Raw genomic sequence first — 111,641 nt, 5'->3', positions numbered from 1 at the left:
CAGGCTGGCCATGAAGGGCGTCGTGCCGATGATCGCGCCGGTCTCCGGGTCACGCAGCGGTGCGCCGGGTGGCAGGGTCAGCGCGAGGACCAGGGCGACGAACCCCAGCAGCGCCCAGAACGAGAACTTCAGCCCGCGGGCCTCGGCATCGTGGTCGACGCCTTCGGCCTCATCCGCGATCGTCATGTCTCTGCGGTCGTAGGAGCCCAGACGTTTCTCGGTGACGAACACCGTCACCAGGAGCGCCACCGTGGCGAGCAGGAAGGTCGACACGATCCCGAAGTAGAAGTTCTGCGTCACCTCGATCGGCTGCATCCCGGCGCTGACGAGCACCTCATTGGTGATCTCGGTGAGCATGCTGTCGCTGGGCGTGATCAGGAGATTCGCCCCGAAGGCCGCGCCGACACCGGCGAATGCGCCGGCGAGGCCGGCCAGCGGATGCCGCCCGACGGTGAGGAAGGCTGCGGCGGCGAGCGGCACGAGGATCAGGTAGCCGGCATCCGTCGCCACCGACGACAGCACACCGACGAAGATCAGGATGAACGCGAGCCAACGGCGCGGGGCCACTTTCACGACGCGACGGATCATCGCGCCCATCAACCCCGCGTGCTCTGCCACACCGACGCCCGCCATCGCGATGAGCACGACGGCGACCACACCGAAGCCCGCGAAGTTGTCGACGAAGGAGGAGAAGAAGAAGCGGATGCCGTCGATCGAGAGCAGGTTGCGCACCTCGAAGGTGCGCTCCTCGATCGTGTAGTCGGGGATCTCGGCGGGCATCCCGGTGGTGGTGTCATAGATCTGCCAGTTGCCACCGAACTGCTCGTTGACCTGGGAGAACTCTTCCTTCGGAACGGGGATCACGACATCGTCGGTGACCGACACCCCGATCCACGCGAGGATCGCGGAGAGCACGGCGATGAGGCCGATCAGGTAGACGAACATGATCGTCGGATCCGGCACCTTGTTGCCGACCTTCTCGATCCAGTTCAGGAACCCTTTGTCCCCGGCATCGGGGGTGCTCGACGACTTCTCCGTAGCCATAGCCCCCATGATCCTGTCGAGCGAGAAGCTCCCACAAGACCACCCCCTAGAACTAGGGGGGTCGCCGCGATGCGAGCGTCGCCCTATCGTGGGGCCGTGGACCCGATCATCGCGACGTTCGTCATCCTGCTCTGCGCAGTGATCGCGTTCGTCTCGAATCGCATCCCGCTCGGCGTCGTGGCCGTCGGGGTCTCGGTCGCCCTCTACCTGACCGGGGTGCTCGATCTGACCTCCGCCCTCGCCGGGTTCGGCGATCCGACCGTGCTCTTCATCGCCTCCCTGTTCGTGGTGAGCGAGTCTCTGGAGTCGACGGGCATCATCGCCTGGGCCGGACAGGAGGTCGTGGCCCGCTCCGGAACCGCCCGCGCGCGCCTGCTCCTCACGATCGGGCTGCTGGCCGCCGCGATGACCGCGGTCATCAGCGTGAACGGATCGGTGGCCGCGCTCCTGCCCCTGGTCGTGGTCGTCGCGGCGCGCGCCGGGATCCGCCCGTCTCAGATGCTGATGCCGCTCGCGTTCTCCGCGCACGCCGGCTCGATGCTCGCTCTCACCGGCACACCGGTCAACATCATCGTGTCCGAGGTCGCCGCCGACAGCGGTGCCCGCCCGTTCGGGTTCTTTGAGTTCGCCCTCGCCGGGCTTCCGCTTCTGGTGGGGACACTGGCCATCATCCTGCTGCTCGGCAACCGGCTGCTGCCCGAACGGACCCCGGCGTCGGCACCGATCGACCTCGAACGCCTCGCCTCGACGTTGCGATCCGACTACGCGATCTCGCCCGACCGCGCCTTGGTCTCCGCGTCGCGAGGGGTCGCCGAGGTCGTGGTGCCGCCGCGTTCCGTGTTGATCGGCCTGCATGTCTTCCCCGGCATGTGCACGCCATCGGGCGATCTCGTCGTGCTCGGAGTGCGACGAGGGCAGGAGGCGCTCGACGAGTCGGGCACCGACCTGCAGGCGGGAGATGCGCTGCTCCTCGACGGGTCCTGGGACGACCTGCACCGGCACACCTCGAAGCGCGACGAAGTTCTGGTCGTCGATGCGCCGCTCACCCTGCGCCGCTCGGTCCCGCTCGGAGTCGGTGCCAAGCGTACGGCCGTGATCCTGCTCGCGATGATCGTCTTGCTCGCGACCGGCATCGTGCCCGCCGCGATCGCGGGGCTCCTCGCAGCCGGTGCCCTGATCCTGACGAGGGTGGTGTCGATCACCCGGGCGTACCGGGCGATCTCCTGGACGACGGTCATCCTGGTCGCCGGCATGATCCCGCTCTCGACCGCGTTCCAGGAGACCGGCGCCGCGCAGCTCATCGCCGACGGCCTGCGCTCGTTCCTGGGCACGGCCGGCCCGCATGCCGCCGTCGCGGTGATCGTGCTCATCACGCTGGTGCTCGGGCAGCTCATCAGCAACACCGCGACCGTGCTCATCGTGGCCCCGGTGGCGGTCGCTCTCGCCGCCGCGATGGAGGCGTCGGTGCTGCCGTTCCTGATGGCCCTCACGATCGCGGGTGCGGCCTCGTTCCTCACCCCGGTCGCGACGCCGGCGAACCTGATGGTGATGGAACCCGGCGGCTACCGCTTCGGGGACTACGCGCGCTTCGGCTGGCCCCTGATGATCCTGTTCTTCGGCGTCGCCGTCTTCTACGTCCCCCTGATCTGGCCGTTCACGGGCTGACCGCCTCCCGCCGGGATCAGCTGGGCTGCAGGACCAGTCCGTCCTCCACCGCGCGACGGAAGAGGTCGACCTTCGTCGGCGCCGCCCGGTCGACCGCGGCGTACTTCGCGCGGATGCGACGGATGTGATCGAGCACGGTCTCCCGCGACAGGAACAGGGCCTGTGCGACCTGCTCGGCCGTCTCGCCGGAGGCGTACAGCGACAGCACCTCGGACTCACGGGGGCTGAGATGCGCAGCGACGAACCGGCGGTCCGCATCGAGCGCTGCCGCCCATTCGGTCGTCGCCACGACCTGCCCCTGAGCAGCGCGTCGCACCGACGCGGTGATGACCTCGAGCGAGTCCGACTTGGCGATCATCCCCGAGGCACCCGCGCGCACCGCCTCGCGGAGCCGTTGCGACTCGTCCCCCGAGGTGTACGCGAGGATGCTCGCCGCGAGGCACTGGAGCGTCCGGATGTTCTCCGCCGGGGTCGAACCATCGGAGAGGGCGAGGTCGAGCAGGACCACATCGAGTCTCCGTGCACGTCGCGCGACCTCGTTCGCGGTCGCACCGCTGGCTGCGACCCGGATACCGCCGCTGCGGTTGAGGATGGTCACGATCCCGAACAGCATCGCGGGATGATCTTCAACGATTCCGACGAGGACGGGCATGTGGGACTCCTGCCGTGGGCGCGCTCCCTTGCGATGAGCATACAACTGCGCATCGGCGCACCGGAGGGCAAATACTCCGGACGCACGAGACCCGTCCGCGCGGATGCTGCCGCGGACGGGTCTCGGTGTCGTTACGAGAGTCGGGTCAGCTCAGACCGGAGTACGCGTGCAGGCCCTTGAAGAACACGTTCACGATCGTGAAGTTGAAGATCACGGCGGAGAAGCCCACGATCGCCAGCCACGCCGAAGGGTTGCCGCGCCAGCCGCGGGTCGCACGGGCGTGGATGTAGCCGGCATAGAGGACCCAGATCACGAACGTCCAGGTCTCCTTCACGTCGAAGCCCCAGAAACGGCTCCAGGCGTAGTACGCCCAGATCGACCCGGCGATGAGGGTGAAGGTCCAGAGGATGAAGCCGATGATCGTGAACATGTACGCCAGGCTCTCCAGGCGTACCGCGTTGGGGAAGGTCCGAAGGAAGCCGGGACCGGTCTTCGTGGCACCTTCGCCGACGAGTCTCTCACGACGCGACTGCATGAGCTGGATCACCGAGAGCGCGAACGCGAGGGCGAAGAAGGCCGTCGCGAGAGAGGCCACGAACACGTGGATGACGAGCCACACGCTCTTCAGCGGGTCCATCAACGGAGAGACATCGACGTAGAAGTTCGTCGCCCCCAGGCCGAGCAGCACGACGACGAGTCCTGTGATGAAAGTGCCGAGGAACCGCAGGTCGATGCGGGTGAGCACCACGAGGTACACCGCGATGATGAGCAACGTGCCCATCATCGCGAATTCGTACAGGTTCGCCCACGGCACGCGCCCCGCCGCGATGCCGCGGGTGACGGTGGCGGCGAGCTGGAAGAGGAATCCGAGCACCGTCAGCGAGGTGCCGATCCGCGCCATCACGAATCGCTGCGGGGCGGCGACCGCACCGGAGGCCTCGCCGGATGCCGGGACGCTCCCCCCAGAGGCTCCGACGAGCACCTGCTCGCGGACGGTGAGCGCGTCGACCGTCGCCTGCGAGCGCCGCGCGAGATCGAAGGCGTAGGCCACGAAGGCCGCCGCGTAGATCGCGATCGCCGTCCAAAGCAGGACCGGCGAGATCACGTTGAGCTCGAGCATGGTGTCAGTCTACTTTCCGGGTTTCGGGCGCCGGGGTCTCCGGCTCGGCGGACTCGTCCGCGGTGTCATCGATCGGGGAGCGCGCCGTGGTTCCTCCGGCCGCGTCGAGCAGTCGGGTGTGCCCTGCGACGAGGTCGTCCACGGCGGCAGCGAGAGTCGGGTCCTCGCCACGGGCGAGTGCGGCGTACTCCAGAGCGATCTCGCCGTCGCGTGCCGTGGCCTTGACCCACACGCGTCGACGAGGCACGAACAGGGCGATCATGAGACCGCCGAGGGCGAGCAGCGCGAAGCCGAGGACCCAGACGCCGGACTCATCACGGTGGATCTGCAGCGAGGCGAAGCGCTTCACCGACTGCGAGGCGTCCGTCGCACCTGCGGGAGAGTCGTCCTCGAAGGTGACCGAACCGAGGCCGTTCGGCAGCTGCGCGGTCTGTCCGGGGGTGAGTTCGATCGACTCGACGTCCGTGGTGCGGCCGGTGAGCTTGGTCATCCCCGTGGTGTCGAGCACGTAGACCGAGCGCGGCACGCCCTCGTTGATGCCCAAGTCGCCGGTGTACACGTCGAGCGTCAGCGTCGGGTTGGTGAGGTCGCCGTACGCGGAGAAGAACGCACCGGTGTCGAGCACGCCCGTCGTCGGATAGAAGAACCCGACCAGGCCGACCTGCTCGGCGAGTCCGTCCGGCACCTTGAGAACTCCGAGGGAGGTCATGCTGGTGTCCTGCGGGAGGAAGGGCGTGCTGCCCGTGAAGACGACCTTGCCCTCGGGATCACGCACGGTCACGGTCGGCGCGTAGCCGTTGCCGAGCAGGAACACGTCGTCGTCGGCGACCGCGAGCGGCTCGTTCACCTTGACCGCGCCGGTGCGCTCCTCACCGTTCTCCTGCACGGTCACGTTCGCCGAGAAGTCGCCCGCCTGCCCGGAACCCGGCTCGCCGAACGGCTGATACGTCACGTCGAACGAGTCGAGGCGCATCGAGTACGGAGCGAACGCATCGTCGCCCACGAACCGACCGCGGTTCATCGAGTCGTAGTCGAGGAGCGTGTTCGCGAAAGTCTCGCCCTCGACGAGCACGCGCTGACCTGTGTACGAGAACCCGCCGCCGATGCCGACCGTGACGAGCACGCCCACGAGCGCGAGGTGGAACAGGAGGTTGCCGGTCTCACGCCAGTATCCGCGCTCCGCGGAGACCGAGAACGTGCGGCCCCGGTCGTAGCGTTCGACCCGATAGCCGAGTGCCTTGAGCTGTTTCGTCGCGACCTCGATCGATGCGGCGGCCTCGGCATCGGCATCACCGGTCTTCGTCCCGGAGTCCGCAGAGGGGTCTCGCGTCACCGCACGGTAGTCCTCGAGCCGCTGCAGCCGTGCGGGAGTGCGCGGCGGACGTGCGCGCAGCGCCTTCGCGTGGTGCTTGATGCGCGGGATCACACAGCCGACGAGCGAAGCGAACAGCAGCAGGTAGATCGCCGAGAACCACGGCGACAGGTACACGTCGAACATCTTGAGTCCGTCGAGCACCGGGAACAGGTCGGGGTTGTCGCGCTCCCACTGCGTGACGCCGTTCGGGTCGGCCATCCGCTGCGGGAAGATCGAGCCGGGGATCGCCGCGATCGCGAGCACGAGCAGCAGGATGAGAGCCGTGCGCATCGAGGTCAGCTGCCGCCACCCCCACCGCAGCCAACCCACGAACCCGAGCCGCGGCTGGGTGATCGTGTCGTCGCCGTCGACGTGGTCGGACGGGCGGAGCGGGTCGCTGGAGTCGCTGTTCACGGCACCCTTGTTCTCGGTCATGGTGTTCTCTGTGCGGGGGTTCTTCTCGGGGCTGGTGGATTTCGCGGCGCGATCAGAGCGGGAGGATGACACTGCCGATCACCGCCATCAGCCGGGACATGATCTCGGTCCACAGGCCCGTGGCCATCAGGACGCCGAGGACGATCAGCATCACTCCGCCGATGACGTTCACCGTGCGGATGTGACGACGGAGGAAGCCGACCGCCTTCGTCGCCCACCCGAACCCGAGGGCGACGAGGAGGAACGGGATGCCGAGTCCGAGCGAGTAGGCGAGGCCCAGGAAGCCCGCACGCACCGGATCTCCGGCGTTGAAGGAGAGGGCGATGATGGCGGCGAGCGTCGGCCCCATGCACGGAGCCCAGCCGATTCCGAGGGCGATGCCGAGCAGCGGGGCTCCGACGATGCCGGCCCGCGAGTCGACGTGGAAGCGGAACTCCTTCTGCGCGAACCCGAACAGGCCGAGGAACACCAATCCCATCCCGATGATGACCACGCCCAGGATGCGGGTGATCAGGTCACCCCACTGCAGGAGGAAGACACCGACCGTTCCTCCGAGCACCGTGTAGGCGATGAAGACGATCGTGAAGCCGAGGATGAACAGCAGCACGCCCATCACGAGTCGACCGCGGGTCGCCGTCGCCTGGGTCGTCGTCTGCGCCTCCGCACCGGCGACCGTGGAAGACCGGGGCGCGACCGCACCGCCCAGGAACCCGAGGTAACCGGGGACCAGCGGGAGGACACACGGGGACAGGAACGAGACGAGTCCCGCGAGCATCGCGACCGGAATCGCGAGCCAGAGGGCTCCGGAGCCGATGATCGCGTCGGGGTTCACAACGCTCCCGAGGTACTCACGAGTCCTCCGCGAGCGCGTCCTTGACCAGCGTGGAGAGGATCGACGGGCCGTCGATCGGACCGATGATCTTGGCGGCGACACGACCCTGCCTGTCGAGGACGAGTGTGGTGGGTGTGGCCGCGATCGGCACGACCTTGGCGAACGCCAACTTGGCCTCAGCGGTGTCGACGTCGATCAGACTCGGGTAGGTGATGCCGTACTCCTCGGCGAACGCGACGGCGGTGTCGGCCTGATCGCGGGTGTTGATGCCCACGAAAGACACATCCTCGTCGGCGAACTTCTGCCACACGGCCTCCAGGTCGGCGGCTTCGAGGCGGCACGGCGCGCAGCCGGCGTACCAGAAGTTGACCACCGTGACCTGTCCGGCGACGTCTGCGCTGTCGAACTTCTCACCGGTCTCGGTGACACCGCCGAACGTCACGGGTTCGCCACGGTCGGCGGCGGGGATCTCCACGATCGCGCCGTCGGCCGCGACGTAGCCGGTGTTCTCGCCGTTCAGGAACGATTCACTCACCGGATCGGGAGCGCACGCGCTCAGACCGATGGCGAGCACCGCAGCGAGCGCGGCACCGACCGCACGACGCGAGCGCCGGGTGCGGGAGGAGCGGCCGCTGCGGATCAGACGGACCGTCGAATCGCTTGGCACGACTCCGAGTTTACGCAGAGCTTCCTATGCGCGAGATGGAAACGGAGGCGTCTGACGAAGCCTCAGAACCGCGCCAGGACGTCGTCCACACCGGCTCGGAAACGAGGGCACGTGGCGATGTCGTGTGCGCGACACCCCATCGCGTGCTCGGTCATCTCCCGCGATCGGCGCATCTCCTCCATGCGCCGATCGATGTCGTCCAGGTGCTGCTGCAGCACCTGGTGCCTTCCGGCGCTCCCGTCGTCGAGCAGCACCGCGATCTGCTCGAGGCTCATCCCCGCGGCCTTGCTGCGCTGGATCACGGCGATCCGCACGACCTCGTCCTCGCCATATCGTCGCCGCCCGGCGGAGTCGCGGGGAGGGGTGAGCAGCCCGACCGACTCCCAGTGCCGCAACACATTCGTCGGCAGATCGAACCGGGTGGCGACGTCGCCCACGGACCAGGGATGCTCGGCGCTTGACTTCATGTTGACATGAAGTCACAGACTGTGCGGGAAAGCAACCTCCACGGAAGGATTCCCATGTACGACGCCATCGTGATCGGCGCAGGCCCGGCAGGGCTGCAAGCCGCCCTGACCCTCGGCCGGATGCACCGCTCGGCACTGCTGCTGGACTCGGGCGAGTACCGCAACGGCACCGTGCTGCACATGCACAACATCATCGGTGCAGACGGCACTCCCCCTGCCGAGTTCCGAGCGAAGGCCCGAGACGAGCTCTCGGCCTACGCCGACGTGGAGATCCGCGAGGGTGCCGCCACCGGGATCTCCGGATCCGAGGATGCGTTCACCGTGACGCTCGCCGACGGATCGACCGTCGAGGGGCGACGGGTCATCCTGGCCACCGGCGTCGCCGACGATCTGCCCGTCGTCCCCGGGTTGCAGGACCTGTGGGGCACCCTCGCGTTCAGCTGCCCTTTCTGCGACGGTCACGAGCATGCGGGCAGGTCGATCGGCATCCTGGGTGCCGCCCCCCGCGCCGGCCATCTGATCGGGCTGCTCGGGCGCATCGTCGAGGACATCACGGTGTTCCCGATCGCCGAGGCGTTCACGGACGAGGAACGGACCTCCCTCGAGGCGGAGGGAGTGCGGATCAGCGCTGCTCCGGTGGCATCCGTCGAGAGGCACGACGACGGGGTACGGATCATCGCCGGTTCCGAGGAGTCCGTCGTGGCCGGCGTCTCCGTGGCGTCCGGCACGATGCGGCAGCGGGCACCCTTCGCCGCAGATCTCGGCGTGCGGATGCTCGAGTCCGGTGCGATCGAGATCGATGAATTCGGCCGCACCTCGCTCCCCGGGGTCTTCGCCGCGGGCGACCTCGCGCACCGCGCCTCGCTCCCCGGCCCGATGGCGTCGGTCCTGCTGGCGGCCGGCGCCGGTCAGCTCGCAGCCGTCGGCATCATCCAGTCACTTCTGGCTGCCGAGCACTGACCTCGGCTTTCGAATCGCGCAACTGGCCGCATCCGTCGCCGAAAGGGAGCCGGTTGCGCGATTCGAACGGGGGTCAGACGGCTCCGACATCCACGGCGCCGCCGGTCGCGGCCGGCTCGGCGTAGGCGACTTCGCGCCAGACATCACCGACGCGTTCGAACGAGGTGACGCTCGACAGGGCGCAGCGTCGGGTGCGCGGGTCATGACGCAGGGGCAGACCCGCGACGCGGAGGTGCGTGATCCAGATCGGCGCCTGATGGGACACCATCACGACGTCTCCGTCGGCCGCCTCATCCCAGGCTTCATCCATGACGCCGAGCATCCGCTCCGCGATGGAGGAATACGGTTCGCCCCAGCTCGGCAGCGCGGGCTGGCGCAGGTGCCACCAGTTCAGCGGGTTCATGAGGGAACGACGCATCTGCGTGCCCTCGAAGACGTTGGTCGGCTCGATGAGGCGGATGTCGATCTCCGGCACGAGATCGAAGCCCTCGGCGAACGGCTCGGCGGACTCCTGCGCACGCTCCAACGGTGAGGAGTACAGCGCGGAGACCGGCCGACCCGACTCCGCGACGTGCTCGGCAGCAGCCGCCGCCATCCCCCGGCCCGCCGTGCTCAGGTGGTAGTCGGGCAGCCGCCCGTAGAGCACGCGGGCCGGATTGTGCACCTCGCCGTGTCGGACGAGGTGCAACCGGGACGCCGTCATGTCACGCCTTGCTGTAGCGCGAATCCCCGAAGCCGAGGATCAGGTACCCGATGTACGGGAAGAGGACCAGCAGGAAGAACGAGAAGACTCCGCCCTTGTCGAAGCGTGCGCCGAGCTTGAACGCCACGATGATCGCGAGGACCAGGTTCACGATCGGGATCAGGTAGAGCAGCGCGAACCACCCGGACATGCCGGCGATCTTCACCAGGAAAATGAGGTTCACGATCGGGATGATCGCGAGGATCCCGGGGTATCCGGCCTTCGTGAACACCTTCCAGAGTCCGACGGCGACGAGGATGTAGAAGACGAGCGCGATCAGCCCCGTGGTGCCGGAGAAGATCGATGCGTAGAGATCGGAGATGCCGTTGTTGTCCACGGTGCTCCCTTTCTGTGTAAGAGCTGTGTCGTGGCGATCCTACTGATCCGACGGCTCCGGCGCCGCTGACGGGGCCGGAGACGGGCCGACCACCCCCGTAGAATGGGCGCGTTCCCCATTTCCCAGATCAGAAGGAATACTCCGTGCTTCGCACCCACTCGGCAGGCTCTCTGCGAGCCGAGCACATCGGTCAGACCGTCACCCTCACGGGTTGGGTCGATCGCCGTCGTGACCACGGAGGAGTCGCTTTCATCGATCTGCGGGATGCCTCGGGCATCGCCCAGGTCGTCATCCGCGACGAGGAGATCGCGCACCCGCTGCGCAACGAGTTCGTCCTGAAGGTCACCGGGGAGGTGTCGCTGCGCCCCGAGGGCAACGCGAACCCGAACCTGCCGACCGGGGAGATCGAGCTCATCGCGACCGATGTCGAGGTGCTCAACGAGTCCGCTGCGCTGCCCTTCCAGGTGTCGACGGCGCTCGCCGACACCGAGACGGTCGGAGAAGAGGCGCGCCTCAAGTACCGCTACCTCGACCTGCGTCGTCCCGGACAGGCCGCCAACCTGCGCCTGCGTTCCGACGTCTACAAGGCGATCCGCGATGTGCTGCACGCCGAGGACTTCACCGAGGTCGAGACGCCGACCCTCACGCGTTCGACGCCCGAAGGCGCCCGCGACTTCCTGGTGCCCGCGCGACTGAGCCCCGGCAGCTGGTACGCCCTGCCGCAGTCGCCGCAGCTGTTCAAGCAGCTGCTGATGGTCGGCGGTGTCGAGAAGTACTTCCAGATCGCGCGCTGCTACCGCGACGAGGACTTCCGCGCCGACCGCCAGCCCGAGTTCACGCAGCTCGACATCGAGATGAGCTTCGTCGACCAGGAAGACGTCATCGCCCTGATGGAGTCGCTCATCGTCGCGATGTGGGCGACGATCGGCGTCGAGGTCGCGACCCCGCTGCCGCGCATGACGTACGCCGATGCCATGGCGAAGTACGGTTCCGACAAGCCCGACCTGCGCTTCGGCCTCGAACTCGTCGACGCGACCGAGTACTTCGCGGACACCCCGTTCCGCGTCTTCCAGGCCGAGTACGTCGGCGCCGTGCGGATGCCCGGCGGCGCGAGCCAGCCGCGCAAGCAGCTCGACGCGTGGCAGGACTGGGCGAAGCAGCGTGGAGCCCGTGGTCTCGCGTACGTGCTGTTCAACGAGGACGGGACGCTCGGCGGCCCCGCGGCGAAGAACCTGTCCGAGTCGGAACAGGCCGGACTCGCAGAGCTCGTGGGTGCGGAGACCGGCGACTGCGTGTTCTTCGCCGCCGGTTCCACCAAGGAGAGCCGCGCCCTGCTCGGTGCCGCACGCGTCGAGATCGGTCGTCGCCTCGGCTACCTGAGCCCGGACGAGTTCGCCTTCACCTGGGTCGTCGACGCCCCGATGTTCGAGCCCGCCGCAGATGCCGTGGCCTCGGGCGACGTCGCTGTGGGCGCCGGAGCATGGACCGCCGTGCACCACGCGTTCACGGGCCCGAAGCCGGAGTTCGAGGACACCTTCGACACCGACCCCGGTTCTGCTCTCGCCTACGCCTACGACATCGTGTGCAACGGATCCGAGCTCGGCGGCGGGTCGATCCGCATCCACCGCGAAGACGTGCAGAAGCGCGTGTTCGAGGTCATGGGCATCAGCGACGAGCAGGCTGACGAGCAGTTCGGCTTCCTGCTCGACGCGTTCAAGTTCGGCGCCCCGCCGCACGGCGGAATCGCGCTCGGCATGGACCGCGTGCTGCAACACCTCACCAAGACCGAGTCGATCCGCGAAGTCATCGCGTTCCCGAAGTCCGGCAACGGCTTCGACCCGCTGACCGCCGCACCGGCACCGATCACCGCGGCGCAGCGCGCCGAGGCCGGCGTCGACTTCGAGCCGGAGGACGACGAGGACTGACCCCGCCGTCACCGCGACGCGCGCCCGGGCCGTACGAGATCTTCGGATTCGTGCAGCCCGGGCGCTTTCTCGTTGCTCAGCCGAGGAGCGCGAGCGCGGGCACGATGTTCTCGTTCCACACGTCGACACCGAGCTTCGCGATCAGGGCGACCACGACCGCCAGGAACACCACGCGGATGAAGGTCGTGCCGCGGGAGATGGCCATGCGCGAGCCCAGGTAGCTGCCCGCGACGTTCGCCACGGCGAGGATGCCGCCCAGCAACCACAGCACCGCGCCGTGCGGGATGAACAGCATCAGGGCACCCGCATTCGTGGCCAGGTTCACGATCTTCGCTTTGGCGCTCGCCTGCAGGAAGTCGTAGCCGAGCAGCGCGACGAGAGTGATCACGAGGAAGGTACCGGTGCCGGGACCGATCATCCCGTCGTAGAAGCCGATCCCGAGGCCGGCGGCACCCGCCATGATGTGATGCTTGTGCCCGTGGAAACGCAGTTGGGTCGCCGCGCCCATCTGGGGACGGAATGCGGTGAACAGCGCCACCACGAGCAGGGCGATCACGATGATGGGCTTGAACGCGGCGGGCGGAAGCACGGTCGCCACGGCCGCGCCACCGAACGAGCCGACGAAGGCGATCGCCGCCATGGGCAGGGCCGTGCGTATGTCGGGCTTCGCGCGGCGGTAGTAGGTGACGCTACTGGTCGCGGTGCCGAAGACCGAGGCGAGCTTGTTCGTCGCGAGGGCCTGCACCGGCGAGATGCCGGGGATCAGCAGGAGCGCGGGGAGCTGCAGCAGACCTCCCCCACCGACGACCGCGTCGATCCAGCCGGCGCAGAAAGCGGCGATGACGACGAGCAGCAGTATGCCCCACGTGAGTTGCTCCAGTCCGAGCACAGCGCCGATATCCACCTGGCCATGATTCCAGAGAGTCGGCGGTGCTCCGGCATCCGGCCGGGCGCTGGCAGACTGGTGGCATGCTCGATGCCCTCCCGCTGCCGCACTCGTTCGATTCGCGCAGGGGCACCGCGCTCCTGCGCCGGGCGACCGTGGACGACACGGATGCCGTGATCGCTCTCCTCGCCGACGATCCGATCAGCGCCGCGCGCGGTGACGTGGCTTCCGACGAGGACCGTCCCGCGTACACACGGGGGCTCGTCGAGATCCTGACCGAGCCGTCGAACGACCTCCTCGTGATCGAGCTCGACGGCGACGTCGTCGGCACGCTGCAGCTCACCTCGATCCCGGGGATGGCGCGTCGGGGCGCGCGGCGACTGCTCGTCGAGGCAGTGCGCGTGCGGAGCAGTCTGCGCTCGTCGGGCATCGGCTCCACCGTGATGCGCTGGGTGGGAGAGGTCGCTGCCCCCGCCGTGGGCGCAACGATGGTGCAGCTCACCTCCGATGCCGCCCGTACCGACGCGCACCGCTTCTACGAGCGACTGGGCTACGTCGGCTCGCACCGCGGCTTCAAGTACAGCGTCCCGCAGGTCTGAGGCCCGCGGCCCTGTTCGGCCACCCCCTCGCCACCGTCCGTTCACCCGCACCGCGACGGTCGGCAACCTGCGCCTCATAGTGTCCTCTCGCAACCCGAACCCGGCTCACAGCGCCGGACACCGAGAGGACACTCATGGCCCGCATCACCCGCCGCGCGCGCATCGGCGCCGGCATCGCCCTGGCCACCACGGCCGCACTCGCACTCACCGCCTGCTCCGGCGCAGCGGACGCGACCGGTGGAGGCAGCTCCGATGTCGACGCCGCCACCGCGACCTCGGTCACCGACTTCGGCACCTTCGCCGACCTCGAAGCCGCGGCCAAGGCCGAGGGCTCCCTCAACGTCATCGCCCTTCCGCGCGACTGGGCGAACTACGGCGAGATCCTCGATCTGTTCGCCGAGAAGTACCCGGAGATCACGATCAACGAGACCTCGCCCGACGTCTCCAGCGCCGAGGAGATCCAGGCCGCGGAGACCAACAAGGGTCTCGACACCGCCCCGGACGTGTTCGACCTCGGACTGACCGTCGCGCTCCAGAACACCGACGCGTTCGCGCCGTACAAGGTGCAGACCTGGGACGACATCCCCGAGGAGCTGAAGGAGCCCAGCGGCCTCTTCGTCGGCGACTACGGCGGGTACATGTCGATCGGCTACGACTCGTCGAAGTTCGATGCTCCCGCCGAGCTCTCCGACCTGCTCTCGTCCGACTACAAGGGTGCTGTGGCGATCAACGGCGACCCGACGCAGGCCGGTGCCGCCTTCGCCGCCGTGGGCCTGGCGACCGTGCAGTCCGACGGCACGCTCGACGACTTCCAGCCGGGCATCGACTTCTTCTCCGAGCTCCAGCAGGCGGGCAACCTGCTCAAGGTCGACGTCACCACTGCGACCATCGTGAGCGGCGAGACCCCGGTCGTGTTCGACTGGGACTACCTGAACGCCTCGCACTCGGCCGACAATGAGGACTGGAAGGTCGTCGTGCTCGACGGCACGGGCTACGCCGGGTACTACAACCAGGCCATCAACGTCGACGCCCCGCACCCCGCTGCAGCCCGTCTGTGGCAGGAGTTCCTCTACAGCGACGAGGTCCAGAACCTGTGGCTGAAGGGCGGCGCCCGTCCGGTGCGCATGGAGGCCATGACCGACGCGGGCACGATCGACGCCGACCTCGCTGCTGCGCTCCCCGAGGCCCCGGAGACGACCGTGGTCCCGACCGAGGAGCAGTCCACGAACGCCGGCACGCTTCTCGGCGAGAAGTGGGCCGCGGCGGTCCAGTGACGACCCTCACCGCAACGGGGGCGGATGCCACGGCATCCGCCCCCGCTCCCACCGTCGGGTTCTCGCCCCACGCGAGGGCCCGGCGGTCCGCTCCGTCCTTCGCCTGGCTCGGGCTCATCCCCTTCACCGCCTACGTCGTACTGTTCCTCGCCGTTCCCACCGTGCTCGCGGTCGGTTCCGGCTTCTTCACGAAGGACGGCGCGTTCACCTGGTCGAACATCGCGGCCCTCGCCGACCCCGTCGTGTTGAACACGTTCGCGAACTCCGCCGGACTCTCGCTCCTCACCGCCCTGGTCGGCGCCGTCGTCGGTGCGCTCGTCTGCTATGCGCTGCTCGGCATGGACCCCGAGAGCCGCAGCCGTTCCGCCGTGGATGCCGCGGCCGGAGTGCTCGCCCAGTTCGGTGGCGTCATGCTGGCCTTCGCCTTCATCGCGACCATCGGCATCCAGGGCGTCGTCACCGTCTTCCTGAGGGACTCGCTCGGCATCGACATCTTCGCGAACGGCACCTGGCTCTACGAGCTGCCGGGTCTGATCCTCCCCTACTTCTTCTTCCAGATCCCCCTGATGGTCATCACCTTCATGCCCGCCCTCGCTGCCCTCAAGCCACAGTGGGCGGAGGCGAACCTCACCCTCGGCGGCACCCGTGCGAGCTTCTGGATGCGCATCGGCCTCCCCGTACTCGCCCCCTCGTTCCTCGCCAGCCTGCTGCTGCTGTTCGCGAACGCGTTCTCGTCCTATGCCACGGCCGCCGCCCTCGCGAGCCAGGGGGCGCAGATCGTGCCGCTCCAGATCCGTACCGCTCTCACGAGCGAGACCGTGCTCGGGCGGGAGAACCTCGCCGGTGCCCTCGCGCTCGGCATGATCGTGGTGGTCGGCATCGTGATGGGCCTGTACTCCTTCGTGCAGCGACGCGCGGCGAGGTGGCAGTCGTGAACCGGCTCGGTCCGTCCCGCACCACCCGCTGGGCCATCGGCATCGTCGTCGGTGTGTTCTTCGCCGTCCCGCTGGTGTCGACGTTCCTCTTCACGCTGCGCGATCCCGAGGGCGGTCTGTCGTTCGCTCGCTGGATCGCGCTGTTCGATCCCGCGGCCGCCGCCACCCTCAAGCCGATCTGGACGGGACTCGGCAACTCAATGATCCTCGCCGTCGTCACCGTGGCCATCGTGCTGCTCCTGCTGGCACCGACCATGATCCTGGTGAACCTGCGCTTCCCGAGACTCCGGCCGGCGTTCGAGTTCGCGGTGCTCCTCCCGATCTCGATTCCCGCGATCGTGCTGGTCGTCGGTCTCGCGCCGATCTACCTGCATATCGGACGCACGCTCGGCACCGGCACGTGGACGCTGGCCTTCGCCTACGGCATCACCGTGCTGCCGTTCGCCTTCCGCTCGATCCAGGCTTCGATCGATGCCGCCGACCTGCGCACACTCGCCGAGGCCGCACGCTCGCTCGGAGCGAGTTGGCCGGTCGTCGTGCTCAAGGTGCTCGCTCCGAACCTCCGCCAGGGGCTCCTGGCGGCTTCGCTGATCTCGATCGCCGTGGTGCTCGGCGAGTTCACGATCGCCTCCCTCCTCAACCGCCAGGTGTTCCAGACCGCGATGGTCGTGGTGAACAAACAGGATCCGTACGCGCCGGCCATCTTCACCCTGCTCGCGCTGGCGTTCGTGTTCCTCCTGCTCCTCCTGATCGGCCGTGTCGCCCGCGGCCCACGAAAGGCCCGCTCATGACCGTCGACCATGCCCTGCCCCGTACCAAGGACAACCTGCTGCTCGCCCGTGCCGGGGAGGGCACGCGCGTCGAGCTCCAGGGGATCGTGAAGAGCTACGCCGGCACGCGGGTCCTGCACGGTGTGGACCTCGACATCGCACCCGGGGAGTTCGTCTCCCTGCTCGGCCCCTCGGGGTGCGGCAAGACGACGCTGCTCCGAGTGCTCGCAGGCCTCGAAGGAGCCGACGCCGGCGCCGTGCTGCTCGGCGGTGGGGACGTGTCACGCATACCGACGAACAAGCGCGACATCGGCATGGTCTTCCAGTCGTACTCGCTCTTCCCCCACCTGCGGGTCGCCGACAACACCGCCTTCGGACTGCGGCGGCGGGGCATCGGCAGGGCGGAGGCGGAGAAGCGCTCCCTCGACGCGCTCGCGCTGGTCGGTTTGCGTGACTTGGCCGGGAGGTTCCCGCATCAGCTCTCGGGCGGTCAGCAGCAACGGGTGGCCCTCGCGCGAGCGCTGGTGACCGAGCCCAGGGTGCTGCTGCTCGATGAGCCGCTCTCCGCGCTCGACGCGAAGGTGCGGGTGCAGCTGCGCGACGAGATCCGCCGCATCCAGTTGCGCCTCGGGATCACGACCGTCTTCGTCACGCACGACCAGGAGGAGGCGCTCGCCGTCTCCGACCGGATCGCGGTGATGAACGCCGGACGGATCGAACAGATCGGTTCGCCGGAGCAGCTCTACACGCTGCCCTCCACGGCGGGGGTCGCGGCCTTCGTGGGACTCTCGAGCGTCGTCTCGGGCGTGGCGGAGGGCGACCATGTGCTGGTGTGGGGACAGCGCCTCCCCCTGCAGGCGCCGGCGGATGGCCCGGTCGATGTCTATCTTCGGCCGGAGAACGTGTACTTCGCGTCGGAGGCCGACTCCTCGACCGACGCCCTGGTCGAGGAGAGCACCTTCCTGGGAAGCATGCGCCGCACCCTGGTCCGCACCGAGTCGGGCGAGCTCGTGCGCGTGCAGCACGCCCCCGGGATCCATCCTTCGTTCGGCGACCGGGTGCGTATCGCGGTCGCTCCCGAACCCGTCGCCGTGCACCCGCGCGGCTGACCACGCGCTCTTCCCCGGATCCGCGTCGACCGCTAGCGTGAGGCGCGAGGGGGCGGGGTGCCCTCATCCGAGAGAGAAAGGACTCCTCATGGCAGGCAAGTTCGAGCTGTACACCGACAAGTCCGGCGAGCACCGCTTCCGCCTCAAGGCCGGCAACGGCGAGGTCATCGCGATCAGCGAGGGCTACTCATCGAAGTCCGCTGCCCTGAACGGCATCGAGTCTGTCCGGCGGAACGCCCCCGACGCCGAGGTCGTCGAAGTCGACTGACCTCGCGTCCGAGCTCGCGGTCAGCTGAGCTCGCGGTCAGCTGAGCTCGACGCCCCCGTTCAGCGTCGAGACCCCCGGTGGCAGACGTCTGTCACCGGGGGTCTCGACGCGTAGACGGGGTCTCGACGCGAAGACGCGGGGCCGCGCGCAGACGGAGTGCCCACGCGCAGACCGGGTACCGGGTCAGAGCACGCGCGAGAGGAAGTCCTTCGTGCGCGGGTGCTGCGGGTTGCTGAGAACCTCGCGCGGGTCGCCCTCTTCGACGATGTGTCCACCGTCCATGAAGATGAGGCGTGACCCGACCTCGCGCGCGAAGCCCATCTCGTGCGTGACGACGAGCATCGTCATCCCCTCGTCCGCCAGCGAGCGCATGACCTGCAGCACCTCGCCGACCAGTTCGGGGTCCAGCGCCGACGTCGGCTCGTCGAAGAGCATCATGTCGGGGTTCATGCACAGGGCACGCGCGATCGCCACGCGCTGCTGCTGCCCTCCCGACAGGTGTCCTGGGAAGGCATCCGCTTTCTCGGAGAGCCCCACGCGCTCGAGCATCGCGTGTGCGACCTGCTCGGCCTCCTTCTTGGAGCGCTTCTTCACCCGCTGCTGAGCGATGGTGAGGTTGCCGAGCACATCGAGGTGCGGGAACAGGTTGAAGCTCTGGAACACCATGCCGATCCGCGTGCGCACCCGGTCGATGTCGACGTCGGGATCGGTGATGTCGATCCCCTCGATCAGCACCTTGCCGTCAGTCGGTTCCTCGAGCAGGTTCACCGAGCGCAGCAGCGTCGACTTCCCCGAGCCCGAGGGCCCGATCACGCAGACCACCTCGCCCTTGGTGACGGTGAGGTCGATGCCCTTGAGCACCTCGTTGTCGCCGAAGGATTTCACGAGCCCCTGCACGTCGATCGCGGGGGCATGGACATCGATCAGGTCGGTGATCATCGCTGCCTCGCCATCCGTCGTTCCAGCCACGCACTGAAGCGCGTGAGCGGGATCGTCACGATCAGGTACAGGATCGCCGCCATGATCAGCGGCGTTCCGTTCGCGTTCTGCGTGCTCGCGTCGCGGGCGAAGTTCGTGAGCTCCTTCGACCAGATGAAGGATCCTGCCACGAACAGGAGCGAGGTGTCCTTCAACAGCAGGACGAACTCGTTGGTCAGCGGCGGGATGATGATCCGGAAACCCTGGGGCACGACGATCCAGAAGGTCGTCTTCATCGGCGACATGCCCAGCGAACGCGCCGCCTCCGTCTGCCCCTTAGGAACCGCCTGGATACCGGCGCGGATCGTCTCGGCCATGTAGGCCGAAGCGACCAGGATCAGACCGATGAGTCCGAGGACCACCGGTCCGCCGAGCTTCGTCGCCGGCACGCCGAGCCCGATCGGGAGGATGAACGCGATCGCGAAGATCGTGAGGATCGCGGGGAGGCCGCGGAACAACTCGATCCAGCACGTCGCGATCCAGCGGAACGGACCGATTGCGGACAACTTCATCAACGCCAGCACGACGCCGAGCAGCAGACCGCCGACGAAGGCCACCGCGGTGAACCACAGGGTGTTCACGAGTGCCGTGGTGATGATGCCCGGGAGCATCTTCACCGCGACCTCGGGGTTGAAGTAGAGATTCGCGATCCGAGCCCAGTCGGTGCTGACGATCACCCAGACGGCGATCGCGATCAGCACCGCATAGACGGTGTACCGGTACAGCTTGCTTTTCGTGGTGCGCCTCAACGCCATCGTCAAGGTCCTCTCGACCGACTCGCCTGCAGACTCAGTTGGCCGTGAAGTACTGGTCGTAGATCTTCTGGTACTCGCCGCTGTCGCGGAGGTCCGCCAGTGCTCCGTTCACCGCGTCGAGCAGCGCGTCCTTCTCGCCCTTCGCGAAAGCGAAGCCATACGACTCGTCGGTCTCGTAGGTCTCGACGATCTTGTAGTTCGAGTCGGCCTTCTCGTGCTCGAGGTTCACCGGCTGGTCCTGCAGGATGGCCTCGATCTGTCCGGCCTGCATGGCCGGCCACAGCTCACCGTCGGACGGATACTGCACGAGCTCTGCCTCAGGCGCGTTCTCGCCCGCATAGGCTTCGCCGGTCGTCCCCTGCTGCACGCCGACGTTCTTTCCCGCGAGGTCGTCGATGGACTCGATGCCCGAATCCGTGCGCACCAGGAGCGACTGCAGCGAGTCGTAGTAGGGGTCGGAGAAGTCGATGTTGGCCTTGCGCTCGTCGGTGATCGTCATGGCGGATGCCCCGACGTCGCACTGCCCGGCAGCGAGGGTGGTCCCGGACTGGAGCGCGTCGAAGCCCACGTCCTGTACCGAGAGCTCCAGGTCGAGCTGCGCGGCGATCGCGCCGAGCAGGTCGATGTCGAAGCCGGAATAGCCGGTCTCCGAGTTCGGGTCCTCGAACTCGAACGGCGGGTAAGGGATGTCGGAGCAGACGGTGAGCGTACCCGCCTCGATCAAGCCGTAGTCGTCGCCCGCAGCCGGCTCACCACCGCTGCCCGCGTCCGAGGATCCCGTCGCGCAGCCGGCGAGCGCGAGGGTGGCGGTCGCCGCGAGGGCGAGACCGGCGATGAGGTTACGACGAGGCATGTCGGCTCCTGTGAGTCGAGGGCGAATGTGACGCCCGGTGACGGGTAGGAGAACATCTAAACATGCGGTCGGTCGCGTGACCAATGGCATCGGCGTCGCCGCGTATCACGTTTGTGTTGCGAGACCGCCGGGAAGACGGACGAAATCGAGTTCCTCGCAACCCGCGACGGAGTGTCAGACCTCGAAGTCGACGGCGACGCGCGATGCCACGACCGAGCGGATGTACGTGACGACCTCTTCGTGCGCGGGGTGCACCTGGTACTCCTCGATCGCCTCCACCGAGTCGAAGTCCGCGACCAGCGTCACGTCCCAGTTCGCCTCCGGGTACGCCATGTTGGCTCCGGCGGAGATCGAGAGGAGCTGCGGCACCACACCGTCGAGGGCGTTCAGGCGGCGCGCGGCTTCCTTTGCCTGCTCGGCACGCACGGTGGCGTCTTCGGCGGCGAGCTTCCAAGTCACGACATGGCGGATGGTCACAGGGCTTCCTTCGACTCGGACTTCACATCGCTGCGGACGGCTGTCTCCAGCGCTTCCCGCAGACGGTCCGGCGTCACGCGCCAGTGCGCATGCAACTCGCCGTCGATCAACAGGACCGGGATCTTCTCCCACCACAGCTCGTACAGGGCGGGGTCGTCGTTGATCGACGCCTCGACGATCTCGATCTGCTCCGCCGCCGCGTCCGGCAGTTCGGCGATGACGGCGTCGATCACCTCAGAAGCCACCTCGCACAGATGGCAGTCGGGCTTGCGGATCAGGGTCAGCGTGGTCACGCCGACGGCACCTCGACGGCACGTCCCTGCGAGATCCACTCACCGGTGCCACCCTCGACGTTCGTCGCGTCGTACCCGCGGGACTCCAGCGCCTCGACGACCCGCGCCGAACGGCCGCCGGCCTGGCAGATCACGTCGAACGCCTCCGACGGCAACTCCTCGAGCCGGTTGCCGATCTCGGACATCGGGATGTTGACGGCACCGGGCACGTGGCCTGCGGCGAACTCGTCCACCTCCCGGACATCGATGAGCGGGACACCGGAGCGCTCGGCGAGTTCGGTGACGGTGATCGACTTCATGACATCCTCTCGGCGGTGCAGATCTGTGGGCAGAGACACAAAGCGCCCGTCCGAAGACAGGCGCTCGTGTCTGGTCGCTTACTTCTTGTTGCGACGCTGGTGGCGAGTCTTACGAAGCAGCTTGCGGTGCTTCTTCTTCGCCATGCGCTTGCGGCGCTTCTTGATGACAGAACCCACGGAAACCTCACTAAGTCAGGGGCTGGGTGTCCCCGAAATCGGACACCCGGGTACGGGCACGGAAAAATGCCTCGGATCAGTCTAGCAAACCCGACGGCGTGCGCCGTGCGGCCTCGCGTCGACTCACCCGACGTCGGCGATGGGGCGCTGCAGCGCGTCGGCCACGGCCGACTCCGGTACGCGGTAGCTCCGCCCGAAGCGGACGGCTGGCAGTTCCCCGGCGTGCACCAGCCGATACACGGTCATCTTGGACACGCGCATGATTTCGGCGACCTCGGCCACCGTGAGGAATCGGACGTCTGGAACCTCGGGCATCCCACGTACCCCTTTCTCGATGTGCACACTCTATGGGGTAGCTGGGACACCTGTAAACCCGTGTGACTCATGTGATCAGTGGGGCATCGGCGGGATCCACAGCCAGCAACTCGCGCAGGCCTCCGACACCCGCTCCCGCCGTCCAGCCGAGACATAGGCGTCGCTCGCCTTTCGCTCAGCCGCGACTGCCACTGTCAGTGCAGGACTCGCGCCGGCACCGCGCCGAGTCCTCGCGGATCTGGGGATCCGCGGATCGCCCCTGACGTCATGCCCCCGGCCGTCAGGGGCGAGGCGTTTCCGGGCACGCCACACGAGCGGCCACACCGGGACGCGAACCGTCGAAGGGGTTCAGCCGCCGAACCGCTTGAGCGCCGAGGTGACGGCGTGCTTGGCGGATGCCGCGGCGCGCCCGACGACCTCCGCGGCATGTGCCGCACTGTCGGGAAGCGGGCCACCGGGGTAGTCGATGTCCGGGGCCGCGTCGCCGTATGCGTCGACCAGGAACGGAACGAGCCAGTCATCGACGACTTCGAGCGGTTCGACCGCGAGGCTGTAGAACCGGCGCTGTCCGTCTTCGCGCACGGACACCAGTTCGGCATCGCGAAGAACCTTGAGGTGCTTCGAGACGGTGGGCTGGCTGATGCCCAGATCGGCGACGATCTGGCTGACACTCGTGCCGGTCTCCCCTTCGGACATGTGCCGCAGCAGGAGCTGGAGGATGTCGCGCCTCGTACCGTCTGCGATCACGTCGAAGATGTCCGTCATGTGATCAGGGTAGTCGGCTCCGGCACGGAGTACCATGACGGAGGCTCGGCTGACCGGCGCCGTGCGACCGTGGGGCGCGTCCGAGAGAGAAGATGAGGGGGCAGCGATGTCGGGCATCGTTTCGGCGTCGTCCCCAGGACAGGGTCTGTCGGGCATCGCCGGCCGTGCGAGGCAGATCCTCACCTCCTCGCCCTCCCGTTTCGCGATCGTCGTCTTCGCGCTCCTGATCCTCGTGTTCACGGTTCTCCTGTCGCTACCGATCGCGTCCGCCAGCGGCACCGTCACCCCGCTGAGCGACGCCCTCTTCACGGCCATGTCGACGATCTGCGTCACCGGCCTGTCGACCGTGGACATGGCGAACCACTGGTCGCCGTTCGGGCACGTCGTCGTCTTCCTCGGCGTGAACATCGGCGGTATCGGCGTCCTCACCCTCGCGTCCCTCATGGGGATGCTCATCTCGAAGCGCTTGGGGCTGCGGGCCAAACTGCTGGCGGCCGGCGACACGAACCCGCTGCGCGCGCACGGGGGCGTGGTGAACGAGAGCCAGACGGTGCGCCTGGGCGAGGTCGGTCAGCTGCTCACGACCGTCGCGGTATCGGCCCTCATCATCGAGGCCACGCTCGCCGTCCTGCTCTACCCCGCCCTCGTGATGGCGGAGGTCAACCCCATCGCGGCGCTCTGGGAGGCCCCGTACTTCGCGGCCATGGCCTTCACCAACACCGGCTTCGCCCCGAACGACGGCGGTGTGGCCGTGTTCGGCGACGACTACCTCGTGCTCTCTCTCCTCATGGTGGGCGTGTTCCTCGGCAGCATCGGCTTCCCCGTCATCTACTCGCTCGCCAAGCACGTCTGGCACGTCAAGCGCTGGTCACTGCACACGAAGCTCACCCTCGTCACCACCGTGCTCCTGTTCATCCTGGGTGCGGCCGTCTTCGTCGTCCTGGAGTTCGACAACCCGAAGACGTTCGGGTCGATGGATGCCGCGGACACGACGTTCCAGGCCTTCTTCCTCTCGGCGATGACCCGATCCGGCGGCTTCAGCGTGATCGACATGGACGATCTGAACGGCTCCTCCCTCCTCGCGGCCAGCATGCTGATGTTCGTCGGGGGCGGCTCGGCGTCGACGGCGGGCGGCATCAAGGTCACCACCCTGGCCGTCCTCGCGATCGCCGTGTGGTCGGAGGCGAAGGGCCGTCAGTCCGTCGAGGCCTTCGGGCGGCGCATCCCGAGCGACGTGCAACGCGTGGCCCTCAGCGTCGTCGCGTGGGGGGCGACCATCGTCGCGCTGTCGACCATCGTGATCGCCCAGCTCACCAAGGAGGAGATCAGCCACGTCCTGTTCGATGTGATCTCGGCCTTCGGCACCGTCGGGCTGTCGACGGGGCTCACCGCGGATCTGCCCGATTCAGCCTCCTACGTCATGGCCGCGACCATCTTCATGGGGCGCGTTGGTACAGTGACTCTCGCCGCGGCGGTCGCCGCGACATCGCGAACGCAGTACTACTCACTGCCCGTGGAAAGGCCGATCGTTGGTTGAAGTCCTCCGGGGCGACGCTCCCGTCCTCGTCATCGGTCTCGGCCGCTTCGGCGCCGCCTGCGCCGGAGAGCTCGACCGTCTCGACCGCGAGGTGCTCGCGATCGACGACAACCTCGAGCTCGTGCAGAAGTGGTCCGACCGCGTCACGCACACCGTGCAGGCCGACGCGAAGAACATCGATGCGCTCCGCCAGATCGGTGCGCAGGACTTCCAGGTCGCGGTCGTCGCCGTCGGCTCCTCGATCGAGGCGTCCGTGCTGATCACGGCCAACCTCGTCGACCTCAAGGTGCCGCAGATCTGGGCCAAGGCCGTGTCCCAGTCCCACGGCAAGATCCTGGCCCGTGTCGGCGCGAACCACGTCATCTACCCGGAGCGCGAGGCCGGCGAGCGCGTGGCGCACCTGGTGAGCGGACGGATGCTCGACTTCATCCGCTTCGATGACGACTTCGTGCTCGCCAAGATGTACCCGCCGAAGTTCATCCGCGGCGTCGGCCTGAACGAGTCGGGCGTCCGCTCGAAGTACAAGGTCACCGTCGTCGGGGTGAAGAGCCCGGGCAAGCCGTTCCGCTACGCCGAGGCGAACACGATCGTCACCAACCACGACCTCATCATCGTGTCGGGCACCAACAGCGACATCGAGCGTTTCGCTGCACTCGACCGCTGACGGCGGGACCCACCCCGGATCCACGACTCCCCCTCAGGGCGGACGCGCAGACGACCCGTCCGTGGTGGGATGGAGGGCATGACCGACCACACAACGGCCCCACCCGTCCTCGCCCTCCGCGGGCTCCACAAGCAGTTCGGGCCGAAGGTCGCCGTCGACAACCTCTCCCTCGACGTGCCGGCCGGATCGATGCTCGGACTCCTCGGACCGAACGGCGCGGGCAAGACCACGACCCTCGCCATGGCGACCGGACTGTTGCGTCCGGACGCCGGGAACGCGTGGGTGCTCGGTGCGGATGTGTGGCAGAACCCCGCCGAAGCCAAGGCGCGCATGGGCGTGCTCCCCGACGGCATCCGCATGCTCGACCGGCTCTCCGGCGCAGAGCTGCTGCGGTACACGGGCCTGCTGCGGGGCATGCCTGAGGCTGACGTGGCATCGCGCACCGAAGAGCTCCTCGCCGCCCTCGGCCTCACCGATGCGCGTGATCGCCTCGTCGTGGACTACTCGGCGGGCATGCGCAAGAAGATCGGCCTCGCGTGCGCCCTGATCCATGCGCCGCGACTCCTGATCCTGGACGAGCCCCTCGAGGCGGTCGATCCTGTGTCGGGCGAGACGATCCGCCAGATCCTGCGCGCGTTCGTCGACGGCGGCGGCACGGTGGTGCTCTCCAGCCACGTGATGGAGCTCGTCGAGTCGATGTGCGACCGGGTCGCCATCGTCGCGGAGGGTCGTCTGCTCGCGCACGGCACGCTGGATGAGGTGCGCGCCGGTCTCACGCTTCAGCAGCGGTTCCTGGCCCTGGTGGGCGCACACGATCTCGGGACGGAGACACTCGCGTGGTTGCGCTCCTCGTAAGCCTGCGCTGGCGGCAGCTGGGCCACCAGCTCTCGCGCAACCCCTGGATGATCGTGACCCTGGTCCTCACCGGGATGATCGCCCTGGGCATGCTCGCGGGTCTGACGGCAGCACTCGTGGCGCTGCGCTTCGCCGCCCCCGAGGCCGCGGTCACCGTCATGGTCCTCGCCGGCACTGTGCTGGTCGTCGGGTGGTGGGTCGGGTCGATCCTGGTGAGCGGCGATGATTCGCTGGCCCCCGAACGATTCGCTCTGCTCCCCCTCACCGCCGGAGCCCTGCTGCCCGGACTGGTCGTCGCCGGCGCGACGACCATCGGGGGCCTCGGCACGATCACGGCACTGCTGCTCATGCTCCTCGGCTGGTCGATCAGCCTTCCGGCACTGCTCAGCGCTCTGATCCTCGCACCCGTCGCCGTCGTGACGTGTGTGCTGGGCGCCCGTGTGGTGAGCGGGGTCCTCGCCGGGTGGTTGGCCCGCCGTGGCACCCGCGACCTCGTCGTGATCCTGGGGGTGCTGCTCGTCGCCTCCTCCGGCCTGCTGCTCAACCTCGGCATGGGTGCGCTGTTCCGGGTGAACGACATCGGCGGGGCGTTCACGGCCGTCACCGACATCGTCGGCTGGACGCCCATCGGTGCGGTGTTCGGCGTCTCCGCGTCGGTCGCGCAGGGCGATTACCTCTCCGCAGCACTCCGCCTGCTCATCGCCCTGGCGACGGTCATCGCCCTGTGGTTCGCGGCACGGGGGCTGCTCGCCGCACGCCTCGTCGCCCCGATCCAGAACAGCGGCGGAGGACGTGTGCGCTCCGGTGGCCTGCTGGACCGGGTCCTGCCCGCCACTCCGACCGGCGCCATCGCCGCACGCACACTGCGATATTTCCGCCGCGACCCTCGACAGGTCGTGAACGTCGTGATGATGCTGCTCCTGCCCGCGATCTTCATCGGGCTCGCGCTCATGAACGGACTGCAGGACGAGTCCGTCGGATTCGGGCCCGCACTCACGCTGATCCCGACGATCAACGCGCTCCTCACCGGCACCATCATCCAGATGGCGATCGCCTACGACAACGACGCGATCGCCGCCCACATCCTGGGCGGCGTCCGCGGCGCCGCGGATCGGGCGGGACGGCTGCTCGGATTCGGGCTGATCGCCGTGCCCCTGACCCTCGTGCTGTGCGTCGCCACCTGCCTGCTCGCCGGTCGGATGGACCTGCTGCCCGGCAGCCTCGGGTCGGCGCTCGGACTGACGGCGATCTCGGCCGGCGCAGGCGCCTGGGTGGGCAGCTTCCTCCCGGGTCGCGCGCCCGCGCCCGAGGCCAACCCGCTCGGTCGCGGCTCCTCCGGTGGCGTGCAGTCGCTTCTCGCGATGATCATCATCGGACCGATCACGCTGCTCGTCGGCGCACCCGCCCTCGGGTTCGCGATCGCGGGGATCTGGAATCCTGCGCTGGGCTGGGTCAGCCTCGCGTGCGGTGTCGTGCTCGGCGCGCTCGCCCTGTGGGGTGGGACGGTGCTCGGAGGCAGCATCCTCAACCGACGCTGGCCCGAAGTGCTCGCCGAGGTCGCCAGCGAGAGCTAGCGACCTCGTGCACCGATAGGGGGGGTGCCGATCCGCCGGGGCCCGGTTCAGGCTCCGGCGGCGAGTTCCTTCGCCCGCGCGAGTGCGGCGGCAGCGGCATCGGAGAAAGTGCGTTCGAGGTGCGCGTCCTGCAGCACCGCGACAGCCCGCTCCGTCGTCCCCTTCGGACTCGTGACGCGGCGACGCAGCTCGGCAGGGTCCTCTCCCGAGGCGTCGAGCAGTGCGGTCGCGCCGATGAACGTCTGCTCCACCATCAGCTTGGCGTCGGCATCCTCGAAGCCCATGCCGACGGCTGCCTTCGTGAACTCCTCGATCAGCAGATACACGTAGGCCGGACCCGATCCCGAGATCGTCGACAGCGCGTCGATCTGAGACTCCGGCACCTCGACGACCGCGCCGACGGTCTCGAACAGACGACGCACGAGCGACAGATCGTCCGCGGTCGCGGCGGCCCCTGCGGCGAGACCGGTGACGCCCTTGCGCACCGTCGACGGAGTGTTCGGCATCGACCGGATCACGCGGGCATCGGTGCCGAGCACATCGGCGAAGGTCTGCAGCGTGACACCGGCGGCGACACTCACCACGATCGCGTCGGCGGCGAGGTGCGGGGCGATCTCGTGCAGCAGGTCGGGCACCATCGCCGGCTTGACGCCGACCAGGACGATGCGCGCGCCCGCAGCGGCCTCGACGTTGCCATCCGGCCGCTCCGCGAGTGCGATGCTGGTGACGCCTTCGAGCCCTTCGAACGCCTCCGCCTTCTCCGCGGTGCGGTTCGTCGCGGTGATCCCGCCGTCGATCCGGATGCCCGACGCGACCACTCCGCGCAGGATCGCACCGCCCATCGAGCCGGCACCGAGGAAAGCGAGGGAAGGAAGCGAGTCAGCCATGTCGTCATCCTACGGCGGGCACTCCCCGCATCCTCCGGTGGGCGGTTCTAGACTCGTCCCATGAGTGCATCCGGAGGCAACAAGGCCATCGTCGCGGCGTTCCTGGCGAACCTGGGCATCGCGCTCGCGAAGTTCGTCGCCTGGGCGCTGTCCGGTTCCGCCTCGATGCTCGCGGAGGCCATCCACTCGGTCGCCGATTCCGGCAACCAGCTCCTGCTCATGCTCGGCGGACGCAAGGCACGTCGCGAAGCCGACCGTGCACACCCCTTCGGCTATGGCCGGGAGCGCTATGTGTACGCCTTCGTCGTGTCGATCATCCTCTTCTCCGTCGGTGGACTGTTCGCGATCTACGAGGGCGTCGAGAAGCTCACCAACCCCCACGAGCTCGACAGGACCTGGTGGTGGTTGCCGCTGGTCGTCCTCTTCATCGCGATCGGGCTCGAGTCGTTCTCGCTGCGCACCGCGGTGCGTGAGAGCAACATCGTGCGGGAGAAGGGGCAGTCGTGGGTCTCCTTCGTGCGTCGCTCGAAGGCTCCCGAACTCCCCGTCGTGCTGCTCGAAGACGTCGGTGCGCTGACCGGCCTCACGTTCGCGCTGCTCGGCGTCGGGCTCACGCTCCTCACCGGAAACCCGGTGTTCGACGCCCTCGGGACCGTGATGATCGGTGTGCTGCTGGTGCTGATCGCGATCGTGCTGGGCGTCGAGACGAAGAGCCTGCTGGTCGGCGAAGGGGCGACGGCCGCCGATCACGACCGCATCGTCGATGCCATCAACGCGGGCGACGAGATCGAGAAGATCATCCACATGAAGACTCTCTACCTCGGACCGGACGAGCTGATGGTCGCTGCGAAGATCGCCCTCAACGCCGACAAGCCGTTGCGGGAAGCCGCCGACGACATCAACGCGATCGAGGCGCGCATCCGCGAGGCCGTACCGGTCGCTCGCATCGTCTACATCGAGCCGGACGTGTACCGCCCCGCGATCGATCCCGAGCCGTCGACCGACGTCTTCGTGCTGAAGTCCTCCGACTGAGCGCGGAGTCCGGACGTGCGGCGAGTGCTCAGCGCCGCTGCTCGAAGAAGGTGCGCAGCTGCGACGCCACCGCATCCGCCTGCACACCGCCGATCACCTCGGCGCGGTACGGGAGCCTCCGGTCGCGCAAAACGTCGTACATGGAGCCGGCCGCGCCCGCCTTCTCGTCCCAGGCGCCGAAGACCACGCGCCCGATGCGCGCCTGCAGAATCGCCCCGGCACACATGATGCACGGCTCGAGGGTGACCACGAGAGTGTGCCCCTCGAGATTCCACGAGCCGACGGATGCCGCCGCACGACGCAAGGCCTCCACTTCGGCATGACCGGTCGGATCGTTCGTGGCCTCGCGGGTGTTTCGCCCCTCGGCGACGATGTTCCCGTCACGGTCGAGGATCACCGCTCCGACCGGGATCTCCGCCGCTGCCGCTGCCTCGTCCGCAAGCGCGAGCGCCCGCTGCATCGCGAGGTCGTCGGCGGCGGTCATGCGTCGAGCCTACGACAGCCGCACCCAGGTCACCCGGGCCCGGATGTCGTGCCGGGCTCCCTGGCGCATTACCCTGTATCCATGCGTGTTCACGTCGCCGACCACCCTCTCGTCACTCACAAGCTCTCGGTGCTGCGCGACGCGCGCACCCCGTCGCCGGTGTTCCGTCAGCTCACGGAAGAACTCGTGACCCTGCTCGCGTACGAGGCGACCCGCAATGTGAAGGTCAGCCCGATCGAGATCACCACCCCCGTGACGACGACCACGGGCGTCAAGATCTCGGAGCCGCGTCCCATCGTGGTGCCGATCCTCCGCGCCGGCCTCGGGATGCTCGAAGGTCTGGTCAAGCTGCTCCCGACCGCAGAGGTCGGGTTCCTCGGAATGGTGCGCGACGAGACGACCTTCGAGCCGACCACGTACGCCGAGCGTCTCCCCGACGACCTGAGCGACCGCCAGTGCTTCGCCATCGACCCGATGCTCGCCACCGGTGGATCGCTCGCGGCGGCGATCCAGTTCCTGTTCGACCGCGGGGCAAAGGACGTCACGGCGATCTGCCTGCTCGGCACCCCTGAAGGCGTCGCCGCGATCGAGGCGATGGCGGGCGACCGCGACGTGACCCTCGTGCTCGGCGCGCTCGACGAGCGTCTCGACGAAAAGGGCTACATCGTCCCCGGACTCGGCGACGCCGGCGATCGCCTCTACGGCACGGTCTGACCGATATCAGTCTGCGAGGGTGAGTCGATAGGCGCGCTCGTCGCCGAAATGCCGGAAGCCCACACGCCTGAGGATCGGTGCGGACGTGGCGACACGGCCCTTCACGAGGGCGGTCGCCGCGCCCCGTTCGGCGGCAGCGCGCAACCGCTCGGCGAGGACAGCCCGATACGCACCCCGACCACGCGCATCCGGTAGGGTCGCCGCTCCCCACAACCGTGCGAAGCCGTTGACGATCGTGCACCCGCCGGTACTCACGGACCGTCCCTCCAGCCGACCGAGGACGCGCACGTCGCGCCCCGTCTTCAGCCCTGCGACGACCTCATCCTTCTCGATGCGGATCCCCTCCTCGTCGAGCGGTTCCTGCGCCCAGACCGGCACGTTGATCGCGTCGACCTCCCGCACCTGTTCGAGCGTGCGCACGATCTCCGCCGACGCCTCACCGGGGACGTCGACGACGAGTTCATCGATGGCGCGCGCGAGGACGGCGACGGTGTCGATGTGCTCGGCGCCGCGCCGACGCAGCTCGTCTTCGAGATCGGGAGAGTCCGAGGGGTTGGTCCAGAATGTGAGCTGCGCCTCGCCCCAGCCGCGGGTGTGCGCGATCGCGTGATCGAGCACCGAAGAGGCATCGACAGACGAGCGGACCTGCGATGCACGAACCCCGCCGCCGAAGCGCGCCGGGTACCGCACGAGTTGCAGTTCCTCGTGCACCTGATCGCTGTCGCGGGGGAACCACACCCACGCGGCGGAGGCCCGGAGGATGTCCTCCGTGGTGTGGACGCTCACTCCGCCGCACCCACGAGACGCGCGAAGGCACTGAGACGAGCGACTCCCTCGGGCGTATGCGGCAGATCGTCGAGGAGGGCCGGGGAGTGGATGAGGTAGGCGACGACCTGAGCGCGGGAGATCGCCACGTTGAGACGATTCTGCAGCAGCAGGAACTCCGGCCCCCGAGGCGCATCCCGACCGCTCGATGCAGCCAGCGAGGTGATCGACACCACCGCCTCCTTGCCCTGGAAGTTGTCGACCGTCCCCACCGGAACATCCGGGAAGCCCGCATCGGACAGCGCATCAAGCACCAGCTGTCGCTGCGCGTTGTAGGGCGTGACGACGATGATGTCGGACTGCGTCAGCGGACGCGCCGAGGCATTCGGGTCGTTGTCGGTGAAAGTCCGACCGATCAGATCGTCGACGAGCCGCACGACTTCGGCGGCCTCCTCCGCTGACGCAGTGGCGTTCCCCCGGTGCCGGAGCGGAACCACGTGCAGTCCGGGCTCCACACCGTCGAGCGAGCGGAGTTCCGTGCCGGGCGCCGAGGCGAGCTGTCCGGCGTATGCGAGCTTCGACACCGGAGCCGCCACCGCCGGGTGCATGCGCCACGATCGCGCGAGGAAGTAGCCGTACTCCGGCCGGACCACCGGATCGCCGTCCATCACCCACCCGAGAGCGGACGTGTCCACCGGCTCGGGATGAGCGCCCTGGCTCACCTGCGGGAGCTGCTGCGGATCACCGAGCAGCAGGAGCCGTTTCGCACCGGCGGCCACGGCGATGGTCGAGGCGAGCGAGAATTGTCCGGCCTCGTCGATCACGAGCAGATCGAGTCCCTCCCTGTCGACGCGCTGGGTGTTACTGAAGTCCCATGCCGTGCCACCGACGACCGCACCCTCCCCGATGTGCTCTGCGAGGAAGGCTGCCATGCCGTTCTTCGGGATCGCGGTGTACGGCGGTTCGGCGTCGGGATCCTTCGGCGCTTTCGCCACCTGAGAGGGCGAGACGCCGTCGGACACGATCCGCGCAAGCAGCGTCTCGATGATGGCGTGCGACTGCGCGACAACGCCGACCTTGAAACCGTGCTCGTTCACGAGACGTGCGATCACACGAGACCCGGTGTAGGTCTTACCCGTTCCGGGAGGCCCCTGCACGGCGAGATAGCTGCGGTCGAGGTCGAGCACGCCGCGCACGATCGCGTCGATGACGTCGTCGTCTGCGGGCGGGAGCGCATCCCCTGACGTCGTGCGCGGAGGGATACGACGCAGGATGTCGGTCGCGGCATCATGCGGGTAGCCCGGGGCCGCAACGTGCACGGCATCGGCCCACTCGTCGATCGCCCCTTGCAGGGAGACGACCCGCGGCGGCGCGGCGGGGGTGAGTGCGAGGGGAAGCTCGTCCCAGGTCTGGCCCTGCACCGCCGATTCGGTAACGAGGTAACCGTCGTCGAGCACTTCGGCCACCGTGACGGTGTGCGGCACGTGGACTGCTCGGGACGGCACTTCGGTATCGAAGGGCGCCGGCACCTCGTACAGGGCGAACGGTTGCGAACCCGCGCCGAGAGTCGTTCCCGGTGACACCTCTCCCCGGATCTCGATGTCGCGGGACATCACCCTGCGCCCTTCCCCGATACTCCAGTCCCGACGGACGGAAGACGAGGGACGATCGACCCGCACCACGTCTCGCGTGCCGTCCCACATCGTCACCGGCTCCCGCAGCCGCTGGAAATGCGACACCCAGAAGCTCTTCGCCTCGCGAGGGAAGTAGTCGATCGCCGCGGCCGCGATGCGATGGACGAGTCCGTCGCCCCCGGCCTCCACGGCCTGCTCCGCGTCGGCAAGGAGCGCGACGGAGCGGGGCGACGGCTCGTAGATGACCTCGTCGGCGGCGTCCGGCGGCGCCGGTGTGACGCCCTTCTGCCGTGCGATGTCGATGAGCCAGTTGCGCAGCCTTCGCGTGGACACGCAGTCGTAGCGGTTGTAGTCGGCGAGGTCGGCGAGGACCACCTCCGCCTCACTCTGGTTCCCGGCCGCCGCGAGCTCGCGCGCCGCGACGTACTGAACGATCGAGTCATCGCCCTTCTGCACGTCGCTCGTGCGCACGTCTTCACCCATGTAGAGCGGTTCGAGCTTCTTGATCGAGTACGAGCGGGATCCCACCCGCACGGTGCGCAGCACCAGCGGGTACAGATCGACGAACACCCCTTCTCGCAGCAGCCGGTCGACCTCTCCTTCGCGCACGCCGTGCCGCGCGGCCATCGCTACCAGATGCGACGTCTCGTACGGGGCGTAGTGATAGATGTGCATACCGGGATGCGCCGCCCGGCGCAGGGTGACGAAGTCGAGGAAGGACTCGAGCGCCCGCTTCTCGTCGGCGAAGGTGTGCGCCCACAGTGCCGAGTACTGGTCCGCGTTGTCTACCCAGCCGAAGAGGTAGTCGATCCCCCACTGCGCCTCACCGTCGGCTGCGGGCTCGGTGTAGAGCGGATCCCCCTCGAAGTCGAAGAAGATGTCGCCATGGCTCGGCAGGGGAAGAGTATGGATCGCTTGCGCGTAGTGCACGTCGTACGTCGGCTCGCCCTCTGCATCCGCGCGCAGCTGCAGACGGGCTTGAGCGCGAAGATTCTCGAACGTGTCGGTGTTCATTCCCGCCGGAGCATGGACTGCGGCGGCGAGGGCGTCGATCGTCTCGACACCGGCTGCCCGCAGTCGCGCCCGCTGCACCGGTCGCATCCGCGCGACCATCAGGAGGTCTCGATGCGCGAGCACCTGCTCCTCACAGGTCGCGCACCGGCCGCAGGCCACGATCTGGAGGTCACCGCGATCATCGCCCCAGGCGAGAGGAGTTCCCGTCGCACCGTCGGCGACACGACGATCGGCGATGAGTGCACGAAGCCGGGCGCGACGCACCTGGAACAGCGGGAGCAGGTCGTCGACGGCATGCGTGCTGAGGGTGCCGTCGCCGAGGATGAGATCGACCTCATCGGAGCACGGGATGCCGAGCCGGTCGAGCTGATCGGCATATGCCGCGAGCTGCATGAGCGCCGTCACGCGAGCCTTGCGCGCCAGCTTCGAGTCCTGGACACGCCACCGCCCCTCGTCGTCCTTGCGCAGGAAATCAGCGAACCCGACGAACTCCTCGGTCGCGAACGCCGCCTGGAAGACGACCAGCGCCTCGGACCGCAGCGCCCGCACGGTCTCGTCGATCGCCGCGGCCAGCGCCTCCGCATCGACTGAGGACACCTTCTCGATGCGATGCACGTTCTCGTCGCCGAGGTCGTCGATGTAGCGGGCGAGCACGTTCTGCTCGTGGACGTCACCGAGCTCCGCGGCGCGCTTCAGCGTCGCATCCTCCGGCTCTTCGACGGCCGGCACCCGGCCCAGCTTCGCGTCGATCGCCCGACACCACGCGAACTCGCATTCCGCGGCCGCCTTGAGGTCGCTCGCGCTCCAGATGACGCGCTGCGCCTGAGTGTCGATCCGCACGATGCTCCCGTTCTGTCGGATGCTTCGACACTATCCGCGGCATCCGACACGGGCGAAGCGGGACGCCCTCAGAAGCGGACTGCGATCACCGCCACCAGGTGTCGTCCGGGGTCACCGGCAGGTGTCTCTTGTGCTGCGTCGCGAGGTATCGCGCCTCGATGCGGCCGGCGACGTCGGGATCCACCGACCGTCCTTCGAGGAAGTCGTCGATCTGCTCGTACGTGAGCCCGAGTTCTTCCTCGTCGGCCCGGCCGGGTTGCCCGTCGAGAAGATCGGCGGTGGGCACCTTGAACGCGAGTCGATCCGGGGCATCGAGGAACTGCAGCAGCGAACGCCCCTGCCGTTTGCTGAGACCGGACAACGGAAGGATGTCGGCCGCGCCGTCACCGAACTTCGTGAAGAAACCCGTCACCGCTTCGGCAGCGTGATCCGTGCCGATGACGAGGAGGCCGTCGTGCCCGGCGAGCGCGTACTGCGTGACCATGCGCACGCGTGCTTTGATGTTGCCGCGGTTGAAGTCGCTGATGTCACTCGTGACCGCGAACTCGATGTCTTCCTCGACACCGTCGACGCCGTTCTGGATGTTGACCTCGACCGAGGAATCCGGAGCGATGAAGTCGAGTGCCGCCTCAGCGTCCGCCGCATCGTGCTGGACGCGGTACGGCAGGCGCACGGCCAGGAACTTCGCCTCGCCGCCCTCGGACCGCACCCTCTCGACCGCGAGCTGCGCCAGACGCCCGGCGAGGGTCGAGTCCTGCCCGCCCGAGATCCCGAGTACGTAACCCTTCGCGCCCGTCGTGCGGAGGTACTCGACGAGGAACGCGACTCGACGTTCGACCTCGGCTTCGGGATCGATCTCGGGCCGGACGCCGAGGTCCTCCGAGATCTGCTGCTGCAACGACATGTGATCCTCCGCTCTGTTCCTCGAATCAGTATCGCCCCTCCGTGTTACACCCGGGTGACGCCGCGTCGCTGGTCAGGTTCTGTCCGCGGTGACCTGAGAGAATGGGGCAGTGAAACTCCTCGTCGCCGCGCTCGCCTCCGAACTGTCCGCCTTCCCGGAGGAGCTCGAGGGCTTCGATCGGCTCATCACGGGCCCCGGCAAGTTGCAGGCGACGTACGCACTCACCCGTGCCCTCGATGCGAACGACTACGACGAGATCGTCGTGGTGGGCACCGCCGGGGCGATCGACCCCGACCTCGAGTCGAGGGTGCACGAGGTCGGCACGGCATTCCAGCACGACGTCACCGATCTCGACGGGATCTCCGGGCAGCACGTCTCCCTTCCCACGAAGGTGTCGACCGGGAAGGAGGGCGTGCTGATCGCGACCGGCGACCACTTCGTCGAGGACGCGGAGATCACCGCCGTGATCCGCCCGTCCGGCGCGGTTCTGGTCGATATGGAGACCTATGCGTACATCTGGGTGGCGGGGCGGTTCGAGGTCCCGATCCGCGTGTTCCGGGCCATCTCCGATCAGGCCGAAGACGGCGCCCTCACGGACTGGCGCGAAGCCGTCGCGCGCTGCAGTGTGCAGCTGCGCGAGTTCATCCTCGCCGAATACGGCGTGTGACACCGCGGCGCCGTTCGGGCACCACCTCAGCGAGGCTCGATCATGCTGGGACCGTTCGGCAACGCCCGCACCGTGAGCTGCGCCGGGATCTGCTCCTGCATGGCCTCGACGTGGCTGATCACCCCGACGGTCCTGCCGCCCTGTCGTAGTTCGTCGAGGGTGCGCATGGCGACATCGAGAGTGTCTCCGTCGAGCGAGCCGAATCCCTCGTCGATGAAGAGCGTGTCCAAGCGGATGCCGCCGGCTCGCGCGGTGACGACTTCGGCGAGGCCGAGCGCGAGCGCGAGCGAGGTGAGGAACGTCTCCCCACCCGAGAGGGACTGCGGCGGCCTGGACTGTCCGGTGAACGCGTCGAAGACCACGATGCCGAGGCCGGAAGCGGCGCCTCGTGCGGCGAGCGCATCCGAATGCCGCAGCTGGTAGCGCCCCGTCGACATGTCGTGCAACCGCCGGTTCGCCGCTTCGACGATCTCTTCGAGTTCGGCGGCGAGGACGAAGGTCTCGAGAGTCATCTTGTGCGTGTTCGCTCCGCGTCCGGCGATCGTGTCTGCGAGATTCTTCAGCAGCTCGAATTCGGTCGCCTCCGCGGTCGTCCTCGCATTCTCCGCGGCAGCCGACTCGATCAACCCTTCGAGTCGCTCGGCGACACCTGCAGCGCGGGCCGCCTCATCGACCGCGCCCTTCCAGAGCGCCCGGGCGGCTTCCGCCGCCTGCTCGGCCGGTTCCAGGTCGATGGGCTCTTCGGGGAGCGTGCGCAGTTCCAGATCGAACAGGATCCCGCGTTCCTTCTCGCGCTGGACGGCATGCTGCGCGATCCGGGCGTCGAGGGTCTCTTGCGCCGCCGACGAGCGAAGCGCCTCCTCCGCGGCCGCCGCGTCGCTGAAAGGCGAGTCGGCGAGGGCCGTGTCTCGCTCGGATTCCGCAGCGACGAGCGCCTCGGACCTGCGGCGGTGTTCCGCGACCGCCGCAGCGAGAGCACGGGCGGCGGCGATCGCGGTCGCCGTGTCCGCGAGCCGGGCGGCGACCGTGTCGAAGTCGCCCCGAGCCTCGGCGATCGACTCGCGCGCCTGCGCCTCCCGCTGCCGCAGCACGGCGTGGTCTTCTCGTGCCTGAGCGAGGGCCGCCGCGTCTGCCGCCTTCTCGGCCTCGAGCCGTTCGACACGTGCCGTCAGTGCCGCCAGTCTCGCGTCGATCGCCTCCAACTCCTCCACGGCGCTCAGGCTGCGTGTGTACGCCGCCGTCGCCTCGGCGTGCTCCCTCTCGGCCTGCTCGACGCTCCTTCCGTCGGCGCGAGCCAGGACCGCGGCCAACTCGGCCTGCACGGCCGATGCGGCCGACATGAGTTCACGCTCCCGCTCTGCCGCAGCGTCACGAAAGAGTTCGGCGTCGGCGATGTCGTCGGGCGACACCGGATCGGAGTGCGTGGCGAGGCTCGGGTGCTCGACAGAGCCGCAGACCGGGCAGGGGTCGTCAGGGCGGAGACTCGACGCCAGTTCGCCGGCCATCCCGTCGGTGCGACGCTGACGGAGCTTCGCGAGCGCGGTCTGCGCAGCGGCGTGCTCGGTGGTGGCAGCGGTGAGATCGCGCTCCGTGGCCGCCTGGTCGGCCTGGAGCCGTCGGGCTGCCCTCGCCGCCACGACACGCACGTCCGCCGACTCCCGCGCGATCCTCAGGTCGTCCGCACGATCGGCGATGCGCCGGGTCTGGTCTCGCTCCGCCTTCAGCGCGGCCACCGCGTCGGGCAACGAGGCGCGCTCCGCTTCCCCGGCCTCGATGCGTGCGGTCGCTGCGTCGACGGCGGCGACCGCGATCCGCAGTTCTTCGTCGAGGGCCGGTACCTGTTCCTCGAGCTCACGCGCCCGCTCCCAGGACCCGGTCTCCTTGGTACGCGCCGTCACCCACGCCTCGAGGTCTCCGTCGACGTCGAACTCGAGGGCGTCCCATTCCGCGCGAGCGCGCTCCTCGGCCGTCGCGGCAGCGTCGACCAGCTCGTGAGCCCGTGATGCCGCGGCGATCGTCGAGCGCAGCGCCTCGGCAGCACGCGCAGCCGTGAGCTCGGCACGCGCCTCGTCGATCAGCGGCGCATCCGCTTCGAGACGGGCGAGTGCCGCACGTGCACGGTCGCGTTCCTGCTGTGCGCGCCGCTCCTCACGCGTCGTCGCCAGCGCCGCATCGGCCTCGGCCGATAGCTTCTCGGCGTCGGCCTGTTCGGAGGCCCGCCGCCCGGCACGGTAGTCCGCTCGCGCCTGGGCTCGGCGAAGGGCGTCGAGACGCTCATCGATCGTCAGTGATGCCGTCGGCTGCTCCCCCGCCGCCGTGGGGGCCGTGCCGTCGTCGGCATCGCCCGAGAGGCCCGCGGTGTCCACCAGACGTTCGGCCTCACCGACACGAGCGTCGACGGTGGCGAGCCGCGCACCGAGCGTCTGCTCCGCCTGGCGGCGCCGCTCGTCGAAACGGGCCTGCACGTCTTCGAATCGCTGAGTGCCGAAGAGGCGGCGAAGCAGCGCCTGGCGATCCCTGCTCCCCGCCAGCAGGAACTCGGAGAAGCGGTTCTGCGCCAGGAGGATCACCTGCAGGAACTGCTCGCGGCTCAGCTGCAGGATCTCATCGAGGTCGCCGGCGACGTCGACGGCTCGTGCGGCACGCCCCACCCAGCCCGCGTCCGTCCATTCCTCCAGTGACACCGCTGCGGCCTGCTTCGTCAGCCCCCCGCCGCGCTTGGCCGGACGAAGGTACTCCGGCGAGCGCGTCACGCGGAACCGACCGGCCGGAGTACTGAACTCGACCACGACCTCGGAGGGATCATCGGGCTCGCAGTGGTCGCTGCGGAGCCGCTTCTCGCCCCCGTCGTAGCGTGGCACACCACCGTAGAGACCGAAGCAGACGGCATCGAGGATGCTCGACTTGCCGGCGCCGGTCCGCCCGGCGATCAGGAAGATGCCATCGTCGCCGAAAGCGTCGAAATCCACGATCTGCCGCGACCGGAAAGGGCCGAACCCCTCGATCTCCAGGCGATGGAGGCGCATCTAGACGAGAGCTTCCGCGCGCACGCGCTCGTCGAGCACCGCGCGGATCAGGTCGCGCTCCGCATCCGTGGCGCCGTGCCCGGCCCGGACGTGCTCGAGGAACGCCTCGATCCGGTCGACATCGGTCACCGCGGTCCGGAGTCGCTGCGAGTACGACCTCTCCTCCGCCTCGGAGACGGCCACGGGCTGGTGCTGCACCATGGCGCAGTAGGGGTAGCTCTCGCGCAGACGCCGCATCGGCTCGGCCTGGGGCAGAGCATCGGTGTACACGGCGCACACCCACTCGTTCGCATGCTCGGCGACCATCTCCGGCGCCAGGATCTCGTGGAGCGTTCCCGTGAGCGTGACCAGACGACGCGGCACGGGCAGCTCGAGCCACTCGACGGCGGCGAGACCGTGGGCATCGAGGTCGACGAGCCACGAACCGCGCGCCTTGTGCTGCTCGCCGAAGCTGTAGTGCAGCGGAGCCCCGGCGTAGCGGACGCGCTCGCTGAGCGTCTGGCGACCGTGGATGTGCCCGAGCGCCACGTAGTCGGGGCCGTCGAACACGCTGAGGGGCACGACGTCGAGCCCACCCTGACGCACCTCGCGCTCGAGGCCTGCGGTGGCATCGACCCCTGCGGCGAAGCAGTGCGCGATGGCGACCGCACGGCCCTCGTGCGTGTCCATGCCCGCACGGACGAGGTCCATCGCATGCCCCATGGTCTGCGCCTGGGTGCGCAACGGGCGGCCCGCGCTGTCGCCCTCGGGCCAGTGCTGACGCACGATGGCCGGCTCGAGGTAGGGGATGCCGAAGAAATGAACCGGTCCATCGGCATCCGCGATCGTGATCGGCTCCCCGACGGCGAGCGGATCGGTCAGCACGTGGATGCCGTCACGGAGCAGCCGCGCCTGGAAACCGAGTCGCGCGGCCGAGTCATGGTTTCCGCTCGTGACGATCACTCGCGCCCCGGCCTCGTCCAGCGCCACCAGCGCATCGCCGAGGAGCGAGTAGGCGGGACCGGACGGCGTCGCGGAGTCGAAGACGTCTCCGGCGACGACCACGACGTCGACGGAGTGCGTGCGCACCTGCTCGGTCAGCGCCCCGAGCACCTCGGTCAGCGCGTCCATGGTCGAGTTGCCATGGAACGTGCGGCCGATGTGCCAGTCGGAGGTGTGCAGGATTCGCATACTCACACGGTACGAACCCCCTCGGACATTCCGTCCGAGGCGTGCCGCGACCCGTTCATGACGTCACCCCGTCGGTAACCCGCCGTAACACGACGTCATGAAACGACGGCGGTCAGCGCGAGCGCAGCAGGGGGGCGTGCTCGGGGTGCGCGGCGAACCAATCGGCGACGTACCAGCACACCGCGTCCACCGTGCGGTCGCCACGCTCCTCGATGTCGGCCACCGCACCCTCCACGACCTTGCCCGCGTAGCCGTTGCCGCGGAAAGTCGGGATAGTGAACGCGCGGGTGAGAGCGATCGTGTGACCGTCGTCGCGGTAGTCGAGAACGCTCACGAGCTTTCCATCGCGCATGAGCGTGTAGCGGGACGCGTCCTTCTCGTCGGTCAGGATGAAGCCTCCGACAGTGTGCGAGATCGTCATTCGATCCACGTTACGCCCGCCAGGAGCGCCCGGGCGTTTTGACATGGGGCGTCACGATCGGACATAATCCCCCCATGACCACCAACGCAAGCCCTTTGTCCGCCCAGGAGGCGAACAGGACTGCCGGGATGATGATGCCCGGTCGCGTTGGCATGTGTTGCCGAATGTGTCGCTGAACGAACAGCCACCCCGCCTGACCTGATTCCTCGCGAACTGCGAGGCCAGTGTCTCCGAGCATCCACCCTCTGCTCGCTTCCCGGCTCCGCCGGTCATTCATGCAACGCATCAGAGCCCCCCTCGATCCGGGCTCACGTCCTGAGGACTTCATCATCATGTCGAACACCGCACTTCTCGAGCGTCCCGCCACCACCGCCGCGATCCGCACTCGTACCGAGGCCACCGCACCGGTGCCCTCCGCCACCGCAGACCTTCCCGCCGTCCGCTCCCCGCGAGGCTTCGCGCTCTACGTGGGGCTCGACGAGATCAAGGCCGCCGAAGCCGGTGTGAGCCTGCCGCTGCTCGTCGATGCCCTGCGGCGCACCCTCGCCGAACTCGCTCCGGGTGCGGAGACGCACGCCACGGTCGCCCTCGCGCCGCACGGCTCGGGCGGCCGCGACCTCGACGTCGTCCGCCTCGCCCTGCAGGAGCCGGGCGCCATCGCGCGCACCAAGGCCGCTGCCGAAGAGGACACGGCGGAAGAGGAGAGCGGCGTCACCGTCGACATCTCCCGCAAGCGCGTCCTGATCGACGGGGAGTCCGCGGCCTTCACCTACAAGGAGTTCGAGCTGCTGCAGTACCTCGTGCTGCGCGAGGGCCGCACGATCGAACGCAGCGAGCTGGTCTCTGCTCTGTGGCAGGCGCAGGACGACGAGACCCCCGGTGAGCGCACGATCGACGTCCACGTGCGTCGTCTCCGCGCGAAGCTCGGACGCTACGAGGACATCGTCCGCACGGTGCGGGGAATCGGCTACCGGTTCGACCGTCACGCCGACGTCGTCATCCGCTACGGACACGGAACCCCCTCGCCCGACCGCTTCTGACCGTCTGCGAGTCGGTGTCAGGGCCGGCGCGTAGGGTGGGCGCATGACATCGACGGCGCAATCCGCAGCGGCTGAGGTCGCGCCATCGGATGCCCCTCGGGAGACCGTCTACCGCCCCTCGCACCCTCTCGATCTCGGCCGCACACTCGGCTTCCTTCGCCGTGGCACGGGCGACCCGACCATGGTCATCGCCGGATCGGTGATCTGGCGGGCGGTGCGCACACCCCTCGGTCCGACGACGTTGGCGGTGCGCACGATCGGTGGCGAGGTGCGCGCGACCGCCTGGGGCCCCGGAACGGACTTCGCGCTCGATGCCGTCCCCGCACTCTGTGGAGCCCACGACGACGCCGAGGGGTTCGACGCATCGCATCACCCTCTCGTCGCCGAGTCCGCGCATCGCCATCCCGGGCTGCGCCTGACACGCACCGACGAGGTGTTCGACGCGCTGGCATGCGCGATCATCGAGCAGAAGGTCACCGGAATGCAGGCGTTCGGAGCGTGGCGTTGGCTCGTCTCCCGCTTCGGCGAGCGCGCCCCCGGCCCGACGCCCCGACCGATGTTCACCGCGCCCACCGCCGCACAGTGGCACCGCATCCCCTCCTGGGCCTGGCACCGCGCCGGGGTCGAGCCCCCACAGTCCCGGACCCTCGTGCGCGCCGCGGAACGAGGCGACCGCATCGCCCACGCCGTGCGGACCGCCCCGGACGGCACGGCGCGCGACCGCGTTCTCACGAGCCTTCCCGGCGTCGGGGTGTGGACCTCGGCGGAGACCCGGGCCCGCGCGCTCGGCGACACCGATGCCGTCAGCGTCGGCGACTACCACCTCGCCCACGAGATCGGCTACGCCCTCACCGGCACGCGCACCGATGACGCCGGGATGCTCGAGCTCCTCGCTCCCTGGGCGGGGCAACGGCAGCGAGCGGTCCGCCTCATCGCCGCCAGCGGGGTGCACGAGCCGCGCCGAGGCCCTCGCCTCGCACCCGAGAACCATCGCGACCGCTGACTCCGCCGCCTATGCTGGGGCCATGTCCCGCAGAGCGATCCGCATCTCCATCACCGTCGGCCTGTTGATCGTCGGCGTGGTGGTCGGGCTCATCTTCCAGAATGTGTGGCTGGGCGTTCTCCTCGCCGCCATCGTGTGGCTGGGCTGGTTCCTCGGGTACGAGTCGCGGCGCGGGAACAACGCCGGCGTCAACGATGAAGACCACGGCATCGAGCTCTGAGGAGCTCGTGCGCGGAGGTCAGTAGTACACCGCGAGCGGTCCGGAGGGTCCGGCGATCACACTCACGGGGGTGTCGAAGACCCGCGACAGCACCTCATCCGTCATGATCGCGGCAGGGGATCCGAACTCCACGACCGCGCCGTCCTTCATCGCGCAGATGTGGTCGGCGTAATGCCCCGCGAAGTTGATGTCGTGCAGCACGATCACGATCGTGCGTCCGAGCTCCTCCGCCGCCCGTCGCAGGTGCTTCATCATCTGCACCGCGTGGCGCATGTCGAGGTTGTTCAGCGGTTCGTCCAGCAGCACGAACTCGGTGTCCTGTGCCAGCACCATCGCCACGTAGGCGCGCTGACGCTGCCCTCCGGAGAGCTCGTCGAGGTACCGCCCCTCCAGCGGACCGAGGTCGAGGAAGTCGATGGCCTGGCTGATGATCTCCTCGTCGGCCCGGGTCAGCCGTCCCTTCGAATGCGGGAACCGGCCGAATCCCACGAGCTGGCGCACGGTGAGTCGCGTGACGAAGTGATTCTCCTGACGCAGGATCGACACGACCTTCGCCAGGTCCTTCGACTTCGTCGAGGCCACATCGAGCCCCGCGATCTCGATGGCCCCCGCATCCATCCCGTTCAGCCGGCCGATCATCGTGAGCAGCGTCGACTTGCCTGCGCCGTTGGGTCCGATCAGCGCGGTGATGCCGCCGGTCGGGATCTCGAGGTCGACCGGACCGATCGCGACCTCGCTGCTGTAGTCCCGGCGGACGCCGTCGAGAGCGATCACAGTCTGCCCTTTCTGAGGATGACGATGAGGAACACGGTCCCGCCGACGAGCTCGATCAGGATCGAGACCATCCCCTGCGCGTAGAACACGTTCTTCATCACGAAGTACGCCCCCGCAAGGATCGTGAAGGCGGTGAGCACCGCGACGGGGAAGATCAGCCGATGGTCATGCGTGTCGGCGAACTGGTAGGCGAGCGTGGCGACCAGGAAGCCGAGGAAGGTCATCGGCCCGACCAGCGCGGTCGACGTCGCCATCAGCACGGCGACGAGGAACAGCACGACGAACAGCTCGCGCCGATGATCGACACCGAGCGAGCGCGCGGCGTCCGGACCCAGGGCCATGAGATTGAGCCGACGCGATCGGATCCACAGCAGAGCGGAGGCCACGATCACGAGCGGGATCGCGAGCGGCAGGTAGGAGGCGTCCGCGTTCGAGACGTTGCCGAAGAGACGGGCGGCGAGCACGTCGAACTCGCTGGGGGTGAGCAGACGCTGCATGAACGTGGCGACCGCTCCGAGACCGCCGCCGATCACGATGCCGACCAGAAGCATGATCTGCAGGTTTCCGTACCGCCCCGAGAGCAGCCATCCGTACAGGGCGACGGCGAGTCCGACCATGATGACGACCTGGATCGCGAACTGGCCGACGCCCTGTATCGTGACGAGTCCGGCGACCCCGAACAGGTAGACGGTGGAGGTCTGCACGACGCGGTACAGCGACTCGAAGCCCATGATCGACGGCGTGATGATGCGGTTGTTGGTGACGGTCTGGAAGCTCACCGTGGCGATCGCCTGGGACACGGCGACGAGCGCCATCACGGTGACATCGATCGCCCGGTGCTGGGCGATGCGCCAGAACCCTGCGGAGCCGACCGGCATCGGGTTCGCCCATGCCAGCAGCCCGAAGCCGGAGACGGCGGCGAGGACGACGAGCACGCCGAGGACGAGGACGTAGCGACGGCGCGCTCGCGGGGTCGTGAACGAGCCGGCCGATCGCACCGGGCCGCCCGTCGTCGTCGGTGTCATCACCGCGCTAGCCACGTCGACGCTGCCTCAGCAGGAGGAGCACGAACACCACCGCGCCGACGACCCCGAGGATCAACGACACCGGGACCTCGAACGGCATGATGATGGTGCGGCCGATGATGTCGCACACCGTGACGATCGCGATGCCGAGCAGGCACACCCACGGCAGATTGCTGCGCAGATCGTCACCGCGCACCATCGAGACGATGTTCGGCACGATCAGCCCCAGGAAAGGAAGATTGCCGACGACGACCGTCACGACACCGGTGGTCACCGCGATGAGCACCGTGCCGAGCAGGATGATCCGGTTGTAGTTCACACCGACGTTCGTGGCGACCTCCTCCCCGAGTCCGGCGATGGTCAGCCGATCGGCGACGATGAACACGACGACCCCGATGACCGCCACGATCCAGAGCATCTCGTACTGACCGCGCATCACCGAGGTGAAGCTCCCCGCGAACCAGACGCCGATGATCTGCAGCGAGTTGGTGACCAGGGCGAGATACGTGGACAGGGCACCGACGACCGCACCGAGCATGATGCCGACGATCGGGACGATGAGCGAGGACTTGAGGGCGACCCGACGGAGGAACGCGAAGAACACCATCGTGCCGACGAAGGCCGCGAGGATCGCACCGGCCATCCGCAACGGGAGCGACGGCTGCGGCACGAGGATCATGACCATCAGCAGCCCGAGCCCCGCCCATTCGGTGGTCCCGGTCGTCGTGGGCTCGACGAAGCGGTTCTGGGTGAGAAGCTGCATCACGAGGCCCGCCATGGCCATTGCGGCGCCGGCGAGAACGAGGGCGATCGTGCGGGGGACGCGCGTGATCTGGAACATCTGCGCGCCGTCGTCCGCCCCGGCGATGTCGTAGACGCCCGTGAAGAGCGAGATCACGAGGAGCACCGCGACGACGAGCACGCCGATGAGCAGTTTCACGTCGAAGAGCCGCCCGGCGTGGCGGGGCGGCTGGGTGATGTCGGTGGAGACCATGATGACCGTGCGGCGGCACCCGGATCATCCGGATGCCGCCGCAGTACCTCAGTTCTTCGCGCTCTTCTCGAGGGCGTCTGCGAAGTCGTTGAGGAACGACGTGTAGGTCTGGATGCCCTCGTTCAGGTACGTGTCGGTGGGCATGTAGACGAGCTGCTTCTCCTTCACGGCCGTGACGCCGGCGAGGGCCTCGGAGCTCTCGAGGATCTCCGCAGCCTGCACGTAGTCCGGGGTTTCGGCAGCGAACACGGCGTCGCGGTCGAGCACGAGGATCCAGTCGGGGTCCGACGCGGCGATCGCCTCGACGGAGATCTCATCGCCCTGGTGGTCATCGGTCGCGTCGTCGACCTGAAGCGCCGGGGTGAGCCCGAGAAGGTCGTAGATCGGGCCGAGCGAGCGGCCAACGGTCGGGGCGAGGTAGCCGATCTCGCCGCCCGAGGTGTTGACTGCCATGACGGTGTCGGCGTCGTCGTACGCGGCCTTCGCGCGCTCGGCAGCGGCGTCGAAGTCCTCGACGAGCTTCGCGGCCTCGTCCTGCTTGCCGAAGATCTCTCCGAGCACGGTGACCTGGCGCTTGAGCTCCTCGTCGAAGGGCTCTCCCTCGCGCGGCTCGAGGTCGACGATCGTCGCATCGGGCACGAGGTCGGCGATCGCGGTGTTGTGCTGCGTGAACCGCTGGCCGCTGATGATCAGGTCGGGCTCCACGGCGACGATGGCCTCGAGGTCGGGCTCGCTGTGCAGTCCGATGTCGACGATGCCGTCGTCCTTCACGTACGACACGGTCTCGGGCATGAGCGCGACGGCTCCGGCCGAGAGCTCGACGCCCCAGTCGGACAGTGTCTGGAAGGTGCGGTTGTCGAGAGCCACGACGGAGGTGGGAGGTGTCGCGATCTCGTGCGTGCCGGTGTTGTCCTCGACCGTGACGGTCGCGGCTGCGGGTTCGTTGTTCTCCGATTCCGCCGAACCGCCGGATGCGCAGCCGGCGAGGGCGAGAAGACCGACGAGCGCGACGCTCGTGGCGGTGAGGGTTCTGGGCACGGACATGGAGAGACTCCTGTTCTGCGGGATCGATGCGCACACGACGGGCGCCGGATGGCGAGGTTAGGGCAACCTTCCCTCGACAGTTTTAGGTTAGCCTTACTTTATGAGCAACACGAAATCCGGATTCTCGATCGAACGTCGTGGCCTGGAGCTGCGCTTCCGCCACGTCGCACTGAGTGCCCGGGAATGGCTCGCGCCGGATTTCGTCCGCGTGCGGCTGACCGGCTCGGACCTCGCCGGCTTCGATTCGCCGGGCGCCGACGACCACATGCGGCTTTTCTTCCCCTCCGGCCCCACGGACTCGGTCGAGGAACTCCGCGCCTCGCCGAGCCGCGAGTACACGCCGCTCGCCTGGGGTGACGACTGGCTCGATGTCGAGTTCGCGGTGCACGGAGATCAGGGCGTCGCGGCCCCCTGGGCGGCGACGGCACCGCTCGGCTCCCGGATCGGTGTCGGCGGTCCGCGCGGGTCAGCCGTGCTGGCCGGCGACCCTGGCTCCTGGCTGCTGGTCGGCGACGAGACCGCGATCCCCGCCATCCGACGCTTCGCCGCGCTGATCCCGGCAGGCACCCCGGCCCGCATCGTGGTGGAGACCGTGAACCAGGGACGCGAGTTGGAGATCGATGCACCGGTCGACATCGAGTGGCTGCATCGCGGCGAAGCCCCCTCCGGTTCCGCACTCATCGCCTTCCTCGAGACTCTGACCGCGGACGACGCCGTCGGAGACGACCCGTTCGTGTTCATCGCCGCGGAGCAGTCGATCGTCAAGCCGGGCAGGGCACTGCTCGAACGCTGGGGCGTCGACACGGCGAAGGCCGTCGTGAAGGGGTACTGGAAGCGCGGCGAGGCCGAGTACCACGCGCCACACTGACCCTTCCCCCGGCGAAAGCCCGGACCAGCCGACGTGTTCGCGGCGGGTCGTGGTTCGACACACCGGAGCTCCCGGCGCTGGTCTGGGTTTTCGCCTTCCGGCGCGGTCGGTGCCGCTTGACTCCCGGGCGTGTCGCACCCTAGGGTGGCAAAGCTGTGCCATTCGGCGCAGCACACCAGCCGAGGAGTCGACGGATGACCGCGCAGCGGAACCTCCCCATCGCAGCGGTGTTGCAGCTTCAGCAGAAGCGCAATGACCGCTACGAGTCGTACCCTCCGGCACGCGCCGTGTGACAGCACCCGCTCTCACAACGCCCCGTACCGTCAGGTCCGGGGCGTTTTCCGTGGAAGACCCCCTGACCTGTGGCCGGAAACCACCACAAGGAAAGGAATCATGGAGAGGCTCTCCGCACGGCTGCTGTCGTGGGCGTCACTGATCGACGAGAAGACACTCGCTCAGGCGCACACCACGGCCCGCATGCCGTTCATCCACCCGCACCTGGCACTGATGCCGGATGCCCACCTCGGCAAGGGGGCGACGGTCGGCTCGGTCATCCCGACGCTCGGCGCGATCATCCCCGCGGCCGTCGGCGTCGACATCGGCTGCGGCATGATCGCCGTTCGCACCCAGTTCACCGAGAACGACCTCGCAGGTCATGACCTCGCAGGACTCCGGGAGCAGATCGAGCGCGCCATCCCCCTATCGGCCGGACGCTACAACCGCAAGGTCGTGGCCACCGCCGAACCGCGCATCGCCGAGCTCGAGCAGCTCGCCGAGAAGAGCGGCTTCGATCCCGCCCAGTACGCCGGGAACTGGCGGCTGCAGCTGGGGACGCTCGGCTCGGGCAACCACTTCATCGAGGTGTCGGTCGACGAACTCGACCGGGTCTGGCTGTTCCTGCACTCGGGATCGCGAGGCGTCGGCAACAAGATCGCCGGACACCACATCGGCGTCGCCCAGCGGCTGGCGAAGCAGTGGTGGATCGACCTCCCCGACCCCGACCTGGCCTACCTGGTCGAGGGGACCGCGGAGTTCACCCGCTACATCCGGGAACTGCGGTGGGCCCAGCACTTCGCCCTGCTGAACCGGGAGGAGATGATGGACCGCGTCATGCGCCAGGTCTCGGAATTCCTCGGCACCGCGGTCGACGAGCAGGAGCGCATCAACTGCCACCACAACTTCACGGAGTCGGAGAAGCACTACGGCGCGCAGGTGTGGGTGTCGCGGAAGGGTGCCATCCAGGCGGACGCCGGGCGACCAGGACTGATCCCCGGGTCGATGGGCACCGCCTCGTACGTGGTCGAGGGGCTCGGCGACCCGCAGTCGCTGAACTCCTCTCCGCACGGTGCCGGGCGGGAGTACTCCCGGTCGGCAGCACGGCGGACCTTCACCCACGAGCAGCTGCGGGCAGCGATGACGGGAATCGAGTTCCGTGACACGGATGCCTTCATCGATGAGATCCCCCAGGCGTACAAGCCGATCGACCAGGTGATGGCGGATGCCGCGAGCCTCGTATCGATCCGGCACACGCTGCGGCAGATCGTCAACGTGAAGGGCGACTGAACAGGACCGGGCGGTGGGAACCCCACCGCCCGGTCGGGTGGCAGCACCTCGCCTCCGTCGAAGATGCCGACGGCATCCGGATCGAGTTCCTGCACACCCCCCAGGGCGGGGACTGACGTTTCCTCCACCGAACGGCATGCAAACCAGTTGTCCGCCGTTCGTGAGTAGCCGATATCTTCGCCTCCCGCACTCTGGCAGGCTTGCCGGATCGATGCGACGATGACGGAGTGGGATTCATGAATGACGCACAGATCTGGACCATGATCGGATCGTTCACCGTGCTGATGTTCAGCACCCTCACGGTCGTCTCGACCCTGTTCGTCCGGATCGTCCGCAGCGAGATCGCTGGCCTGCGCACCGAGATGAACGGACAGCTCGGCGGTCTGCGCACCGAGATGAACGCCCGATTCGACACCGTGAACACCCGCATCGATGCCCTCGACCGCGACGTCCAGGCCATCGTGAAGCGCACGTTCGGGCTCGATCGCGAGTGATGACGACGAAGCTTCCCCGCACCTCGGTCGACCCCGCCGACCGGCACGACGCCTTTCCAGAGGCTCCCTGCGGCACCGCGGTCCTGCTCCTCGCCGGATCCAGCGGACGTGTGGAGGCTCAGCGGGCCGACCTGCTCGCGCGGCACGGGGCCCGGGTCCGCGCCATCCGCTGGTTCGGCGGCACGGGCCAGCGCCCCGCTCCGCACGAGGTACCGATCGAGATCTTCGTCGACCAGTTGGATCTGCTCCGCCGTGATGCGGATCGCGTCGCGATCTTCGGCACGTCGTTCGGAGCAGAAGCGGCACTCGTCACCGCGTCGCTGCACCCGGTCGACGCCACCGTCGCGGTCGCGCCGTCATCCGTCGTCTGGTCGGGCGTCGTCGACGGCAACTGGTCGTCGCACTGGAGCCTTCGTGGCACTCCGCTTCCCTCCGTGGGGTTCGATCCGTCGTGGTCCCCGACGACCGAACCGCCCGAGTATCGCTCGCTCTACGAATCCAGCCTCGCCCGCGATCCCGATCTCACCCGCGCGGCGGAGATCCGGGTCGAGGGCATCACCGGTCCGGTCATCCTCGTCGCCGGCGGAGACGACCGCGTCTGGCCAAGCGACCGATTTGCGGCCGAGATCCAGCGTCGCCGCTCGTTGCACGCCAGAGAGACGACCCTCGTCACCCACCCCGAGGCCGGACACCGCATCACCCTTCCCGGCGAGACGGCCGTCCACGGCGGTGTGACCATGGGTCGGGGCGGCACACCATCCGCCGATGCGGCCCTCGGCGCCGACGCCTGGACGGCGATCGCCCGGGCGCTCGATCTGCGCGAGTGACGTCAGAGTGCCGGGACGACCTCCGCATCGGCAGCCCGGTCGGTGAACGCGGTCTTCGGGACGAACACGAGGATCACGGCTGCGGCGAGAGCGGTGGCGCCGCACACGATCCACACGGTGAAGTAGCCGGCGAGCGAACCCGCGGTCCCCTCGGTCGCCCCCGCCGTGGTAGCGACGCCGTGCAGCAGCGCGATGCCGAACACACACGAGGCGATCGCCCCGCCGACGGTCTTGACGGAGTTCGTGAGGCCCGTCGCGACGCCGGTCTGCGACGCAGGTGCTGCCGAGGCCGCGGCGGCAGGAAGCGCGGCCACCAGGGCGCCTGAGCCGAGTCCGACGACGACCATGTTCGCGATGACCTGCGTGTAGGTGTCGTGGAACGGCAGGAAGAGCAGGAAGCCGAGTCCCACGAGCACCGATGCCCCCATCAGCGTCAGGCGTGGGGTGATCCATCGCGCGAACGACGGGAAAAGCAGGGCACCCGTGATCATGGCGACGAGGTAGACGCCGATGATCAGCGAGGTCGCGAATCCGCTGGTCCCGAGACCGTAACCGTAGACCGCGGGGTCGGTGCGCGCGAACGTCGACAGCGGTGCCTGCGCGCCGAGGACGCTCACCCCGAAGAGCCCTGCCGTCAGGAACACCGGGCCGAGTGCGGGCGAGCGGAACATGCGCACATCGATGAGGGGGTCTTCGCACCGCAGCTCCCACAACACGAACGGAACCACCAGCAGCACACCCAGGACCACCACACCCCACGACCAGGGGTTCTCCAGTCCGCCCTCGAGGCGAAGCAGACTGAGACCACCGGTGAAGCAGACGAGTGCGAGCGAGATCAGCACGAGACCGATCGTGTCGAAGACGCCGCCCGCGGGCTCCGGAGACTCCTTGACCCCCAGCAGGATCACGAAGAAGCACACCACGATCAGCACGGCGGGCACCAGCAGGACCACGGTGAGCGGCAGGACGTCGATGAGTGCACCGCCGACGAGGGCTCCGATGATCGCGCCGCCTTCGAGGGCCGCGACCAGGAGTCCCGCCGCCTTGGCGGTGATCGAGGAGCGACCCTCCATCCGCCGCGACCGTGACCAGATGAGGGCGATCTCCAGCGGGAGCCAGACGACGTAGAACCCCATCAGCGCCCAGGCGGCGAGGAACACCCCGAAGGAGTCCGTGAACGGCAGCACCAGGGCGGCCGCGCCGGTGACCGCGGTGGAGATCAGCAGCATCCGCTTGTGGCCGACCATGTCGCCGAGCTTCGCGAACGCCGGGACGACGAGGGCTGAGAGCATCAGCTGCGTGCCCTCGAGCCAGTTCACGTCGGCATCATGGACCCCGAGATGACGGGCGATGTCCGTCAGCATGGGCGTGTAGTACCCCTGCAGCACACCGCTCGTGAACTCGACGAAGGCGAGGAAGCCGACGACGACGGCGAGGGTGCCCAGTGTGCGGGTGCGCGTCATCGCGTCTCCTGCTTCTCGTTCGGATGCTCCTGCGTCGGCAGGAGGCGGGGTGAGATCACCCTAGTCGTTCGAGAAGTGCCCGATGGAATCGCTCCCCGCGCTCCAGGGCGACGATCTCGACGCTCTCGTCGACGCCATGGATCGACGCTCGCTGGGCATTCGACATGTCCAAGGGCGCGAAGCGGTAGACAGCGGGCGAGAAGCGATGGAAGTGCCGGGAGTCGGTGGCGGCCATCATCACATAGGGCACGGCGGGAACCCCGGGATGGGAGACGTCCAACGCGGCTGCGAGCAACGCGAACTGCGCGTTGTCGGTGGGCGACTCCGGCGAGGGCTCCCCCGCTTCGACCACCTCGACGGAGACGAGCGGATCGCGGATGCGCCGCCGCACCCGGAAGACCGTCTGCTGGGTGGTCTCGCCCAGCGCGATGCGGAGGTTGAGGGTGGCGGACGCCTGCGAGGGCAGCACGTTCGCCGCCGTGCCGCCCGACTGCATGGTCGGAGCCACGGTCGTGCGGACGAGAGCGGCGGGTTCACCCCCGAGCGCGGCGAAGACCTGCGCGGTCACCAGCGGCATCGACCCCAAGAACCTCAGCAGGTGGCGGGCCGGCCCCGGGGTGCGTGTCGCCAGTTGCGACAGCATCCGCAGGATCGCTTTCGAGGCACGAGGTCGGAAGGTCGTGGGTCCGAGCCGGTCGACGGCTCTCGCGACGCGTCGGACCGCGGTGAGCGACGGCGGTGCGGACGCATGACCACCCTCGCCCCGTGCCGTCAACCGGAGGGTCATCACGCCCTTCTCCCCCACACCGATCATCGCCGCTCGACCGGGGACGAAGGGCAGCGGCGCATCGACGACGGCGCCGCCTTCGTCGAGGACGAGCCACGGCATCACGCCGCGTGCGCGCAGCACGCGTGCGATCTCCTCCGCCGCCTTCCCGTAGGTCTCCTCGTTGCCGCCGAACGAGAGGTACACGTCGCGGGACGGGACGAAGCCGTCCGCGAGCAGATTCTCCACGGCTTCGAGCACGACGAGCAGCGGGCCCTTGTCGTCCAGGGCGCCTCGGCCGTACACCGAACCGTCGGCGATGGTTCCCGCGAACGGCGGATACGTCCACGCGTCGCTCTCGTCGACGGGGACGACGTCGTAGTGCGCCATCAGCACGAGAGGGTCTCGGCCCGCCGCGCCGTTGCCCGCCCAGTGGAACAGGAGACCGAAGTCGGTGTGCCGTTCCAGCCGCAAATCCCGGTGCGTCAAGGGGTACAGCTCGGCGATCAGCGCGACGAACTCCTCGAAGGGGGCAGGTCCGCGCTCATCGAGCTCCGCCGAGACCGTCGGGATCCGGATCATCTGCGAAAGCCGTTCGGCGATGCCGGGGCGCACGGTCGAGGTGGTCACGCTCGCCATCGTACCGAGTGAGGTCTCACGGCCATTGACTGAGTTTGTCGGGATTGCGCACGGCGAAGACCTCCGTGATGCGGTCTTCGCGGACGACGAAGGAGAAGACCGCATCCGCGCGGCCGTCGATCGTCGCGAGCATCACGAGCCCGTCGGGAGCCGCGACGAGCGAGACCTCGGCCTCGGGATGGCGCTGCGCGATCCCCCGCAGGAAGCGTGCCACGCGGTCCGCTCCCGCCACCGGCCGCAGCGCGGCCGACTTCTTCCCTCCTCCGTCGGAGACGAGCACGACGTCGGGGTCGAGCAGTGCGATCAGACCGTCGAGCTCTCCGGTCGACGCAGCGGCGAGGAAAGCTCTCGCCACGGCATCGTGCTGTTCCCGCGACGCCACGACCGCCCGGCGTTCGCGCACGCGCCGACGACCCTGCGAGGCGAGCTGGCGCACCGCATCCGGGCTCCGACCGACCGTCTCCGCGATCTCGGCGAAGGGGACACCGAACACGTCGTGCAGCACGAACGCGACCCGCTCGGCGGGGGTGAGCGACTCCAGCACGACGAGCAGGGCCATCCCCACCGACTCGTCGAGCGTCATCCGCTCCAACGGATCCGGGTGCGGACGGGCGGCGAGCAGCGAGTCGTGCGGAACGGGCTCCGGCAACCAGGGGCCGACGTACCTCTCCCGACGAGCACGCGCCGATCCCAGCGCGTCCAGGCAGATACGTCCGGCGACGCGGGTCAGCCACGCAGCGGGGTTCCTGATCTGTGCACGTTCCTCGACGCTCATCCGGTACCACCGCACATACGTCTCCTGCACCGCGTCTTCGGCATCGGCGACCGTGCCGAGTAGACGATAGGCGAGAGCGAGCAGGGTGCGGCGTTCGGCGTCGATCACCTCGAGATCATCCATCGCCTCCATCCTGGCCCGACTCGGCGCCTGCCGCTGCCGTCTTTTCGGCTGTCGCCTCACATTCCCGGGGTCTGCGTCGTCGAAAGAGGAGAAGGATGAAATCGAGAGAGAAGGAGCACCCATGAGAATCGCCGTCGCAGGAGGAACCGGGACGGTCGGTCGGCCGACCGTGGCCGCGATCGAGGCGGACGGACATGACGCGGTGGTGCTCAGCCGTTCGCACGGGGTGGACCTGGTGACCGGCCGGGGCCTCGATGCCGCACTGAACGGTGCCGACGTCGTGATCGACGTCACGAGCATCGAGACGCTCAAGGCCGCCGCGGCGATCGAGTTCTTCACCGCCGCGACCGGGACCCTCGTCTCCGCGGCCGAGGAGGCGGGGGTCCGACACGTCGTGCTCCTGTCGATCGTGGGTATCGACCGCATCCCCTACGACTACTACGCAGGCAAGATCGCGCAGGAGAAGGTGATCGCGTCCTCACGGGTGCCCTGGACGATTCTGCGGGCGACACAGTTCCACGAGTTCGCGGGGCAGATGTTCGCGCGGGCGAAACTGGGGCCGCTGCACCTCGCCCCGAACGCCCGCACCCAACCCGTGGCCGCCTCCGAGGTCGGCGCCCGGCTCGCAGCCCTCGCGACGTCGGAGCCGCAGGGCCGGGCGCGTGACCTCGCCGGCCCGCGCGAGGAACAGCTCTCCACCATGATCCGGGCGTTCGCCCGCCGGGAGGGGTATCGAGGGTGGATCCCGGCGCTCAACGTCCCCGGCCCACAGATGGCGGGGATGCGTGCCGGCGATGCACTTCCCGGTCCCGACGCCGACCTCGGACACCAGACCTTCACGGAGTGGCTCGCCGCGCGGTGAGCACCTGCTCCACCGACGCACGGGGTTCTCGGAGCGCGCAGGAGTCCTCTTGCGGATCCGGTCGGAGGCGGCGCAGACTGAGCGTGCGGTCGATGCATCCACCTCACCCCGGAGCGATCATGGCGAACCTCAATCCGTATCTGTCCTTCCGCACCGAAGCCCGCGAGGCGATGGAGTTCTACCGGAGCGTGCTCGGCGGGGAGCTCGTGATCAACACCTTCGGAGAGTTCCCCGACATGGTGCAGGATCCGAGCCAGAAGGACCTCGTCATGCACGCACAGCTGGATGCACCGGGCGGACTCGTGCTGATGGGCTCCGACTCCCCCGACGGCATGCCGTACGAGAAGCCGCAGGGTTTTTCGGTCTCGTTGAGCGGCAACTCTCAGGACACCACCCGCAAGGTCTGGGAGAAGCTGTCCGAAGGGGCGACCATCACGATGCCGCTCGATGTGCCGCCGTGGGGTGGCCTCTTCGGGATGCTCGTCGACCGCTTCGGCATCCCCTGGATGCTGCACGGCGATCCGGAGGACTGAACCCGCCCGGCCTCAGCGCGGCTGCACGGCTCGACAGGCCAGGTGCAGCGCCAATCGTGCCTCGGGGTCGTTCATGTCGATCCCGAGCAGCTCCTGCACGCGCCGGATCCGCACGGCGATGGTGTTGCGGTGCAGACCGAGAGCCGTCGCCGTCGCCGCTATGCCCGACTCGTGATCGAGATACGCGGAAAGAGTGGTGAGCAGTTCGCCTCCCCCTTCCCGCAGCGGGGCGAGGAGGGATTCCGCGGCGGGCACGAACGTGTCGTTCCCCGTCCACGCCAGCAGCAGCTGCTCCAGGCCGAGACTGTCCACCCGTACGAACCACCCGGTCGCCGACCGCGCCGCCGCGATCCGCGCCGCATCCCCCGCCTCGTCCAGCGTCGTGGCGAGTCCCTCGGATCCGGCCTGCAAGGATCCGACGCCGGTCGCGACGGTGAAGTCCCGCAGGACACCCAGGTGGAGCTCACGCAGTGCGGCGACGGCCCGCTCGACGCGATCGGGATCGGGGGCGTCCGGGAACGTCAGCCACCCGCTCAGTCCTCGACCCGCTGTCGTGGCATGCGCCTCCGCGTCGATCGCACTGAGTCCGGCACTGACGGAGCGCAGCAGCGAGAACGAATCGAGCCGCCCTCTCGCCACCACCCGGAAACCGAGATGATGACCGCTCGTGCGCCAGCCGCGCTCGAGCATCCGCCGCTGGACATCGGCATCCGCCGCTCCGTGCAGGTCCACGAAGTCACGCAGCAGCCCGGACGACACGGCGACGTCATTCACGGCCGCCACCTCGTCGATCAGGATGCGGGCCGCGACGGCGGGCATCGCGACCTCGGCCGCGACCGAGAGCGACTGCACCTGTGCCTCGCCGAGGCCCTGCCCGAAGAGCACGAGCCTCAGACCGCTGCGTCCGGGGCTGTCGACCCGCACCGACGCCGCAGCCGTCTCGCCGACGCTCACGCGATCGAGCCACGAGTCGAAGCTGATGGCCGCATGCAGTCGCTCGTCGAGATGCGCGCCCGCCTCCTGCAAGACACCGGACGAGTCGATCAGCGCGGCACCGACACCGAGGTTCGCCGCGATGTGTCCGAGCAGATCGGTGAGATCATCGGCGGCATACTCGAACGACTGCGCGACCTTGCGCACCTGGCTGAGCGTCAGCGCATCGCGTGCCTCGATCAGCATCCAACAGGCCTTCGCGAGCTGGATGGGGCGCGGGACGTCGAGCAGGCACAGGCCGATCCGATCCGCGAGGCGGAACGCGCCCGCGTCGAAGTCCGCCGCCCCGGACACGGCGAGCCCGGTGAACCCCCGGTCGCGCAGCCGGCGCAGCAGAGCGTCCTGCTGCCAGGTCGATGTCGGGGCCGATGCGGTGATGATCGCGAGCCGCTCGGCACCCCTCTCGGTGAGTTCGACTTCGCTCGCGCCGACGGCCACCGCCTCCCACGCCGCATCGCGTGGTCCGGCGACCCACTGCAGGCCGCCGTTCTCCGTGTGGGAGAGCAGCGCGCTCACGGGCAGCCGCGCGCTCACGCCGCATCCAGATCGTCGAGGCCGTAGGCGGAGGGCAGCACTTTCGCGCGACGCTCGGGCCGCGCATTCCACCAGGCGGGCGCAGGGATGGAGAAGACCGCGACGTTCCGTGCCAGACGCAGTTCCGTGACCTCGAGGATCTCGCGTGACACCGCATCGACGACCACGATGATCGTGGGGGCGGACGCGACCAGCAGCCCATCGGTCAGCACCGCGAGGGTCTCGGATCGGCTCACCACACGGTGGACGGCACCGCCGAGTCCGCTGATCTCGACGGCGTTCACGTGCGGATCCTGCGGCGAGGCGGCGACCGAGACGATACGCCCTTCAGCCAGCAGCTCGCCACCGAGGGCATCCGCCAGGAGCGGGAGGGGCGCGCCCGCCGATGCGAGGTAGGCCCTGCCGAGTTCGAGTGCATGCGCCAGATGGCCCCCGATCGCGTGTTCGTGGAGGTCGCCGACCGTGAAGCCTCCGAGCACCGCACAGCCGACGCCGCCCGCCTGGATGATCGCGGACCGCACGACCCGCTCGGCGTCGATCGCCCGGTGCGCCTCGACGAGGGCGACCCCTCCGGCGCCGGTGTCGCAGGCGAACACGAGTCCGGGAACCCGGTCGACGAACAACGACATCTGGTCCAGCCCCGGAACGGCACGGCCGGTGCAGTCCGCGTCCACCACGATGTGGGACCCGGCCAGAGTCAACGGAGCGAGCCCGTTCATCCCGCCGCCTTCAAGGGAGCAGACCGCGGGAACGGGATGACCGATCCACCGTTCGACCGCGGCCAGCAGACGAGCGAAGGGGTCGGCGCCGGGAAGGCGTTCGCCGAGCAGCATCGTCGAACCGACGAAGGCGACGCCCAGGCAGGGTGTCCGCGGGTCCAGCGAGGAGATCGGGGAGATCTCGATCGGCTCCCGGTCGGACCCGGCGAGCATCAGCTCGAGCATGGTCGTCGAACCGCCACCGCCGGATCCGAGGAGCGAATAGCCGCGGGCGAGCGCCGTGAGGTCGTCGCGCTGCAGCATCATGCGCTCCAGCCTAGGGAGAAACGTCCTCACCCGCGGCCAGCGTCTCGACCGGGACGAAGTCCGCGGCGAGGCCGAAAGCGGACGGTCCGAAGGCGGCGAGCGCCTCGGGGGTGCGCATCATCTCGGGTGTGGAGATGCCGAGCACCCGTACGCGCTGCCCGTAGCGGAGTCCCTCGGTGGTGATGGGCTCGGCCGTCTCGTGATCGACCACGCAGATGAGGTCGGGCACGATCGCCACGAGCGCCTCCCCGTGATGGGCGATGAGGTTCTCGTTCTGGAACGAGATCTCGAAAGTGGCGCCCTCCTCTGCGTCGAGCGGTGCGATCACCGCACGCCCCTTGGCGAACCCCTCGGTCGTGCGCCGCTCGACGTCGATGACCTTGCCGACGCAGAGTTCCCGAAGGTGCGGGTAGAGCGTCGTCGCGAGGGTCGAGGCGATCGCCTCGAACGGTGAACGATGCTCCTCCCGGGCGAGACGGATGGCGCGGCCCAGCGCGAGGGCCATCGAGATCGTGCGCGGGACGGCGGTGCGCCGGACGTCCGCGCCGGTCATCGCGTACTCGGCGATGTGGCCGACGCCGCCGAGACGGATCGTGATGCCGCGGGCGAGCCACTCCATCTGCCGGTCGTCGTCTCCCGTGTCGATCACGACCTTCTCGCCGCGCTCTCCCGCGAGTGCGAGGGGCGATCCATGCACGCCGTACACGGCGAAGGTCTCCATCGACAGCTCGGGGAACGCCCGACCCATGCCGTCGGCATCCACCACCGGCAGGCCCGTCTCGGCCGCGACGATGAGCGGGATCATCGAGTTGATGCCGCCGCACTCGATCGGCATCGTGGCATCCGCCGCGCGTCCGAGGTGCTCCTCGAGCGTGCGCAGGGCGAGCGTGGGCTCGGTGCCGGCTGGGATCTTCTCGACCATGACGGTGGGCGCACCCATCTGGGCGGTCGGGATCACGAACAGATCGTCGGCGAGCTCGTCCGGATCCAGGATCGTGATGCTCCCCTCGCCCAGCACGCGCTCGACGAGCATCTTGCCGATGTACGGGTCACCGCCCCCACCGGTCCCGAGCAAGGTCGCGCCGCGAGCGAGATCGGGAAGGTCGGCCGCGGTGAGCTGCCAGCTCATGCCGTCGCTCCCGCCGACACGGTTCCGGTGGAGATGCTGCCGTCGAAGCGGTGGGCCGCCATGTCGTACCCGAAGTACCCCGGGCCGACCATCGCGAGGGCGGCGTCCGAATGCCAGCGCTCATCGGCCGGAGCCGCGATCACCCGGACCCGCTGTCCGTAACGCAGTCCCTCGGTCGTGATCGGCTCACCGGACTCGCCGTCGAGCACCATGATCAGATCGGGCGTGGTCGCCAGGACCGTGCCGTCGGCTTCGGCCACCAGGTGCTCGTTCTGGAACTGCAGCGTCAGCGAGCGGTCGGCGTCCCCGTCGATGCGAGCACGGCCGCGCGCGAAGCCCGTGGTGGTGGCGCGGTGCACGTCGACGACCTTCCCATCGAACAGCTCGCGTCCGCCGAGGAGCCGGACGACTGCGTCGACCGGATCGGACTTCTCCTCGCGTGCCGTCGCGATGCGCTGCCCGATCTCGATGCAGCGGGACAGCGATCCCGCGACGAGCGACTCGCGCGCCGCCGAGCCGGACATGGAGAACCCGGAGATCATGACCGAGCAGCCCATCTCGACGCAGGCCACGCGAGCGATGCGTTCGGTCCACGAGTTGTCGGCCGTCTGCAGCACCCCCGTGTTGCCCTTCTCGTCGCTGAACGCGAGGGGCGATGCCGTCACGCCGTACAGCGTCGGCAGAACCATCTGCAGCTCCGGGAACGCGCGCCCCATGCCGTCGGCATCGACCAGCGGCAGTCCGAGTGCGGCCGCGGCGGCGATCGGGATGGTGGAGTTGACTCCGCCCACCTCCGCGCACGCGATGTGGGTCACCGGACGGCCCAGGTGGACGCTGAGCGCTTTGACCGGTTCGATGACCTCGGCGAGGCTGGGGAGCTTCTCGACCATGACGGTCGGCGCGCCCATCATCGCGACGAACAGCACGAGCGCATCGTCGGGCACCTCGTCGAGTTCGACGACCGTGACGTCGCCGGAGGTCAGGGCCTGACGCGCGAGGAGGGCACCGATGTACGGATCCCCTCCGCCTCCCGTGCCGAGCACCGCGGCACCGCGAGCGAGCCCGTCGATGTGGGCGGGGGTGATCGTCCAGCTCATGTCACGCCCCCATGTCGAGGTCGCCGACCGCCTTGACGCGGATGCGCGTGGCGTTGCCGGGCAGATACGGGATGGGCACCTCGTCGAAGTCGATGATCGACACGGTCGAGGGCTTGGCACCCGCCGCGATCGCCTTGTCGACCGCCTCGGCGCGCACCTCGGCGAGTGTCTCGTCACGACGACCGGGCTGGATCGCGTAGACCTTGTCGATCTCACCGCCGACCTGTGCGATCGAGGCGCCGATGGCGTTCGCGACCGCGTAATTCTCAGGTCGGTGCACGGTGCCGAACAGCGGCAGCTCGTCGGGGAGCAGGATCGAGCCTCCGCCGACGGCGACCACCGCGATGGGCTCGGGTGACGTGCGCATGCGGTCGACCGCCTCCGACACACGCTCGGCGATGCGGGCGAGCACCCGCTCGACGAACACGGGGTCGAGGTGCGCGACCTTGCTCGCGTCGCCCACGTGGGCGCGGCCGGCCGCGACCGCGATGTCCGTGGCGGTCAGGGTCGATCCACCGAACACCAGCGCTTCCGTGGTCAGCTTGTACCCGACGGATGCCGGTCCGACCTCCGCAGTCTCCTCATCGACGATGCTGCCGCCACCGATGCCGAGCGAGAGGACGTCCGGCATCCGGAAGTTGGTGCGGATGCCGGCGACCTTGACCTCGTTCGCGGTCTCCCGCGGGAAGCCGTTGATCAGCAGCCCGATGTCTGCCGTGGTGCCGCCCACATCGATCACGGCGCAGTCGTCCAGACCGCTCGTCGCGGCTGCTCCGCGCATCGAGTTCGTCGGACCGGAGGCGAACGTCGCGACCGGGTAGCGACGCACGTACTCCTCGTCCATGAGCGTGCCGTCGTTCTGGCTGAGGAAGATCGGCGCCTCGATGCCCTGGGCGCGCACGGCGGAGGTCAGCCCATCGACGATCTCGGACGCGAGCTCGCGCAGCGCGGCGTTGATGATCGTCGCGTTCTCGCGCTCCAGCAGTCCGATGCGTCCGATCTCGTGGGAGAGCGAGATGGCGGCATCCGCCCCCAGCACCTCTGCGACGATCTCTGCCGCCCGCACCTCGAGGTCGTGGTTGACCGGGCTGAACACCGACGAGATCGCGACCGAGCGGATACCGTGCGACTTCATGTCTTCGGCGTGCGCCCGGATCTCGTCCGGGTCGAGGGGTGAGATCGGTCGGCCGTCGAACTCGTAGCCCCCGTGGGCGAGATAGCTGCGGGCCTGCGTCGCCTCGACCAGCACGTCGGGCCAGTCGATCAGCGGCGGCAGAGCTCGCGTCGCCGGGAGTCCGAGGCGGAGTGCCGCGACCGGCGCCAGACGGCTCGCCTGCACGAGTGCGTTGATGAAGTGCGTCGTGCCGATCATGACGGCGTCGACGTCGGCGCCCTCGAACGCGTGCCCGGCCCGCAGATCCTCGATCGCCTGGATGATGCCACTGGTGACATCGGGGGTGGTCGAGTGCTTCACGCCCGCGAGCGTGCGGGTGCCGTCCATGAGGACTGCGTCGGTGTTGGTGCCGCCGACGTCGATGCCGATGTGCATGATTCTCGCTTTCCTGTGAGGAGGTTCTGACTCGGGGCGGCTCAGGCCGCGGCTGTCTCTTCGACCGGGCTCGCCTGCCGCGTGTTCGCGACTCCGACACCGCGGACCCAGCCGAGCTTGCCCGCCACGATGTAGAGCGCCATCGATAGGAAGAGACTGAGCAACGACGGGATGCCCCAGGTCACGAAGTAGCCGACGAGCGCGGACACCAGCCACACGACGATCGTCGCGGGAACGATGCGTGGCGCGGTGGCCGGAAGGGTGCCGGCCTCACGGGTCGCGTCGAGCTCAGGACGCCAGCGGCGCACCACGTAGTACTCGGCGACCATGATGCCGGCGATCGGCGGGAAGGCGACGCTGAGCACGATCAGGAACTCGGTGAACTGTCCGAGGATGCCGACCGCGGCCAGAATGGATCCGACGACGCCCAGCACGATCGTCGTGGTGACGCGGTGCAGGTTCTTGCCGAACGCCGTCGAGATGAAGTTCACCAGGCCCAGGGTCGACGAGTACAGGTTCCAGTCGTTGATCTTCAGGGTGCCGGTGAGCACGATGAAGAGGCCGATGAAGCCGACGGACGACGTCACGATCGCGACGATGTCACCGGTGGCGGCCGCGTGCGCCAGCAGGACACCGGCGAGTCCGATCACGAACTCACCGAGCGAGACTCCGAGCACGGTCTGCTTGACGACGTCGGCGCGAGAACGGTTGAAGCGGGTCATGTCACCCGTGATGATCGCGCCGACGATGAGACCACCCGCGACGATACCCGTGCCGGCCCAGACGCTCATCGTGGGTCCGGGTGCCGGTCCCGTGAGCAGCTCGCCGATGTCGTGACGGCTCAGCTCGGTGATGACCGACCAGCCGACCAGGATGAGGAAGAGCGGCACCGTGATGTTCGCGAGCCACTGCATGCCGACGAAGCCGAAGGCGACGATCGCGGTGACGGCGAGACCGAAGGTGAGGCTCCACGCCCAGACCGGCAGCGCACCGGGCATCAGGGCGTCGAGGGACTGTGCCGAGATGGCCGACTGGATGCCGAACCAGCCGATGAGGCTGATCCCGATCGCGAGCCCGACCAGCGAGGCACCGATCTCCCCGAAGCCGGTCCACCGGGCGAGCAGTGCGGTGTTGAGGCCCTCGCGCTGGCCGATGAAGCCGACCACGCACATGATCACCTCGAGGATGATCGAGCCGAAGAGGAAGGCGAGGACGGCCTCGCCGAAAGTCATGCTGTAGCCGAGGGTCGCGCCGAGGAGGAACTGCGAGAGGGCCGAGACCTGACCGAATCGCTGCACAGCGATTCCGAACCAGGGTTTGCGGGCCTCAGGAGTCACTCGGGAGAGCGCGAAGTCGTCGGGGTGCGCCGTGCGTGCCATGAGGATCCTTCGGGAGAGGGAACGGGTTGTGCGCCACAGTAGCGATGCCCTGCGCCCGGCCCACATGTGCAGATCGCACGAACATCCCGCACGGATGTGCAGATCGCACACCACCCCGATCGTCTGCCTCCTGTCACCTCTGTCCGTCTCGTCCCACCCCCTCCCCGCGTCCAGACGCTCGCCCCACGTCGGCGCCCCTTCCCCGCGTCGACGCCCCCTCCGGTTCGCGGCACGCAGAGGGGGTATCGACGGGCGGAGGGGGTGCCGACGGACAGAGGGGGTACCGACTGGTGATGGGGACGTCGACGGGCGGGGGCGGGGACGGACAGAGGGGGCACCGACTGGTGATGGAGACGTCGACGGGCGGGGGTGTCGACGGGTGGAGGCGGAGGGGATGCGGGGACGCGGGAGGCGCGGATGTGCGGATGTGCGGGTGCGCTCAGCTCACAGCGTTCGCGGCGATGAACTCACGGAGTGCGTGCTCGTCGTCGGGCATCTCGGTCACGTGCTGCGGTGCGTCCAGCATCTCCTGCAGCTCGGGTGCGTAGCCGAGCTCCACTCCGAGCGCCTCGTGGATCGTCTCAGCGAACTTCTCGGGCTTCGCCGTCTCGAGCACGAGCATGGGAACACCGGGCTCGACGTGCTCTCGCGCGACCTTGACACCGTCGGCCGTGTGCGGGTCGATGACCTCTCCCGTCGTCTCGTACACCGAGCGGATCGTCGCCAACCGGTCCTCGTGCGTCGAGGTGCCGCTGACGATCCCGAACTCCTCGACGAAGCGCTCCTGCTCCGCGGAGAAGTCGAAGAAGCCGCTCTCGTCGAGCTCACGCCAGGCACCGACGACGCGCTCCGCGTCACGGCCGACCAGCTCGAAGATGAAACGCTCCAGGTTCGACGCCTTCGAGATGTCCATCGACGGACTGGAGGTCGCGAGCGTCTGGGCGGCGCTGCGCGGGCGGTAGACACCCGTGCGGAAGAACTCGTCCAGCACGTTGTTCTCATTCGCGGCGAGCACCAGGCGACGGATCGGCAAGCCCATCTGCTTCGCGAAGAACCCGGAGAGGATGTTGCCGAAGTTGCCCGACGGAACGGTGAACGACAGCTCGGTCCAGCCGCCTGCATCGGTCGCCCGCAGCCACGCCCAGAAGTAGTAGACCGTCTGCGCAGTGATGCGTGCCAGGTTGATGGAGTTCACGGCACCGAGGTGGTGGGCACGCTTGAAGTCGAGGTCGCCGGCGAGCTTCTTGACGAGGTTCTGACAGTCGTCGAAGACACCCTCGACGGCGATGTTGTGCACGTTCGCGTCGTCGAGGGAGAACATCTGCGCGCGCTGGAACGCGCTCATGCGCCCTTGCGGTGACAGCATGAACACCGCGACGCGCTCCTTGCCCCGCAGCGCGTGCTCGGCCGCCGACCCGGTGTCGCCCGAGGTCGCGCCGAGGATGTTGAGCACCGATCCCTTGCGCTCCAGCGTGTACTCGAGCACCTGGCCGAGGAACTGCATGGCCATGTCCTTGAACGCGAGCGTCGGCCCCTCGGAGAGCCCGACGAGGGTGAGTTCGTCATCGATCGCCCGCAGCGGCACGACGCCGTCAGGGAAGTCGGCGTACGCGGCGGCGGTCATCCGGGCCAGGTCTGCGCGAGGGATGTCGGTCGCGAACAGTCCGAGCACCTCTGTCGCGAGCTGTGGATAGGTCAGTGCCCGCCAGCGCTCGAGCGTCTCACCGTCGACGACCGGCATGGTCTCCGGCACCGCCAGCCCGCCATCGGGCGCGAGGCCCTCCAACAGCGTCTCGCTGAACGTCTGCGGCTGCATGCCGCCGCGGGTGGAGATGAACTGCACGTTGGCTCCTCGGCTCGGGACTCGGCACGTCCATTCTCGCAGGGTGTTCCCGGTCCGAGTGACGGGATGACGGACGCCACCCCTCGCCGTCAGAACAGGGAGCTCGGGAGCGCCCCCTCATGCTCCAGCAGCCAGCGCTTCGTCTCGAGGCCGTGCCCCTCTTCTCCGCCGGAATAGCCGCCCAGCCCATCGCCGGCGACGACGCGGTGACACGGCACGATCAGCGGAACCGGGTTCGCGCCCATGATCGAGCCGATCCCCCGGGCCGGCACGTCGGTGCCACTGCGCGCGGCGAGACCGCCGTACGTGATCGTCTCTCCGTGCGCCACGGTCTCATGGAGTGCGGTGAGGACAGCACGCGTGGCCTCGGTCTGCGGGCCGAGATCGACCGGCAGATCGAAGCGACGCAGTGTGCCGTCGAAGTAGGCCGCCAACTGTGCGAGCGCCTCGACCAGCAGGGGATCGGACCCGGTGTCGGGCACGACCACACCGCCGCCGGGCGGAGTGGTTCGCCACGTGACCCGGGTGACGGCCGCACCGTCGCTCACGACCCCGATGACGCCGACCGGGGTCGCGAGCGTGCCGAAGGCGGACATGCGTCGAGAGTACCTCCGCCGTCCGACAGCGGAGTCACGATCCCGTGCCTCATCCGCGGGAGACCTCACGCCAGAGCGCCGCCCAGTGCTCCGGACGCAGATCCCGCGGCCATCGACAGCTGGTCGCGTCGGCTGCCACCACGGCGCGCCGCGCGCGCGACATCGGAGCGCGAGTCGCCGCCGCCAGCACCGCGGGAAGCGTGGCCCCTCTCCCCGTGAACATCGCACGGACGAACGCCTCGTACCCCCGTCGGTCGGACACCGGAACGAGCGGTGAGGCCCGTCGCGTGATCGTGAGCACGCCCCCGTCGACGCTCGGTTGCGGGGAGAAGCCCCAGGCCGGGACCCTCCCCTCGAGGGAGAAGGCGAACCACGGAGCCGACTGCGCGGTCATCATGGTGCCGCCACCGACGCCCGCACGCTTGCGCGCCACCTCCCACTGAGTCAGCAGCACGGCCTCCCTCCACTCCTTCCGCGACAGAAGACGCCGGAGGATGGGGGTGGTCACGTGGAACGGGATGTTGCCGACGACCACGGCGGCAGCAAGGGGATGACGGGTCGCGTCCCCGAACTCGATGCGGACCCCGGGCAGGGCCGCGCGCAACCGCCGCACCCGGTGCTCGTCGATGTCGATAGCCGTGAGCGGTCGGCCGAGCCCCGCGAGTCGGCGCGTGAGGGCGCCATCGCCGCACCCCAATTCGAGGATCGGTCCGGACGTGCGGTCGACGAGAGCCGTGATCCGGGCGAGGGTCGGACGGTGGGTGAGGAAGTTCTGGCCGAGTTCGTGACGGCCGCCATGGGGTGAACGAGGCATGAGTGCGCTCCAGAAGACGAATCGGAGCACCTCGGAAGGAGGGAGGACGCGAAGAGGCGTCAGTGAGTTCTGCCCGTCCCGAGGTGCGATGACATCTCGGTGGACGGCGCGCAGATGCGTGCGGTGAGCGAGCGCGCCGTCAGGCGCGGCGGTCGCGGAACACGAGGGTGCGCCCCATCACGGGCGCGGCGCATATTGTTCCCATGCGTGCCAGCATATCGGCGCTCAGATCCAGCCGCGTTCCTCGGCGGTGAGCACAGCCTGCTGGCGGGTGTCGACGGCGAGTTTGCCGAGGATGACGGAGATGTGGTTGCGCACGGTGCCGGGCGCGAGAGCGAGAGCCCGCGCGATCTGACCGGTCGTCTCCCCGCGCCGCCCCGCGCGCAGCACATCGAGCTCGCGATCGGTGAGGGGCGAGCGCTCATCGCTCAGAGCGTCCGCCGCGATCTCCGGATCGACATAGCGGGCTCCTGCCGCGACACGGCGGATGACGGCGGCGACCTCGTCCGCACCCCGGGACTTGGGCAGGAAACCGGAGACGCCGGAGGCCAGGGCTCGCCGCAGCACCCCCGGACGCGCATGACGGGTGACCACCACGCAGCGCGTTGCGATCGCCCGGTGCAGTTTCTCGGCGACCTGCACCCCGTCCAGTCCGGGCATCTCCAGGTCCAGCAGACACACGTCGGGGTGCAGGCGCAGCGCCTCGGCGACGGCCTGCTCGCCGTCGGCGCACTCCGCGACGACGTCGATGTCGGCTTCGAGTCGCAGCAGTGCGGCGAGCGCAGAGCGGATCATCGCCTCGTCGTCGGCGAGCAGCACGCGGATCAACGCCCCTCCTCCGACTGCGACGGAACGGTCACGACGACCGCGAACTCGTCGGCATCGCGCCGCACCTCCAGAGAACCGTGCGCCTCCTCGATCCGTCGCCGAACCCCCTCGAGGCCGGATCCGTCGTGATCGAGCGGCGCGCCGGGCATCCTGTCGTTCGCGATCTCGTATCGCCAGGAATCACCGATCCGTGCCAGCTGCAGCCGCGCGCGACGGCCACCCCCGTGGCGCAGCACATTCGTCGTGGTCTCCCGGATCACCGGCCCCAGCGCAGTCCCCGGTGCGGCATCGGCATCCGGATCGATCACGGCCTCCACGGTGAGACCCGCTGCGGTCAGGAGATCCCGCGCGTTGGCGAGCTCATCGCCGAGCGGAACGGACCGGAAGCGGGTCGCGAGGTCTCTGGTCCCCTGCCGCGCCTCGTCGACACTGAGTCGCGCGGCCCGGAGCTGTTCCATCCCGGCCTCCGCATCGGTCGGCAGGAGCCGCTCCGCGAGTTCCAGCTGCAACGCGATGACCTGGAGATGATGCCCCTGCAGGTCGTGCACGTCGGTCGCCACCCGCAGGCGCTCCTGCGTCGCGGCGAGCTTGGCCTCGGAAGCGCGGGCCCGGTCGAGCGTGACCAGGACATCCCACCACCAGAGCGAGCTCACGGTCATCGCCGGCAGCAGGACGGCATACACAGCGGGCAGCCAGAACGGGAGGCCCGTGTCGAGGCCTCTCGCGGTCGAGTCGACCACCGTCAGGGCCACGAGCAGCAGGGTCGCCGTCGCGGCCACGCGCATTCGGATTCCGCGCGGCCATCGCAGGAGCACGAAGAACTGCGCGACCGGCATGGCAGCGAGCGCCCAGCTCCCGACCGCCGACCCCGCCACCAATCCGTATGCGACCGCAACCAGGAAGGGCACGGCCAGGCGCCCCCAGGCGATGCCGGGACCCGCGTCGATACGGCTGCGGTAATCGGCGAGCAGCAGCATGGTCGACGCACACCAGAGCACGCCACCGATCGCGACGACGAGGATCGCGCCGCCGCGCAGATCGACGGCGGCGGTGATGCCGGTCCACGCGACGACCAGCATCAGCTCGAAGAACACCACGGCGCTCGCGGTGTACCACCAGGTGGCGGTGATGCCCCGGGCGAGCTGGCGCGAGCCGGGCGTCGGATCGGCGACGGGAGGGGCGGGACGGAACTCACGCTCCCACGATAGAGGCGTGACACATGTCACGGGATCACCGTGCGAACCGCAGGGGAACAGGTGACGAGCCGACACTGCCGCCACGGCTGCTCCTCGGCTGGACTGGAGTCATCGCAGCGGAGACGCCGCTCGCACCGACAGCAGGGAGCACCCTATGAACCTCATCGAGACCTTCCAGAACCTGGTCGCCCAGGTCCCCGAGCTCGTGCAGCCGCTCATCGTCGCCCTCGCCGGCGCGATCCCGTTCATCGAGGGCGAGGGCGCGGTGAGCATCGGGATCCTCGGCGGCATCCCTCCGGTGGTCGCGGCGATCGCCGCGATGGTCGGCAACTTCCTGTGCGTCGCGGTGCTGGTGCTGGCGAGCTCCGGTGCGCGTCAGGCGGTCGTGAACCGCTCGCGTGCCAGGAACGCTGTCCTCGCCGGCGGCGGCACGACGGAAACGGCACCGGCAGCGGAAGCCGTCGACTCCGGGCGCGGTTCCGCCCGGAAGGAGAAGTTCCAGCGCGCCTTCGAACGCTACGGCGTACCCGGCGTCAGCCTGCTCGGCCCGCTCCTGCTGCCGACGCAGTTCACCGCGACGATGCTCGCCGCCTCCGGCATCGGGAAGGCGCGCATCCTCTTCTGGCAGGCCATCGCCATCATCGGCTGGACGACCGTCGTCGCCGTGATCATCGGCAGCGCGGTGTACGCGATCCGCTGATCGTCCGGGGGCGCGAGACGTCGTCGCGCCCCCTCTCGTTTAATACATGAGTACATGAATTCACGGTTTTCTGTATGATCGAGTGCGTGACGACCGCTCTCGCATCGCTGACCCACACATCCGCCGTCGCTCGCCTGGGACACGCACTCTCCGACCCGACCCGCGCCGGCGTGCTCCTCGCTCTGCGCGAAGCCCCCGGCTACCCCGCTGATCTGGCCGAAGCCCTCGGCGTCTCCCGCCAGGCCCTGTCGAACCACCTCGCCTGTCTCCGCGGCTGTGGGCTCGTCGAGAGCGTGCCCGATGGCCGTCGCAGCAGCTATCGTCTCGCCGACCGTCACCTCGCACCGGCCCTCGACATGCTCCTGCGGGTCACCCTCATCGTCGAACCGGACTGCTGTTCGGGTGAAGGATGCACCTGCTGATGTCGTCGACGCTCACCGACGCGCGTCGGGAGACCCTGCATCGTCGCATCCGCCTCCTCGTCGGCGTCACGATCGGCTACAACGTGGTCGAGGCGATCATCGCGATCACGGCGGGGACGGTCGCATCGTCCGCGGCTCTCATCGGCTTCGGGCTGGACTCGACGATCGAGGTGCTGTCCGCGGCCGCCGTCGCCTGGCAGTTCACCCGCCGCGATCCGGAGCGCTGGGAGAAACCCACCTTGCGCGTGATCGCCGTGGCGTTCTTCGCCCTCGCCGCCTATGTCACCGCGACCTCCGTGACCGCACTGGTCACGGCCGAGCGTCCGGAGCACAGCACGATCGGCATCATCCTCACGGCGGTCAGCGTCGCGGTCATGCCGTTCCTGTCGTTCGCCGAACGTCGCGCGGGCCGGGAGCTCGGATCGGCGACGGCGGTCGCGGACTCGAAGCAGACTCTCATCTGCACGTACCTCTCCGCCGCCGTGCTGATCGGCTTGGTCGTCAACTCGCTGCTGGGGTGGTGGTGGGCCGATGCCGTCGCCGGACTCGTGATCGCCGCCTTCGCCGTGCGCGAGGGCATCGAGGCCTGGAAGGGCGACGCCTGCGCCACCTCGATCGGAATGCTCCTCGAGAACGAGGACGACCACGACCACGGCCACTGACCGTCGGCGCGCACAGCGCCTAAGTTAGGGAGATGGATGCCGCTCCTCTCACGCCTGCCGGAGACCTGCGCGGACGCACGGTGCTGGTCACCGGGGCGAACGCGGGCATCGGCTACTGGTGCGCCGAGCAGCTGGCCGCTCGCGGAGCCCGCGTGTTGTTGGGCTGCCGCTCATCGGAGCGCGCGCAGACGGCGGCCTCGGCGATCCGGAGCCGCGTGCCGGATGCCGAGCTGCACGTGCTGGCGCTCGACCTCGGCTCGCTCGACAGCATCACTCACGCCGCTGCGGAGGTGGGCGAGCGGATCGATGTGGTGATCTGCAACGCGGGGGTGAAGGCGGCCGACCCTGCGGCGCGTACGAGCGACGGCTTCGACCTCATGGTGGGCACCAACTTCCTCGGCCACTTCGCCCTCGTGGCGCAGCTCGAACCGCTCTTCACACCGGATGCCCGCGTGGTCGCGGTGGGCTCGATCGCACACCGTTTCGCGCGGCTCGACCCCGCGACCCTCGACGCCCCGTGGAGCGGTTCCTCGCTCCGCCAGTACGGACGCTCGAAGGCCCTGTTGATGGCCTTCGCTTTCGAGCTCGCACGGCGTTGGTCGGACTCTTCGCGGTCGGCGGTCGTCGCGCACCCGGGCTATGCCGTCGACCCGCTCACTCCCCCGCGCCCCGGCCTCGCCCACGTCTCCGGTTTCCTCCGCGCCCTGACGGCGCCCACTCGGATGCTCGTGCAGGGCAAGGACGGCGGAGCGCTGCCCATCGTGCACGCGGCGACCTCCGCGGAGGTGGTGAACGGCGACTACTGGGGACCGGGTGGACTGCTCGAGTTCCGTGGGGCACCACGACGAGTGACAGCCTCGGACGAGGTCCGCTCCCCCACGACCGGAGCCGCGGTGTGGGCGGCCGCCGAGCGGCTCACCGGCGTGCGCCCCTGACGAGAAGGCTCACCCGTCGGCATCAGTCCTCGACGGGCTCCGGGCTCTCCTGCGGTGTGACCCGCACACGGGAGATGCGACGACGATCCAGGGCCATGACCTGAATCGAGGCACCGGGCACCTCGACCGTGTCGCCGACGACCGCGAGGCGACCCAACTGCTCGGTCACGAAACCTGCGATCGTGTCGGACGAGCCCCGCGGCATCGCCAGCCCGGTCGCCTCCTCGAAGTCCTGCAGGTTGAGCCGCCCGTCGAGTCCCTCTTCCGCGGAGAAGTACTCCTCGGCGTCGTACTCGTCGAAGATCTCGCCGACGACCTCCTCGACGAGGTCCTCCAACGTGACGAGACCGTCCGTGCCGCCGTACTCGTCGACGACGACCGCGATGTGGTGCCCTTCGGCCCGCATCCGCGTCAGCGTGGGCAGGACGCGCGCGCTGGAGGGGATGTACGGGATGTCGCGGACGAGCGCACGGAGCGGACGCGCTGGGTCGTCGGACGACGCCTCGAACAGGTCCCGTACGTGGACGAACCCCGCGATGTCGTCGATGGACGTGTTCGAGACGGGGTAGCGCGAATACGGGAGGTCCCGCACCTGGGCCAGCACATCACCGACGTTGGCATCTTCGTCGAGGGCCACGACCTCCGGCCGCGGTCGCATGACCTCGCTGACCTGGCGTCCCCGCAAGGACAGCACATCGTCGAGGATGCGGCGTTCGTCTTCGGGCAGACCCTGGTGGCTCGCGACGATGTCGCGCACCTCCTCGTCGGTCATCTCGTCGCCCATCTTCCGGGGGTCACCGCCGAGCAGTCGCACGAGCGCGTCGGTCGACACGGAGAGCAGCCAGATCACCGGACGCATGATCACCGCGAACCCGTTGAGAGCGGGGGCCACGGCGTATGCGAACTGGGCGTTGCGCTGGATCGCGAGCCGCTTGGGCACGAGTTCTCCGAGCACGAGCGACAGGTAGGCGATCACGAGGGTGAGGATGACGGTCGCGATCGTGAGGGCGAGTGCGGGGGCGAGGCCCCATGACTCCAGCAACGGCGCCAAGGACGGTGCGATCGATGTGGCGCCGTACGCGGCCGAGGCGAAGCCCGCGACCGTCACGCCGATCTGCACAGCCGAGAGGAAGGTGTTGGGGTTGCGGGCGAGTGCCGCGACCTTCGCCCCACGGCGGCCCCGTTGCCCGATCGCGTTGATCTGGCTCTCGCGGAGCGTGACCAGGGCCATCTCCGTCGCAGCGAAGACACCGCCGATCAGCACGAACGCGAAGACGAGGGCGATGTTCCAGAGCAGGTCGCCCATCAGCGGGCCACCTCGTCTGTGGTGGGATGAGCGCCCGGGATGAACCGGGCGCTCGTACTGTCAGAGTCCGAAGAGTCAGAACAGCGCTGCGCGCTCAAGAGTGCTCCTTGTGAGTAGGGGTGGTGTCGGTGGAAGAGGTGACCTCGCCGGGCGCGCGACGGGTCTTGAGGAGGCTCGCGGCGGTGGCCACCGCGATGGTCGCGCCGATGAACAGCAGGGAGAACCAGATCGGGATCTCCGGCGCCCACTCGACGCCCTGGCCGCCGTTGATGAACGGCAGCTCGTTGACGTGCAGCGCGTGCAGGACGAGCTTGACGCCGATGAATCCGAGGATGACGGCGAGGCCCTGAGCCAGGTACACGAGACGCTCCAGCAGTCCTCCGATGAGGAAGTACAGCTGGCGCAGACCCATGAGCGCGAAGGCATTCGCCGTGAAGACGATGTAGGCCTGGTCGGTGAGACCGTAGATCGCGGGGATCGAGTCGACGGCGAACACGAGGTCGATGAACCCGATGGCGATGATCGTGAGCAGCATCGGCGTGACGAAGCGCTTGCCGTTCTTCACGACCGTGAGCCGGTCGCCGTTGTACTCGTCGCTGACGGGCAGATGACGGCGGACGAACGTCATGAACCGTCCGTTCGCGGGGTTGCTCTCATGGTTGCTGAACGCCTGGCGATACGCGAGCACGAGGAGCAGGGCGCCGAACAGGTAGAAGATCCACGAGAAGTTCTCGATGAGCGTCGCGCCGATGGCGATGAAGATCCCTCGCAGGATCAGCGCGATCACGATGCCGATCATCAGCACCTTCTGCTGGTACTTCTTCGGCACGGCGAAGCCGGTCATCACGATCAGGAAGACGAAGAGGTTGTCGATCGACAGCGCCTTCTCGGTGAGGTAGCCGGCGAAGTACTCGCCGCCGAACGTCCAGCCGGAGAAGACGCCGATCCCGACGCCGAACAGCAGCGCGAGGCTGATGTAGAAGATCGACCAGCGCGCCGACTCCGCGATCGTCGGCTCGTGCGGGGTGCGAACGTGGGAGAAGAACTCGTACACGAAGAAAGCGATCGTGATCGCGATCGTGATGATCCAGATCAGCGGGGTGATATCCAAATGAGGGCTCCAGACTCGGGGTACGACCGTACCGCCAAAGTCTTCTCCATTCCGTGAAACAGGAACCGGTGGCCCGGGATGCGACGTGCATCCGTAATGACGATCCCACCGTGTCGGAGTACTCCCCTTGGGAGATCCCAGAGTACGAGGACACCCTTTGGGGTTCCTGTGGATTGGCCGGGAATGCGGCGGGGTGAGGCTACTCCGGGTCGGAGCGGACGAGACCCCGTTCTTCCGCGCGGTCGATCATGCCGCTGAGCACATCGTCGAAGAGAGTCACGAGCACGCTTCTGGTCTCCACCACGTCACGCTCGATCAGCGCCACGCGAAGTGCTTTGACGCACGCCGAGACGGCCTCCGCGTCGAAGGCATCACGAGCGTGCTGAGCGAATCGGCGGATCTGGGGGTCGAGACGCTCGATGGCAACTGCGCGCGCAGCGTTGCCTTCGATGCGAGCGAACCCGGTCGCGAGGGAGCGGAGCGCGATACCGAAGCCGGCCACGTCGCGCACGTGGGCGGCCGCGACCACCTCGTCCGCGAGCGCGGTCAGGTGCGCGAGGTCATCGGCCTCGATCACCGCCTTCGCATGACGGAGGGAACCGATCCAGATGTCACCGAAGAGGTCGACGGCGTCGCGGACTCCTTCGAGATCGATCGGGGCCACCCGCGTGTAGCGGTTGCGCTGCATCTCGACGAGGCCGTGATCGGCCAGACGGTCGAGCGCGTGGCGGATCGGAGTCTTCGACGTGCCCAGGCGCTCGGCGAGGTCATAGTCGCGCAGACGTTCGCCCGGGGGCAGTTCACCCGAGATGATCGCGTCCTGCACGCGGGCGTAGGCCTCGTCGCTCATGGACTTGCGCTCGAGCGGTCCACCCGACAGTGCCACATGTCCTCCAGCGAGAGAGAAAGAACGTAGAACCTGACGTTCTACCCGCTGTGCAATATATCGCATTGCTTTGTGCCGGTCAGGCGGAGATTCGATATCCCACACACCTGCGGTGGACGAGGAAAGCGCCCAGGATAGGGTGCCGGGATGAAGTGGATCCTCTACGACATCGGCGGCGTCCTCGAGCTCGTCGACGATGACCGTTGGCCGCAGATGTTGGAGAAGAGTTGGAGCGTCCGCCTCGGGCTAACGGTCGAAGCGCTGCGCGCTCGTCTCGATGCCGCCGACCTCCCGGACACGACGCTGCAGGCGGGCGTCGAAGGCGAGTTCTGGCAGAAGTTCGCCGCCGCGCTGGCGCTCGATGACGCGGAAGTCGCGGCCATGCGAGCCCAGTTGTGGGACGCATACTGCGGCGAGGCGAATGTCGAGCTCCTCGAGCATGCGCGCTCGCTGCGCGGACGCGCCGGCCTCGCCATCCTCTCCAACTCCGGCGATGGAGCGCGCGAGGAAGAAGAACGACGTTTCCAGCTCTCGTCCATCTTCGATCCGATCTGTTACAGCCACGAGCAGGGGGTGGCGAAGCCGGACGCCGGAGCGTACCTCACCGCCCTCGGACGGATGGGAGCGCGTGCGGAGGACGTCCTCTTCATCGATGACAACGACGCCCCGGCGCGGGGAGCAGAGAGTTGCGGGATCCGCGCGGTTCTCCACCGCGACAACGCCACGACGATCGCAGCGATCGAACGGTTCTTGGCGAACTGAACTGCAACTTCAATGTTGCACCCACGTGGCACCTCGGTATCGAGATGAGATCGAAGACCTCGGCCCCGGATTCGACGGCTTCTGGATCTCGTCCGGTCTCGCGGGAGCGTCGTGAGCGTGGAATTCTACGGAATCCACTCCGTGGACCAGTAGTCGACGATGAGGTTCAGGACGCTGCCCGCCGGTCGCGCTGACACCCAGACGGTGCGAGGATCCCAGAAAGTGCCGGGTATCGACATCTGCGGGGTCGCGCCCATCTCTTCTGCGAGAGCCTGCGGGGACTGTCCCGCGGGAGGTCGCACGGCGAAGGTCACCGAGCATCCGCCGCTTCCACAGCCGATGCTGTCGCCGAGGATCTCCGCCCCCTCCGGCAGCGGAAACGAAGACGCCGGTGGCACGTCGCCTTCCGTCGCCATCACGGTCAGCCACGCGACGCGTCCGCCGTAGAACAATGCCAGCAGCGCTGCCGCGATGATGAGCCCGGCCCACATCACCCGTCGCCGCTTGGCCGCTCTCTGGTTCGCGACCCACGCGGCTTGGTCGAAGGGCGTAGCCGAGTCCACGCTGTGAGCTTAGTAGCCGGCTCACGGAGCCGACTCCGACATAGCCCCCGTCAGGAGAAGAGTTGGCGGAGGGCGTTGAGGTCGCCGGAGTCGACGACCTTCTGGACGGCGGCGACGGTTTCCTGGCTGGTGAACATAGCCTTCAGAGTGCCGTTCCAGACCTTCCTCACAGTGTCCACATCACCGGCGTCAACGGCCGTGCCCGCGGACTCGATCGCCTGCTGGTACGGAATCTGCCTGAATCCAGCGGGCGCATCCCAAGGGTTGTAGTACGGCACCCAAGGGAGGTCGGGGTCGGGCGTGAGCCAGAGCACCTGGCCGGGGTGAATGTCGCGCCTGTGGTTCAACGAGGCAAGAGTTGGGTACGCGCAGAGTCGTTCAGCGACCACCGCCTCGATGTCTCCGGGCTGAACGGTGTAGGTCACGGGGATGCCGTTCTCATCGACTGTCACCTCGCCCCGCGCGAACTCGCGTGGACCTAGATCTCGGAGAGTCCCCTGCCGTTCCCAGTACAGACCGCCGACTACTACGCGAAGCAATTCTCTGAGGCAGATCGCCTCGTCACCCGCTCTGCGATTGGCCAGTTGGAGTTCCTTCGCGTGCAATAGCTGGTCTCCACGCGACTCGATCCGCACAGCCGTGTGCTCGACGTCGGCGGCGGAACCGGGGTACATGCTCACCCGCCCCCGCGATCAGCCGGAAGCCCCTGCAGTTTGACGACTATGACGAGCGTTCATGGTGCGGGGCGCGCTGCCGAGGGGCCTGGTTGTCTCACGAAAGTTGTCGGTAATCGCGTTTCATCCCGTCCTGCCCAGAACGTCGAGCGGACGGTTTCGGCGCATCAGATTCCGGCAGGGAGTTTCGGCGGGTGCGCGACCGGCGTGTCACGCAGTCAACCAGCGGCCTCGACGCGGATGCCGGAAACGATCGTTTCCGGTGGGCGCAGGTCGCCCTTGTTCCTCGCGCGCATTGGTGCGCAGCTCACTGCGCGTCGTTCATCAAGCGGCGGGCTCGGAACATCGCCGCAAGCCCGCCGCCCACGATGCCGCAACCCCAGGCGAGCCAGCCGGCCACGAGGAGTGGGTCGCTTCGCGCGAGAACGAGCGCGGCAACGTTACAAGGAACAACGATCCAGAGCGCGGCACGGTGACCGCCGATCCACGTACCGGCACTGTGCGAGATATACGGCACATGCAAACCGAGAACTCGGGAGGACGCGCCAAGACCAGCAGCCGCGCTGATCACAAGTGCCAGGACGATCAAGGAGCCTGCGATCAGGCCCCACGAGGTATTGGGTAGCGTCTGCATGCTTCGCTCAATCCCTTCGTCTCTTAGTTGCTCGCATCTGCGGCGAGCGGTCTCCTGCGAAATCGGGACGAGCGGCGGCCGATGCTCGATTCGTCGTTCCGGTCTTCAAGGCGGCGTTGAAGACGCTGCAGGGCTCTCCCATGCCTTGTGCGTGCCGTGGACTCATTGATCGAAAGAAGGCGGGAAGCCTCAGCAATGCTGAACCCATCCCAATGCACCAGCATCACAAGCTCCCTCGATCGCTCATCAAGTGACATCACTGCTTGGCGCACTCGCTGTGCCCTCGCGTTTGATTCTGCGACTGTATCGGCCGCATTGTCGTTCACCCCTTGCCCGCGAAGTTGCTCACGCAGCGTGTCGGCAAGCCCGAGTTGCTTCGAGGCATGCCTGTAGTGCTCGCGGAGCACGTTGCGTGCGATGCCGTAACACCAACGTCGCGCTCCCTCGTCGGTCGTAGGGAGTCGGCCGACGCTCTTCCAGAGTGCGAAGAGTACGTGCGCGAGCAGATCGGCGGCATCTTCGCGGTTGTCCACACGACGCTGAAGATACCGAAGGAGGTCGTCAACATTCTCTTCGATCACGATCTCTAGCCAGTCGCGAAGTTCTGGCGGCGATGAGCGCTGACTGATCAACGCAACTGCCCCTTGCAATCCATCGTGGCGCTGGACACTTTCATGGTCTGCTGCAGCTCTTTCGGGATCTCCTCCAGTATCAAGTCGGTCGCATGGATGAACGACGCCTGATCACGTAGCTCCTGGCTGTCATTTTTCCAATCATCACCCGGACCTGGGGTGAACGGATTATCGATCGCCCTGTCGTATATGCGCTGCCCGATTCCCGTCCAGTCGTGGTTCCGGACGAATTCAGCGAGTTTTTCGTCTGCCTCGCTTCGTGCGGCAGGACGGCCGAAGTAGATGCCGTATCGGCAACCCACCTCGACACCGGTGTCCATCACGTACACAATCGGAATCTCCGCGTCGAGCTGCACCTGCTGATAGTCCACCCACGAGTTGAGCGGGATCACCACTGCCGCCCCGGTCAACGCCACGGCTCCCCCAATCAAGAGAGGAATCGTGTTGCGCCGACGCTTCCACCACGGCGCGTGTGCCGCTGGTTCCACCGTCGCAGCTTCTTGCACACGGGCAGCCATCTCTCGCACGAGCTGATGAAGCCTCGGATCTTCTGGGTCAGAAGCGGGGTCGGCGGACGCCAGATCCCATCGCAACTGCTTCATCGGGTCCTCCCATCAAGGTTCCTCATATAGAACATGCCGAAACCGCCCGAACCGTCTCAACTAGCTTCGAAGCGCCGCCGAGGGTGTCGACCGATGACCTCGTGTCGGGCGTGCGAGCAGTCGAACCTCAGCCGAAAGCGGCTGCCGATAGTCCGTTGTGGGGACCGTTTTTGGCGGCCTCCCAGGGCTTGCCGTCGCGCTCGCGCCGGAAACGATCGTTTCCGGCATGCTGCCTTCTCCTGCGACGATGAAGGCGTGATCACGATTGAAACCGTGTCCGACACAGACGCGTCGGCGCACCGCGATGAGGTTCTTGGCGTCTGGACCGCGGCGTTCGGGCCGGTAAACGATCCAGACGAGTGGGCGGTGTCGCCGTGGGACCGTCATCGCTCGCGTTCCGGATACCGCCTCGCTGTTGCCCATGATGACGGGCGGCTGATCGGGTTCGCATGGGGTTACACCGGGGAACGCGGACAGTATTGGTCTGACTTCATCACGCGCGAGCTTGGCTCGAAAGTTAGCGGATGGGTCGGCGGACATTTTGAGTTCGTTGAGCTCGCGGTGACTCCCGAAGCGCGGGGCCGAGGCATCGGAGGTCAGCTACACGACGCTCTGCTCGCGAACCTTGACCATCGTCGCGCGCTCCTCGCAACGTCGAGCAGTCCGGACGACCCGGCTGTGCGACTCTACTCGTCGAGAGGATGGGTGAGCCTTGCCACCTACGGCGACAACCGACAGGTGATGGGGCGCGTCCTCAGCGAGTGAATCGATGAGCAAGGGCGTCAGCCGAGCGTCGCGAAGCTGACCTCCAAGCTCACACGACCTTCGTCGGTGAACGCGGTTCAGTCCTCGAAGGAAAACGGCATGCCGAGCGCCCTGCGCAGCCCGACGGCGTACGGTGCTCGCCTGTTCGGTGCAACCCAAATCGACTGATCGTGGCGCCGATAGAGGTCGTCGTCGTCATAGCGTGGAAACACATGCACCTGAAGGTGCCAGACGTCCTGATCTCCTGCAGGCTCATTGTGCTGCCGGATCGACGTGCCCTCGCATCCGTATGCCGAGCGAATACCCACCGCAACACGCTGCGTAAGGTCCCAGACTGCGTGGCTGTCCTCCGGCGTCAGCGCGTAGATGTTCTCAACGTGCGTGCGGGGAATCACGAGAACGGCACCAGGGTGGCCTGGCCACCACTTCGGCGCGATGCGCGCGAACGCACGCTCTGTCACGGCGACGACATCCGAAGGACGGTTTCGCTCATTGAAGTTGCCGCGCTGAAGTCCGCAGAAGGGGCACGGGTAAGCATCCGGCTCATGAGCAATAGAAAGCACGCAAGATTGTCCCACGCTGTCCGGGTAACCGTGGGGTGAATGTCCCCGAGCACTGCGCCCGCCGAAAACCCCTGCCGATGAGCGATTGTGACGAGCGTTTACGGCTGGATTACTCAGTAGTCCGCAGTCACCATGCGGCGTGCTCCGTCGAGCGCAATGGTGCCGCCATGTGGGACGATCCACTGCGGACGGGTGTGCCCGAACGGCACCCCGACGCAGACCACCGCGTCGGGGTTGTACCTGATGATTTGCTCGATGATGGTGTCCCGTTGCGCCTCGCGCAGACGGGTTCGCTCCGGGGTCGAGGGCACGGGTGAGTGCAATTTGCTAACCGGCGGTCTGGCAACAAGCACACCGGCAACGACGCTGAGGACTCCACGCTCGCCCAGGGCGCGTACCCAACGCTTGACCTCGGTCGCAGACGGCCCCTCCCCGCCGGTCTCCAGCAGAAGAATCGCCCCGTCGAAGTCAGAGACATCGGCATTCGTCCGGCAAGAACAATCTGGTCGATGACCTCGATGCCTCCGCCCCAGCTGCGACCAGACACGGCCTTCTCTGGTCCGACCCACGTCCATGGCTCGGTGGCCTCACGTGCACCGAAGTGCAACAGAGACCGTGGGTCTTCCCACGGCCACCCGAAGTCCTCGGACTCGCCTGGCTCGGTGAGCTCGAGAGTCCCGCCGTCGAGCAGGGCAGCCCGCAGCGACCGCACGTGGATGTCATCGAGATGAGGACCAGGCCCAAGGTGCACTTGGGTAGACCCGCCATAGAAGCTCGGCACGCCGAGGTTCCAGAGCAGATTATGCAGGTTCGTGTTGTCGCTGTAGCCCAGGAAGGGCTTCGGATTCGCCGCGAGCACCCGGGCGTCGATATGCGGAATGACGGTCACCTGATCGTCTCCGCCGATCGTGGCCAGCACGGCGCGGATGCTCGGGTCTGCGAAAGCTTCGGTGACGTCGGCAGCACGGGCCTCCGCACTTGCGCCAAGTTGCCGGGTAGTTGGGTATTCGACCGGGATCAGTCCTGTCGCCTCGGTCAGCCGGCGCATCGCCTGCTCGTGCAGGGTGGGCGAGATCGCTGGAGCGGCGGATGCAGGCGATATCATTGCGACCCGATCACCCGGATGAGCCTTCGGACCAGCCCTGAACGACTTTGCCACCATCCCCTGATTAGACCAGAAGCCCGAGCCGATAGTGGGTCCCGAGCTGTCCGAAACTCCCTGCCGAAAGCCCGTTCCGGCGAACCTTTGCGGCAGCCGGCTCGAGACAGACATCCGGACCGCGCCGGAAACGATCGTTTACGGCAGGGTCGATGACCCTGCCGCCAATCACAGGTCCGACACCTCTCGTGAGCATCCGACACGTTTCGTGAGACGTTCCGCCAACTACGTGAGAATCCGCCACCTCTTGAGAAGGGACATTGTCCGATCTCACGAAAGTTGTCGGCTGGTGAGACAGAGCAGCCCCGGAAAGACGGGTGGCTGATGCGGCGCCGAAAGCGCCCGTTGTCTCACGAAACTTGTCGGTAATCGCGTCTCAACCCGTCCTGCCTAAAACGTCGAGCGGACGGTTTCGGCGCGGCAGGTTCCGGCAGGGGGTTTCGGTCGGCGCACGGCCGGCGTGTCGTGTGGTCGGCCGGCGGCCTGGGAGGGGGCTGCCGGAAACGATCGTTTTCGGTGGTAGCCCGGGCACGACATCAACAGCGAAGTCGAGGATGATTGAGTCGTGGAGATTGAGCTGCTTTATATCGCTGGTTGCCCCAGCTGGGTTGAGGCTGGCCGTCGTGTTTCTGAGGCGCTACGAGAAACAGGCCACGACGAATCGGAGGTTCACTACCGACTCATCCGGACGGAGGAGGACGCGGGCGCAGTCTCGTTCGCGGGCTCCCCCACGATCACCCTGGATGGCAACGATCTCTTTCCGGGGTCGGGGCGAAGCAATGACCTCGCCTGCCGTATTTACAGCACCCCTGCTGGGCTGGCCGGGATGCCAACGGTTGAACAGATTCGAGAGGCGCTCTCCGCTCATGGCGACTGACGAGGACGTTGCACGCACGTGCTGCGGGCGACATTTGCCACGCAAGAAGCTGCACTCACTCGGAGACGATCGCGCTTTCATCTGTCGACGATGCGGCTGGTGGGTGGCTCTGCGCCTACATCGCGACCGCCCGCCTGCCTAGGCGTGAACTCACTCAACGGCTGCCGACGGCGATCACGCCGAGGTAGAGGGCGAGTTGATGGGTGTCCCACCACCGCGCAACGGAATCTCACTCGGTGCTCTCATCCCCGTCGCGGATCATGAAAACTGCTCCGGTGATCGCTGCGGCGAAGATCACGATGTCGGCGATGTTGCCGATGAACCAGTTTCCGTAGGCGAGGAAGTCCACGACGTGACCCCGGGCGAATCCGGGGTCGCGGAAAAGGCGGTCTCCTGCGTGTGAGGCGGCAGCGCCGCCGAGCGCGCCGATGACGATCGCCCATCCCACGCGTTGCACTCGGAACGCGAACACGATCGCTGTGACCGTGGCGGCGACAGCGAGCAGCGCGAACACCCAGGTGAAGCCTTCCCCGAACGAGAATGCCGCTCCGGGGTTATAGGCGAGCTGCAAACCCAGCAGGTCACCGATCAGCGGGATGCGCTCACGCTCGGTGAGGGTCGCTTCGGCCCACACCTTCGTTCCCTGATCAATCAGCACGACAACCACGGCGATCAAGAGCGCTCCACCAGTGAGCTGCCGCCGCGTCGACGACAGCTTGCGCGCAGCGGGCGGATGAGCCTCTGCCTGGGAGAAGGTCATGCGAGCACCTCGAGCAGACGGACGATGACCCCAGATTCGATCAGGATGAACAGGCCCAGACCGATGAACACGGCCGGTACGAGCCAGTGCTCGACGCGCTCCAGCCCCTCCGTGACAGCCTTGTTGGTGCCGATCAGCCGGCCGGCCGCGCACCAGACCGCGACGAGGACCAGGAACACGACGATCATGATCGCGACGTCGCTGGGGGCGCTGGTGCGGAAGATCGGCGTGTAGAGGGAGATGTTGTCGGCCCCGTTGGCGATCGTGATACCCGCGACACCCCATAGTCCGACCGCGGTGATCTTGGAGTCGTCATCATCGTCATCGCCGTTACGGCGCAGGCCGCGAATGAGCGTCCAGATGCCGATGCCGAGCGGGATCAGACCCAGGAAACCGACCCATTCGTCCGGAACGATGGTGAGACCGAGAGCGGCGATCACGCTGATCACGACGAGGGTGATGAACCCGAGATACTGGCCCGCGACGATCTGCCACGGCCGGGGCTTCCCTCGACTGGAAGCGAGGAACAGCACGGTAAGCACGACAATGTCGTCGATGTTAGTTGCCGCGAACAGGCCGATCGCTGAACCGATGGTCGCGAGCATCAGCTTCCCAACCGTGGCGTGCGGGTGCGGGCGGCACGCAGGCCGTTAAGGATCACGATGACCTCCGCAACCTCATGGACCAGGACGACAGCCGCCAGCCCCAGGACCCCGAACAGTGCCAGCGGGAGCAGTGCGGTGATAATCAGCAGCGACAGGACGATGTTCTGGTTGATGATCCGTCGACCGCGCCGGGCGTGGTCGAACGCCCGCGGGATGAGGCGCAGATCATGGCCGGTGAAGGCCACGTCGGCGGATTCGATCGCTGCGTCGGAGCCGGTCGCGCCCATCGCGATACCGATGTCCGCGCCAGCGAGGGCCGGGGCATCGTTAATGCCGTCGCCGATCATCGCGACCGGTCCCGCCGTCGACAGTTCCCCGATCGCGGTCGCCTTGTCCTCCGGGCGCAGCTCCGCGCGCACGTCGCTGATCCCTGCCTGTGCCGCCAGTGCACGAGCGGTCCGGGCGTTGTCGCCGGTGAGCATCGTCACCCCGACGCCCTGGCCGGTGAGTGTCCGGACGACCTCGGGGACTTCCGGGCGCAGCTCGTCCCGAACGCCGATCGCGGCGACCGGTGACCCGTCGCGGTGGACGATCACGACGGTCATGCCCTGCTCTTCCAACTCGCCGACCCGCTCCGCGAGGTCGCCGGCGTTCAGCCAGCGGGGACTGCCGACGGTGATTCTCGATCCGTCGACGGTGCCGTCGATGCCGTGCCCGGCCTGCTCGGTCACATCTGCAGCTCCCGGTGTCCCCGGGGCTGCGGCAGTGATCGCTGAGGCGAGAGGATGGGTGCTGTGCTGCTCCAACGCGGCCGCCCACGCCAGCGCCTGAGCCTCCGTAACGCCATCTGTGGTGAGCACGGCGGTGACCGCCGGTTCGTTGCGGGTGAGGGTGCCGGTCTTGTCGACGGCAACGTGGCGGACCGTGCCGAAGCGCTCGAAAACGGCGCCGGACTTGATGATCACGCCGAACTTGCTCGCCGCACCGATCGCCGCGACGACCGTCAGCGGAACCGAGATTGCCAGCGCACACGGAGAAGCGGCGACCAGCACGACGAGTGCGCGAGTGATCCACACCTCCGGGTCGCCCAGCAGCGACCCGATGATCGCGACGAGCGCAGCGAGGATCAGTACTCCGGGTACGAGCGGGCGGGCGATCCTGTCCGCCAGACGGGCACGCTCGCCCTTCTCGGTCTGCGCTTTCTCTACCAGCTCCACGATCGTCGTGAGCGAGTTATCGGTGCCCGCAGCGGTCGCCTCGACTTCCAGGACACCGGCGCTGTTGATCGCACCGGCCGACACCGCATTCCCGGGCTCAACTTCGACCGGGATCGACTCCCCGGTGATCGCCGAGGTATCCAGGCTGGAGCGACCAGAACGCACGACCCCATCAGTCGCGATCCGCTCACCCGGGCGGACCACCATGACCTGGCCGACCGTCAACTCTTTCGCCGGCACCTGCGCGGAGACACCGCTCTGAAGCACGGTCGCTGTTTCCGGCACGAGCTTCAGTAGTGCCCTCAGTCCGCCGCGGGCGCGGTCCATCGCCTTGTCCTCAAGCGCCTCCGCGATCGAGTACAAGAACGCCAGAGCTGCAGCCTCCTCCACGTACCCGAGGATGACGGCACCGATCGCGCTGATCGTCATCAGCAGCCCGATGCCGAGCTTGCCCTTGAACAGTTTCCGGATCGCGCCGGGCGTGAACGTCGATGCGCCCAGCAGCAGTCCGACCCAGAACAGCACCAGTGCCGGGATCTCGAGCCCGGACCACTCGAAGATCAGACCGGCCAGGAACGCAACGCCGGAGAACACCGGCACCATGACCCCGCGGTCTCTCCACCAGGGCCGCTCGGCCTCTTCGATCTCTTCGCCTGCCGTCGCGGCAGGCTCGTGCTCGCAGCCACACGCCTCGCTCACGCGTCAGCCCCCGTCCCACAGCAGCCAGCCACCATGCACGCTGAGTCCACGCAGGGCGCGTGCTCATCGACCGCCAGTGTCACGTCCACGAGCGCGACGAGCGCAGCCGCAAGATGCGGGTCGGCGATCTCGTAGCGGGTTTGGCGGCCCTCAGGCTCGGCGACAACGATCCCGCAGTCACGCAGGCAGGTGAGATGGTTCGACACGTTGGAGCGCGTCAGCTCTAGCTCACGGGACAGGACTGCGGGGTAGCTCGGGCCACCGAGCAGAGTCATGAGAATCCGAGAACGCGTAGGATCAGCCATGGCGCGGCCGAGCCGGTTCATGACGTCGAGACGAGAAGCAATGGTCAGCATAAGCTGAACTATACAGTCTCCGCTGACCTATTTCCTATGCGGTCAAGCCAATGCCCTCAGGGCATGGTCTTCGAGCCCGAAAGAACGCTGCCGCCCAGAATGCACAGGCGAGCTCGACGCGTCTCTGACATGAGCCGTCTTCTGGTTCCGGACGCGCTCCGCGGGTTCGCGATTGTCGCGATGCTCATCGCGCACGCGGCTCCTTTCGTGCCGAACGCACCGTGGGCGGTGCAATTCGTCACGGCGAACTTCAGTAGTGTCGCGTCGCCGCTCTTCGCTCTTGTCATGGGCATGTCGGCGGAGCTTGTGTGGAGACGCGGCGGCGCTGTGGGGGTGACGTTGCTGCAACAGACTCTGCGTGGCCTGTTCCTCATCGTCCTGGGTGTTTGGATGGCCACGTGGGGCTCCTGGCTGGCGGTCATCCTGAGCTATCTCGGGCTGCTGATCATCATCGGCGCGCCCCTTCTACTCCTGCGCAGCTCGGTCGTGATTGCCGCGACAGCGGTCCTTGTCCTGGCCAGTCAGCCATTGCTGAGCGTCGCACGCACCTGGATTTGGGTCTACACCGCGCCGCCGCCCGTGCGTGAGGTCACGACCTGGATGTTCCTGGGCCCTCAGTATCGGGTGGTCAACCTGTTGCCGGTGTTCCTCATCGGTGCCCTGTTGATCCGTCACGGCTTGAAACGCGATCGCTTGTTGTGGATCATGGCGGCTGTGGCGCTGTTGGCGTATCTTGCCTGGGGTTTCGGGCAGCGCTTCGGCACGGTGTTATCGGGGGACTACCTGGACTCTCTGAGGGATATTGGCTTGGTGTTCGCCGTCTACGTCTGCGTTGTGCTGGGGGCTACGGTGCGGCGGGAGCACGCAGAACGTTTTTGGGGTGCTGTCTTTGTTCCCTTGTGCGCCTGCGGTCAGGTGGCGTTGTCTCTGTACTTGCTGCACGGCAGTCTCATCGCATTTTGGAGTAACGCGTATGGCCGCCCTGCCGAGAACTTCTACTTGGGCTGGCTGGTGATCGTTCCGGGCATGATCGTGGTGGGTTGGTTGTGGTGGCGGTTCGTTGGAACTGGCCCAGTTGAATGGGTGATGGGCTGGCTCAGCGGACGTCCCAAGTCTTCCTCGCTTCGCCGGTAGAGCGGGTGCGTGGCTCTGGGGCTCGCAAGAAGACTTGATTGGTCGGGCTGGTACCATCCTGAGGTCATGGTCGTCCACGGTCGCGCTCACAAATGCGTTAGCCGAGCCGACGAGTTCCTGATAACGAAGATCATTACAGCCCTCGGGCTGGCGCTTCTTCTCGTTGTTGGAGCGTGGCCGGGCGGCCATCGTGATGCGACAGATGCGACTCCGTATCTGAGCACCACATCCTCGTCGTCACTAGGGACGCCTTCTGCTGGTCATTTTTCGGCGGGTTCGGGTGAAAGCGTTGTCGGCGCGACCGCGGAACAACTCCTGGCCGGGGATAGCGCGAACGACATCGTGATCGGCGTTGCCGGGTGCCTCTTGGGTATCATCTGCTGCTTCTTGGTGCTCATCGTCACGCGGAACTTCCGCCGTCACGTCCCCTCTTCTCACATTCGCGAACGTTTGCCGCGCGCACCATCACTGGCAGCTATGACGGGGCGCCTGTTCGCATTGCCTCCTTCTCTCACACAGCTTTCTCTGTCGCGGACCTGACTCCGGCGGCGCCATCTCTTCGATGGCGCTCCACTGGTCGTCCCCGTTCGTTGTGTGTGTCTGGAGTGTTATGAAATCTTCCGTGAAAGCGGTACTTGTCACCGTGTCTCTCGCCGTGGTGTTGCTGGTCGTCGCACTGGTCTTCGTCCTGATTAATCAGAATCAAGCTGCCGCACCCGAGACGGGGACCGCTGACGGTCCACAAGTCGTCCGTGAGAACTCGCACGTCCTCGATGACGGAGGAGAAGGGGCGGTGACGGTGGTCGAGTTCCTCGATTTCGAGTGCGAGGCCTGCGGTGCTTTCTATCCCCTCGTCGAGGATCTCCGCGGCAAGTTCGATGGCGAGATCACCTACGTGATCCGCTACTTCCCGCTGCCTGGTCACCTCAACTCAAAGAACGCCGCAATCGCTGCCGAAGCCGCAGCGCAGCAGGGACGGCTCGAAGACATGTATCACCGCCTGTTCGAGACGCAGTCTCAATGGGGTGAGGCTCAAGAGTCTCGTGCGGACCTGTTCCGGGGGTTTGCGGAGGAACTCGGATTGGACATGGCCGCGTTCGATGATGCGGTCGCTGATCCGGCGACAGCGGAACGGGTTCAATTCGATCTCGACGAGGGTGAGCAGCTCGGTGTCAGCAGTACCCCCTCGTTCTTCATCGATGGGGAGCCTGTCGTGCTGGAAACGTGGACCGATCTGGAGGACAGCATTGAAGCCGCCGTGAACGGTGCTGAATGATGGCGCGTTCGCTATCGCACCGTCGAGTCATCATCGTCGGTGCCGGGCACTCCGGATTGGCGACAGCCGCCGCGCTCAGGTCCTCTGGGCTTGAGCCACAGAAAGACTTCGTGATCATCGATTCTGCACCCCCCGGTCGACGAAGCTGGGCCACACGGTGGCAGTCGATGAAACTGCGCAGCGCGGCACGCCACAGTGTCGTCCGCGGGTTCCCTTTCCCGGGCGATGGAGACCGTCATCCGAGTGTGGATGAGATGTCCGATTACCTGTCTTCGGTGGAGAAAGCCCTCGGTGTGAAGACCGTGTGGGGCACTCGTGCTCTTGGAATCAACCGGTTGGGCGACGGATCCACGCTGCATCTGTCGACCTCCGCCGGGGAAGTGCAAACCCGAAATGTGGTCTGTGCAACGGGAGCTGCCGCGGTGCCGCGCATACCGGGCTGGCGCCCGGGATTGGCCGTACCCGGTGTTGTGCTGCATTCCAGCCAGTACCTCTACCCCGCCCAGATACCTCCCGGCCACGTGTTGATCGTTGGCGGCGGATTCAGCGGAGTGGAGATTGCTGAGGAGCTCGCGTCCTCCCACGACGTCACCCTCTCCACTCGAGCGGAACCCTCAGGGGTGTCGGAGCGGCCTATCTGGTCGAGGCTGCGACGTAAGGGTGCGCTCTCCGAGGCACGCCCCCGCGTAGCTTCGACAGACGTCACTCATGCCGTCGCCGTGACGGAGGTTCACGGAGACACCGTGATGTTCGCCGATGGGGCGTCCGTGAAGCCGCATTCCGTGATCCTTGCGACCGGGTACAGGCCGGCAGACGCATGGCTGCCCGATTCGGAGCCGCCCGGTCAGCCTTTGCACGTCAGTGCACGCATCCCGGGACTGTTCACTGTTGGCATGCCCCGTTACTCCCGGGCGGATGCGGACACCCTCGTTGGGGCGGGTCGTGATGCGGCGACCGTCGCCCGACTCATCGTTGGACGGCCGTAAGGAGCACCATGACAGAAGCAGGGCACAGTCACGGTATTGGTGACGCCACTCCTCGCAATCGCCTGGTCATCGCGTTCGCGATCACCTCTTCGGTCTTCATCGTCGAAGTGATCGGGGCGATTATCACAGGCAGCCTCGCACTGCTCGTTGATGCGGCGCACATGCTCACCGATGTCGTCGGGTTGGCGATGGCCGTCACCGCCGCGCATCTGATGAATCGTCCCCCGACTCCCAGGTACACCTTCGGTCTTCAACGCACGGAGGTGCTCGGTGCGCTCGCTCAAGCAGCTCTGCTGCTCGGGGTGGGTATCTTCGCGCTCGTGGAAGGCGTACGGCGGCTGTTCGAGCCCCCTGAGATCGCATCGGGAAGTCTGCTGTTCTTCGGCATCGTCGGTCTCGTCGCCAACATCGCCTCCATGCTCGTATTGTTCAGCGGCCGCGGACGCAACCTCAACATGCGCGCCGCGTTCCTCGAGGTCGTCAACGATGCCCTCGGTTCCGTCGGCGTCATCGCCAGCGCCATCCTCATCGCCGTTTTCGGTTGGTATCAGGCGGACGCCGTCGCGGGCGTCTTGATCGCGCTCCTCATCATCCCCCGCACCCTCATCCTGTTGCGAGCATCCGGCCGGGTATTGATGGAGTCCACACCTGCCGGCCTCGATCTCGAGGATGTCCGCCGCCACATCCTTGCCCTGCCGCACGTGGTCGCTGTGCACGACCTCCACGCGACCCAGGTCTCGACCGACCTCCCCACGCTCACCGCCCATGTCGTGGTCGATGACACCGTCACGATGGAAGCTTCCGCCGCACTGCTGACATCACTTCAGCAATGCGTCAGCGAACATTTCGCCGTGAGCATCGAACACTCCACCTTTCAGATCGAACCCGAATCCCACCCCGGAGAGCACGACACCCATGCATAAACGCCTCTCGGCACGCACCGCTGCCGTCCTCACCACCCTGTTGTTGTCGGCATCCGTCGTCCTTGGGACTGCATCTCCGGCGGCCGCTCACGACGACTTCGTTTCGTCGTACCCCACCGCCGACTCGACCATCAACGGCTCCCCCGACGAGATCTCTTTGATGTTCACCGGGGCCCTCACCGGTGGTGACGATGCAACGGTCGTCGAGGTTATCGATGAAAGCGGAGCAAACGTCGCCGTCGACCCGCCAACGGTGAGCGGTGACTCGATCACTCAACACCTCTCCCCCGACGCCGCAACCGGCATCTTCACCGTCCGCTGGAAGACCGTCTCCGCCGACGGACACCCGATCAACGGGGAGTATGTGTACACCGTCACGCCCGCGACGGACACGGAACCCAGCACTCCGACCACAAGCCCCACCCCTGAAACCTCCCCAACGGAGGAGCCGGAACCGGCCCGACCCGCGCAAACATACGGTGGCACGGCATCCGGTGGCGGTGCTTTCGAACTGCTCCCCCTGTTCTTCCTCTCGGGTCTGGCACTGATTCTGGGGATCGGCGTTGTGGGAGTGGTTATGGCCGGGCGCCAGCGTCACCAGCGCGACCGCGCACAGGCCGCCAAGGATGCTGCAGCTAAGGAGAAAGACGCCGATGCGTGATCGAGTCCGCCGGTCGGCCGTGATGCTCATCGTCGCCGCCATCGTCATCCTGATCGATCAAGGCACCAAGACTCTTGCTCTGAACACGTTGCGGCAGGATGCGCGTATACCGCTGATCGGTGACTGGCTCGGTCTTCAACTGGCCTTCAACCCCGGGGCGATCTTCTCGCTCGGGGAAGGCTCCACATGGGTCATCACCGTCATCGGGGTCGCTGTCACCGCGGTCCTCATCGTTGCCGCCACCCGAGCCCGGAACGTGTGGTCGGCGGTTGGTTTCGGTTTCATCGTGGGCGGTGCGATCGGGAACCTCATCGATCGCTTATTCTCGCCGCCCGCGTTCGGGATCGGGCACGTCACCGATTTCCTCGCCTACGGGAACCTGTTCATCGGCAACCTCGCCGATATCGCTCTCGGCATCGGTGCCGTGTTCCTCATCGTCGCGGGTCTGCGCACGAGCCGTCGCCGGCCAGACCCCACGTCCCGCCCCGACGACCCTGTACCCGCCGAAGAAACGGTTCACCCATGAGTCCCAAAGAACGCGTCCCCTCCACTTACCAGCGGAACGCCCTGGCCCCCAGCCTCGTCGCCGCCGCGATCCTGTTTCTGGCCCCGGCGCTCTTCCAGGCGAATTGGGCGCCGCTCGTCCTCTTCATTGCCTCAATTTTCGGGCTGATCGTCGCGTGGTTTGCGCTCCAGGCACGCCACTGGTGGTGGATCCCGGTCTTCCTCGCCATTGCCGTGCTCTGGAATCCGGTGATGCCCTTCCCCTTCTCCGGTGTCGTGTGGACCACAGCACAACCCATCGCGGCCGTGGTGTTCCTGGCAGCGGGGGCGACGATCAAGGTGATCCGGAAGTGAACTGCGCGATCTTCTTGTCACGACCATGCGTATGAGCGGCGAGATCCCCGACAGCCCCCCATCTCTGCAGGCGTTCCTCGCACCGGCCGACATTCCGCTTCCAGTGCTACCGATCGTTGCGGGGATCCTCGCTGCGCTGTATCTCGTCGGCGCGATCCGGTTGTGGACGCACGGGCGTCGTTGGCCCGTGTGGCGCACGGTCAGCTTCCTGCTCGGGTGCGTTCTCCTCGCGGCGGTCACCGGTCTGGGTGTTGAAACCTACGGCCAGGCGCTGGTGTCCGTTTTCATGTTCCAGCAGCTCACTCTGATGATGATGGTGCCGCCGCTACTGGTCCTCGGCTCACCCGGAACCCTTCTTCTGCGATCAACACCGCACCATGGGGCGGGACGGGTAGTCCTCACAGCGGCCCACAGTGCTCTTCGAAGCCCGGCCGCGAAATGGATACTCAGCCCGTGGGCCACTGTCCCGCTGTACCTGTTCGCGTTCTACGGCATCTACCTTGCGGGTGCTGCCGATGCCATCCTCGCTCTCCCCGGGGGCCACGTCGCACTCGAGGTCGGATTCCTCCTCGCCGGCATGCTCTTCACCATCCCCATCCTGTCCTCCGATCCGCTGCCGGTCAGGTTGGGTCATGGTGCCCGTGCACTGGACGTGTTTGCTGAAGCCGCGCTCCACGCGTTCTTCGGGGTGTTCCTCATGATGGCCAGCACGATCCTGGTCGGCTCATTCGTCGCCCCCACCAAAGCACTGGGCATCGATCCCCTCGCCGATCAGCAGCTAGCCGGCGCTCTGGCATGGTCCTACGGTGAAGCCCCGACCGTGCTGATGTTGATCTACGTGATGCATCGCTGGTTCCGCAGCGACACCGCCCGGGCTGCCGCGGCCGACCGGTACGCCGACGTGCACGGGAACACCGACCTCGACATGTACAACGCCTACCTCAAAAAACTGAGCTCTCATGACCGTGACCGCTGACCCATTGGTGAGACACGCCCTCTCCGTTCGACCACGGCGCGGGAACCCCCGAGCGCACGATGCGCGCCTACCAGCTGGGGTGCCGTTTCCCGTAGCGATCGTCGCGTCCGCCATCGCAGGAGGCATGCTGGATCTCGCCTACCCCGCAAACGGGTGGTGGCCCGCAACGTTCGTGAGCGTAACCATCGGGCTGTGGACGCTCCGCGGACGCTCTCTACCCGGGGCGTTCCTGATCTCCCTCGTCTACGGCGCGACCTTCTACTTCACCCACCTGGTATGGGTGACCCGGTTTCTGGGACCCATCCCATGGGTCGCGCTGGCTGGCTTGGAATCCCTGCTGTTCGGTGCCGGCGGTGCGCTGATCGCACTCGCCTATCGGGTCACCACCACCCGCGCGGGATACGCGTATCGTGCGATCACTCCCATGCTCGTCGCCGGGGTATGGATGCTGCGAGAAACACTGATGGGGAGTACGCCGTACACCGGGTTCCCATGGGCGCGCGTCGGTTTCAGCCTCGCCGAGAGCCCGCTCGCGGAAGCCGCTTCATGGGTGGGAACCACGGGGCTGTCCTTCCTGACCGTTCTCGTCTGCGCGAGCGTCGTGGAAGCCCTCATCCTCCGCCGATGGGAGCCAGCAGCAACGGCCGTGGTCATCGTCGTTGCCGCGATAGCCATCCCTCTGTTCCCCACCGAGCAAGCGGGAATGATGCGCGTCGGATGGGTACAGGGCAACGGACCCAGCGGCTACTTCGACACCAGGACACCAGGCGACATCCTGCGCGCACAGGAAGAAGCGACATCTCCTCTCCTGGGGCGTGAAATGGACCTTCTCGTCTGGCCAGAAGGGGCCGTCGACGCCGATCCCCTGCGCGATGCCGCCGTCGCAGACCGCCTTGATCGACTCGTGCAGAGTGCCGGCACTCCGGCACTGGTGAATGCGGCAACCACCCGCGGAGCCGACACGTTCAACACCTCCATGCTGTGGACCAGCGCCGGGCCGCAGCAGCTCCACGACAAGGTCAACCCCGTCCCTTTCGGCGAATACGTCCCGGACCGTTGGTTCTACGAAGCCATCGCCCCCGACCTCATCGGATTGATACAACGCGAGTACACGCCCGGCTCCAACACACCCCTCATGAACGTTGACGATGTGCCCATCGGTCTGGCGATCTGTTTCGACGTCATCTACGACGACGTCATCCACCAAAGCGCTGCCTCTGGCGCGCAAATGTTCGTGTTTCAAACCAACAACGCGGACTTCAGAGGCACCGACGAGAACCTCCAACAGCTGGCCATCGCCCGCATGCGCGCGCTCGAAACAGGGAGAACTGCGGTGAACGTCTCCACCACCGGGACCAGTCAAGTCATCGGCCGCGATGGAAAGGTGCTGGCGCAGGTTGCGGTGGACACGACCGCGGCGAAGATCACCGAGGTCCCCCTCCGCACCGGCACGACTCTCGCTGTCGTGCTGATGCCGTGGCTCGACTGGATGCTCAGTATCGGAACGGTACTAGCGCTGCTCGTCATGTCGATCCGACCGCGACGGACTCGTGCTGACTCCCAGGAAGACGGATGGATGACGTTGTGAAGCTCAAGATTCTGACCTCTGTCGCGGCGCTGTGCGCACTGCTTGTGCTCACCAGCTGCGCACCCACCATCCACCTCGAGCCCGCAGCAAACGCGAACGACCCGCTGTGCGCAGAGGTCACCGTACGACTACCGGACTCAATTGGCGACCAGGCTCGCGTCTGGACGGACGCTCAGGCCACCGCAGCATGGGGTACCCCCAGCAGCGTGCTCCTCACCTGCGGGTTGGAGCCCCCGGCCCCCACCACCCTGCAATGTGTCAGCTTGGGTGGCGTCGATTGGATCGTCGACGAGGAGGAGACCCCGAATCTGCGGCTCACAACCTACGGCCGAGAGCCAGCTGCCCAGGTGTACGTGGACACCACCACCCTGTCGGCGGACGCGGTTCTCGAATCTCTTGCCGGGGCGATCCAGCAGCTCACCAAGACCGGTGAATGCACGGCGCCTGTGACAGAAGACCCGGACGCTCCTGGCACTGAGACAGGGGATACCACTCCATGAATGCCGTTGTTCTCCGGATCGCTGGACCGACGCTCCTCGTTGCCGCCGCACTCATCGCTGTGGTCGTCGGGCTCGCGATCGGTGGAGGAGCTGCACCAAGACTCACCAGTGACCCTGGAGCGCTCGTGCGATGGGGACTCCCGGCCGCGAAACTGTTCGTCAATCTCTCCGGTGCGGCGATGCTCGGGCCCCTGGTACTGGCGGTGTTCGCTCTCCCCTCGGCAGGGAAGCCCTTCACCGTCGCGCTCGATATAGCCTCCGCCGGCGCCGCGACCCTCACCATCACAAGCGGGGTGGTGGCTTACCTCACCTTCCTGTCCTCATTCAATCCGCAAGTGAACCTGAGCGCTGAGTTCGGCGCGCAGCTGGGCCGCTTCCTCCTCGACACCGAACTGGGACGATCATGGCTTATCACCGCGATCCTCGCCTCGGTCGTGACAGTCCTCGCATTCGCTGTGCGCAGCTATGGTGCGGTGCTGATCACAACCATGCTTGCGATCATCAGCCTGATACCCATGGCCACCCAAGGTCATTCGGGTGAGCTCGCCAACCACGATCCCGCGGTCATGTCCCTCGTCCTGCACGTCATTTCAGCAGCGATATGGCTCGGAGGTCTCATCCTGCTCGTCGTCGTGCGACCGATCAGCTCTCCGCACGAACTCGACAACGTGCTTCGCCGGTACTCGACGGTGGCGCTCATCGCGTTCATCGGTGTCGCCGTCTCGGGATACGCGCGGGCGCTCACTGCCCTCGGCCGGTGGGAGGATTTGGCCTCACCGTACGGCCTCATCCTTCTCACAAAGATCGGCGCTCTTCTGGTCATGGGCGTCCTGGGTGCCGCCTACCGCCGTCGACTCCTCGCAAATGCCAGCGAGGGCCGTGGCGCCTTCTGGATGATCGTGAGCGTCGAACTCGGTTTCATGGGTATCGCGAGCGGTGCGGCCGCCGCCCTCGCCCGCACCGCCGCCCCCGCCGATACGATCACACTGCCGCAGAACACCGCCGCGGAGATCCTCACCGACGCACCCGTCCCGATCGCACTCACCCTGCAGAGATGGTTCACGGCGTGGAGCCCCGACCTCCTCTGGGTGCTCGTCGCGGGTTTCGGAATCGTCTTCTACCTCGTCGGCGTCCAACGCGCACGGCGCCGCGGGTATCCGTGGCCAGCCAGGCGGACGGTCAGCTGGATTGCGGGGATGGGTGCGCTTCTGTGGACAACCAGTGGCCCGCTCGCCGCCTACGACGACTCGCTCATCAGTATGCGATTCCTCTCCTTCGCTCTCCTCAGCCTCGCGATCCCCTTGCTCCTTGTCTTCGCGGCGCCGATCACCCTCGCAGCCTTGGTCATCCATCCACGGGACGATGGAAGCCGAGGACCGCGGGAATGGCTTCTCTGGGCCGCCCACAGCCCGCTGGCCAAATTTACTCTGCGCCCCGTCGTCGCCGCGGCTCTTTTCGCCACGTCGCTGTGGTTGTTCCACTACTCCGACCTGTTCCGCTGGTCGCTCTACGACCAGCTCGGAGCGGAATGGATGATCAGCCAGCTCCTCGTCACCGGGTGCCTTTTCATACGATCGCTTTCCCTGAACGCGTCCACAACCCCCGAGGGGCGGTGGCGTGTGGCCTCACTCACTGCGCTCACAGGCGTGGCAGCGTTCTTCGGCATCGCCACGATCACTCGCTCCGACCTCATCGTCGCGGAATGGTTTGGCGCCATGGGGCGGACATGGGGACCCACCCCCCTCCAGGACCAGGCCCTCGCCGGAGCCGCCACCTTGGTGATCGCGGGAATGCTCGCAATCCTCACCGGCTTCTCCGTCCTCCACACGAAACGCAACAACCGACCTACCGACAGCACCCCCGTGCCCGCCGTACGAAAGGACCCGCACCTGTGACCTCCACCCACCGCACCCGCTGGCTCGCCAGCACACTTCTAGCTCTCATCACACTGGGAATCGTGGCCGCACCGGCCCCCGCAGCTCTCGCGCACGACAACCTCCTGGACACCGTGCCCGGGGCAGACGAAACCGTCACCCAACTTGACGACGTCGCTCTCACGTTCAGCGGGGAACTCATTGACTTCAGCCAGGCCAGCTTCGCCCAAGTGCAAGGACCCGACGGCCTCTTCTACGAATCCAGCTGCTCCACCATCGACCGCAACATCCTCACCACCCCGGTCGCACTCGGAGAACCGGGCGTCTACACCGTGCTGTGGAACGCCGTCTCCAGCGACGGTCACCCCATCTCCGAGAGCTTCACGTTCACGTACGCTCCCACCAGCAGCGAGCCAGGGCTGGGATGGGACAAACCAGCATGCGGGAACGAACAATCACGGATCCAACCGGCAAAGGCGTCGCCCTCCACCGCGCCAACCACCGAACCGCCAGCAGCGGACACCCCTGCCCCGGTGGTATCTGCAGGCGAGAACGAGGTGGCTTCAATCGCGATCCCGCTCATCATCGCCGTTGCTGTCATCGGTGCCGCGGTGATCACCGCCACCGTTGTCGTACGGCAAGTGAAGAAGAAAAAACACAACCGGTCGAGCGCCGACGTCCACACGGACCCGAAAGAGTGAGCCTCGTGCCAGGACAGTCGAACTCAAGTTCGATGCGTCAAATATGGGCCACAGATCAGAGATCACGGGCGAGTCGGCGCGACTTCGGCCCCCACGAACGGACGATAGACCAGACAGCGGGCAACGCGAGCATGGCCAATCGGCGCGCCCATGGCAGCAGAATCCACGAAGCCGAACTCGAGGAGAGGGCACAGTGAACGAACGACGCGTCTCCGCGGCTGCTACGGAGGCGGCTGAAGAATGCGGGTGTGCACCCACGCCCGCCGAACGCGACTCATTCTGGAAGCTGAGTGTGACTCGACGTGGCGCTTTCGGACTCGGCGCCCTCGGCGTCGCTGCATTCGCTGCATTCGGTATCGGCTCCGGCGTCTCAGCGGCGTACGCTGCGTCCTACCCGAGCTGGGACGATGTCCAACGCGCCAAGAACAACGAAGCTGCCAAGGCCGCCGAGATCACCCGAATCGAAGGGCTGATCCAGTCCTTGACGCAGAAAGTCGCCGAGACCCAGGCTGCCGCCGATACAGCCTCCGACGAGTTCTACGCAGCACAACAGGAATACTTCGCTGCGATCACGGAAGCCGAGAGCCTGCAGGCGCAGGCCGACGAACAATCAGCGATGGCCGAAACCTCTGCGCGCAGGGCCGGTCAAGTTGCGGCACAGCTGTACCGCAACGGTGGAGACGACTCAGCACTGCAACTGTTCTTCTCCGGCTCCGCGGACAACGCCGATGAGCTCCTGTCCCGGCTGGGCACCATGGACAAGCTGCTCGAGTACAACCGGTCGGTCTACGATGACGCAATCTCGGCGCGCAACACCGCCCAATCGCTGACCGATCAGGCGAAGGTCGCCCGCGACGAACGAGACCGCCTGCAGCAGGTCGCGGAGCAGAAGATGATTGCCGCACAAGAAGCGGCCGACGCCGCACAGGCCGCGCTCGACGAGCAAGCCGCGAACCTCGAGACGATGCAGGCGCAGCTCGCCGCGCTGAAAGACACCACCACGCAGACGGTCGCCGGCTACCAGGCGGGTGTAGCCGCGCGCGAGGCCGAAGAGCGCGCCCGTCGCGAACGCGAAGCCGCCGAAGCGGCAGCCAACGGAGGCGGCAACGGTGGCGGCGGAGGCTCCGCCGGGAGCGGCGGTTGGGTTCGGCCCCACGGGGGCGGCCGAAGTTCAAGCTACGGCCCGCGGACCCCCATCTGTGGTTCGCAGGGCTGCTCCTCGAGCTACCACTACGGCGCCGACCTGGCCAACGGCTGCGGAGCGGCGATCTACGCCGCCAACTCCGGAACCGTGGACTACGCCGCCGCCAACGGCAACTACGGCAATTACGTCCGCATCCAACACGGCGGGGGCGTCAGCACCGGGTACGCCCACATCAAACCCGGTGGCATCGCCGTCAGCCGGGGGCAATGGGTCAATTCCGGCCAGGTCATCGCATACGCGGGTGACACCGGACGCTCCTTCGGGTGCCATCTGCATTTCGAGGTCTACATCAACGGTGGCTACACCAACCCCGTCCGGTTCATGGAAGACCGTGGCGTCTATATCTAAGGTTCCGACGCCGGATCACGAAGTGGCGCCGTCGACATGAACAGTTGGGTAGAGAAGGCTGCTCCAGTCGTCACTCCCGACATCCTTGCTAGGGATCTCAGAGCGGGAGGATGACGCTGCCCATCACCGCCGTCAGCCGCGACATGATGTCGGTCCACAGCCCTGTCACCATCAGGAGGCCGAGGACGATCAGGAGGATACCGCCGCAGACATTCAGCACCCGGATGTGACGACGGAGAAACTCGACCGTCTTCGCCGCCCAACCGAACCCCAGTGCGACCAGCAGGAACGGGATGCCGAGGCCAAGCGAATACGCGAGACCAAGGAAGCCAGCCCGGACAGGGTCGCCGGCGTTGAACGAAAGCGCGATGATCGCGGCAAGCGTCGGCCCCATACACGGCGCCCAGCCGATACCGAGTGCCACTCCGAGTAGCGGCGCCCCGACGACACCGGCCCGGGAGCCAACGTGAAAGCGGACCTCCCGCTGGGCGAAACTGAACAACCCGAGGAAGACGAGCCCCATCAGGATGACGACGACTCCGAGGATGCGCGTGACCAGGTCACCCCAGCGTAGGAAGAACACGCCGGCCGTCCCGCTCAGCGCAGTGATGAGAACAAAGACGACACTGAAGCCGAGGATGAACAGAAGCACGCCGACAACGAGCTGACGGCGCTCAGGCGCGACTGCGTTCGTCGCGTCACCCTTCGAGCGCGGCGCGACCGCTCCGCCGAGGAAGCCGAGGAAGCCGGGGACCAGCGGGAGCACGCAGGGCGACAGGAACGACACGAGGCCGGCGAGCATCGCGACGGGGACTGCGAGCCAGAGCGCACCGGACCCGATGATGGTGTCTGCGTTCACGGCGTCTCCGCTAGGGCGTCTTTGACGAGGGTCGAGAGGATCGAGGTGCCGTCGATGGGCCCGATGATGCGGGCGGCGACACGGCCCTGTCTGTCGAGCACGAGAGTGGTCGGTGTCGCCTGGATCGGCACAGCCTCGGAGAAAGCGAGTTTCGCCTCGGCCGTGTTCACGTCGATCAGGCTCGGGTAGGTGATGCCGAACTCGTCAGAGAAAGCCTGGGCAGTGTCAGCCTGGTCGCGGGTATTGATGCCGATGAAAGCCACATCCTCGCCGCCGTATTCCTGCCAGACGCTTTCAAGATCCTTCGCCTCGATGCGGCACGGCGCGCACCCGGCGTACCAGAAGTTCACCACCGTGACCTTGCCGGCGTTGTCCGCACTGTCGAAATCATCACCAGTTTCAGTAACGCCACTGAAGACCACGGGCTCGCTCCGCTCGGCCACCGGGACCTCGACAATAGCGCCGTTGCCGGCCACATACCCGGTGTTCTCACCCTTGAGGTAGGAATCGCTGACCGGATCCGGCGCACACCCGCTCAGACCGATGGCGAACACTGCGGCGAGCATGACTCCCGCCGCACCGCGAACGGTACTAAAACGTGGGTCTCGAGGCACATTCGCACCTTACGCAGATCCCCTATGCGTCCGCCGAACCGTGCCACCGCCCCACGAGATCGCTTGCCACTTTCGATGTTCGTCAGAGCAAGTTGATGCGTAGGCGACCTCGGCGTTGCTGACACACGGCGTCAATCCCGGACGACCGTGTGACAACATCCGCGAGAATCCGCCACCTTTCAGGAGAACAGCGACAGGTTTCGTGAGAATGCGACAGGTTTCGTGAGAATGCGACAGGTTTCGTGAGAATGCGACAGGTTTCATGAGAAACGACATGTCGAAATCTGCTGTCCGATCTCACGAAAGCTGTCGGTCGGTGAGACAGAACATTCCCGGGAAGACGGGTGAGTGATGCACGGTCGAGGCTGCCGGCTGTCTCACGAAAGATGTCGTAAATCACCTTCCACTCTCACGCTGCCTAAAACGTCGAACGGCCAGTTTCGGCGCATCTGGTTTCGGCAGGGGGTTTCGGCGGGTGCGCGATCGGCGTGTCGTGCGATCGGCCGGCGACCTCCGTGCGTCTGCCGTAAACGATCGTTTTCGGTGGTTCACGGAGGTCCCCACGCGTAGTGTGTGCCGAGTCGGCCTAGACCCCGCTGATCGGCGGTGGGTCCGGAGTCCTTCTTCGGGCTCACTCGTCGCCAAAGGTCGGTTGACTATTCGTTGAGCCGGTCGAGGATGTCGTTCATCTGGTCGATCTCTTCTTGTTGTGAAGAGATGATCTGCTTGCAGAGGTCTTGGATTTCCGGGTCGCTGATATCTGATTGCTCACATACCAGGATCGCTCGCGAGTGGTGCGGGATCATGGAGCGGAGGAACTGGTCGTCACCGACGAAGGCTTCTGCGCGGCCCATGAAGAACGCGACCAGAAATAGTGCGGCGAAGCCTACGAGCAGCCCGACGTTCACCGCCTTGTTCGGGAACATCTTCCACATCACGATGACCATGATGATGCCCATGGGGAACACCATCATCAGAGCCATGTAGAGGTTGCTGATGTTGAGGAAGAGGTCATCGAGGACGTTGATCATCGCGAACGTGAGGAAGTACATCACGACGAAGCTGAGCGTCAGGGAGATGGCGAGTTTGAGGTAGCTCGACATTCCGCCGTGGTCTTGTTCGTGAGATTCCGGTACGGGCGGGCGTGCCCCGTTGTCGGCGTGGTGCTGTGTCATAGCGTCTCCAACAGCGCAGTGCAGGCTTGTTCGCAGCGCCGGCATGCCTCGGCGCAGATCGTGCAGTGCTCGTGCATGGTGTGCTGTTCGCACTCGTTGGCGCAGCTCGTGCAGGCCGTTCGACAGGCTTCAAGCGCGGCGCGGGTGAGGTTGGCGTCGTACCCGGTGTGGCGGGAGAGGATGCGGGCTGTGGTGGCGCAAAGGTCTGCGCAGTCCAGGTTCGTGCGGATGCATTTGGTCAGGTCAGCGACCATGTCCTCGCTGAGGCAGGCGTCGGCACACGCGGTGCATGCTTGCGCACATTCCAGACACGCGTCGATGCACTCAGCAAGCTTCTCCTGATCGATTCCGCCTAGGTCTTTCGGGTAGGTGCGGAGCATTTCCTCGGTAGTAGACATGAGGGGGTCCTTTCGTGAGCCACGAGCTTCGTGAGCCACGAAGGTACGCTCGCGCCCTCCACTCATTGAGGCCCTTGAGTACCCCGCCGGGGTGTGTTAGCTGTGGTGGGCCGCGTTCGCGCGAGTCTCCGCCGCAACTCCGGATACTCGCGACAGCACCGCCGACGAATCACGGGTCGCAGCGTGAGCGAGGTGGACACAAAGTACTCACGTCGGGAATGGAACCGGAACCACTTGAGTTGCATACCCCCGGGGGGTATCTTCGAATCATGAACGGGTATGACGGAAACAAGGACGATCTGCGCAAGCGGTTGAACCGTGTCGAGGGTCAGGTGCGAGGGATTGCCCGGATGGTCGATGAGGACAAGTACTGCATCGACATCCTCACCCAGGTTTCTGCGGCGACGAAGGCCCTGGAGACGGTCGCCTTGTCACTGCTCAGCGATCACCTGAGTCACTGCGTCGCCGAAGCGAGCGCCACAGGCGGGGCGGTCGCTGCAGAAAAGGTCCGCGAGGCCAACGAAGCAATCGCCCGCCTGGTCCGTTCATGACCCCCACGTCTGTCTAGTTGAAGGAGAACACACGCATGACTGATCGCATCGAACTCGGACTGAAGGACGCGAACGCGGGCTGCGCATGCTGCGCGACCCCCTTGAACGCGGAGACATCCGTACCCGTGGCGTCTGCGGTTACGCAGGACGTGCTGGTCGAGGGAATGACGTGCTCGCACTGTGTGTCGAGCGTCAGTGAGGAACTGAGCGCTGTCGACGGCGTCGAGTCCGTCACCGTAAATCTGAACGCTGGCGGCCCCTCCCGGGTGACCATTCACAGCACCAGCCCTGTCGACCCCGCTGCCGTGCAGGCTGCGGTTGAAGAGGCCGGCTACGCCCTCGCGACCAACCACGCCTGAGTCGCACCTGAGAGCGTCCGGCCCGACCCGGGCGGATTCGAGCAAGGAGTTCCGATGAGCCAGCACGACGACCACACCGATCACGCCGCACACGCCAAACACGGCGGGGCGCCCACAACAGAGCACGACCACGCGGCGATGGGCCACGACCACGGCGCATCACCAGAACACACAGGTCACGGCGGGCACGAGGGTCACGGCGGCCACGGGGGCCACGGAGATCACGTAGGCCAGTTCCGGCGCCTGTTCTGGATCATGCTGCTCCTCGCGGTGCCCGTGGTCGGGTTCTCGACGATGTTCTCGACGATCCTCGGCTATCCGTTGCCCGATGCCGCGTGGGTTGCGTGGATCTCCCCGGTCCTCGGAACCGTAATGTACGTGTGGGGCGGGACCCCGTTCCTCACCGGCGCGGTGAGTGAGCTCCGTGCCCGCAAGCCCGGGATGATGCTTCTGATCGCCCTCGCGATCACCGTGGCATTCCTCGCTTCGTGGGGTGCGAGCCTCGGCCTGCTGCACCACGAGCTGGACTTCTGGTGGGAGCTGGCCCTACTCATCGTGATCATGCTGCTCGGGCACTGGATCGAGATGCGCTCCCTCGCACAGACGACATCGGCGTTGGACTCCCTGGCCGCGTTGCTGCCCGACGAGGCCGAAAAGATCGACGGTGACACGACCGTCACGGTCGCACCTTCCGACTTGCAGGTGGGCGATGTCGTGGTCGTGCGCCCCGGCGGGCGGATTCCTGCGGACGGGCGGATCGTGCAGGGCTCGGCCAGCATGGACGAGTCGATGATCACCGGAGAATCCAGGCCGGTACGCCGCAGCGACGGTGACCCGGTCATCGCCGGCACCGTCGCCACTGACTCCGGTGTGCGAGTGGAGATCACCGCCATCGGTGAGGACACCGCTCTCGCGGGCATCCAGAAGCTCGTCACCGAAGCGCAGAGCTCGTCGTCGCGGGCCCAGCGTCTCGCGGATAAGGCGGCGGGATGGCTGTTCTGGTTCGCGCTCGGCGCCGCCGCGATCACCGCCATCGTCTGGACCATCGTCGGCTTCCCGGACGCTGCCGTGATCCGTACGATCACGGTGCTGGTGATCGCCTGCCCGCACGCTCTTGGCCTGGCGATCCCGCTTGTCGTCTCGATCGCGACCGAGCGGGCCGCTCGTGGTGGCGTTCTGATCAAGGATCGTCTTGCTCTGGAGAGCATGCGCACCGTCGATACGGTGCTGTTCGACAAGACCGGCACGCTCACCAAGGGCACCCCTGCCGTGACCGCAATCGATCCCATCACGGGGATCGACGCGGATCAATTGCTGGCGTGGGCTGCGGCCGCGGAAGCGGACTCCGAGCATCCCCTCGCCCGCGCGATCGTCAACGCGGCGAAGGAGAAGAACCTCACCGTTCCGGGCTCGTCCGACTTCGAGTCCTCGCCTGCGGTCGGGGTGCGCGCCCGTGTCGATGGTCGTGTCGTGCAGGTCGGTGGCCCGTACATGCTCGAGCAAGAACACGCCGCCGAGCTGCCGGTTGCCGACGAGTGGCGCGGTGAGGGTGCGATCATCCTCCACGTGCTCGTCGACGGTCAGGTGACGGGTGCGTTGCGCCTCGCGGATGAGATCCGCTCCGAGTCGCGTCACGCAGTCGATGCGCTTCACGAGCGCGGCGTGCAGGTCGTCATGATCACCGGTGACGCTGACGCGGTAGCCGCGTCCGTCGCCGACGAGCTGGGTATCGACCGGTACTTCGCCGGGGTCCGTCCGGAGGACAAAGCCTCCAAGGTGAAAGAACTGCAAAACGAAGGCCGCAAGGTCGCGATGGTCGGTGACGGCGTGAACGACGCCCCCGCCCTCGCCCAGGCGGACGTGGGGATTGCGATCGGCGCAGGAACGGACGTCGCGATCGCCTCCGCGGGTGTCATCCTCGCCAGCGACGACCCCAGATCGGTGATCTCCGTGATTGAGCTGTCACGGGCCAGTTACCGGAAGATGAAACAGAACCTCTGGTGGGCCGCCGGGTACAACCTTCTCTCGGTGCCGTTGGCTGCCGGTGTGCTCGCCCCCGTCGGGTTCGTGTTGCCGATGTCGGTCGGGGCGGTGTTGATGTCACTGTCCACGATCGTTGTCGCGCTGAATGCGCAGTTGCTGCGACGGCTGAACCTCAGCCCGGGCGACGTCGTCGACAAGTAGGCGCATGGGCGGCAGCGACGTACCCTGGAAGAAAGGGAGGTGGGACAGTGTTGATGACGATCGCACGCCGCGTGCATAACCAGCGCACCCTCACCCGCACCCTCCTGGCCGTCGTCGCCGTCGCCTTTTCCGTGATCTTCGGGCTTCTGGCTATGCACTCGATGAACACGCACACCATGCCCTCCGGGCACAGTGAGACCATCGCCGTCGCACCCGCGCATGCCGACGCTCACCCCGCACACGCCTCAGGCGACGCCGCAGCGATGGACGAGGCGGGGTGCGCCACGTGTTCTGACGATCACGGCATGGCGTGGATGGCCTGCGTTCTCGCGCTCCTCATTGCCGTCGTGCTGCTCACCCGGCCGTCCGCCTGGTGGCGTGCCGTCGCGCACTCCCCGGGAACGCCCGTGTCCCGCCTACACCTCCGGGATGCGCTGCATCCGCTGCGGCCTCCGTCTCTCACCGTTCTCTGCATCAGTCGCACGTGATGGCAGGCGTGCCCGCCTTCTGCGGGTAACTCCCTCGCCCAGCCTCTCTCGCTGGGCACTACCATCGACTCTTGGAGAACCCCATCATGAAGACCCGTTTTGCGGCGACTGCCGCACTCACCCTCGCCGCAGTGCTTGGACTCGCCGGCTGCGCCAGTAACACCTCCGGCGGCGACATGCCCGGCATGAACCATGAAAGCAGCAGCTCCACCCCGGCCTCCGCGGACGCCAATGACGCCGACATCATGTTCGCCAGCATGATGAAGGAGCACCACGCCCAGGCCATCGACATGTCCGACATGCTTCTCAGCAAGGAGGGCGTCGACGAACGCGTCGTCGCCCTTGCGGAAGAGATCAAGGCCGCGCAGGAGCCCGAGATCCAGAAGATGGACCAGTGGCTCGAAGAGTGGGGCGCTGACACTTCCGACATGGAGGGCATGGATCACGGGGGCGGCATGATGTCCGAAGATGACATGCAGGCTCTCGAGGATGCCACCGGCGCGGACGCCAGCCGCCTGTTCCTCGAGCAGATGATCCAGCACCACGAGGGTGCCGTCGAGATGGCCCAAGAAGAGGTCGACAACGGCCAGAACAGCGACGCGGTCGCTCTGGCCGAGACGATCATCGAGGCGCAGACCACGGAGATCGCCACGATGGAAGACCTCCTCGACACGCTCTGATCCACCTTCGGGGGTGCGGCGCTCGCCCGCACCCCCGAACTGGCCTTCTCGCAGTAACCCACGCCACCGCGCTGGCGCCATGTCGCGACTCTCATTCGCGTACCGGCCGCGCACCCGCATGCACTTCTTCACGTCGGAGTCTCATGAACCGCCACTCGCCCTTACCCGCTTTCGCGATCGCTCTCGTAGCCGTCGCCCTCACCGGCTGCGCCGCGCCGCAGGCCCCCGGCGCCAACGCGGTACCCCCCGTTATCCAACACATTCACGGTGTTGCCGCTGACCCCCGCGGTGAGGACCTCTTCGTAGCCACCCACGGAGGACTCTTCACCCTCACGCCCGAAGGTGCGATCGCCGGTCCCATCGGAGGCCACGACTTCGATGCGATGGGCTTTACCGTCCTCGACGACGCCCTCTTCGCATCCGGACACCCGGGCACACAGACACCCGCACAGCTCGGCTCCCCGAACCTAGGTGTCATTCGTAGTGACGACTTCGGCGAATCGTGGTCACCGTTCGCGCTCACTGGCAGCACGGACTTCCATGTCCTCACCGCCGGACCAGACGGCACTCTTTACGGGATCGCGTCCGATGGCGTCGATCTCCTCGTCAGCACGGACGACGGTCTCGAATGGACCCGCGGCGCAACACTTTCCGCGGCAGACCTCGCGGCCACCGGCGACGGTCTCTACGCGGCCGCAGAAGAAGGGCTGCTCCTCAGCACCGACAACGGCGCCACCTTCACCCCCATCGCCGACGCCCCACTGCTCTACACACTCGACGCCAAACCCAATGGCTCGCTCGCAGGAGTCGGAACCGACGGTGCCCTCTGGTCACAGAACACCGAAGGAACATGGCAACGCCTCGACGCGCTTCAAGGGGCCGCTCAGGCCTTCACCGCGATCGATGACGAACGCTTCATCGTTGTCGACGACCGAGGCATCGTCCAGATCACAGCCGACGACACAACCATCCTCGCCCCCGCCCGGTAGAGAACGCCACCACCAGAACGGCCACCCATGGTCCCCCGCCGCAATCCCTTCCGCCGCATATCCGTCTTCATCGCGTGCGCCACAGTCCTCGCCTTGCTTCTCGCCCTTGCGAGCTTCTACCTCATCGGAGCCATATTCAGATGACCCGCCACCTGCACCCAGCTCGGCACCGTCCACCAGCACACGTTCCCACGCGCACCAGCCACGTGTCCCCACAGCGGCGTCACGATCGCCTCGTACGTGTCGGGGCCTTCCTTCTCCTGGCCGCCGTCGCACTGATCGCGGCTCATCTCCTCATCGACACAACCGTTCCAGACCAATGGTCACTCTGGGCATACACGCTCGGAAGCTACGAAACAGCGTTCATCCTCGCAATCGTCGGACTGGCGCTCGTGCTGCGTGAGCCCCCGGGAGGCGCGGATGAATCTCAATGACTACTGGACCAACGCCTTTTGGTCCGTCATCCCCACGATCGCCGTCGTCGCAGCATTCTGGTTCGTCCTGCGGTCCATCATCAGAGCCGACCGCAACGAACGAAAAGCACACGCCAAGATCGAGCAACAACTCCGCGCGGAACGAAACCAACCACGCCAACTCGCATCGACGGACGACGAGCAAGATCAGCTACCTGAACGCCGGAAACGTCTACCGAAAGCAGATACCGGCGAACGTTAACGGCGGGCGTACGATGACGTGCGACGCGAGCTCGCCGGAAACGATCGTTTTCGGCTGGTCGCGCACCTGGTTGACGACGACCGCTGCCTTGCCATAGCCGATCGTTACAAAAGATTGAAGCGTAGGCCCCCGGCGATGCTGCGCGGTCAGCAGCAGATGGGAGGATCCTTGTGATCATGGAGATTGAGTTATTGCATATCGCGGGCTGTCCCAGCTGGATCGCCGCGGGCCACAATGTTGCCGAGGCGCTTCGGGAGACAGGCCATGGGGCCACGCCGTTGCGCTATCGACTCATCCGCACGGAGGAGGATGCCGCTGCGGTTCCCTTTGCCGGGTCTCCCACGATCACACTGAACGGGAAGGATCTGTTCCCCGGCGCGGATCACAGCGTCGCCTTAGCGTGTCGCGTCTACGCGACACCCGCGGGCGTGGCAGGTACGCCGACGGTTGATCAGATCCGGGAGGCGATCATCACTCGTGGCCGCTGAGTCAGACGAGACATGTACGTGTTGCGGGCGATCGTTGCCCCGAAGGAAATTGCATGCCCTTGGGAAGCGCGGGGTGTTCATCTGTCGCCGGTGCGGCTGGTGGGTTGCGCTTCGTCTGCGACGCGACCATCCACCGGATCACCAGGAGAGTTAGTCAGCAGTCCCTGTACAGTCAGCGTGTGCTGACTTTTGCTTTCGTCTCGATGCAATGAACGAGACGCCCCTACTCGCCCTCTTCTAAACCTCCCTACCTTGGCGACGCCCGCCACCGATCTGGAGCATCCGTCTTGAAACCCCCCGTCAAGGTCGCCCTCGTCACCGGCTCCACCCTCACCGTGCTCGCCATTATGGCGCTCGTGGTCGTCCTGATGACCCGCCCCGCAGCTCCGGAATCCCGCACAGAAGGTGCACTGCCTGGTACCCGTGCGGATTCGCATGTGCTCGACGCGGCCGGGCCAGACGCTCCGACGCTGGTTGAGTTCCTCGACTTCGAGTGCGAAGCGTGCGGTGCGTTCTATCCGGTCGTCGAGCAGATCCGCGAACAGTACGAGGGTGGAATCAACTACGTCGTTCGCTACTACCCCCCCCGGACACTTCAATTCGATGAACGCCGCCCTGGCTGCGGAAGCCGCGTCCGAGCAGGGGAAGTTCGAGGAGATGTATCAGCGCCTGTTCGAAACGCAGACTCAGTGGGGCGAACAGCAGACCTCGCGAGCGGACCTGTTCCATACCTTCGCGGAGGACCTCGGGTTGGATTTGGGTGCCTATGACGCGGCTGTAGCCGCCCCGGCGACTAGGGAGAGAGTCGAAGCTGACTTCAACGATGGACAGTATCTTGGGGTCAGCGGCACGCCATCATTTTTCCTGGATGGCGAGAAGCTTGAACTCACTCAGCTCAGCGACCTGACTAACGCACTCGACGAGGCGACCAACCGTTGACCTCGAGTGTTCGAACCCTCTCGCGTCCTGCCGCCGCAATCAGCCCTCCTACCGCATCCGCGCATTAGCGGCTGCCCTAGACGTCTCATTCTTGGGTCTCATCGCCGCCGCGGATCATAAGGAACGCTCCGGCGATCGCAGCAGCGAAGATCACAATGTCCGCGACATTTCCGATGAACCAGTTCCCGTAGGCGAGGAAGTCCACGACGTGTCCGCGGGCGAACCCGGGATCTCGGAAGAGACGGTCGCCTGCGTGTGATGCTGCGGCTCCTCCGAGCGCGCCGATGATGATCGCCCATCCCAGGCGTTGAACTCGAAACGCGAACACGATCGCTGTAACGGTGGCGGCGACAGCGAGCAGCGCGAACACCCAGGTGAAGTCTTCGCCGAAGGAGAAGGCGGCACCAGGGTTGTACGCAAGCTGCAGGCCCAGCAGGTCGCCCGCCAGCGGGATGCGCTCGCGCTCCGTGAGAGTCGCTACCGCCCACACTTTCGTTCCCTGATCGATCAGGACGACGAACACGGCGATCAGGAGCGCTCCAACCGTGAGTTGCCAGCGCGGCGCCGACGGCACTTTTCGCGCAATAGACGGGCGAGCTTCGGCCTCGGACGACATCATCCGAGGACCTCAATCAGGCGAACGATGACGCCGGATTCGATCAGTATGAACAGCCCGAGACCGATGAATACGGCCGGTACGAGCCAGTGCTCGACTCGTTCCAGCCCCTCGGTGACGGCCTTGTTGGTGCCGATCAGCCGTCCGGCAGCGCACCAGACGGCGACGAGGATGAGGAACACGACGATCATGACGACGACGTCGCCGGGCGCGCTGGTGCGGAAGATCGGCGTGTAAAGGGAGATGTTGTCGGCCCCGTTGGCGATCGTGATCCCGGCGACGCCCCACAACCCGACCGCGGTGATCTTGGCGTCATCATCATCGTCATCACCGTTTCGACGCAAGCCACGTACGAGCGTCCAGATGCCGATGCCGAGCGGGATCAGCCCGAGGAAGCCCACCCACTCGTCCGGGACGATCGTGAGGCCGAGCGCGGCGATCACGCTGATCACGACGAGGGTGATGAACCCGAAGTACTGGCCTGCGACGATCTGCCACGGTCGCGGCTTTCCTCGGCTGGAAGCGAGGAACAGCACGGTGAGCACGACAATGTCATCGATGTTGGTCGCAGCGAACAGGCCGATCGCTGATCCGATGGTCGCGAGCATCAGCTCTTCACTCGCGGAGTGCGGGCGGCGCGCAGGCCGTTGAGAATAACGATGACCTCGGCGACCTCGTGGACCAGGACGACCGCCGCGAGCCCGAGGACACCGAAGAGCGCGAGCGGGAGCAGTGCGGTGATGATCAGCAGCGACAGGATGATGTTCTGGTTGATGATCCGTCGTCCCCGTCGGGCGTGGTCAAACGCGCGCGGGATCAGACGCAGATCGTGACCGGTGAACGCGACGTCGGCGGATTCGATCGCTGCGTCGGAGCCGGTCGCGCCCATCGCGATGCCGATGTCTGCGCCGGCGAGAGCCGGGGCATCATTGATTCCGTCACCGATCATCGCGACCGGCCCTACATTCGACAACTCCGCGATCGCGGTCGCCTTGTCCTCCGGACGCAACTCGGCTCGCACGTCACTGATCCCGGCCTGCGCACCAAGCGCACGGGCAGTCCGGGCGTTGTCGCCGGTGAGCATCGTCACGCCGACGCCCTGGCCGGTGAGCGTTCGGACCACCTCGGGGACTTCTGGGCGCAGCTCGTCACGGACGCCGATCGCGGCGACCGGCGTCCCGTCACGATGCACGATCACGACGGTCATGCCCTGCTCTTCGAGCTCCGCGACCCGATCCCCGAGCGCGCCGGCGTCCAGCCAGCGGGGGCTTCCCACAGTGATTCTCGAGTCGTCGACCGTGCCGTCAATGCCGTGACCAGCCCGCTCGGTCACGTCCGCAGCGGCTGTGACACCCGGAGCGGCCGCCGTGATCGCGGCAGCGAGAGGATGCGTGCTGTGCTGCTCCAGCGCTGCCGCCCACGCCAGCGCCTGAGCCTCCGACACGCCATCTGCGGTGAGGACAGCGGTAACGATGGGCTCGTTGCGGGTGAGGGTGCCGGTCTTGTCGAGGGCAACGTGCCGGACGGTGCCGAAGCGCTCGAAGACGGCACCGGACTTGATGATCACGCC

121 protein-coding genes and 2 pseudogenes (2 of these 123 only partly in view) are annotated in these 111,641 nt (G+C 67.1%); 56 read left to right on the top strand and 67 right to left on the bottom strand.

Features of this window, described 5'->3' with window-relative positions; genetic code table 11:
* A protein-coding gene (locus FGL91_RS08680) for an AbgT family transporter (protein ID WP_227991994.1) crosses the window boundary here: on the bottom strand, positions 1-1,044 show its 5' portion. 618 nt of this gene lie to the left of the window's left edge; the window shows 1,044 of its 1,662 coding nt (coding positions 1-1,044); the start codon lies at positions 1,042-1,044; the stop codon falls past the left edge of the window.
* Positions 1,045-1,140: 96 nt separating this feature from the next.
* On the opposite strand from FGL91_RS08680, the gene FGL91_RS08675 reads away from it, so the two are divergent.
* Positions 1,141-2,709, top strand: coding sequence for an SLC13 family permease (locus FGL91_RS08675; protein ID WP_153243609.1), 1,569 nt, complete (start codon positions 1,141-1,143; stop codon positions 2,707-2,709).
* Between the two features lie 16 nt (positions 2,710-2,725).
* Here FGL91_RS08675 and FGL91_RS08670 read toward each other — a convergent pair whose 3' ends face one another.
* The 6 genes from FGL91_RS08670 to FGL91_RS08645 form a co-directional block, all read right to left on the bottom strand.
* A complete protein-coding gene (locus tag FGL91_RS08670) occupies positions 2,726-3,361 on the bottom strand; it encodes a DNA-binding response regulator (protein WP_153243608.1) in 636 nt (211 codons plus the stop codon).
* A gap of 145 nt (positions 3,362-3,506) precedes the next feature.
* Positions 3,507-4,481 (bottom strand): c-type cytochrome biogenesis protein CcsB, encoded by a 975-nt coding sequence (ccsB, locus tag FGL91_RS08665; protein ID WP_153243607.1) that lies wholly within the window; start codon positions 4,479-4,481, stop codon positions 3,507-3,509.
* A 4-nt stretch (positions 4,482-4,485) separates the two neighbouring features.
* Positions 4,486-6,270: a cytochrome c biogenesis protein ResB gene (gene resB / locus FGL91_RS08660; protein WP_227991992.1), complete on the bottom strand. Its 1,785-nt coding sequence runs from the start codon at positions 6,268-6,270 to the stop codon at positions 4,486-4,488.
* 52 nt (positions 6,271-6,322) lie between these two features.
* Entirely contained in the window at positions 6,323-7,102 is a 780-nt protein-coding gene (locus tag FGL91_RS08655; RefSeq protein ID WP_047520718.1) for a cytochrome c biogenesis CcdA family protein, read from the bottom strand.
* A 16-nt stretch (positions 7,103-7,118) separates the two neighbouring features.
* Positions 7,119-7,769, bottom strand: coding sequence for a TlpA family protein disulfide reductase (locus FGL91_RS08650; protein ID WP_153243606.1), 651 nt, complete (start codon positions 7,767-7,769; stop codon positions 7,119-7,121).
* A 62-nt stretch (positions 7,770-7,831) separates the two neighbouring features.
* The gene (locus FGL91_RS08645; protein WP_047520711.1) at positions 7,832-8,236 is read right to left on the bottom strand and encodes a MerR family transcriptional regulator; all 405 of its coding nucleotides are present in this window, start codon (positions 8,234-8,236) and stop codon (positions 7,832-7,834) included.
* 54 nt (positions 8,237-8,290) lie between these two features.
* Between FGL91_RS08645 and FGL91_RS08640 the strand changes: the two genes are divergently transcribed.
* Positions 8,291-9,196 (top strand): NAD(P)/FAD-dependent oxidoreductase, encoded by a 906-nt coding sequence (locus FGL91_RS08640; RefSeq protein ID WP_153243605.1) that lies wholly within the window; start codon positions 8,291-8,293, stop codon positions 9,194-9,196.
* Between the two features lie 73 nt (positions 9,197-9,269).
* Here the strand turns inward: FGL91_RS08640 and FGL91_RS08635 are convergent, their stop codons facing one another.
* Entirely contained in the window at positions 9,270-9,899 is a 630-nt protein-coding gene (locus FGL91_RS08635; RefSeq protein ID WP_047520707.1) for a histidine phosphatase family protein, read from the bottom strand.
* 1 nt (position 9,900) lies between these two features.
* Positions 9,901-10,275: a DUF5684 domain-containing protein gene (locus FGL91_RS08630; RefSeq protein WP_153243604.1), complete on the bottom strand. Its 375-nt coding sequence runs from the start codon at positions 10,273-10,275 to the stop codon at positions 9,901-9,903.
* Between the two features lie 143 nt (positions 10,276-10,418).
* Between FGL91_RS08630 and aspS the strand changes: the two genes are divergently transcribed.
* Complete coding sequence (gene aspS, locus FGL91_RS08625; RefSeq protein ID WP_153243603.1) at positions 10,419-12,200, top strand: aspartate--tRNA ligase; 1,782 nt, start codon at positions 10,419-10,421, stop codon at positions 12,198-12,200.
* A 76-nt stretch (positions 12,201-12,276) separates the two neighbouring features.
* On the opposite strand, the gene FGL91_RS08620 is transcribed toward aspS, so the two are convergent.
* Complete coding sequence (locus tag FGL91_RS08620) at positions 12,277-13,104, bottom strand: sulfite exporter TauE/SafE family protein (RefSeq protein WP_131491767.1); 828 nt, start codon at positions 13,102-13,104, stop codon at positions 12,277-12,279.
* A gap of 65 nt (positions 13,105-13,169) precedes the next feature.
* Between FGL91_RS08620 and FGL91_RS08615 the strand changes: the two genes are divergently transcribed.
* The 6 genes from FGL91_RS08615 to FGL91_RS08590 all read left to right on the top strand — a co-directional run bounded on the left by FGL91_RS08615 (position 13,170) and on the right by FGL91_RS08590 (position 18,041).
* Positions 13,170-13,685 carry a GNAT family N-acetyltransferase gene (locus tag FGL91_RS08615; RefSeq protein ID WP_153243602.1) on the top strand — a complete coding sequence of 172 codons (516 nt, stop codon included), beginning with the start codon at positions 13,170-13,172 and terminating at the stop codon, positions 13,683-13,685.
* 134 nt (positions 13,686-13,819) lie between these two features.
* Positions 13,820-14,959: an ABC transporter substrate-binding protein gene (locus FGL91_RS08610; RefSeq protein ID WP_131491765.1), complete on the top strand. Its 1,140-nt coding sequence runs from the start codon at positions 13,820-13,822 to the stop codon at positions 14,957-14,959.
* Positions 14,956-15,894, top strand: coding sequence for an ABC transporter permease (locus FGL91_RS08605; protein WP_194239349.1), 939 nt, complete (start codon positions 14,956-14,958; stop codon positions 15,892-15,894). The genes FGL91_RS08610 and FGL91_RS08605 overlap by 4 nt, the downstream gene beginning before the upstream one ends.
* Positions 15,891-16,685, top strand: a complete 795-nt coding sequence (locus tag FGL91_RS08600; RefSeq protein ID WP_153243600.1) for an ABC transporter permease — start codon at positions 15,891-15,893, stop codon at positions 16,683-16,685. Before FGL91_RS08605 ends, FGL91_RS08600 begins: the two co-directional genes overlap by 4 nt.
* Positions 16,682-17,773: an ABC transporter ATP-binding protein gene (locus FGL91_RS08595; protein ID WP_153243599.1), complete on the top strand. Its 1,092-nt coding sequence runs from the start codon at positions 16,682-16,684 to the stop codon at positions 17,771-17,773. The genes FGL91_RS08600 and FGL91_RS08595 overlap by 4 nt, the downstream gene beginning before the upstream one ends.
* Positions 17,774-17,861: 88 nt before the next feature.
* Positions 17,862-18,041 carry a YegP family protein gene (locus tag FGL91_RS08590; RefSeq protein WP_153243598.1) on the top strand — a complete coding sequence of 60 codons (180 nt, stop codon included), beginning with the start codon at positions 17,862-17,864 and terminating at the stop codon, positions 18,039-18,041.
* A 183-nt stretch (positions 18,042-18,224) separates the two neighbouring features.
* On the opposite strand, the gene FGL91_RS08585 is transcribed toward FGL91_RS08590, so the two are convergent.
* The 9 genes from FGL91_RS08585 to FGL91_RS08545 form a co-directional block, all read right to left on the bottom strand.
* Positions 18,225-18,980, bottom strand: coding sequence for an amino acid ABC transporter ATP-binding protein (locus tag FGL91_RS08585; protein WP_047523409.1), 756 nt, complete (start codon positions 18,978-18,980; stop codon positions 18,225-18,227).
* Positions 18,977-19,774 carry an amino acid ABC transporter permease gene (locus FGL91_RS08580; protein WP_131491760.1) on the bottom strand — a complete coding sequence of 266 codons (798 nt, stop codon included), beginning with the start codon at positions 19,772-19,774 and terminating at the stop codon, positions 18,977-18,979. Before FGL91_RS08580 ends, FGL91_RS08585 begins: the two co-directional genes overlap by 4 nt.
* A gap of 34 nt (positions 19,775-19,808) precedes the next feature.
* Positions 19,809-20,627: a basic amino acid ABC transporter substrate-binding protein gene (locus FGL91_RS08575; RefSeq protein WP_131491759.1), complete on the bottom strand. Its 819-nt coding sequence runs from the start codon at positions 20,625-20,627 to the stop codon at positions 19,809-19,811.
* A 174-nt stretch (positions 20,628-20,801) separates the two neighbouring features.
* The gene (locus FGL91_RS08570; protein WP_047520573.1) at positions 20,802-21,104 is read right to left on the bottom strand and encodes a Dabb family protein; all 303 of its coding nucleotides are present in this window, start codon (positions 21,102-21,104) and stop codon (positions 20,802-20,804) included.
* The gene (locus FGL91_RS08565; protein ID WP_153243597.1) at positions 21,101-21,397 is read right to left on the bottom strand and encodes a glutaredoxin family protein; all 297 of its coding nucleotides are present in this window, start codon (positions 21,395-21,397) and stop codon (positions 21,101-21,103) included. Before FGL91_RS08565 ends, FGL91_RS08570 begins: the two co-directional genes overlap by 4 nt.
* A complete protein-coding gene (locus tag FGL91_RS08560; RefSeq protein WP_047520569.1) occupies positions 21,394-21,696 on the bottom strand; it encodes a rhodanese-like domain-containing protein in 303 nt (100 codons plus the stop codon). Before FGL91_RS08560 ends, FGL91_RS08565 begins: the two co-directional genes overlap by 4 nt.
* Before the next feature lie 78 nt (positions 21,697-21,774).
* Positions 21,775-21,873 carry a 30S ribosomal protein bS22 gene (locus FGL91_RS08555; RefSeq protein WP_003792170.1) on the bottom strand — a complete coding sequence of 33 codons (99 nt, stop codon included), beginning with the start codon at positions 21,871-21,873 and terminating at the stop codon, positions 21,775-21,777.
* 123 nt (positions 21,874-21,996) lie between these two features.
* On the bottom strand, positions 21,997-22,188 hold the full coding sequence (locus FGL91_RS08550) for a helix-turn-helix domain-containing protein (protein WP_047520567.1): 192 nt from the start codon (positions 22,186-22,188) through the stop codon (positions 21,997-21,999).
* Between the two features lie 348 nt (positions 22,189-22,536).
* Positions 22,537-22,953, bottom strand: coding sequence for an ArsR/SmtB family transcription factor (locus tag FGL91_RS08545; protein ID WP_134353029.1), 417 nt, complete (start codon positions 22,951-22,953; stop codon positions 22,537-22,539).
* 106 nt (positions 22,954-23,059) lie between these two features.
* On the opposite strand from FGL91_RS08545, the gene FGL91_RS08540 reads away from it, so the two are divergent.
* The 4 genes from FGL91_RS08540 (at position 23,060) to FGL91_RS08525 (ending at position 27,583) form a co-directional block, all read left to right on the top strand.
* Positions 23,060-24,490 (top strand): TrkH family potassium uptake protein, encoded by a 1,431-nt coding sequence (locus FGL91_RS08540; RefSeq protein WP_047520583.1) that lies wholly within the window; start codon positions 23,060-23,062, stop codon positions 24,488-24,490.
* Positions 24,483-25,154 (top strand): potassium channel family protein, encoded by a 672-nt coding sequence (locus FGL91_RS08535; RefSeq protein WP_047520565.1) that lies wholly within the window; start codon positions 24,483-24,485, stop codon positions 25,152-25,154. Before FGL91_RS08540 ends, FGL91_RS08535 begins: the two co-directional genes overlap by 8 nt.
* A 78-nt stretch (positions 25,155-25,232) precedes the next feature.
* Positions 25,233-26,009, top strand: coding sequence for an ABC transporter ATP-binding protein (locus FGL91_RS08530; RefSeq protein WP_153243596.1), 777 nt, complete (start codon positions 25,233-25,235; stop codon positions 26,007-26,009).
* A complete protein-coding gene (locus tag FGL91_RS08525; RefSeq protein ID WP_153243595.1) occupies positions 25,991-27,583 on the top strand; it encodes a hypothetical protein in 1,593 nt (530 codons plus the stop codon). Before FGL91_RS08530 ends, FGL91_RS08525 begins: the two co-directional genes overlap by 19 nt.
* A gap of 47 nt (positions 27,584-27,630) precedes the next feature.
* On the opposite strand, the gene proC is transcribed toward FGL91_RS08525, so the two are convergent.
* On the bottom strand, positions 27,631-28,470 hold the full coding sequence (gene proC / locus FGL91_RS08520; RefSeq protein WP_153243594.1) for a pyrroline-5-carboxylate reductase: 840 nt from the start codon (positions 28,468-28,470) through the stop codon (positions 27,631-27,633).
* A 60-nt stretch (positions 28,471-28,530) separates the two neighbouring features.
* Between proC and FGL91_RS08515 the strand changes: the two genes are divergently transcribed.
* Positions 28,531-29,502 carry a cation diffusion facilitator family transporter gene (locus FGL91_RS08515; RefSeq protein WP_047520558.1) on the top strand — a complete coding sequence of 324 codons (972 nt, stop codon included), beginning with the start codon at positions 28,531-28,533 and terminating at the stop codon, positions 29,500-29,502.
* A 28-nt stretch (positions 29,503-29,530) separates the two neighbouring features.
* Here the strand turns inward: FGL91_RS08515 and tadA are convergent, their stop codons facing one another.
* Entirely contained in the window at positions 29,531-29,986 is a 456-nt protein-coding gene (tadA, locus tag FGL91_RS08510) for a tRNA adenosine(34) deaminase TadA (RefSeq protein ID WP_153243593.1), read from the bottom strand.
* A gap of 81 nt (positions 29,987-30,067) precedes the next feature.
* Between tadA and upp the strand changes: the two genes are divergently transcribed.
* Positions 30,068-30,700, top strand: coding sequence for a uracil phosphoribosyltransferase (gene upp / locus FGL91_RS08505; protein WP_047520553.1), 633 nt, complete (start codon positions 30,068-30,070; stop codon positions 30,698-30,700).
* A 6-nt stretch (positions 30,701-30,706) separates the two neighbouring features.
* Here upp and FGL91_RS08500 read toward each other — a convergent pair whose 3' ends face one another.
* From FGL91_RS08500 to nadE, 3 genes are all read right to left on the bottom strand, one after another.
* Positions 30,707-31,486 carry a hypothetical protein gene (locus tag FGL91_RS08500; RefSeq protein WP_131491751.1) on the bottom strand — a complete coding sequence of 260 codons (780 nt, stop codon included), beginning with the start codon at positions 31,484-31,486 and terminating at the stop codon, positions 30,707-30,709.
* Complete coding sequence (locus tag FGL91_RS08495; protein ID WP_153243592.1) at positions 31,483-34,953, bottom strand: TM0106 family RecB-like putative nuclease; 3,471 nt, start codon at positions 34,951-34,953, stop codon at positions 31,483-31,485. The genes FGL91_RS08500 and FGL91_RS08495 overlap by 4 nt, the downstream gene beginning before the upstream one ends.
* Positions 34,954-35,038: 85 nt before the next feature.
* Entirely contained in the window at positions 35,039-35,857 is an 819-nt protein-coding gene (nadE, locus tag FGL91_RS08490) for an ammonia-dependent NAD(+) synthetase (RefSeq protein WP_047520547.1), read from the bottom strand.
* Between the two features lie 109 nt (positions 35,858-35,966).
* Between nadE and FGL91_RS08485 the strand changes: the two genes are divergently transcribed.
* Complete coding sequence (locus tag FGL91_RS08485; protein ID WP_153243591.1) at positions 35,967-36,524, top strand: nucleoside phosphorylase; 558 nt, start codon at positions 35,967-35,969, stop codon at positions 36,522-36,524.
* 26 nt (positions 36,525-36,550) lie between these two features.
* On the opposite strand, the gene FGL91_RS08480 is transcribed toward FGL91_RS08485, so the two are convergent.
* From FGL91_RS08480 to FGL91_RS08470, 3 genes are all read right to left on the bottom strand, one after another.
* Positions 36,551-39,550, bottom strand: coding sequence for an AAA family ATPase (locus FGL91_RS08480; protein WP_153243590.1), 3,000 nt, complete (start codon positions 39,548-39,550; stop codon positions 36,551-36,553).
* The gene (locus tag FGL91_RS08475) at positions 39,551-40,720 is read right to left on the bottom strand and encodes an exonuclease SbcCD subunit D (protein WP_153243589.1); all 1,170 of its coding nucleotides are present in this window, start codon (positions 40,718-40,720) and stop codon (positions 39,551-39,553) included.
* Between the two features lie 112 nt (positions 40,721-40,832).
* Entirely contained in the window at positions 40,833-41,141 is a 309-nt protein-coding gene (locus FGL91_RS08470; RefSeq protein WP_047520540.1) for a GNAT family N-acetyltransferase, read from the bottom strand.
* Between the two features lie 332 nt (positions 41,142-41,473).
* On the opposite strand from FGL91_RS08470, the gene FGL91_RS08465 reads away from it, so the two are divergent.
* Genes FGL91_RS08465 through FGL91_RS08455 form a run of 3 tightly spaced genes read left to right on the top strand, consistent with a single transcriptional unit; the run spans position 41,474 to position 43,404 of the window.
* Entirely contained in the window at positions 41,474-42,181 is a 708-nt protein-coding gene (locus FGL91_RS08465) for a winged helix-turn-helix domain-containing protein (RefSeq protein ID WP_131491746.1), read from the top strand.
* A 43-nt stretch (positions 42,182-42,224) separates the two neighbouring features.
* Positions 42,225-43,184, top strand: a complete 960-nt coding sequence (locus tag FGL91_RS08460) for a DNA-3-methyladenine glycosylase family protein (RefSeq protein WP_131491745.1) — start codon at positions 42,225-42,227, stop codon at positions 43,182-43,184.
* A gap of 22 nt (positions 43,185-43,206) precedes the next feature.
* Entirely contained in the window at positions 43,207-43,404 is a 198-nt protein-coding gene (locus FGL91_RS08455) for a hypothetical protein (RefSeq protein ID WP_047520535.1), read from the top strand.
* Between the two features lie 18 nt (positions 43,405-43,422).
* On the opposite strand, the gene FGL91_RS08450 is transcribed toward FGL91_RS08455, so the two are convergent.
* From FGL91_RS08450 to FGL91_RS08435, 4 genes are read right to left on the bottom strand one after another with little or no spacing between them, the layout of a single operon-like run.
* Positions 43,423-44,178 (bottom strand): ABC transporter ATP-binding protein, encoded by a 756-nt coding sequence (locus FGL91_RS08450; protein ID WP_047520533.1) that lies wholly within the window; start codon positions 44,176-44,178, stop codon positions 43,423-43,425.
* Positions 44,175-45,203 (bottom strand): iron chelate uptake ABC transporter family permease subunit, encoded by a 1,029-nt coding sequence (locus FGL91_RS08445; RefSeq protein ID WP_153244707.1) that lies wholly within the window; start codon positions 45,201-45,203, stop codon positions 44,175-44,177. The genes FGL91_RS08450 and FGL91_RS08445 overlap by 4 nt, the downstream gene beginning before the upstream one ends.
* Before the next feature lie 7 nt (positions 45,204-45,210).
* Positions 45,211-46,197, bottom strand: a complete 987-nt coding sequence (locus tag FGL91_RS08440) for an iron chelate uptake ABC transporter family permease subunit (RefSeq protein ID WP_131491743.1) — start codon at positions 46,195-46,197, stop codon at positions 45,211-45,213.
* A 48-nt stretch (positions 46,198-46,245) separates the two neighbouring features.
* The gene (locus tag FGL91_RS08435) at positions 46,246-47,241 is read right to left on the bottom strand and encodes a siderophore ABC transporter substrate-binding protein (protein ID WP_131491742.1); all 996 of its coding nucleotides are present in this window, start codon (positions 47,239-47,241) and stop codon (positions 46,246-46,248) included.
* 100 nt (positions 47,242-47,341) lie between these two features.
* Here FGL91_RS08435 and FGL91_RS08430 point away from each other — a divergent pair, with 100 nt between their 5' ends.
* From FGL91_RS08430 to FGL91_RS08415, 4 genes are all read left to right on the top strand, one after another.
* Positions 47,342-48,109, top strand: a complete 768-nt coding sequence (locus FGL91_RS08430; RefSeq protein ID WP_131491741.1) for a siderophore-interacting protein — start codon at positions 47,342-47,344, stop codon at positions 48,107-48,109.
* 393 nt (positions 48,110-48,502) lie between these two features.
* A complete protein-coding gene (locus tag FGL91_RS08425; protein WP_131491740.1) occupies positions 48,503-49,672 on the top strand; it encodes an RtcB family protein in 1,170 nt (389 codons plus the stop codon).
* A gap of 236 nt (positions 49,673-49,908) precedes the next feature.
* Complete coding sequence (locus tag FGL91_RS08420; protein WP_227991990.1) at positions 49,909-50,166, top strand: hypothetical protein; 258 nt, start codon at positions 49,909-49,911, stop codon at positions 50,164-50,166.
* On the top strand, positions 50,166-50,993 hold the full coding sequence (locus FGL91_RS08415; RefSeq protein ID WP_153243588.1) for an acyl-CoA thioester hydrolase/BAAT C-terminal domain-containing protein: 828 nt from the start codon (positions 50,166-50,168) through the stop codon (positions 50,991-50,993). The genes FGL91_RS08420 and FGL91_RS08415 overlap by 1 nt, the downstream gene beginning before the upstream one ends.
* A gap of 2 nt (positions 50,994-50,995) precedes the next feature.
* Here the strand turns inward: FGL91_RS08415 and FGL91_RS08410 are convergent, their stop codons facing one another.
* Genes FGL91_RS08410 through sigJ form a run of 3 tightly spaced genes read right to left on the bottom strand, consistent with a single transcriptional unit; the run spans position 50,996 to position 54,759 of the window.
* Complete coding sequence (locus FGL91_RS08410) at positions 50,996-52,456, bottom strand: MFS transporter (protein ID WP_131491737.1); 1,461 nt, start codon at positions 52,454-52,456, stop codon at positions 50,996-50,998.
* 55 nt (positions 52,457-52,511) lie between these two features.
* Positions 52,512-53,861, bottom strand: a complete 1,350-nt coding sequence (locus FGL91_RS08405; RefSeq protein ID WP_227991989.1) for a M20/M25/M40 family metallo-hydrolase — start codon at positions 53,859-53,861, stop codon at positions 52,512-52,514.
* Positions 53,862-53,877: 16 nt separating this feature from the next.
* The gene (sigJ, locus tag FGL91_RS08400) at positions 53,878-54,759 is read right to left on the bottom strand and encodes an RNA polymerase sigma factor SigJ (RefSeq protein ID WP_047520518.1); all 882 of its coding nucleotides are present in this window, start codon (positions 54,757-54,759) and stop codon (positions 53,878-53,880) included.
* Positions 54,760-54,880: 121 nt separating this feature from the next.
* On the opposite strand from sigJ, the gene FGL91_RS08395 reads away from it, so the two are divergent.
* Both FGL91_RS08395 and FGL91_RS08390 read left to right on the top strand, forming a co-directional pair.
* A complete protein-coding gene (locus FGL91_RS08395) occupies positions 54,881-55,621 on the top strand; it encodes an SDR family oxidoreductase (RefSeq protein ID WP_153243586.1) in 741 nt (246 codons plus the stop codon).
* 92 nt (positions 55,622-55,713) lie between these two features.
* Positions 55,714-56,154, top strand: coding sequence for a VOC family protein (locus FGL91_RS08390; protein ID WP_315972128.1), 441 nt, complete (start codon positions 55,714-55,716; stop codon positions 56,152-56,154).
* Between the two features lie 12 nt (positions 56,155-56,166).
* On the opposite strand, the gene FGL91_RS08385 is transcribed toward FGL91_RS08390, so the two are convergent.
* The 11 genes from FGL91_RS08385 to FGL91_RS08335 form a co-directional block, all read right to left on the bottom strand.
* Positions 56,167-57,681 (bottom strand): PucR family transcriptional regulator, encoded by a 1,515-nt coding sequence (locus FGL91_RS08385; RefSeq protein ID WP_131491732.1) that lies wholly within the window; start codon positions 57,679-57,681, stop codon positions 56,167-56,169.
* Positions 57,678-58,706: a DUF917 family protein gene (locus FGL91_RS08380; RefSeq protein ID WP_131491731.1), complete on the bottom strand. Its 1,029-nt coding sequence runs from the start codon at positions 58,704-58,706 to the stop codon at positions 57,678-57,680. The genes FGL91_RS08385 and FGL91_RS08380 overlap by 4 nt, the downstream gene beginning before the upstream one ends.
* Positions 58,707-58,716: 10 nt before the next feature.
* Positions 58,717-59,835, bottom strand: coding sequence for a DUF917 domain-containing protein (locus FGL91_RS08375; RefSeq protein WP_153243585.1), 1,119 nt, complete (start codon positions 59,833-59,835; stop codon positions 58,717-58,719).
* Positions 59,832-60,932, bottom strand: coding sequence for a DUF917 domain-containing protein (locus FGL91_RS08370; protein WP_153243584.1), 1,101 nt, complete (start codon positions 60,930-60,932; stop codon positions 59,832-59,834). The genes FGL91_RS08375 and FGL91_RS08370 overlap by 4 nt, the downstream gene beginning before the upstream one ends.
* A 1-nt stretch (position 60,933) precedes the next feature.
* Positions 60,934-62,481: a hydantoinase/oxoprolinase N-terminal domain-containing protein gene (locus tag FGL91_RS08365; RefSeq protein WP_153243583.1), complete on the bottom strand. Its 1,548-nt coding sequence runs from the start codon at positions 62,479-62,481 to the stop codon at positions 60,934-60,936.
* A gap of 41 nt (positions 62,482-62,522) precedes the next feature.
* On the bottom strand, positions 62,523-63,860 hold the full coding sequence (locus FGL91_RS08360) for a purine-cytosine permease family protein (protein ID WP_153243582.1): 1,338 nt from the start codon (positions 63,858-63,860) through the stop codon (positions 62,523-62,525).
* Between the two features lie 439 nt (positions 63,861-64,299).
* The gene (thrC, locus tag FGL91_RS08355) at positions 64,300-65,703 is read right to left on the bottom strand and encodes a threonine synthase (RefSeq protein WP_131494490.1); all 1,404 of its coding nucleotides are present in this window, start codon (positions 65,701-65,703) and stop codon (positions 64,300-64,302) included.
* Positions 65,704-65,792: 89 nt separating this feature from the next.
* Positions 65,793-66,299, bottom strand: a complete 507-nt coding sequence (locus tag FGL91_RS08350; protein ID WP_131494489.1) for a methylated-DNA--[protein]-cysteine S-methyltransferase — start codon at positions 66,297-66,299, stop codon at positions 65,793-65,795.
* 49 nt (positions 66,300-66,348) lie between these two features.
* Positions 66,349-67,113, bottom strand: coding sequence for a ribosomal RNA small subunit methyltransferase A (locus tag FGL91_RS08345; RefSeq protein ID WP_131494488.1), 765 nt, complete (start codon positions 67,111-67,113; stop codon positions 66,349-66,351).
* A 225-nt stretch (positions 67,114-67,338) separates the two neighbouring features.
* The gene (locus FGL91_RS08340; RefSeq protein WP_131494487.1) at positions 67,339-67,941 is read right to left on the bottom strand and encodes a response regulator transcription factor; all 603 of its coding nucleotides are present in this window, start codon (positions 67,939-67,941) and stop codon (positions 67,339-67,341) included.
* Positions 67,938-69,167 (bottom strand): sensor histidine kinase, encoded by a 1,230-nt coding sequence (locus tag FGL91_RS08335; protein ID WP_227991988.1) that lies wholly within the window; start codon positions 69,165-69,167, stop codon positions 67,938-67,940. The genes FGL91_RS08340 and FGL91_RS08335 overlap by 4 nt, the downstream gene beginning before the upstream one ends.
* Before the next feature lie 124 nt (positions 69,168-69,291).
* On the opposite strand from FGL91_RS08335, the gene FGL91_RS08330 reads away from it, so the two are divergent.
* The 4 genes from FGL91_RS08330 (at position 69,292) to FGL91_RS08315 (ending at position 71,856) form a co-directional block, all read left to right on the top strand.
* Positions 69,292-69,837: a small multidrug efflux protein gene (locus tag FGL91_RS08330; RefSeq protein WP_131494485.1), complete on the top strand. Its 546-nt coding sequence runs from the start codon at positions 69,292-69,294 to the stop codon at positions 69,835-69,837.
* A gap of 86 nt (positions 69,838-69,923) precedes the next feature.
* Positions 69,924-70,259 (top strand): ArsR/SmtB family transcription factor, encoded by a 336-nt coding sequence (locus FGL91_RS08325; RefSeq protein WP_134352982.1) that lies wholly within the window; start codon positions 69,924-69,926, stop codon positions 70,257-70,259.
* The gene (locus FGL91_RS08320) at positions 70,259-70,921 is read left to right on the top strand and encodes a cation diffusion facilitator family transporter (RefSeq protein ID WP_131494483.1); all 663 of its coding nucleotides are present in this window, start codon (positions 70,259-70,261) and stop codon (positions 70,919-70,921) included. Before FGL91_RS08325 ends, FGL91_RS08320 begins: the two co-directional genes overlap by 1 nt.
* 32 nt (positions 70,922-70,953) lie before the next feature.
* Positions 70,954-71,856, top strand: a complete 903-nt coding sequence (locus FGL91_RS08315) for an SDR family NAD(P)-dependent oxidoreductase (RefSeq protein ID WP_131494482.1) — start codon at positions 70,954-70,956, stop codon at positions 71,854-71,856.
* A gap of 22 nt (positions 71,857-71,878) precedes the next feature.
* Here the strand turns inward: FGL91_RS08315 and FGL91_RS08310 are convergent, their stop codons facing one another.
* From FGL91_RS08310 to FGL91_RS08300, 3 genes are all read right to left on the bottom strand, one after another.
* Positions 71,879-73,162 (bottom strand): hemolysin family protein, encoded by a 1,284-nt coding sequence (locus FGL91_RS08310; RefSeq protein WP_131494481.1) that lies wholly within the window; start codon positions 73,160-73,162, stop codon positions 71,879-71,881.
* A 94-nt stretch (positions 73,163-73,256) separates the two neighbouring features.
* Positions 73,257-74,273 (bottom strand): TerC family protein, encoded by a 1,017-nt coding sequence (locus FGL91_RS08305; RefSeq protein WP_131494480.1) that lies wholly within the window; start codon positions 74,271-74,273, stop codon positions 73,257-73,259.
* Positions 74,274-74,472: 199 nt separating this feature from the next.
* The gene (locus tag FGL91_RS08300) at positions 74,473-75,123 is read right to left on the bottom strand and encodes a GntR family transcriptional regulator (RefSeq protein ID WP_153243581.1); all 651 of its coding nucleotides are present in this window, start codon (positions 75,121-75,123) and stop codon (positions 74,473-74,475) included.
* Between the two features lie 183 nt (positions 75,124-75,306).
* Between FGL91_RS08300 and FGL91_RS08295 the strand changes: the two genes are divergently transcribed.
* Entirely contained in the window at positions 75,307-75,921 is a 615-nt protein-coding gene (locus tag FGL91_RS08295) for an HAD family hydrolase (RefSeq protein WP_227991987.1), read from the top strand.
* A 125-nt stretch (positions 75,922-76,046) separates the two neighbouring features.
* Here the strand turns inward: FGL91_RS08295 and FGL91_RS08290 are convergent, their stop codons facing one another.
* From FGL91_RS08290 to FGL91_RS08270, 5 genes are all read right to left on the bottom strand, one after another.
* Positions 76,047-76,484 carry a hypothetical protein gene (locus FGL91_RS08290; protein ID WP_153243580.1) on the bottom strand — a complete coding sequence of 146 codons (438 nt, stop codon included), beginning with the start codon at positions 76,482-76,484 and terminating at the stop codon, positions 76,047-76,049.
* 50 nt (positions 76,485-76,534) lie between these two features.
* The gene (locus FGL91_RS08285; protein ID WP_153243579.1) at positions 76,535-77,164 is read right to left on the bottom strand and encodes a hypothetical protein; all 630 of its coding nucleotides are present in this window, start codon (positions 77,162-77,164) and stop codon (positions 76,535-76,537) included.
* A gap of 301 nt (positions 77,165-77,465) precedes the next feature.
* Positions 77,466-77,792, bottom strand: coding sequence for a hypothetical protein (locus FGL91_RS08280; RefSeq protein ID WP_153243578.1), 327 nt, complete (start codon positions 77,790-77,792; stop codon positions 77,466-77,468).
* Between the two features lie 23 nt (positions 77,793-77,815).
* On the bottom strand, positions 77,816-78,424 hold the full coding sequence (locus FGL91_RS08275) for an RNA polymerase sigma factor (RefSeq protein WP_227991986.1): 609 nt from the start codon (positions 78,422-78,424) through the stop codon (positions 77,816-77,818).
* Positions 78,421-79,026, bottom strand: coding sequence for a hypothetical protein (locus FGL91_RS08270; protein WP_153243577.1), 606 nt, complete (start codon positions 79,024-79,026; stop codon positions 78,421-78,423). The genes FGL91_RS08275 and FGL91_RS08270 overlap by 4 nt, the downstream gene beginning before the upstream one ends.
* A 273-nt stretch (positions 79,027-79,299) precedes the next feature.
* Between FGL91_RS08270 and FGL91_RS08265 the strand changes: the two genes are divergently transcribed.
* Positions 79,300-79,791, top strand: a complete 492-nt coding sequence (locus FGL91_RS08265) for a GNAT family N-acetyltransferase (RefSeq protein WP_194239348.1) — start codon at positions 79,300-79,302, stop codon at positions 79,789-79,791.
* A gap of 77 nt (positions 79,792-79,868) precedes the next feature.
* On the opposite strand, the gene FGL91_RS08260 is transcribed toward FGL91_RS08265, so the two are convergent.
* Positions 79,869-80,354, bottom strand: coding sequence for an HIT family protein (locus FGL91_RS08260; protein ID WP_227991985.1), 486 nt, complete (start codon positions 80,352-80,354; stop codon positions 79,869-79,871).
* A 113-nt stretch (positions 80,355-80,467) separates the two neighbouring features.
* Positions 80,468-81,516: pseudogene (locus tag FGL91_RS08255) on the bottom strand (S66 family peptidase).
* A 562-nt stretch (positions 81,517-82,078) separates the two neighbouring features.
* Between FGL91_RS08255 and FGL91_RS08250 the strand changes: the two are divergent.
* On the top strand, positions 82,079-82,390 hold the full coding sequence (locus FGL91_RS08250; protein ID WP_029153956.1) for a hypothetical protein: 312 nt from the start codon (positions 82,079-82,081) through the stop codon (positions 82,388-82,390).
* A gap of 229 nt (positions 82,391-82,619) precedes the next feature.
* Here the strand turns inward: FGL91_RS08250 and FGL91_RS08245 are convergent, their stop codons facing one another.
* The 4 genes from FGL91_RS08245 to cmtR are packed head-to-tail and all read right to left on the bottom strand — an operon-like array spanning position 82,620 to position 86,027.
* On the bottom strand, positions 82,620-83,150 hold the full coding sequence (locus tag FGL91_RS08245) for a signal peptidase II (protein ID WP_227991983.1): 531 nt from the start codon (positions 83,148-83,150) through the stop codon (positions 82,620-82,622).
* A complete protein-coding gene (locus tag FGL91_RS08240; protein WP_153243575.1) occupies positions 83,147-83,755 on the bottom strand; it encodes a cadmium resistance transporter in 609 nt (202 codons plus the stop codon). The genes FGL91_RS08245 and FGL91_RS08240 overlap by 4 nt, the downstream gene beginning before the upstream one ends.
* Positions 83,755-85,671 (bottom strand): heavy metal translocating P-type ATPase, encoded by a 1,917-nt coding sequence (locus FGL91_RS08235; protein ID WP_058631450.1) that lies wholly within the window; start codon positions 85,669-85,671, stop codon positions 83,755-83,757. The genes FGL91_RS08240 and FGL91_RS08235 overlap by 1 nt, the downstream gene beginning before the upstream one ends.
* Entirely contained in the window at positions 85,668-86,027 is a 360-nt protein-coding gene (cmtR, locus tag FGL91_RS08230) for a Cd(II)/Pb(II)-sensing metalloregulatory transcriptional regulator CmtR (RefSeq protein WP_058631451.1), read from the bottom strand. Before cmtR ends, FGL91_RS08235 begins: the two co-directional genes overlap by 4 nt.
* Positions 86,028-86,156: 129 nt before the next feature.
* On the opposite strand from cmtR, the gene FGL91_RS08225 reads away from it, so the two are divergent.
* The 14 genes from FGL91_RS08225 to FGL91_RS08160 all read left to right on the top strand — a co-directional run bounded on the left by FGL91_RS08225 (position 86,157) and on the right by FGL91_RS08160 (position 99,056).
* Positions 86,157-87,161 carry an acyltransferase family protein gene (locus tag FGL91_RS08225; RefSeq protein WP_058631452.1) on the top strand — a complete coding sequence of 335 codons (1,005 nt, stop codon included), beginning with the start codon at positions 86,157-86,159 and terminating at the stop codon, positions 87,159-87,161.
* A gap of 66 nt (positions 87,162-87,227) precedes the next feature.
* On the top strand, positions 87,228-87,701 hold the full coding sequence (locus FGL91_RS08220; protein ID WP_131494210.1) for a hypothetical protein: 474 nt from the start codon (positions 87,228-87,230) through the stop codon (positions 87,699-87,701).
* A gap of 70 nt (positions 87,702-87,771) precedes the next feature.
* Positions 87,772-88,437: a DsbA family protein gene (locus tag FGL91_RS08215; RefSeq protein ID WP_058631453.1), complete on the top strand. Its 666-nt coding sequence runs from the start codon at positions 87,772-87,774 to the stop codon at positions 88,435-88,437.
* A complete protein-coding gene (locus tag FGL91_RS08210) occupies positions 88,434-89,423 on the top strand; it encodes a flavin-containing monooxygenase (RefSeq protein ID WP_306300775.1) in 990 nt (329 codons plus the stop codon). The genes FGL91_RS08215 and FGL91_RS08210 overlap by 4 nt, the downstream gene beginning before the upstream one ends.
* 8 nt (positions 89,424-89,431) lie before the next feature.
* Positions 89,432-90,346 (top strand): cation diffusion facilitator family transporter, encoded by a 915-nt coding sequence (locus FGL91_RS08205; RefSeq protein WP_058631454.1) that lies wholly within the window; start codon positions 89,432-89,434, stop codon positions 90,344-90,346.
* Between the two features lie 43 nt (positions 90,347-90,389).
* Positions 90,390-91,007, top strand: a complete 618-nt coding sequence (locus FGL91_RS08200; protein ID WP_165875501.1) for a copper resistance CopC family protein — start codon at positions 90,390-90,392, stop codon at positions 91,005-91,007.
* Complete coding sequence (lspA, locus tag FGL91_RS08195; protein WP_058631456.1) at positions 91,000-91,533, top strand: signal peptidase II; 534 nt, start codon at positions 91,000-91,002, stop codon at positions 91,531-91,533. Before FGL91_RS08200 ends, lspA begins: the two co-directional genes overlap by 8 nt.
* Positions 91,530-91,865 (top strand): DUF6804 family protein, encoded by a 336-nt coding sequence (locus FGL91_RS08190; RefSeq protein WP_045278974.1) that lies wholly within the window; start codon positions 91,530-91,532, stop codon positions 91,863-91,865. The genes lspA and FGL91_RS08190 overlap by 4 nt, the downstream gene beginning before the upstream one ends.
* A gap of 25 nt (positions 91,866-91,890) precedes the next feature.
* Positions 91,891-92,841, top strand: coding sequence for a cytochrome c oxidase assembly protein (locus tag FGL91_RS08185; protein ID WP_058631457.1), 951 nt, complete (start codon positions 91,891-91,893; stop codon positions 92,839-92,841).
* Between the two features lie 124 nt (positions 92,842-92,965).
* Positions 92,966-94,429, top strand: coding sequence for an apolipoprotein N-acyltransferase (gene lnt, locus FGL91_RS08180; protein ID WP_232762584.1), 1,464 nt, complete (start codon positions 92,966-92,968; stop codon positions 94,427-94,429).
* Positions 94,414-94,929, top strand: coding sequence for a DUF3515 family protein (locus FGL91_RS08175; RefSeq protein ID WP_058631458.1), 516 nt, complete (start codon positions 94,414-94,416; stop codon positions 94,927-94,929). Before lnt ends, FGL91_RS08175 begins: the two co-directional genes overlap by 16 nt.
* Positions 94,926-96,824, top strand: a complete 1,899-nt coding sequence (locus FGL91_RS08170) for a cytochrome c oxidase assembly protein (RefSeq protein WP_131494214.1) — start codon at positions 94,926-94,928, stop codon at positions 96,822-96,824. Before FGL91_RS08175 ends, FGL91_RS08170 begins: the two co-directional genes overlap by 4 nt.
* Positions 96,825-96,886: 62 nt before the next feature.
* Complete coding sequence (locus FGL91_RS08165; protein WP_165875502.1) at positions 96,887-97,504, top strand: copper resistance CopC family protein; 618 nt, start codon at positions 96,887-96,889, stop codon at positions 97,502-97,504.
* A gap of 193 nt (positions 97,505-97,697) precedes the next feature.
* On the top strand, positions 97,698-99,056 hold the full coding sequence (locus tag FGL91_RS08160; protein ID WP_058631461.1) for a M23 family metallopeptidase: 1,359 nt from the start codon (positions 97,698-97,700) through the stop codon (positions 99,054-99,056).
* Positions 99,057-99,153: 97 nt separating this feature from the next.
* On the opposite strand, the gene FGL91_RS08155 is transcribed toward FGL91_RS08160, so the two are convergent.
* The 4 genes from FGL91_RS08155 to FGL91_RS08140 all read right to left on the bottom strand — a co-directional run bounded on the left by FGL91_RS08155 (position 99,154) and on the right by FGL91_RS08140 (position 102,102).
* A complete protein-coding gene (locus tag FGL91_RS08155; RefSeq protein ID WP_194239347.1) occupies positions 99,154-99,915 on the bottom strand; it encodes a cytochrome c biogenesis CcdA family protein in 762 nt (253 codons plus the stop codon).
* The gene (locus FGL91_RS08150; protein WP_136054588.1) at positions 99,912-100,481 is read right to left on the bottom strand and encodes a TlpA family protein disulfide reductase; all 570 of its coding nucleotides are present in this window, start codon (positions 100,479-100,481) and stop codon (positions 99,912-99,914) included. Before FGL91_RS08150 ends, FGL91_RS08155 begins: the two co-directional genes overlap by 4 nt.
* Before the next feature lie 704 nt (positions 100,482-101,185).
* The gene (locus FGL91_RS08145; RefSeq protein WP_227991980.1) at positions 101,186-101,704 is read right to left on the bottom strand and encodes a DUF305 domain-containing protein; all 519 of its coding nucleotides are present in this window, start codon (positions 101,702-101,704) and stop codon (positions 101,186-101,188) included.
* On the bottom strand, positions 101,701-102,102 hold the full coding sequence (locus FGL91_RS08140) for a four-helix bundle copper-binding protein (RefSeq protein ID WP_046747258.1): 402 nt from the start codon (positions 102,100-102,102) through the stop codon (positions 101,701-101,703). The genes FGL91_RS08145 and FGL91_RS08140 overlap by 4 nt, the downstream gene beginning before the upstream one ends.
* A 269-nt stretch (positions 102,103-102,371) precedes the next feature.
* On the opposite strand from FGL91_RS08140, the gene FGL91_RS08135 reads away from it, so the two are divergent.
* From FGL91_RS08135 to FGL91_RS08110, 6 genes are all read left to right on the top strand, one after another.
* Entirely contained in the window at positions 102,372-102,653 is a 282-nt protein-coding gene (locus FGL91_RS08135) for a metal-sensitive transcriptional regulator (protein WP_060926252.1), read from the top strand.
* Positions 102,654-102,688: 35 nt separating this feature from the next.
* Entirely contained in the window at positions 102,689-103,012 is a 324-nt protein-coding gene (locus tag FGL91_RS08130; RefSeq protein WP_153243574.1) for a heavy-metal-associated domain-containing protein, read from the top strand.
* A gap of 54 nt (positions 103,013-103,066) precedes the next feature.
* Complete coding sequence (locus FGL91_RS08125; RefSeq protein WP_194239346.1) at positions 103,067-105,196, top strand: heavy metal translocating P-type ATPase; 2,130 nt, start codon at positions 103,067-103,069, stop codon at positions 105,194-105,196.
* Positions 105,197-105,249: 53 nt separating this feature from the next.
* Positions 105,250-105,684: a DUF6153 family protein gene (locus tag FGL91_RS08120; protein ID WP_052748655.1), complete on the top strand. Its 435-nt coding sequence runs from the start codon at positions 105,250-105,252 to the stop codon at positions 105,682-105,684.
* Between the two features lie 86 nt (positions 105,685-105,770).
* On the top strand, positions 105,771-106,364 hold the full coding sequence (locus FGL91_RS08115; protein WP_046747254.1) for a DUF305 domain-containing protein: 594 nt from the start codon (positions 105,771-105,773) through the stop codon (positions 106,362-106,364).
* A gap of 143 nt (positions 106,365-106,507) precedes the next feature.
* Positions 106,508-107,353 (top strand): F510_1955 family glycosylhydrolase, encoded by an 846-nt coding sequence (locus FGL91_RS08110; RefSeq protein ID WP_153243573.1) that lies wholly within the window; start codon positions 106,508-106,510, stop codon positions 107,351-107,353.
* Positions 107,354-107,469: 116 nt separating this feature from the next.
* Here FGL91_RS08110 and FGL91_RS08105 read toward each other — a convergent pair whose 3' ends face one another.
* Positions 107,470-107,643: a hypothetical protein gene (locus FGL91_RS08105; protein WP_153243572.1), complete on the bottom strand. Its 174-nt coding sequence runs from the start codon at positions 107,641-107,643 to the stop codon at positions 107,470-107,472.
* 130 nt (positions 107,644-107,773) lie between these two features.
* Between FGL91_RS08105 and FGL91_RS08100 the strand changes: the two genes are divergently transcribed.
* The 4 genes and pseudogenes from FGL91_RS08100 (at position 107,774) to FGL91_RS19340 (ending at position 109,455) form a co-directional block, all read left to right on the top strand.
* Entirely contained in the window at positions 107,774-108,028 is a 255-nt protein-coding gene (locus tag FGL91_RS08100; protein WP_074731521.1) for a hypothetical protein, read from the top strand.
* A 176-nt stretch (positions 108,029-108,204) separates the two neighbouring features.
* Positions 108,205-108,516: a hypothetical protein gene (locus FGL91_RS08095; protein ID WP_045264357.1), complete on the top strand. Its 312-nt coding sequence runs from the start codon at positions 108,205-108,207 to the stop codon at positions 108,514-108,516.
* 347 nt (positions 108,517-108,863) lie between these two features.
* Positions 108,864-109,040, top strand: a pseudogene (locus FGL91_RS19395) (hypothetical protein); the annotation flags it as partial.
* 79 nt (positions 109,041-109,119) lie between these two features.
* A complete protein-coding gene (locus FGL91_RS19340) occupies positions 109,120-109,455 on the top strand; it encodes a DsbA family protein (protein WP_322619405.1) in 336 nt (111 codons plus the stop codon).
* An 85-nt stretch (positions 109,456-109,540) separates the two neighbouring features.
* Here the strand turns inward: FGL91_RS19340 and FGL91_RS08085 are convergent, their stop codons facing one another.
* The 3 genes in view from FGL91_RS08085 to FGL91_RS08075 are tightly spaced (each overlapping or abutting the next) and all read right to left on the bottom strand, a layout consistent with a single transcriptional unit that may run on beyond the window.
* On the bottom strand, positions 109,541-110,074 hold the full coding sequence (locus tag FGL91_RS08085) for a signal peptidase II (protein ID WP_227991975.1): 534 nt from the start codon (positions 110,072-110,074) through the stop codon (positions 109,541-109,543).
* Positions 110,071-110,679, bottom strand: a complete 609-nt coding sequence (locus FGL91_RS08080; RefSeq protein WP_045264185.1) for a cadmium resistance transporter — start codon at positions 110,677-110,679, stop codon at positions 110,071-110,073. The genes FGL91_RS08085 and FGL91_RS08080 overlap by 4 nt, the downstream gene beginning before the upstream one ends.
* A protein-coding gene (locus FGL91_RS08075; protein ID WP_194239345.1) for a heavy metal translocating P-type ATPase crosses the window boundary here: on the bottom strand, positions 110,679-111,641 show its 3' portion. Its footprint extends 948 nt past the window's final position; only the last 963 of its 1,911 coding nucleotides appear in the window; its start codon lies beyond the right edge, outside the window; it ends in the stop codon at positions 110,679-110,681. The genes FGL91_RS08080 and FGL91_RS08075 overlap by 1 nt, the downstream gene beginning before the upstream one ends.

This window comes from Microbacterium sp. CBA3102, assembly GCF_007954505.1.
In the GTDB taxonomy this organism is placed as follows: domain Bacteria; phylum Actinomycetota; class Actinomycetes; order Actinomycetales; family Microbacteriaceae; genus Microbacterium; species Microbacterium aurugineum.
Note: the sequence above shows the minus strand (reverse complement) of the source record. Positions and strands in the feature narration are given on the sequence as shown.

Bases quoted from the DNA above. Each gene is read 5' to 3' on its own strand.
- FGL91_RS08670 (WP_153243608.1), bottom strand. From the start codon at position 3,361: ATGCCCGTCCTCGTCGGAATCGTTGAAGATCATCCCGCGATGCTGTTC.
- ccsB (WP_153243607.1), bottom strand. From the start codon at position 4,481: ATGCTCGAGCTCAACGTGATCTCGCCGGTCCTGCTTTGGACGGCGATC.
- resB (WP_227991992.1), bottom strand. From the start codon at position 6,270: ATGACCGAGAACAAGGGTGCCGTGAACAGCGACTCCAGCGACCCGCTC.
- FGL91_RS08645 (WP_047520711.1), bottom strand. From the start codon at position 8,236: ATGAAGTCAAGCGCCGAGCATCCCTGGTCCGTGGGCGACGTCGCCACC.
- FGL91_RS08640 (WP_153243605.1), top strand. From the start codon at position 8,291: ATGTACGACGCCATCGTGATCGGCGCAGGCCCGGCAGGGCTGCAAGCC.
- FGL91_RS08635 (WP_047520707.1), bottom strand. From the start codon at position 9,899: ATGACGGCGTCCCGGTTGCACCTCGTCCGACACGGCGAGGTGCACAAT.
- FGL91_RS08615 (WP_153243602.1), top strand. From the start codon at position 13,170: ATGCTCGATGCCCTCCCGCTGCCGCACTCGTTCGATTCGCGCAGGGGC.
- FGL91_RS08610 (WP_131491765.1), top strand. From the start codon at position 13,820: ATGGCCCGCATCACCCGCCGCGCGCGCATCGGCGCCGGCATCGCCCTG.
- FGL91_RS08595 (WP_153243599.1), top strand. From the start codon at position 16,682: ATGACCGTCGACCATGCCCTGCCCCGTACCAAGGACAACCTGCTGCTC.
- FGL91_RS08590 (WP_153243598.1), top strand. From the start codon at position 17,862: ATGGCAGGCAAGTTCGAGCTGTACACCGACAAGTCCGGCGAGCACCGC.
- FGL91_RS08585 (WP_047523409.1), bottom strand. From the start codon at position 18,980: ATGATCACCGACCTGATCGATGTCCATGCCCCCGCGATCGACGTGCAG.
- FGL91_RS08580 (WP_131491760.1), bottom strand. From the start codon at position 19,774: ATGGCGTTGAGGCGCACCACGAAAAGCAAGCTGTACCGGTACACCGTC.
- FGL91_RS08575 (WP_131491759.1), bottom strand. From the start codon at position 20,627: ATGCCTCGTCGTAACCTCATCGCCGGTCTCGCCCTCGCGGCGACCGCC.
- FGL91_RS08560 (WP_047520569.1), bottom strand. From the start codon at position 21,696: ATGAAGTCGATCACCGTCACCGAACTCGCCGAGCGCTCCGGTGTCCCG.
- FGL91_RS08550 (WP_047520567.1), bottom strand. From the start codon at position 22,188: ATGCCCGAGGTTCCAGACGTCCGATTCCTCACGGTGGCCGAGGTCGCC.
- FGL91_RS08545 (WP_134353029.1), bottom strand. From the start codon at position 22,953: ATGACGGACATCTTCGACGTGATCGCAGACGGTACGAGGCGCGACATC.
- FGL91_RS08540 (WP_047520583.1), top strand. From the start codon at position 23,060: ATGTCGGGCATCGTTTCGGCGTCGTCCCCAGGACAGGGTCTGTCGGGC.
- FGL91_RS08530 (WP_153243596.1), top strand. From the start codon at position 25,233: ATGACCGACCACACAACGGCCCCACCCGTCCTCGCCCTCCGCGGGCTC.
- proC (WP_153243594.1), bottom strand. From the start codon at position 28,470: ATGGCTGACTCGCTTCCTTCCCTCGCTTTCCTCGGTGCCGGCTCGATG.
- FGL91_RS08515 (WP_047520558.1), top strand. From the start codon at position 28,531: ATGAGTGCATCCGGAGGCAACAAGGCCATCGTCGCGGCGTTCCTGGCG.
- tadA (WP_153243593.1), bottom strand. From the start codon at position 29,986: ATGACCGCCGCCGACGACCTCGCGATGCAGCGGGCGCTCGCGCTTGCG.
- upp (WP_047520553.1), top strand. From the start codon at position 30,068: ATGCGTGTTCACGTCGCCGACCACCCTCTCGTCACTCACAAGCTCTCG.
- nadE (WP_047520547.1), bottom strand. From the start codon at position 35,857: ATGTCGTTGCAGCAGCAGATCTCGGAGGACCTCGGCGTCCGGCCCGAG.
- FGL91_RS08480 (WP_153243590.1), bottom strand. From the start codon at position 39,550: ATGCGCCTCCATCGCCTGGAGATCGAGGGGTTCGGCCCTTTCCGGTCG.
- FGL91_RS08475 (WP_153243589.1), bottom strand. From the start codon at position 40,720: ATGCGAATCCTGCACACCTCCGACTGGCACATCGGCCGCACGTTCCAT.
- FGL91_RS08470 (WP_047520540.1), bottom strand. From the start codon at position 41,141: ATGACGATCTCGCACACTGTCGGAGGCTTCATCCTGACCGACGAGAAG.
- FGL91_RS08465 (WP_131491746.1), top strand. From the start codon at position 41,474: ATGTCGAACACCGCACTTCTCGAGCGTCCCGCCACCACCGCCGCGATC.
- FGL91_RS08460 (WP_131491745.1), top strand. From the start codon at position 42,225: ATGACATCGACGGCGCAATCCGCAGCGGCTGAGGTCGCGCCATCGGAT.
- FGL91_RS08455 (WP_047520535.1), top strand. From the start codon at position 43,207: ATGTCCCGCAGAGCGATCCGCATCTCCATCACCGTCGGCCTGTTGATC.
- FGL91_RS08445 (WP_153244707.1), bottom strand. From the start codon at position 45,203: ATGACACCGACGACGACGGGCGGCCCGGTGCGATCGGCCGGCTCGTTC.
- FGL91_RS08440 (WP_131491743.1), bottom strand. From the start codon at position 46,197: ATGGTCTCCACCGACATCACCCAGCCGCCCCGCCACGCCGGGCGGCTC.
- FGL91_RS08435 (WP_131491742.1), bottom strand. From the start codon at position 47,241: ATGTCCGTGCCCAGAACCCTCACCGCCACGAGCGTCGCGCTCGTCGGT.
- FGL91_RS08430 (WP_131491741.1), top strand. From the start codon at position 47,342: ATGAGCAACACGAAATCCGGATTCTCGATCGAACGTCGTGGCCTGGAG.
- FGL91_RS08425 (WP_131491740.1), top strand. From the start codon at position 48,503: ATGGAGAGGCTCTCCGCACGGCTGCTGTCGTGGGCGTCACTGATCGAC.
- FGL91_RS08420 (WP_227991990.1), top strand. From the start codon at position 49,909: ATGAATGACGCACAGATCTGGACCATGATCGGATCGTTCACCGTGCTG.
- FGL91_RS08415 (WP_153243588.1), top strand. From the start codon at position 50,166: ATGACGACGAAGCTTCCCCGCACCTCGGTCGACCCCGCCGACCGGCAC.
- FGL91_RS08410 (WP_131491737.1), bottom strand. From the start codon at position 52,456: ATGACGCGCACCCGCACACTGGGCACCCTCGCCGTCGTCGTCGGCTTC.
- FGL91_RS08405 (WP_227991989.1), bottom strand. From the start codon at position 53,861: ATGGCGAGCGTGACCACCTCGACCGTGCGCCCCGGCATCGCCGAACGG.
- sigJ (WP_047520518.1), bottom strand. From the start codon at position 54,759: ATGGATGATCTCGAGGTGATCGACGCCGAACGCCGCACCCTGCTCGCT.
- FGL91_RS08395 (WP_153243586.1), top strand. From the start codon at position 54,881: ATGAGAATCGCCGTCGCAGGAGGAACCGGGACGGTCGGTCGGCCGACC.
- FGL91_RS08390 (WP_315972128.1), top strand. From the start codon at position 55,714: ATGCATCCACCTCACCCCGGAGCGATCATGGCGAACCTCAATCCGTAT.
- FGL91_RS08380 (WP_131491731.1), bottom strand. From the start codon at position 58,706: ATGATGCTGCAGCGCGACGACCTCACGGCGCTCGCCCGCGGCTATTCG.
- FGL91_RS08375 (WP_153243585.1), bottom strand. From the start codon at position 59,835: ATGAGCTGGCAGCTCACCGCGGCCGACCTTCCCGATCTCGCTCGCGGC.
- FGL91_RS08370 (WP_153243584.1), bottom strand. From the start codon at position 60,932: ATGAGCTGGACGATCACCCCCGCCCACATCGACGGGCTCGCTCGCGGT.
- FGL91_RS08365 (WP_153243583.1), bottom strand. From the start codon at position 62,481: ATGCACATCGGCATCGACGTCGGCGGCACCAACACCGACGCAGTCCTC.
- FGL91_RS08360 (WP_153243582.1), bottom strand. From the start codon at position 63,860: ATGGCACGCACGGCGCACCCCGACGACTTCGCGCTCTCCCGAGTGACT.
- FGL91_RS08350 (WP_131494489.1), bottom strand. From the start codon at position 66,299: ATGTCCGCCTTCGGCACGCTCGCGACCCCGGTCGGCGTCATCGGGGTC.
- FGL91_RS08345 (WP_131494488.1), bottom strand. From the start codon at position 67,113: ATGCCTCGTTCACCCCATGGCGGCCGTCACGAACTCGGCCAGAACTTC.
- FGL91_RS08330 (WP_131494485.1), top strand. From the start codon at position 69,292: ATGAACCTCATCGAGACCTTCCAGAACCTGGTCGCCCAGGTCCCCGAG.
- FGL91_RS08320 (WP_131494483.1), top strand. From the start codon at position 70,259: ATGTCGTCGACGCTCACCGACGCGCGTCGGGAGACCCTGCATCGTCGC.
- FGL91_RS08315 (WP_131494482.1), top strand. From the start codon at position 70,954: ATGGATGCCGCTCCTCTCACGCCTGCCGGAGACCTGCGCGGACGCACG.
- FGL91_RS08310 (WP_131494481.1), bottom strand. From the start codon at position 73,162: ATGGGCGACCTGCTCTGGAACATCGCCCTCGTCTTCGCGTTCGTGCTG.
- FGL91_RS08300 (WP_153243581.1), bottom strand. From the start codon at position 75,123: ATGAGCGACGAGGCCTACGCCCGCGTGCAGGACGCGATCATCTCGGGT.
- FGL91_RS08295 (WP_227991987.1), top strand. From the start codon at position 75,307: ATGAAGTGGATCCTCTACGACATCGGCGGCGTCCTCGAGCTCGTCGAC.
- FGL91_RS08280 (WP_153243578.1), bottom strand. From the start codon at position 77,792: ATGCAGACGCTACCCAATACCTCGTGGGGCCTGATCGCAGGCTCCTTG.
- FGL91_RS08270 (WP_153243577.1), bottom strand. From the start codon at position 79,026: ATGAAGCAGTTGCGATGGGATCTGGCGTCCGCCGACCCCGCTTCTGAC.
- FGL91_RS08245 (WP_227991983.1), bottom strand. From the start codon at position 83,150: ATGACCTTCTCCCAGGCAGAGGCTCATCCGCCCGCTGCGCGCAAGCTG.
- FGL91_RS08240 (WP_153243575.1), bottom strand. From the start codon at position 83,755: ATGCTCGCGACCATCGGTTCAGCGATCGGCCTGTTCGCGGCAACTAAC.
- cmtR (WP_058631451.1), bottom strand. From the start codon at position 86,027: ATGCTGACCATTGCTTCTCGTCTCGACGTCATGAACCGGCTCGGCCGC.
- FGL91_RS08225 (WP_058631452.1), top strand. From the start codon at position 86,157: ATGAGCCGTCTTCTGGTTCCGGACGCGCTCCGCGGGTTCGCGATTGTC.
- FGL91_RS08220 (WP_131494210.1), top strand. From the start codon at position 87,228: ATGGTCGTCCACGGTCGCGCTCACAAATGCGTTAGCCGAGCCGACGAG.
- FGL91_RS08215 (WP_058631453.1), top strand. From the start codon at position 87,772: ATGAAATCTTCCGTGAAAGCGGTACTTGTCACCGTGTCTCTCGCCGTG.
- FGL91_RS08210 (WP_306300775.1), top strand. From the start codon at position 88,434: ATGATGGCGCGTTCGCTATCGCACCGTCGAGTCATCATCGTCGGTGCC.
- FGL91_RS08205 (WP_058631454.1), top strand. From the start codon at position 89,432: ATGACAGAAGCAGGGCACAGTCACGGTATTGGTGACGCCACTCCTCGC.
- lspA (WP_058631456.1), top strand. From the start codon at position 91,000: ATGCGTGATCGAGTCCGCCGGTCGGCCGTGATGCTCATCGTCGCCGCC.
- FGL91_RS08190 (WP_045278974.1), top strand. From the start codon at position 91,530: ATGAGTCCCAAAGAACGCGTCCCCTCCACTTACCAGCGGAACGCCCTG.
- FGL91_RS08185 (WP_058631457.1), top strand. From the start codon at position 91,891: ATGCGTATGAGCGGCGAGATCCCCGACAGCCCCCCATCTCTGCAGGCG.
- lnt (WP_232762584.1), top strand. From the start codon at position 92,966: ATGCTGGATCTCGCCTACCCCGCAAACGGGTGGTGGCCCGCAACGTTC.
- FGL91_RS08175 (WP_058631458.1), top strand. From the start codon at position 94,414: ATGGATGACGTTGTGAAGCTCAAGATTCTGACCTCTGTCGCGGCGCTG.
- FGL91_RS08170 (WP_131494214.1), top strand. From the start codon at position 94,926: ATGAATGCCGTTGTTCTCCGGATCGCTGGACCGACGCTCCTCGTTGCC.
- FGL91_RS08150 (WP_136054588.1), bottom strand. From the start codon at position 100,481: ATGCTCGCCGCAGTGTTCGCCATCGGTCTGAGCGGGTGTGCGCCGGAT.
- FGL91_RS08145 (WP_227991980.1), bottom strand. From the start codon at position 101,704: ATGACACAGCACCACGCCGACAACGGGGCACGCCCGCCCGTACCGGAA.
- FGL91_RS08140 (WP_046747258.1), bottom strand. From the start codon at position 102,102: ATGTCTACTACCGAGGAAATGCTCCGCACCTACCCGAAAGACCTAGGC.
- FGL91_RS08135 (WP_060926252.1), top strand. From the start codon at position 102,372: ATGAACGGGTATGACGGAAACAAGGACGATCTGCGCAAGCGGTTGAAC.
- FGL91_RS08130 (WP_153243574.1), top strand. From the start codon at position 102,689: ATGACTGATCGCATCGAACTCGGACTGAAGGACGCGAACGCGGGCTGC.
- FGL91_RS08125 (WP_194239346.1), top strand. From the start codon at position 103,067: ATGAGCCAGCACGACGACCACACCGATCACGCCGCACACGCCAAACAC.
- FGL91_RS08120 (WP_052748655.1), top strand. From the start codon at position 105,250: ATGACGATCGCACGCCGCGTGCATAACCAGCGCACCCTCACCCGCACC.
- FGL91_RS08115 (WP_046747254.1), top strand. From the start codon at position 105,771: ATGAAGACCCGTTTTGCGGCGACTGCCGCACTCACCCTCGCCGCAGTG.
- FGL91_RS08110 (WP_153243573.1), top strand. From the start codon at position 106,508: ATGAACCGCCACTCGCCCTTACCCGCTTTCGCGATCGCTCTCGTAGCC.
- FGL91_RS08105 (WP_153243572.1), bottom strand. From the start codon at position 107,643: ATGAGCCGCGATCAGTGCGACGGCGGCCAGGAGAAGGAAGGCCCCGAC.
- FGL91_RS08100 (WP_074731521.1), top strand. From the start codon at position 107,774: ATGAATCTCAATGACTACTGGACCAACGCCTTTTGGTCCGTCATCCCC.
- FGL91_RS08095 (WP_045264357.1), top strand. From the start codon at position 108,205: ATGGAGATTGAGTTATTGCATATCGCGGGCTGTCCCAGCTGGATCGCC.
- FGL91_RS19340 (WP_322619405.1), top strand. From the start codon at position 109,120: ATGAACGCCGCCCTGGCTGCGGAAGCCGCGTCCGAGCAGGGGAAGTTC.
- FGL91_RS08085 (WP_227991975.1), bottom strand. From the start codon at position 110,074: ATGATGTCGTCCGAGGCCGAAGCTCGCCCGTCTATTGCGCGAAAAGTG.
- FGL91_RS08080 (WP_045264185.1), bottom strand. From the start codon at position 110,679: ATGCTCGCGACCATCGGATCAGCGATCGGCCTGTTCGCTGCGACCAAC.